The sequence below is a fragment of the Brumicola blandensis genome (assembly GCF_031846165.1).
In the GTDB taxonomy this organism is placed as follows: domain Bacteria; phylum Pseudomonadota; class Gammaproteobacteria; order Enterobacterales; family Alteromonadaceae; genus Glaciecola; species Glaciecola blandensis.
The window spans coordinates 1,038,086-1,153,428 of record NZ_JAVRIE010000001.1; the positions used below are offsets into that span (position 1 = coordinate 1,038,086).

The 115,343-nt window shown below is 42.8% G+C and carries 106 protein-coding genes and 5 tRNA genes (2 of these 111 running past the window's edge); 52 read left to right on the forward strand and 59 right to left on the reverse strand.

Going from position 1 to position 115,343, the window contains the following annotated elements:
• The 14 genes from RM544_RS04505 to malQ form a co-directional block, all read right to left on the reverse strand.
• Window positions 1-3 carry the 5' end (the start) of a GbsR/MarR family transcriptional regulator gene (locus tag RM544_RS04505; protein ID WP_311360565.1) on the reverse strand. The gene continues 549 nt to the left of window position 1, outside the view, so only the first 3 of its 552 coding nucleotides appear in the window; the start codon lies at window positions 1-3; its stop codon lies off the left edge, out of view.
• Between the two features lie 147 nt (window positions 4-150).
• Window positions 151-1,185 carry an asparaginase gene (ansA, locus tag RM544_RS04510; RefSeq protein ID WP_311360566.1) on the reverse strand — a complete coding sequence of 345 codons (1,035 nt, stop codon included), beginning with the start codon at window positions 1,183-1,185 and terminating at the stop codon, window positions 151-153.
• A 51-nt stretch (window positions 1,186-1,236) separates the two neighbouring features.
• On the reverse strand, window positions 1,237-4,044 hold the full coding sequence (locus RM544_RS04515) for a DUF349 domain-containing protein (protein WP_311360567.1): 2,808 nt from the start codon (window positions 4,042-4,044) through the stop codon (window positions 1,237-1,239).
• A complete protein-coding gene (locus RM544_RS04520; protein WP_311360568.1) occupies window positions 4,034-4,327 on the reverse strand; it encodes a YeaC family protein in 294 nt (97 codons plus the stop codon). Before RM544_RS04520 ends, RM544_RS04515 begins: the two co-directional genes overlap by 11 nt.
• A gap of 1 nt (window position 4,328) precedes the next feature.
• Window positions 4,329-4,652 (reverse strand): zinc-ribbon domain-containing protein, encoded by a 324-nt coding sequence (locus tag RM544_RS04525; protein WP_311360569.1) that lies wholly within the window; start codon window positions 4,650-4,652, stop codon window positions 4,329-4,331.
• 95 nt (window positions 4,653-4,747) lie between these two features.
• Entirely contained in the window at window positions 4,748-6,409 is a 1,662-nt protein-coding gene (locus RM544_RS04530; protein WP_311360570.1) for an alanine/glycine:cation symporter family protein, read from the reverse strand.
• 175 nt (window positions 6,410-6,584) lie between these two features.
• Window positions 6,585-7,712: a M14 family metallopeptidase gene (locus RM544_RS04535; RefSeq protein WP_311360571.1), complete on the reverse strand. Its 1,128-nt coding sequence runs from the start codon at window positions 7,710-7,712 to the stop codon at window positions 6,585-6,587.
• Between the two features lie 117 nt (window positions 7,713-7,829).
• Complete coding sequence (locus tag RM544_RS04540) at window positions 7,830-8,399, reverse strand: TlpA family protein disulfide reductase (RefSeq protein WP_311360572.1); 570 nt, start codon at window positions 8,397-8,399, stop codon at window positions 7,830-7,832.
• Window positions 8,400-8,586: 187 nt separating this feature from the next.
• Complete coding sequence (locus RM544_RS04545; protein WP_311360573.1) at window positions 8,587-10,053, reverse strand: glyceraldehyde-3-phosphate dehydrogenase; 1,467 nt, start codon at window positions 10,051-10,053, stop codon at window positions 8,587-8,589.
• 403 nt (window positions 10,054-10,456) lie between these two features.
• A complete protein-coding gene (gene msrB / locus RM544_RS04550; protein WP_311360574.1) occupies window positions 10,457-10,849 on the reverse strand; it encodes a peptide-methionine (R)-S-oxide reductase MsrB in 393 nt (130 codons plus the stop codon).
• Between the two features lie 34 nt (window positions 10,850-10,883).
• Window positions 10,884-12,443 carry an NADP-dependent phosphogluconate dehydrogenase gene (gene gndA / locus RM544_RS04555; RefSeq protein ID WP_311360575.1) on the reverse strand — a complete coding sequence of 520 codons (1,560 nt, stop codon included), beginning with the start codon at window positions 12,441-12,443 and terminating at the stop codon, window positions 10,884-10,886.
• Window positions 12,444-12,529: 86 nt separating this feature from the next.
• Complete coding sequence (gene glgX / locus RM544_RS04560) at window positions 12,530-14,656, reverse strand: glycogen debranching protein GlgX (RefSeq protein WP_432264470.1); 2,127 nt, start codon at window positions 14,654-14,656, stop codon at window positions 12,530-12,532.
• Between the two features lie 5 nt (window positions 14,657-14,661).
• A complete protein-coding gene (glgB, locus tag RM544_RS04565; RefSeq protein WP_311360577.1) occupies window positions 14,662-16,839 on the reverse strand; it encodes a 1,4-alpha-glucan branching protein GlgB in 2,178 nt (725 codons plus the stop codon).
• Window positions 16,840-16,878: 39 nt separating this feature from the next.
• On the reverse strand, window positions 16,879-19,074 hold the full coding sequence (gene malQ / locus RM544_RS04570; RefSeq protein WP_311360578.1) for a 4-alpha-glucanotransferase: 2,196 nt from the start codon (window positions 19,072-19,074) through the stop codon (window positions 16,879-16,881).
• 262 nt (window positions 19,075-19,336) lie between these two features.
• Between malQ and gap the strand changes: the two genes are divergently transcribed.
• Window positions 19,337-20,332, forward strand: a complete 996-nt coding sequence (gene gap / locus RM544_RS04575) for a type I glyceraldehyde-3-phosphate dehydrogenase (protein WP_311360579.1) — start codon at window positions 19,337-19,339, stop codon at window positions 20,330-20,332.
• Window positions 20,333-20,455: 123 nt separating this feature from the next.
• A complete protein-coding gene (locus RM544_RS04580) occupies window positions 20,456-21,391 on the forward strand; it encodes a D-hexose-6-phosphate mutarotase (RefSeq protein ID WP_311360580.1) in 936 nt (311 codons plus the stop codon).
• Between the two features lie 58 nt (window positions 21,392-21,449).
• Here RM544_RS04580 and RM544_RS04585 read toward each other — a convergent pair whose 3' ends face one another.
• From RM544_RS04585 to zwf, 5 genes are read right to left on the reverse strand one after another with little or no spacing between them, the layout of a single operon-like run.
• The gene (locus RM544_RS04585) at window positions 21,450-22,085 is read right to left on the reverse strand and encodes a bifunctional 4-hydroxy-2-oxoglutarate aldolase/2-dehydro-3-deoxy-phosphogluconate aldolase (RefSeq protein WP_311360581.1); all 636 of its coding nucleotides are present in this window, start codon (window positions 22,083-22,085) and stop codon (window positions 21,450-21,452) included.
• On the reverse strand, window positions 22,085-23,044 hold the full coding sequence (glk, locus tag RM544_RS04590) for a glucokinase (protein WP_311360582.1): 960 nt from the start codon (window positions 23,042-23,044) through the stop codon (window positions 22,085-22,087). The genes RM544_RS04585 and glk overlap by 1 nt, the downstream gene beginning before the upstream one ends.
• Window positions 23,045-23,049: 5 nt before the next feature.
• Window positions 23,050-24,870, reverse strand: coding sequence for a phosphogluconate dehydratase (gene edd, locus RM544_RS04595; protein WP_311360725.1), 1,821 nt, complete (start codon window positions 24,868-24,870; stop codon window positions 23,050-23,052).
• 9 nt (window positions 24,871-24,879) lie between these two features.
• Window positions 24,880-25,572 (reverse strand): 6-phosphogluconolactonase, encoded by a 693-nt coding sequence (pgl, locus tag RM544_RS04600; RefSeq protein ID WP_311360583.1) that lies wholly within the window; start codon window positions 25,570-25,572, stop codon window positions 24,880-24,882.
• A 9-nt stretch (window positions 25,573-25,581) separates the two neighbouring features.
• A complete protein-coding gene (zwf, locus tag RM544_RS04605; RefSeq protein ID WP_311360584.1) occupies window positions 25,582-27,087 on the reverse strand; it encodes a glucose-6-phosphate dehydrogenase in 1,506 nt (501 codons plus the stop codon).
• A gap of 464 nt (window positions 27,088-27,551) precedes the next feature.
• On the opposite strand from zwf, the gene RM544_RS04610 reads away from it, so the two are divergent.
• Together RM544_RS04610 and pyk are read left to right on the forward strand one after the other, a co-directional pair.
• Window positions 27,552-28,403, forward strand: a complete 852-nt coding sequence (locus RM544_RS04610) for a MurR/RpiR family transcriptional regulator (RefSeq protein WP_311360585.1) — start codon at window positions 27,552-27,554, stop codon at window positions 28,401-28,403.
• An 86-nt stretch (window positions 28,404-28,489) separates the two neighbouring features.
• Window positions 28,490-29,926 carry a pyruvate kinase gene (pyk, locus tag RM544_RS04615; RefSeq protein WP_311360586.1) on the forward strand — a complete coding sequence of 479 codons (1,437 nt, stop codon included), beginning with the start codon at window positions 28,490-28,492 and terminating at the stop codon, window positions 29,924-29,926.
• A 245-nt stretch (window positions 29,927-30,171) separates the two neighbouring features.
• On the opposite strand, the gene RM544_RS04620 is transcribed toward pyk, so the two are convergent.
• The 16 genes from RM544_RS04620 to RM544_RS04695 all read right to left on the reverse strand — a co-directional run bounded on the left by RM544_RS04620 (window position 30,172) and on the right by RM544_RS04695 (window position 40,333).
• On the reverse strand, window positions 30,172-30,597 hold the full coding sequence (locus RM544_RS04620; RefSeq protein ID WP_311360587.1) for a hypothetical protein: 426 nt from the start codon (window positions 30,595-30,597) through the stop codon (window positions 30,172-30,174).
• A gap of 119 nt (window positions 30,598-30,716) precedes the next feature.
• On the reverse strand, window positions 30,717-31,187 hold the full coding sequence (locus RM544_RS04625) for an Rcat domain-containing protein (protein ID WP_311360588.1): 471 nt from the start codon (window positions 31,185-31,187) through the stop codon (window positions 30,717-30,719).
• 20 nt (window positions 31,188-31,207) lie between these two features.
• On the reverse strand, window positions 31,208-31,552 hold the full coding sequence (locus RM544_RS04630; protein ID WP_311360589.1) for a type II toxin-antitoxin system RelE/ParE family toxin: 345 nt from the start codon (window positions 31,550-31,552) through the stop codon (window positions 31,208-31,210).
• Window positions 31,553-31,557: 5 nt separating this feature from the next.
• Entirely contained in the window at window positions 31,558-31,773 is a 216-nt protein-coding gene (locus RM544_RS04635) for an addiction module protein (RefSeq protein ID WP_311360590.1), read from the reverse strand.
• 171 nt (window positions 31,774-31,944) lie between these two features.
• Window positions 31,945-32,376, reverse strand: coding sequence for a hypothetical protein (locus RM544_RS04640; RefSeq protein ID WP_311360591.1), 432 nt, complete (start codon window positions 32,374-32,376; stop codon window positions 31,945-31,947).
• 122 nt (window positions 32,377-32,498) lie between these two features.
• On the reverse strand, window positions 32,499-32,849 hold the full coding sequence (locus RM544_RS04645) for a hypothetical protein (protein WP_311360592.1): 351 nt from the start codon (window positions 32,847-32,849) through the stop codon (window positions 32,499-32,501).
• A gap of 52 nt (window positions 32,850-32,901) precedes the next feature.
• Window positions 32,902-33,423, reverse strand: a complete 522-nt coding sequence (locus tag RM544_RS04650) for a hypothetical protein (RefSeq protein WP_311360593.1) — start codon at window positions 33,421-33,423, stop codon at window positions 32,902-32,904.
• A gap of 82 nt (window positions 33,424-33,505) precedes the next feature.
• Complete coding sequence (locus tag RM544_RS04655; protein ID WP_311360594.1) at window positions 33,506-35,248, reverse strand: DUF4209 domain-containing protein; 1,743 nt, start codon at window positions 35,246-35,248, stop codon at window positions 33,506-33,508.
• Window positions 35,249-35,372: 124 nt separating this feature from the next.
• On the reverse strand, window positions 35,373-35,783 hold the full coding sequence (locus RM544_RS04660) for a hypothetical protein (protein ID WP_311360595.1): 411 nt from the start codon (window positions 35,781-35,783) through the stop codon (window positions 35,373-35,375).
• A gap of 8 nt (window positions 35,784-35,791) precedes the next feature.
• The gene (locus RM544_RS04665) at window positions 35,792-35,914 is read right to left on the reverse strand and encodes a hypothetical protein (RefSeq protein WP_311360596.1); all 123 of its coding nucleotides are present in this window, start codon (window positions 35,912-35,914) and stop codon (window positions 35,792-35,794) included.
• 115 nt (window positions 35,915-36,029) lie between these two features.
• Window positions 36,030-36,350 carry a hypothetical protein gene (locus RM544_RS04670; RefSeq protein WP_311360597.1) on the reverse strand — a complete coding sequence of 107 codons (321 nt, stop codon included), beginning with the start codon at window positions 36,348-36,350 and terminating at the stop codon, window positions 36,030-36,032.
• A gap of 107 nt (window positions 36,351-36,457) precedes the next feature.
• The gene (locus RM544_RS04675) at window positions 36,458-36,874 is read right to left on the reverse strand and encodes a hypothetical protein (RefSeq protein ID WP_311360598.1); all 417 of its coding nucleotides are present in this window, start codon (window positions 36,872-36,874) and stop codon (window positions 36,458-36,460) included.
• Between the two features lie 265 nt (window positions 36,875-37,139).
• Window positions 37,140-37,457 carry a ribonuclease E inhibitor RraB gene (locus RM544_RS04680; RefSeq protein WP_311360599.1) on the reverse strand — a complete coding sequence of 106 codons (318 nt, stop codon included), beginning with the start codon at window positions 37,455-37,457 and terminating at the stop codon, window positions 37,140-37,142.
• Between the two features lie 88 nt (window positions 37,458-37,545).
• Window positions 37,546-37,920 (reverse strand): hypothetical protein, encoded by a 375-nt coding sequence (locus RM544_RS04685; protein WP_311360600.1) that lies wholly within the window; start codon window positions 37,918-37,920, stop codon window positions 37,546-37,548.
• A gap of 266 nt (window positions 37,921-38,186) precedes the next feature.
• Entirely contained in the window at window positions 38,187-39,341 is a 1,155-nt protein-coding gene (locus RM544_RS04690) for an RNA polymerase sigma factor (RefSeq protein ID WP_311360601.1), read from the reverse strand.
• Window positions 39,342-39,343: 2 nt separating this feature from the next.
• Entirely contained in the window at window positions 39,344-40,333 is a 990-nt protein-coding gene (locus RM544_RS04695) for an alpha/beta fold hydrolase (protein ID WP_311360602.1), read from the reverse strand.
• A gap of 197 nt (window positions 40,334-40,530) precedes the next feature.
• Here RM544_RS04695 and RM544_RS04700 point away from each other — a divergent pair, with 197 nt between their 5' ends.
• Entirely contained in the window at window positions 40,531-41,715 is a 1,185-nt protein-coding gene (locus RM544_RS04700; RefSeq protein ID WP_311360603.1) for a saccharopine dehydrogenase family protein, read from the forward strand.
• 41 nt (window positions 41,716-41,756) lie between these two features.
• Here the strand turns inward: RM544_RS04700 and RM544_RS04705 are convergent, their stop codons facing one another.
• The gene (locus RM544_RS04705; protein WP_311360604.1) at window positions 41,757-42,308 is read right to left on the reverse strand and encodes an NAD(P)H nitroreductase; all 552 of its coding nucleotides are present in this window, start codon (window positions 42,306-42,308) and stop codon (window positions 41,757-41,759) included.
• A 157-nt stretch (window positions 42,309-42,465) separates the two neighbouring features.
• Here RM544_RS04705 and RM544_RS04710 point away from each other — a divergent pair, with 157 nt between their 5' ends.
• The 3 genes from RM544_RS04710 to RM544_RS04720 all read left to right on the forward strand — a co-directional run bounded on the left by RM544_RS04710 (window position 42,466) and on the right by RM544_RS04720 (window position 45,233).
• Window positions 42,466-42,645 carry a hypothetical protein gene (locus RM544_RS04710; RefSeq protein WP_311360605.1) on the forward strand — a complete coding sequence of 60 codons (180 nt, stop codon included), beginning with the start codon at window positions 42,466-42,468 and terminating at the stop codon, window positions 42,643-42,645.
• 97 nt (window positions 42,646-42,742) lie between these two features.
• A complete protein-coding gene (gene sppA / locus RM544_RS04715) occupies window positions 42,743-44,608 on the forward strand; it encodes a signal peptide peptidase SppA (protein ID WP_311360606.1) in 1,866 nt (621 codons plus the stop codon).
• 118 nt (window positions 44,609-44,726) lie between these two features.
• Entirely contained in the window at window positions 44,727-45,233 is a 507-nt protein-coding gene (locus RM544_RS04720; protein ID WP_311360607.1) for a SprT family zinc-dependent metalloprotease, read from the forward strand.
• Here RM544_RS04720 and yfbV read toward each other — a convergent pair.
• Window positions 45,201-45,647 carry a terminus macrodomain insulation protein YfbV gene (yfbV, locus tag RM544_RS04725; RefSeq protein WP_311360608.1) on the reverse strand — a complete coding sequence of 149 codons (447 nt, stop codon included), beginning with the start codon at window positions 45,645-45,647 and terminating at the stop codon, window positions 45,201-45,203. The two genes, RM544_RS04720 and yfbV, sit on opposite strands and share 33 nt — an antisense overlap.
• Window positions 45,648-45,972: 325 nt before the next feature.
• Between yfbV and trxB the strand changes: the two genes are divergently transcribed.
• From trxB to infA, 4 genes are all read left to right on the forward strand, one after another.
• On the forward strand, window positions 45,973-46,923 hold the full coding sequence (trxB, locus tag RM544_RS04730) for a thioredoxin-disulfide reductase (protein WP_311360609.1): 951 nt from the start codon (window positions 45,973-45,975) through the stop codon (window positions 46,921-46,923).
• Between the two features lie 58 nt (window positions 46,924-46,981).
• Window positions 46,982-47,779, forward strand: coding sequence for a leucyl/phenylalanyl-tRNA--protein transferase (aat, locus tag RM544_RS04735; RefSeq protein WP_311360726.1), 798 nt, complete (start codon window positions 46,982-46,984; stop codon window positions 47,777-47,779).
• A 9-nt stretch (window positions 47,780-47,788) separates the two neighbouring features.
• Window positions 47,789-48,484 carry an arginyltransferase gene (locus RM544_RS04740; protein WP_311360610.1) on the forward strand — a complete coding sequence of 232 codons (696 nt, stop codon included), beginning with the start codon at window positions 47,789-47,791 and terminating at the stop codon, window positions 48,482-48,484.
• Between the two features lie 80 nt (window positions 48,485-48,564).
• Complete coding sequence (infA, locus tag RM544_RS04745; RefSeq protein WP_006010397.1) at window positions 48,565-48,783, forward strand: translation initiation factor IF-1; 219 nt, start codon at window positions 48,565-48,567, stop codon at window positions 48,781-48,783.
• A gap of 106 nt (window positions 48,784-48,889) precedes the next feature.
• On the opposite strand, the gene clpA is transcribed toward infA, so the two are convergent.
• Both clpA and clpS read right to left on the reverse strand, forming a co-directional pair.
• On the reverse strand, window positions 48,890-51,157 hold the full coding sequence (gene clpA, locus RM544_RS04750) for an ATP-dependent Clp protease ATP-binding subunit ClpA (protein WP_311360611.1): 2,268 nt from the start codon (window positions 51,155-51,157) through the stop codon (window positions 48,890-48,892).
• Between the two features lie 13 nt (window positions 51,158-51,170).
• The gene (gene clpS / locus RM544_RS04755; protein ID WP_311360612.1) at window positions 51,171-51,494 is read right to left on the reverse strand and encodes an ATP-dependent Clp protease adapter ClpS; all 324 of its coding nucleotides are present in this window, start codon (window positions 51,492-51,494) and stop codon (window positions 51,171-51,173) included.
• Window positions 51,495-51,711: 217 nt separating this feature from the next.
• Here clpS and cspD point away from each other — a divergent pair, with 217 nt between their 5' ends.
• The 7 genes from cspD (at window position 51,712) to RM544_RS04790 (ending at window position 58,516) form a co-directional block, all read left to right on the forward strand.
• The gene (cspD, locus tag RM544_RS04760) at window positions 51,712-51,933 is read left to right on the forward strand and encodes a cold shock domain-containing protein CspD (RefSeq protein WP_311360613.1); all 222 of its coding nucleotides are present in this window, start codon (window positions 51,712-51,714) and stop codon (window positions 51,931-51,933) included.
• Between the two features lie 106 nt (window positions 51,934-52,039).
• Window positions 52,040-52,684: a pseudouridine synthase gene (locus RM544_RS04765; RefSeq protein WP_432264468.1), complete on the forward strand. Its 645-nt coding sequence runs from the start codon at window positions 52,040-52,042 to the stop codon at window positions 52,682-52,684.
• A 199-nt stretch (window positions 52,685-52,883) separates the two neighbouring features.
• Entirely contained in the window at window positions 52,884-54,047 is a 1,164-nt protein-coding gene (gene mnmA, locus RM544_RS04770; protein WP_311360614.1) for a tRNA 2-thiouridine(34) synthase MnmA, read from the forward strand.
• 14 nt (window positions 54,048-54,061) lie between these two features.
• Window positions 54,062-54,688 carry a high frequency lysogenization protein HflD gene (gene hflD, locus RM544_RS04775; protein WP_311360728.1) on the forward strand — a complete coding sequence of 209 codons (627 nt, stop codon included), beginning with the start codon at window positions 54,062-54,064 and terminating at the stop codon, window positions 54,686-54,688.
• A 23-nt stretch (window positions 54,689-54,711) separates the two neighbouring features.
• Window positions 54,712-56,088 carry an adenylosuccinate lyase gene (gene purB / locus RM544_RS04780; protein WP_311360615.1) on the forward strand — a complete coding sequence of 459 codons (1,377 nt, stop codon included), beginning with the start codon at window positions 54,712-54,714 and terminating at the stop codon, window positions 56,086-56,088.
• A gap of 83 nt (window positions 56,089-56,171) precedes the next feature.
• A complete protein-coding gene (locus RM544_RS04785) occupies window positions 56,172-57,356 on the forward strand; it encodes an adenylate/guanylate cyclase domain-containing protein (RefSeq protein ID WP_311360729.1) in 1,185 nt (394 codons plus the stop codon).
• On the forward strand, window positions 57,353-58,516 hold the full coding sequence (locus RM544_RS04790; protein ID WP_311360616.1) for a JmjC domain-containing protein: 1,164 nt from the start codon (window positions 57,353-57,355) through the stop codon (window positions 58,514-58,516). Before RM544_RS04785 ends, RM544_RS04790 begins: the two co-directional genes overlap by 4 nt.
• Before the next feature lie 119 nt (window positions 58,517-58,635).
• On the opposite strand, the gene RM544_RS04795 is transcribed toward RM544_RS04790, so the two are convergent.
• Window positions 58,636-60,864: an NADP-dependent isocitrate dehydrogenase gene (locus tag RM544_RS04795; protein ID WP_311360617.1), complete on the reverse strand. Its 2,229-nt coding sequence runs from the start codon at window positions 60,862-60,864 to the stop codon at window positions 58,636-58,638.
• A gap of 433 nt (window positions 60,865-61,297) precedes the next feature.
• Here RM544_RS04795 and RM544_RS04800 point away from each other — a divergent pair, with 433 nt between their 5' ends.
• On the forward strand, window positions 61,298-61,759 hold the full coding sequence (locus RM544_RS04800; protein ID WP_311360618.1) for a YchJ family protein: 462 nt from the start codon (window positions 61,298-61,300) through the stop codon (window positions 61,757-61,759).
• 25 nt (window positions 61,760-61,784) lie between these two features.
• Here the strand turns inward: RM544_RS04800 and RM544_RS04805 are convergent, their stop codons facing one another.
• From RM544_RS04805 to hemA, 7 genes are all read right to left on the reverse strand, one after another.
• Window positions 61,785-62,429 (reverse strand): esterase/lipase family protein, encoded by a 645-nt coding sequence (locus tag RM544_RS04805; protein WP_311360619.1) that lies wholly within the window; start codon window positions 62,427-62,429, stop codon window positions 61,785-61,787.
• 9 nt (window positions 62,430-62,438) lie between these two features.
• A complete protein-coding gene (locus RM544_RS04810; RefSeq protein WP_311360620.1) occupies window positions 62,439-63,473 on the reverse strand; it encodes a lipoyl domain-containing protein in 1,035 nt (344 codons plus the stop codon).
• A 45-nt stretch (window positions 63,474-63,518) separates the two neighbouring features.
• Window positions 63,519-64,358, reverse strand: a complete 840-nt coding sequence (gene kdsA, locus RM544_RS04815; protein ID WP_311360621.1) for a 3-deoxy-8-phosphooctulonate synthase — start codon at window positions 64,356-64,358, stop codon at window positions 63,519-63,521.
• 20 nt (window positions 64,359-64,378) lie between these two features.
• Window positions 64,379-64,756, reverse strand: a complete 378-nt coding sequence (locus RM544_RS04820) for a SirB2 family protein (RefSeq protein WP_311360622.1) — start codon at window positions 64,754-64,756, stop codon at window positions 64,379-64,381.
• A gap of 140 nt (window positions 64,757-64,896) precedes the next feature.
• Window positions 64,897-65,823, reverse strand: coding sequence for a peptide chain release factor N(5)-glutamine methyltransferase (gene prmC, locus RM544_RS04825; protein ID WP_311360623.1), 927 nt, complete (start codon window positions 65,821-65,823; stop codon window positions 64,897-64,899).
• A gap of 9 nt (window positions 65,824-65,832) precedes the next feature.
• Window positions 65,833-66,921, reverse strand: coding sequence for a peptide chain release factor 1 (gene prfA, locus RM544_RS04830; protein WP_311360624.1), 1,089 nt, complete (start codon window positions 66,919-66,921; stop codon window positions 65,833-65,835).
• Entirely contained in the window at window positions 66,918-68,201 is a 1,284-nt protein-coding gene (hemA, locus tag RM544_RS04835; protein WP_311360625.1) for a glutamyl-tRNA reductase, read from the reverse strand. The genes prfA and hemA overlap by 4 nt, the downstream gene beginning before the upstream one ends.
• Window positions 68,202-68,456: 255 nt before the next feature.
• Between hemA and lolB the strand changes: the two genes are divergently transcribed.
• The 16 genes from lolB to RM544_RS04915 all read left to right on the forward strand — a co-directional run bounded on the left by lolB (window position 68,457) and on the right by RM544_RS04915 (window position 78,200).
• Window positions 68,457-69,035 carry a lipoprotein insertase outer membrane protein LolB gene (gene lolB, locus RM544_RS04840; protein WP_311360626.1) on the forward strand — a complete coding sequence of 193 codons (579 nt, stop codon included), beginning with the start codon at window positions 68,457-68,459 and terminating at the stop codon, window positions 69,033-69,035.
• Window positions 69,020-69,898 (forward strand): 4-(cytidine 5'-diphospho)-2-C-methyl-D-erythritol kinase, encoded by an 879-nt coding sequence (gene ispE / locus RM544_RS04845; RefSeq protein ID WP_311360627.1) that lies wholly within the window; start codon window positions 69,020-69,022, stop codon window positions 69,896-69,898. Before lolB ends, ispE begins: the two co-directional genes overlap by 16 nt.
• A 9-nt stretch (window positions 69,899-69,907) precedes the next feature.
• A tRNA-Gln gene (locus tag RM544_RS04850) sits at window positions 69,908-69,983 on the forward strand.
• Between the two features lie 30 nt (window positions 69,984-70,013).
• Complete coding sequence (locus tag RM544_RS04855) at window positions 70,014-70,961, forward strand: ribose-phosphate pyrophosphokinase (RefSeq protein WP_311360628.1); 948 nt, start codon at window positions 70,014-70,016, stop codon at window positions 70,959-70,961.
• Window positions 70,962-71,164: 203 nt separating this feature from the next.
• Window positions 71,165-71,494, forward strand: a complete 330-nt coding sequence (locus tag RM544_RS04860; RefSeq protein ID WP_311360629.1) for a hypothetical protein — start codon at window positions 71,165-71,167, stop codon at window positions 71,492-71,494.
• Between the two features lie 22 nt (window positions 71,495-71,516).
• Window positions 71,517-71,996 (forward strand): hypothetical protein, encoded by a 480-nt coding sequence (locus RM544_RS04865; RefSeq protein WP_311360630.1) that lies wholly within the window; start codon window positions 71,517-71,519, stop codon window positions 71,994-71,996.
• A gap of 189 nt (window positions 71,997-72,185) precedes the next feature.
• Window positions 72,186-72,830, forward strand: coding sequence for a 50S ribosomal protein L25/general stress protein Ctc (locus RM544_RS04870; RefSeq protein WP_311360631.1), 645 nt, complete (start codon window positions 72,186-72,188; stop codon window positions 72,828-72,830).
• A 5-nt stretch (window positions 72,831-72,835) separates the two neighbouring features.
• Complete coding sequence (pth, locus tag RM544_RS04875; RefSeq protein WP_311360632.1) at window positions 72,836-73,420, forward strand: aminoacyl-tRNA hydrolase; 585 nt, start codon at window positions 72,836-72,838, stop codon at window positions 73,418-73,420.
• Between the two features lie 80 nt (window positions 73,421-73,500).
• Entirely contained in the window at window positions 73,501-74,592 is a 1,092-nt protein-coding gene (gene ychF / locus RM544_RS04880) for a redox-regulated ATPase YchF (protein ID WP_311360633.1), read from the forward strand.
• Window positions 74,593-74,694: 102 nt separating this feature from the next.
• Complete coding sequence (locus RM544_RS04885) at window positions 74,695-74,961, forward strand: hypothetical protein (protein ID WP_311360634.1); 267 nt, start codon at window positions 74,695-74,697, stop codon at window positions 74,959-74,961.
• A 222-nt stretch (window positions 74,962-75,183) separates the two neighbouring features.
• On the forward strand, window positions 75,184-76,200 hold the full coding sequence (locus tag RM544_RS04890) for a hypothetical protein (RefSeq protein ID WP_311360635.1): 1,017 nt from the start codon (window positions 75,184-75,186) through the stop codon (window positions 76,198-76,200).
• 126 nt (window positions 76,201-76,326) lie between these two features.
• A tRNA-Met gene (locus RM544_RS04895) sits at window positions 76,327-76,403 on the forward strand.
• A gap of 38 nt (window positions 76,404-76,441) precedes the next feature.
• Window positions 76,442-76,526 (forward strand) — tRNA-Leu (locus RM544_RS04900).
• A gap of 8 nt (window positions 76,527-76,534) precedes the next feature.
• Window positions 76,535-76,610, forward strand: a tRNA-Gln gene (locus RM544_RS04905).
• 54 nt (window positions 76,611-76,664) lie between these two features.
• Window positions 76,665-76,740, forward strand: a tRNA-Gln gene (locus tag RM544_RS04910).
• Between the two features lie 53 nt (window positions 76,741-76,793).
• On the forward strand, window positions 76,794-78,200 hold the full coding sequence (locus RM544_RS04915) for an alanine/glycine:cation symporter family protein (RefSeq protein ID WP_311360636.1): 1,407 nt from the start codon (window positions 76,794-76,796) through the stop codon (window positions 78,198-78,200).
• A gap of 45 nt (window positions 78,201-78,245) precedes the next feature.
• On the opposite strand, the gene RM544_RS04920 is transcribed toward RM544_RS04915, so the two are convergent.
• Both RM544_RS04920 and RM544_RS04925 read right to left on the reverse strand, forming a co-directional pair.
• The gene (locus RM544_RS04920) at window positions 78,246-78,419 is read right to left on the reverse strand and encodes a hypothetical protein (RefSeq protein WP_311360637.1); all 174 of its coding nucleotides are present in this window, start codon (window positions 78,417-78,419) and stop codon (window positions 78,246-78,248) included.
• Between the two features lie 40 nt (window positions 78,420-78,459).
• Window positions 78,460-79,635 (reverse strand): FAD-dependent monooxygenase, encoded by a 1,176-nt coding sequence (locus RM544_RS04925; RefSeq protein ID WP_311360638.1) that lies wholly within the window; start codon window positions 79,633-79,635, stop codon window positions 78,460-78,462.
• A 328-nt stretch (window positions 79,636-79,963) separates the two neighbouring features.
• Here RM544_RS04925 and miaB point away from each other — a divergent pair, with 328 nt between their 5' ends.
• The 6 genes from miaB (at window position 79,964) to RM544_RS04955 (ending at window position 87,362) form a co-directional block, all read left to right on the forward strand.
• Window positions 79,964-81,391, forward strand: coding sequence for a tRNA (N6-isopentenyl adenosine(37)-C2)-methylthiotransferase MiaB (gene miaB, locus RM544_RS04930; protein WP_311360639.1), 1,428 nt, complete (start codon window positions 79,964-79,966; stop codon window positions 81,389-81,391).
• Between the two features lie 67 nt (window positions 81,392-81,458).
• Window positions 81,459-82,535 (forward strand): PhoH family protein, encoded by a 1,077-nt coding sequence (locus tag RM544_RS04935; RefSeq protein ID WP_311360640.1) that lies wholly within the window; start codon window positions 81,459-81,461, stop codon window positions 82,533-82,535.
• Window positions 82,525-83,070 (forward strand): rRNA maturation RNase YbeY, encoded by a 546-nt coding sequence (gene ybeY, locus RM544_RS04940; protein WP_432264471.1) that lies wholly within the window; start codon window positions 82,525-82,527, stop codon window positions 83,068-83,070. Before RM544_RS04935 ends, ybeY begins: the two co-directional genes overlap by 11 nt.
• Before the next feature lie 46 nt (window positions 83,071-83,116).
• Entirely contained in the window at window positions 83,117-83,977 is an 861-nt protein-coding gene (gene corC, locus RM544_RS04945; protein ID WP_311360642.1) for a CNNM family magnesium/cobalt transport protein CorC, read from the forward strand.
• A gap of 15 nt (window positions 83,978-83,992) precedes the next feature.
• Window positions 83,993-85,516, forward strand: coding sequence for an apolipoprotein N-acyltransferase (gene lnt, locus RM544_RS04950; protein WP_311360643.1), 1,524 nt, complete (start codon window positions 83,993-83,995; stop codon window positions 85,514-85,516).
• A 196-nt stretch (window positions 85,517-85,712) separates the two neighbouring features.
• Window positions 85,713-87,362 carry a SulP family inorganic anion transporter gene (locus RM544_RS04955; RefSeq protein WP_311360644.1) on the forward strand — a complete coding sequence of 550 codons (1,650 nt, stop codon included), beginning with the start codon at window positions 85,713-85,715 and terminating at the stop codon, window positions 87,360-87,362.
• A 63-nt stretch (window positions 87,363-87,425) separates the two neighbouring features.
• Here the strand turns inward: RM544_RS04955 and greA are convergent, their stop codons facing one another.
• The 4 genes from greA to dapB form a co-directional block, all read right to left on the reverse strand.
• Complete coding sequence (gene greA, locus RM544_RS04960) at window positions 87,426-87,902, reverse strand: transcription elongation factor GreA (protein WP_311360645.1); 477 nt, start codon at window positions 87,900-87,902, stop codon at window positions 87,426-87,428.
• 224 nt (window positions 87,903-88,126) lie between these two features.
• Window positions 88,127-91,348 carry a carbamoyl-phosphate synthase large subunit gene (carB, locus tag RM544_RS04965; protein ID WP_311360646.1) on the reverse strand — a complete coding sequence of 1,074 codons (3,222 nt, stop codon included), beginning with the start codon at window positions 91,346-91,348 and terminating at the stop codon, window positions 88,127-88,129.
• A 17-nt stretch (window positions 91,349-91,365) separates the two neighbouring features.
• Entirely contained in the window at window positions 91,366-92,505 is a 1,140-nt protein-coding gene (carA, locus tag RM544_RS04970; protein WP_311360647.1) for a glutamine-hydrolyzing carbamoyl-phosphate synthase small subunit, read from the reverse strand.
• A 351-nt stretch (window positions 92,506-92,856) separates the two neighbouring features.
• The gene (gene dapB / locus RM544_RS04975) at window positions 92,857-93,660 is read right to left on the reverse strand and encodes a 4-hydroxy-tetrahydrodipicolinate reductase (protein WP_311360648.1); all 804 of its coding nucleotides are present in this window, start codon (window positions 93,658-93,660) and stop codon (window positions 92,857-92,859) included.
• Between the two features lie 187 nt (window positions 93,661-93,847).
• Here dapB and RM544_RS04980 point away from each other — a divergent pair, with 187 nt between their 5' ends.
• Entirely contained in the window at window positions 93,848-94,546 is a 699-nt protein-coding gene (locus RM544_RS04980) for a cytochrome b/b6 domain-containing protein (RefSeq protein ID WP_311360649.1), read from the forward strand.
• Window positions 94,547-94,978: 432 nt separating this feature from the next.
• On the opposite strand, the gene RM544_RS04985 is transcribed toward RM544_RS04980, so the two are convergent.
• From RM544_RS04985 to grpE, 4 genes are all read right to left on the reverse strand, one after another.
• Window positions 94,979-95,446, reverse strand: a complete 468-nt coding sequence (locus RM544_RS04985; RefSeq protein ID WP_311360650.1) for a c-type cytochrome — start codon at window positions 95,444-95,446, stop codon at window positions 94,979-94,981.
• A 153-nt stretch (window positions 95,447-95,599) separates the two neighbouring features.
• The gene (gene dnaJ / locus RM544_RS04990; RefSeq protein WP_311360651.1) at window positions 95,600-96,718 is read right to left on the reverse strand and encodes a molecular chaperone DnaJ; all 1,119 of its coding nucleotides are present in this window, start codon (window positions 96,716-96,718) and stop codon (window positions 95,600-95,602) included.
• A 220-nt stretch (window positions 96,719-96,938) separates the two neighbouring features.
• Window positions 96,939-98,864, reverse strand: a complete 1,926-nt coding sequence (gene dnaK, locus RM544_RS04995) for a molecular chaperone DnaK (protein ID WP_311360652.1) — start codon at window positions 98,862-98,864, stop codon at window positions 96,939-96,941.
• A gap of 94 nt (window positions 98,865-98,958) precedes the next feature.
• Window positions 98,959-99,582: a nucleotide exchange factor GrpE gene (gene grpE / locus RM544_RS05000; RefSeq protein ID WP_311360653.1), complete on the reverse strand. Its 624-nt coding sequence runs from the start codon at window positions 99,580-99,582 to the stop codon at window positions 98,959-98,961.
• Between the two features lie 272 nt (window positions 99,583-99,854).
• Here grpE and RM544_RS05005 point away from each other — a divergent pair, with 272 nt between their 5' ends.
• Complete coding sequence (locus RM544_RS05005; protein ID WP_311360654.1) at window positions 99,855-103,232, forward strand: PAS domain-containing hybrid sensor histidine kinase/response regulator; 3,378 nt, start codon at window positions 99,855-99,857, stop codon at window positions 103,230-103,232.
• Window positions 103,233-103,383: 151 nt separating this feature from the next.
• A complete protein-coding gene (locus RM544_RS05010) occupies window positions 103,384-104,484 on the forward strand; it encodes a GGDEF domain-containing protein (protein WP_311360655.1) in 1,101 nt (366 codons plus the stop codon).
• Here the strand turns inward: RM544_RS05010 and RM544_RS05015 are convergent.
• A complete protein-coding gene (locus RM544_RS05015; RefSeq protein WP_311360656.1) occupies window positions 104,481-105,113 on the reverse strand; it encodes a response regulator in 633 nt (210 codons plus the stop codon). The genes RM544_RS05010 and RM544_RS05015 overlap by 4 nt on opposite strands.
• 133 nt (window positions 105,114-105,246) lie before the next feature.
• On the reverse strand, window positions 105,247-107,532 hold the full coding sequence (locus tag RM544_RS05020) for a TonB-dependent receptor (RefSeq protein WP_311360657.1): 2,286 nt from the start codon (window positions 107,530-107,532) through the stop codon (window positions 105,247-105,249).
• A gap of 217 nt (window positions 107,533-107,749) precedes the next feature.
• Here RM544_RS05020 and RM544_RS05025 point away from each other — a divergent pair, with 217 nt between their 5' ends.
• The 7 genes from RM544_RS05025 to recN all read left to right on the forward strand — a co-directional run.
• Entirely contained in the window at window positions 107,750-109,045 is a 1,296-nt protein-coding gene (locus tag RM544_RS05025; RefSeq protein WP_311360658.1) for a GntP family permease, read from the forward strand.
• A gap of 81 nt (window positions 109,046-109,126) precedes the next feature.
• Entirely contained in the window at window positions 109,127-110,302 is a 1,176-nt protein-coding gene (locus RM544_RS05030) for an E22 family MetX-like putative esterase (RefSeq protein WP_409220073.1), read from the forward strand.
• A gap of 18 nt (window positions 110,303-110,320) precedes the next feature.
• Window positions 110,321-111,397 (forward strand): extracellular catalytic domain type 2 short-chain-length polyhydroxyalkanoate depolymerase, encoded by a 1,077-nt coding sequence (locus RM544_RS05035; RefSeq protein WP_311360660.1) that lies wholly within the window; start codon window positions 110,321-110,323, stop codon window positions 111,395-111,397.
• A 33-nt stretch (window positions 111,398-111,430) separates the two neighbouring features.
• The gene (locus RM544_RS05040; RefSeq protein ID WP_311360661.1) at window positions 111,431-112,204 is read left to right on the forward strand and encodes a 3-hydroxybutyrate dehydrogenase; all 774 of its coding nucleotides are present in this window, start codon (window positions 111,431-111,433) and stop codon (window positions 112,202-112,204) included.
• A 90-nt stretch (window positions 112,205-112,294) separates the two neighbouring features.
• Window positions 112,295-113,170, forward strand: a complete 876-nt coding sequence (nadK, locus tag RM544_RS05045; protein WP_311360662.1) for an NAD(+) kinase — start codon at window positions 112,295-112,297, stop codon at window positions 113,168-113,170.
• The gene (locus tag RM544_RS05050; RefSeq protein WP_311360663.1) at window positions 113,170-114,402 is read left to right on the forward strand and encodes an anhydro-N-acetylmuramic acid kinase; all 1,233 of its coding nucleotides are present in this window, start codon (window positions 113,170-113,172) and stop codon (window positions 114,400-114,402) included. The genes nadK and RM544_RS05050 overlap by 1 nt, the downstream gene beginning before the upstream one ends.
• 104 nt (window positions 114,403-114,506) lie before the next feature.
• Window positions 114,507-115,343: the beginning of a DNA repair protein RecN gene (recN, locus tag RM544_RS05055; RefSeq protein ID WP_311360664.1), read on the forward strand. The gene runs 837 nt beyond the window's last position; the window shows 837 of its 1,674 coding nt (coding positions 1-837); its start codon is at window positions 114,507-114,509; its stop codon lies beyond the right edge, outside the window.

The following is a 115,343-nucleotide window of genomic DNA, read 5'->3' on the forward strand; positions in this document are numbered from 1 at the left end:
CACAACCAAACCTTTTGAAGTTTCAATAATTTCTGAAATTATAATACATAATTGATCTAAATCAACTAATTCATTGAGGAAATTAGGTAATTGAAGCTAGTAACTGGAAGGAATTTGGTACACGAACGCAATCAAATCAATGCGTGTTTGTTACTTACGAGAAAGCTCGCCGCGCAGGTCTTGCATCATCAGCTGTTTGCGCTTTTCTATCGGTAAATCAGCTTTACTGAGCAAATAGTGTAATTTAGCAAGTGTCGCCTCTGGTGTCATATCGCCGCCAGATATTAAGCCGGTGTCTTGCAAAATATGTCCATTCGCATACCCACTCATATTCACTTTGCCCCGGAAACACTGGGTACAATTGACGACAATAATCCCCTGCTTCTGTGCATTGACAAGTTGTTCCAATAAGCGTTCATTGTGCGGCGCATTGCCGACTCCGTAGCTTAATAATATAAGGGCATTTACTGGCTGTTGGATAATATTTTTTACCACATCTGCAGAAATACCTGGATACAAACTAACTAGACCAATAGGTTGAGATATCACTGGACTAACGCGCATTCGCGCTTGAGTTTTAAAAGAAGGGTCAGTCGCTAAACGTCTTACGTTGTCATGATTGACTTCAATATTAATACCCGCTTTCAATAGTACTGGAAAATTGGGCGAGTCGAAGGCGTCAAAACCGTCCGCATCGACTTTGCGAGCGCGATTGCCTCTTAACAGCTTGTTGTTGAAAAACAAGGTAACTTCAGGGATTGGATAATTTGCCGCAATGTATAGCGCATTGAGCAAGTTCGTTTGCCCGTCCGAACGTAATTCTGCCAATGGGATTTGGGATCCAGTCACTATGACTGGCTTTGCAAGATCCTCTAGCATGAATGACAAAGCAGATGACGTATATGCCATGGTATCAGTGCCATGCAAAATAATAAAACCATCGTAATCATCATAATGACGATCAATATCATCAGCAATCAACTGCCAGTCTGCCGGTGACATGTCACTGGAATCGAGCAGCTCATCATATTCATGGATTGTAAACGCTGGCATTTCGCTGCGTTGAAACTCTGGCATTTTGGCGAGTGTTTCACTTAAATAGCCTTCAGCCGGAACGAAGCCATTCTTAGAGGGCTTCATACCAATTGTACCGCCAGTATAAGCTACATAAATATGTTTACGCATTCTCTACTCTCATGATGCTATCAGTGCCTATTCTGCTTGCGCTTAGCTTACTCATTGAGCTTCAAACACTTTCTTCAATCGTTTGAGTAACGCCTGATCTTCTTTCTGCAATGGACCATGTGACACCCAATCGGCTAGTAAGGTCTGTAGGGTCTGTGGCTCATTGCCTTCAAGTTTAGAAGCCATCATCTGCAATTGTAGTTCTTTGCGCTGCTTTTCATCAGCTTTGTTGCTTGGCAAATCATGTAAGACTTCGGCTTGGATCGTAATAGCTTTACGGTCTGCAGATGCTGTATTGCTTTGTTTAAAGAGGCTCTGAAACCGCTTGGGAAGTTGCTCGAAGGTATCTGGCAGATCAACGTCTTCATTCTCACCGCTTTTCCACGCTGCTAGCGTCGTGAATAAGCTATCCCACTGCGCTTCACTTCGTTGCTTATCGAGAGCGCGAGACTTATCGTTAATATTTTCTAGCACTCGTTCGATTTTTTGCCCTTCAATTTTTGCAAGCTTTGGTGGAAGTTCGCTCATATGAACTTTTGCCGAGTTCGCTTGCTCTGTCAGTTCAGCCAAACTAGCAGAATCGTTAGCAGCATCAATCGCTTTATGGATTGGTTGTAAGATATCAGCGATTAACTTCTGTGAGGCAGAGATTTCGCCGGCTTGCTCGTCTCTTTTTTCATTGAGTTTAGCAAACACTTTATCATTGGCCGCGCGAAATGCTTTCCACAACTTGTCATCAATGTTTTTTCCCGCAAACCCCAAGGCTTTCCATTGCTGCTGGAATTGTTTCGCTTGATCCACGGCTTGCGTCAAATCTTCACTGTCATTGAGTCGCTCAGCCCGTGTGACCAATTGCTGCTTTTGCTCTGCGTTTTCGGCATAGTACTGATCGAGTTTGACTTGGATCGGTTTTTGAGCGGCATAGTAATCTTTTTGCAGTCGCTTTCTTTGGTCGTGTTCTAAAACACCAATTTCACGCCATTTCTTATTCAGCGCGCTGAGTGAGCGCCCTAAACTCGCCACATTCTCTTGTTCTTGCAAAGCGGATAGCTGCTGAATCAACTGCTCTGCAACTTTAGCGTTCTCGGCTCTTAGCTTTTCCTGTTCAGCGTAGTGCTCACGACAAGGCGCAAATGCCTGCTCTAAAGCCTCATCGAATCGCTTGTTGAGTTCATCATCCTCTTCTGTACCCAACTTGCCTAAACCGTTCCAATCTGACCTTAGCACCTTTACTTGCTTAGCTCGCTCACCTAGGTCATCAATATTTTTCTCATTCGCCAGTTTCATTGCATCTTCAAGCAAGGCCGGCTTTCTTGGCGCAGCTATAAATGCTTGAAGCTCCTGTAACTCAGTGACTTTATCAGAGAGTTCATCAAATAACTTTTGTTGCGCGCGCTGCGCTTTTTCAGGTAAGCCTTCGAACTGTGCTTTTGCATGTCTAAACGTTGAGATAGCTGGCTTGTAGCTACCTTGTCGAATCATGCGCTGCACTGTTAGCAGCTTACCTACCGCCTTTTTTTCTTGTTGTTTGATTTCCTCAAACGCACTATTCAGCGTGCTTCGATACTTTTTTTCAGCGGTTTTCCAAGCGCTTAATACACTTTCAGGCAAAGGTAAATTAAGGTCGCTTCGTAGCGCTTGCCATTGTTTTTTCAAAGCATGCAATGCTTCATTTAACTCTTGTGTTGTCAAACCTTCAGAAAGACCTTCCAACTCTGTCAGCAAGGCCATTGCTTTTACCTTGTTTTCCTTTGCTTCAGGCAAGGCAATGAGAAAGGCTCTATATTGCTCGATGTGTTGGACGATTTGTTTGATATGGCGCTTGTGAGCGGTTGTCTGAGGTCGATTACGCGCATCTTCTACGTCACTTGCTATATCTTCTAATGCGTTACTTAATAGCTTTGATTGTGCTAACAGGCTTGGATCATCAATTGACGCCAATATTGCATCTATTTGTTGTTTAACCTGATTAAATCGATTCTCAATTTCAGCCAAGGCATTGGTAGTTTCTTTCAGCTCGTTAGCACTTTGCCACTCACCTTTCAGCGCCGCTAAACGCTTTTCCAGTGACTCACCCACACGCAAGTACTTTTCTGCAAGTATCAAGGCGGATTCTTCATCCAGAATAGAAAAAGACTTTTTCAAGGTTTCAAATTGTGAGACTAAGCCTTGTCTATGTTCATAGATGTACTCATAGTCATTTTGATCTTTTAACGCGAGCATTTTTGAAATAACCAAGGTAGCATCTTGTTTCAGCTTAATTGGTTTCGCTTCTAGTTCTTTTAATTCGTTAATTCTCTTCTCAGCAGCGGCGACAACCACGTCAAACTGACTGAATTTCAATAATTTACTTAACTCATTGATATCGCTAGTACGATTAACAATAACGAGTTGTTGAGCCTGATTGGCATGCTCTCGAAAATAAAGGCGAGTGGTATTCACCTTGTCGATTTTAAGCAAGCTAGCTAAGGCCAGCGCATCGTTTTCTTGCAAGCGTCGATTCGAAGACAAGAGGTCTTCTAATAAATTTGTATTTTTTGACTCAGCAACAAAAGCCGCAAATTCACTCGCACTGATCAAGTTGGAGTCTGGGTTATTAACCTCAGCTAACACCTTTTCGTAGGCACGTTTTTTAATTCGTGAGTTTTCAGCGGTTTCAGACGCTTTTAACCATAAGGCAAAAGAATTTAATTTGTCCAGCGCTGCTAAACTCACTCTCGCATCGCTATCGTTGAACGCTAGTTCATGCAACGCTTGCTTATCACTCGCTTTGTCTAAAGAAAGACTTTCAATTGCCTGAATACGGGTGTCTGGATCAGAGTGAAGGTGTTTTGCTTTAAATAAACGTTCAAATATCATCTTGTTTAAACCGCGCTATAGGGCTTTGATTAGTGGCTTCTTGTTGTAGCTCTTGACGCAATTGAGATTTGCTTTTTTGTACCACTTCGCCGTCTTTGCCTATGGTCATGTGTTGTTCAGATTGTTCAATGCGTGATTGATATAACAGCACCGCTTGCAAAGAGTTTTCCTTTTGCTCTTCGGTCAACGGCGTGCCATCAGGCCACTTACCGGTTTCTACCGCATTGCGCAAATTGTCATATATTTGCGGCGTCATGGCTTGAACTAACTGTTGTACATCCATCTTATTTCCTTTTTGCTAAAACAATTCGCACGCGATTGACGGCGTACCAAGCAAAACCAAATACTGTGGCAGCTATCGACAGATTATACTGGATTTCTCCAGGCTCTGAGCCACCCCAATAAATAAAACCGAAACCCGCAATAAACATTAAAATCGCAACCATAGATTGATTTTGTAAGCTTTGCATCGCTTTGTAACGCTTCAGGCTTGCTTTTCTCGCAATGTCTTCAGCACTTGCATTGCCGATGTTAAAACCACAATGGCTGCATGTTTTTGCTTTATCTGAAATGGGTTTAGAACAGGATGGGCATGCTGTAATTGCCATACATGTCTCCTTAATAAAATCTTAGGTTCTTATACGTAAAAAGAGATTAATCGACCAGTCGATTAAACTCTTTTTATTTTACTATTTGCTAGGAATTATTTTTTTACTTTTTCCCAGTATTCGTTCACCGATTCTTTCATTTCTTTGCGTAGCATCATGATCCCAAACAGGTTTGGTAAAGTCATAACGACTATCGCCACCGCAGATAAAGCCCAAACTAGCGTGGTATCCGAGATAGCTGCCCAGAAGAAACCAGCACAATAGATCACTCGGTAAGGCATAACTGAACGAGGACCTAACAAATAAGTCATTGCTCTATCACCGTAATAAGACCAAGCGATAGCGGTCGAGAACGCGAATAATAGTAGCCCAATCGAGACAATGTACTTACCGTATTCGCCAAAGAAACCGCGAGTAAAGGCAATCGCCGTGAGATTCGCAGAGTGAACCAGTGACTTACCCTCAACAATGATAGATTGTTTGACTAACGCGCCATCTTCCACCAGTAAACGCCCAGTATATGGGTCTTCGGTTGAACCTACGCTATAAGTCACATCTTCAGCGAAAGAGCGACTGTTCAGTAAAGTAAATCCATCGCTGACAGCAACACCATTCACCACTTGAATTTCACCGGTGAAGTTAGTAATTGCATCTTCGTCGACTTTGTTTAGATGCTTGAATAGAACCTGTACATCTTCGTTTTTAGATTCTTGATACTCACCTGCGATAAACATCATGTCTGAACGGTCGAAAATATTTTGATGTTTCTCTTTCCAAACGCCAGACGACAAGATCACTAAGCCGGTAATAGTACAGATAATAATGGTATCGATGAACGGTTCTAAAATAGACACCATACCTTCTGATACAGGTTCTTTGGTTTTTGCTGCGGCATGCGCAATTGGAGCAGAACCTTGACCGGCTTCGTTACTAAACAAACCACGGTTTACACCACGGTTAAAAGCATAGGCGAGTGTCGCACCTAAGAAACCACCAGCAGCGGCTGAACCCGTGAAAGCATCGCTAATAACAGCCCCAAATGCAGGACCGATATTCTCGACATTCGCAAAAATAACGGCAAACGCACCAATAATATAAACGACTGCCATCAAAGGAACGATTTTAGACGTAACGGCTGCAATGCGTTGAATACCGCCAAGGATAACTAAGCCTAATATTATAGCGAGAACACCACCAACCAACATTGGAGAAAAACCAAATGTTGACTCAATACTCGTTGCGATACCATTACTTTGAGGAAGGTTGCCTGTTCCGAATGAACTGATCACCGTAGCGATTGCAAACGCGACAGCCAACCATTTCATATTTAATCGTCTGTCCATGTAGTACATGGGACCACCAGCCATGGTGCCATCTTCAGTTTTAACACGATATTTGTGTGATAGTGTGACTTCCACAAATTTCGTTGTCATACCCAAGAATGCTGTTGCCCACATCCAGAATAATGCAGCCGGGCCACCTAAGAATATAGCAAACGCAACACCACTGATATTTCCGGTACCGACTGTGCCCGAGAGCGCTGTAGTTAGTGCACGAAAGTGTGTGGTATCACCAGGTTCATCACCCTTATCAAGCTTTCCAGTAACGACCAACCAAGCGTGTTTGAAAAAACGAATTTGCGGGAATTTCAAATAAATCGTAAAAAATGCACCTACGCCAAGTAAGACATAGGGAAACCAAGCTGCACTGCCTAAAAATCCATCTATAAGGTTAAAAAAGTCTAATAAGCTTTCCAAAGTAACGTCCTCTTTTTCTTATTTTTATATGTCAATTTGAATCTATTGTTCATGCTTTGCTGGTATTTGCAAGGTGGCATAAGCTGTCACCCACGCTTTTCAGCGCTTCTGCCGAGCCCAGAATCAAGCTTTCTTAACTTTAGCACCCAAACGGGTGCTTTGTCGCGTGTTAACTTTAGCGAAGTTTCGAACTCACCGCTCTTACTGCAATTAAAAGGTCTTCACCCAATTGTTGGCAACGTGGCGCTGACCAACCATAAGCAGGATCAGGTAAGTTCTGATTATCTTTGAACGGCATTTCCAATGTATATGAAAGACACTGATAGCGGTGGCCTACCGCATTTGCACCGATTGTTAGGTTGGCTTTACCTGGTTCGTCTTTATCGTAACCAAACACATCTTGGAATTCTGGCGTAGCCATTAGCAAGGCTTGCTTAAAGGTATTTTCGAGTTCTTCAAGCTTGGTATTGTAGTTCGGGTTTCCTTCGCATCCTGCCACGAAGTTATAGGGTAAAGCCTCGTCGCCATGAATGTCTAAGAACATATCGACCCCAATTTCATCCATCGCTTTTAAGGTGTGATAAACCTCGGGACTTTTCTCTAATGAGGGCGTTTCCCATTCTCTGTTGAGGTTCGTTCCCACGGCATTCGTTCTCAAATGACCTCTCGCCGAACCGTCAGGATTCATGTTTGGGATCACGTAAAATGTATTTTGTTCTAATAAACTTTTCGCAACACCGTCATCTTCATCCAACAAACGTCTAACCATACCTTCAACTAGCCATTCCGCCATTGACTCACCAGGGTGTTGACGTGCTGTTACCCAAATTTTATTTTTGCCTTCAGCTTCTTCACCGATAACGAGCAATGACATATCACGTTTATCGATGGTATAACCCAAATGACGTAGCTCGCAATCAAAAGACATTTGTGCTGAAGAAAGGAAATCTTGATGACGCTCATAGCTGTAAGGAGTGAAGTATGCGAAGTAAACAGAGTCATACTCTGGTACGAAGTTTATCGTTAAGTTATCACCATCATATTCTGTATCAACACGAAACCATTCGTCTCTATCATAAGAAGCAAGTGCCTGATAACCCGGCCAACCATCAGGATAAGCAGAACCTTTCAGGTCACCAATCACGATTTTGTGCTCAACAAACTTTGTTGACTGTAATTTAAAGTGAAACCACTGATAAAAGTCGGAATTATTATCTTTGTTGATAGCAAGCTGAATATCTTGGGGATCTTGCGCTTGAATGACTCGAATATTACCACTATCAAACTGACTGGTGATGACCATGTATACGTCCTCTATTTAATTTTTCGCGTACTTTACCACATGCTAAAACATCAGTAAGTAGACAAGCACAAAATATTCATAGAGCTCTGTCATTCGGTGTTCGGTGGACTGTATCTTTTAGCCTGCAGTTCTCAGCTTCAAGCCTAAATAAGTGCTGTATCCCATATCACTACGAATGACCTCTAAGTTTTCATTGAGTACATAATATGTTGGATAACCACTAATATTAAAGCGAGATTTATGTTGTTCACCACCTAATAATATAGTGCCATTGACTTTATTATTCTTTGCAAAGGCTTCTATCTCCTCTTGCGATTGATAATCCAAAGCAACCCTAATGACATTATATTGGTCGGTATTCACTGCATCCAAGTTCCCGATGCTCATTTTACAAACCGCGCACCAAGGCGCGAAAAAGTAGACCAGCGTTTTCTTATCATTCGGCTCCAATGCGTAAATTTCACCTTGTAAATCGATGAAGTTTTGCGGACTTATTTGAATAGAGCCATTCGTTTCGAGTAGGTTTCGGTTTTGCCACGTCATAAAGCCAAGAACGATAATAGCCCCTAACAGCAAATCCCTTGGCCATGAGCTTGTAGTAAAAAATGATTTGATACCAGCAAGTACACCTTTACCTTTTATTTCGGCAGTACTTTCTTGCTCTTTTTCTTGTGTATTCTCTTCCATCGCGTTTACCACTCACCGTTAGATTGAACTGCACTAGCACAATACTAGCAAAGACAAAGTCATTTCATTTAATTTACACAGACCTCAAATAACATGAAGTTCTTTCAAAAAAAAAGCGAAAGTATCTCACTTTCGCTTTTCTATTTCGCTGTAGCTGGTGGTAGCAATGTTGGCTACCAAAACTCAGTTAACTGTTAGTAAGCGGTTCAGCACTTGGTACTAAAGGGTACTTCAAACCAGCCATGTCACGAACAACACGCATTACTTGGCAACTGTAACCGAACTCATTATCATACCAAACGTAAAGCGTTGCGCGATTCTCAGCGACAATAGTTGCTTGAGAGTCAACAACACTTGCCGCGCGAGTACCAACTAGGTCAGTAGACACGATTTCGGTAGATGCAGTGAAATCAATTTGATGCTGCAAGTCTGAGAACAAACTCGCCGTTTGCAGGTAGTCATTTAAGCTATCTTTGTCGGTTGTTGACTTCAAGTTCAAACTTAAAATCGCCATAGATACGTTTGGTGTCGGTACACGAATCGCATTACCCGTTAATTTCCCTGCTAATTGCGGATAAGCTTTCGCTACCGCCTTTGCAGCGCCAGTTTCAGTAATAACCATGTTCAGTGATGCACTTCGACCGCGACGATCCGCTTTATGGTAATTATCAATTAAGTTCTGATCGTTAGTAAATGAATGCACTGTTTCTACATGTCCGTTCTCAATACCATATTCTTCATCTAGCGCTTTAAGAACTGGCGTGATCGCATTGGTTGTGCAACTTGCGGCAGATAGAATATTGTCTGTATCGAGGATATCAGCATGATTAACACCGTGAACGATGTTTTTGATATCGCCTTTACCCGGTGCAGTTAACAATACTTTGCTTGCGCCCTTCGCTTTTAAATGCAGACCTAGACCTTCTTCATCACGCCACATACCCGTGTTGTCGATTATAATGGCATTGTTAATACCATATTGGGTGTAATCAACTTCTTCAGGACTGTTGGCATAAATAACTTGGATATAAGAGCCGTTTGCTTTTATCGCTTTGCGTTCCTCATCAACCGTAATGCTACCATTAAAAGGCCCATGCACAGAGTCTCGGCGCAATAAGCTTGCACGCTTCTCTAGGTCGCCTTCACGGCCGCCTCGCACAACAATAGCACGTAGACGCAGCTTATTGTTCTTGCCTTGTCTTTCAATTAACAGACGTGCTAACAAGCGCCCTATTCTGCCGAAGCCGTATAGAACAACATCTGTTGCTTTATGCTCATCTTCAGCATTATGGACTGCTTTTAGTGCTTCATCTAAGTAGCTTTGTAAATCAGTTTGATCTTTGCCTTTGCCATAATGGAAATCAAACGCCAGTTTACCGATGTCTATTTCAACAGGCGCTAAGTCCATGTTGCTAATTGCTTCGAGTACTGGCCAACTTTCACGTAGTCTAAGCTTCACTCCCTCGTGACGTCTCACTGTGCGATGTGCCTTAATAACATCAATGGCGCTAGCGTTTAGTAAGGTACGGCCATAAACGGTGATTTCAACGCAATGATTGCGATAAAGCTTACCAATGATAGGTAGCATTTTTTCCGCGTATTCCTGACGCTCTTGCCAACTAGTGAGTAATTCCTGTTCGAACTGCTGATTCATGCAAAGTACCTTTTAAACATAGGTTGTTGAATGGGTTTCGGGGCGCATTCTATTCAAACGAGGGCCTTATGCCAAATTGTTGATAAGTTTCACTTTTTCAGAATATTCTAGAGATGCATGATGAATGTGTGTAATTTATCAACAAATACAGCAGTTAGCGCTAGACTCTGTATTGGGTTGATGTGATTTGATATCGTAAAGGCGATTGGCTTTGTCGTTCTTGGAAACGATAGAGAAGTTCAAATGCAAAAAATGTGAGCAATAAGCCCTTGTTAATACATTACTATTTAAATTTAGATAGCTATTCGGTGCGCCAGACGCAAAGAATTCGTAGGCCATGTTGGGCAGAAATTCATTTGTAAGAAATTTTCATCAAAAAAATATAGATTTGCTATGATTTCGCTCAATTATCCTTAGCTTCGAACTGCAGCGACAATGAATTCACACAGTATCGTTGTCCGGTAGGTTGAGGGCCATCTTCAAAAACATGACCGAGATGAGCCTCACATTGCTTACACACAATCTCAATTCTGCGCATACCAAGAGAGTCATCTGGACGATATAGCACGTTGGCATCCGCGCTTTGTTCATAAAATGAGGGCCAACCACAGCCTGCGTCGTATTTAGCGCCTGAATCGAAGAGTTGAGCACCACAACATTTGCACAAGTAATTTCCCGTCGACTCATTATTCAAGTACTCACCAGTATAAGGTCGTTCAGTGCCGGCCTGACGTGTTACTCGATATTCCTCAGCAGAAAGTTTTTCTTTCCAATCTTTATCAGTCATGTTCGTCATGTCAACTTTCCTCTTTTAGGCTCAAAACGGCTCACTATTTTTTTACCGCAACCATGGGTCTGTCAGGGTGATTCCATTCTATATGGTATTTTTTGCCTTCTGGTTTATCTGTGCGTGAAAAAGTATGTGCGCCGAAGAAATCACGCTGACCTTGTAATAAGTTAGCAGGCAATACATCACAGCGGTAGGAGTCGTAATAGCTTAAGGCGCTGGACATTGCCGGACAAGGTATGCCAGCAATCGTTGCTGATGCAATGGCACGACGCCAATTTGATTGATAATCGTTGATTTGCTTGATGAAGAATGGGTCCAGCAATAAATTCTCTAAGTGCTCATTGCTTTCATATGCTTGGGTAATCGATTGTAAGAAAACCGCACGGATGATACACCCTGCTCGCCATATCTTGGCAATCTCAGCAAAATCAAGCTGCCAGCCATGCTCTTTCGCAGCAATACTCATCAATTGAAAGCCTTGGGCGTAAGCACATATTTTGGAGCAATATAAAGCATCATGTAACTGCTTGATGACTTCTTCCTTTGAACTTTGCGTTGTCATTGAAGCATCAGGACCACTCAGTTTCTGACTTGCCGCCACCCGCTCTGACTTAAATGACGATAAACTTCTGGCAAAGACCGCTTGAGTGATGGTTTGTGCCGGGCTTCCGACTTGCAAGGCACTGACAGCAGTCCACAATCCCGTACCTTTTTGACCCGCTTTGTCCATAATCACATCAACTAACGCGGCACCTGTTTCAGGGTCCTCTTGATCTAATACTTCAGCACTGATTTCAATCAGGTAGGAGTTCAGTAAACCTTGATTCCACTCTCGGTAGGTTGCCGCAATTTCTTTTGGTGACATATTCAGGCCGTTACGCATGATATGGTAAGCTTCACATATCAATTGCATATCTGCATATTCAATCCCATTATGTACCATTTTTACATAATGACCCGCGCCAACAGGGCCAATATAGGTAGTACAAGGCTCTCCTCTTGTAACTGGTTTTCCTGGCTCAAAAGATTCAATGGGCTTACCTGTTTCAGGGTCAACCTTAGCAGCGACAGCCTGCCAAATAGATTCGATGCGAGTCCAAGCATAAGGGTCACCAGAAGGCATCAGTGATGGCCCGAAGCGCGCGCCGACCTCTCCGCCTGAAACAGCCGTTGAGAAAAATACAAATTTTCCTTTGTATTTGGCTTCACGCTCAACAGAATCAGTCCACAATGAGTTTCCAGTATCTACAACGATGTCGTCAGCCTCGATACCAGCGTCAATTAAATGATGACAAACATGGTCCACAGGTTCACCTGCTGGGACAGACAAAATAATAGTATGCGGTGCTTTGAGGTTACTGAGTAACTCTGTATAAGATCGACAGGCGACAACACGCGCTTCGTCAGTGGTTCTTTCCAATTCGTCCTGCGCCAGAATGGCGTCAATTTTGGCTTGGTCCAAATCAAAACATGCAACTTTATAACCGTTGTCAGCTAGATTTAAAGTGAGGTTTTTACCCATCACACCTAAACCAATAAAGCCGATATCACATAGGCCGCTTTGTTCCGTTTGTTGCAAATGCTTGGAAGACACACTCATTAATCAATACTCATTGGATTTGAATTGCGCGGGATCATACCACCCATTTTAGGTAGGGATAAATAGCTGAATCAAAAAAGCGCGCTTTATACGTTTTTTCTAAACAGGCAAAAACAACGAGCTGGCATCGAAAACAAGGGGCTGACCGGAATAGATTGATAATCGCTAATGTTATTAATATGGGTGTTCAAGACACATTCCCAGTGTTCGGAACTGAGCAATAAGGGTAAGTTAAATTCAACATCTTCTGGTGAGCTATTGATGCAATATAACCATTGTTGCGCTTCCTTGGTCGGTTCATTGTCACTTTCATTCAATGCCTCGATGATATGTAAGGCGAAACAGTGATGATTATCATTGGTCCAATCTTGATCTCGTTTATGAGACCCATCAACACGATACCACTCTGCTGAGGCTACATTCACTTCATTACTAAACTGATCGTCGTCAAACATCATCCTTGCCAACAGTGGATTATCTCTACGTAAGGAAACGACATGTTGTGTAAATGCTAAAAACTCTTTTTGTCGCTCATCCAAGGACCAATCGAACCAGTTTAATTCGTTGTCTTGGCAATAGGCATTATTATTACCTTGCTGAGAACGGCTCAATTCATCACCGCCCAATATATGGGGTGTGCCTTGCGATAAAATCAATGTAGCGAATAAATTACGTTTTTGTTGTTCACGTTGATGCTGTATTTCTGGTGCTTCAGTTGGTCCTTCGACGCCAAAGTTACAGCTCAGATTGTGATTATGTCCATCATGATTGTCTTCTAGGTTTGCTAGGTTATGTTTTTGTTCATACATCACAATGTCTTGTAAAGTATATCCATCGTGATAAGTAATATTGTTTACGCTGGTTTGCATAGGCCTGATGCCTTTTCTAAACACATCACGAGAGCCCATTAATCGAGTGGCAAAATCGGCTTTTAGACCTGTATCTGAGCGCCAAAAACCGCGCACTGAATCCCTAAATTTATCATTTACTTCTAACCAATAGTCCGGGAACTGACCAAGCTGATATCCACCTGGACCGATATCCCAGGGTTCAGCGATCATCGTCACGCCTTTGAGAACAGGGTCCTGACGCAAAATTTTGAATATTGCGGCATTTGCATGGAAGTCGAATGGTTCTCGCCCTAGCGATGCAGCTAAATCAAACCGGAAGCCATCAACCCCTATTTCCGAAACCCAGTAGCGTAAAGCATCAATAATCATGTTCATCATGAAAGTGTTGGCAGCGTTGATCGTATTTCCGCAACCAGAATAATTCATGTAAGTGGGCGTATTCACTTCATCATTAATCACTTGAAGATAGGCATGTTGATGGCACAAGCCTTTGAAGGATAATATGGGACCGGGTTCACCACTTTCCGCAGTATGGTTGAAGACCACGTCTAAAATCACTTCTATACCGGCCTTATGATACTCTTGAATCATTAATTTACATTCTGACAACGCGTCCTTATTGGCATAGCGCGGCTCAGGACTAAAAAAATTAATAGGATTGTAGCCCCAATAATTCGTGAGTCCTTTTTCTGTAATATAAGGTTCTGGCATAAACGCAAACAAAGGTAAAAACTGAACGCTGGTAATCCCCAGGTCTTTTAGATGTTTGATAACGGCGGGATGACACGCGCCTAGGTATGTTCCTCTTTGCTCTTCAGGCACTTCAGGGTGCAGCTTGGTTAATCCTTTAATATGCGCTTCATAAATCACGCGATGACTTACTGAAGGTCTCTCACTATGCAATTTACAATAAACAGTTTCAGGTAAATCAGAACAAGGCGTCACTACCGATTTAGGCATAAAGCCTGCATTGTCAAACACACTTTGCCCCAGTATCTCACGCTGTTCGCCGTTATAGGCATCACGCTGCCAATGCAACGGGCGATTAATTTGTTTTGCATAGGGGTCTATTAACAAACGCCCGACATCCATCTCGTCATTTACTTTTCGGTGGGCTTTTGATTCGATTCGATATCCATATAGTTGACCCGCTTGTACACCACTAACGAAGCCAAACCACTTTGACTGCAGTCTTTGTTGGAGTTGAATTTGCGCTATTTCTACTTCGTTTGAGTCAAACAGACATAGATAGACTTTACTCGCGTCTGGGCAGTAAATCGAAAAATTACATCCCTGCTTATCAAGGCTGGCACCGAAAGGGCTTACATTGCCTTTGCGTAGTTGAAACGCAGTACTTTGCATTGTCATTATGTAGACTCTTTCCACGCTAAGAAAATCACGCTAAGTGGTGGCAAGTTAACAACGACAGAGTGTTCACAATCATTCCACGGCGTGTTTTGCGAATCAACTTTAGGGGCATCAGCCAAATAAGCACTGCCGCCAAACTGCGCATCGTCAGTATTCAAGAGGAGTGTATATTCGCCTACCTGCTCACAACCAATACGAAACTGCTCTCTCGGGATGGGAGTGAAATTGGCAATGCAAAGGACCTGCTCGGTATTATCGGCATTGCGTCTAAGCAAAGACACAACCGATTGTTCTGCATTATTGTGGTCAATCCACCGAAAGCCCCTGGCTTCATGATCTAGTTCATGCAAAGCTGAATGCTCTTGATATACTTGATTCAAACGCTTGTATAAGGCTTGAATACCGGCGTGCTTAGGCTCCTCTTGCAAGTGCCAATCTAAAGAAATATCGTGGTTCCACTCTCGGTTTTGGGCAAATTCGTTACCCATAAATTGTAATTTTTTGCCTGGGTGCGCAAACATAAAGCCATAATACGCACGCAGGTTTGCAGCCTGTTGCCATTCATCGCCTGGCATTTTTTGCAACATTGCACCTTTACCATGCACTACTTCATCGTGTGAAATAGGTAACACAAAATTTTCATCGAATGCATATACCATACTAAATGTCAGTTCACCGTGATGAAAACGGCGATAGGCAGGATCTTTGGCAATGTAATGCAGTGAGTCGTGCATCCAGCCCATATTCCACTTAAAGCCAAATCCAAGACCACCGGCATCAACGGGTTTTGAGACCCCCGCAAACGAGGTTGATTCCTCGGCTATGGTCATCGCATGTGGATGTTTCGCATAAACCTCTGTATTCATCCACTGTAACAGGCTAATAGCCTCATAGTTATGATTACCGCCGTCTACATTCGGGATCCACTCACCGTCATTTCGAGAATAATCGAGGTATAGCATTGACGCTACAGCATCTACTCTGATTCCGTCAACGTGATATTTATCAAACCAAAACAAGGCATTTGCAACCAAGAATTGTCTCACCGTTTGTTTACCAAAGTCGTAAATACATGAGTTCCAATCTGGATGCCAACCCTTGCGTGGGTCTTCGTATTCGTACAAATGCGAACCATCGAACCTAGCTAAACCGTGGCCATCTTCAGGAAAATGCGCGGGAACCCAATCAACAATCACTGCAATGCCTTCTTGATGGCATTTATCAACAAAGTACTTGAAACCATCTGGTTCACCGAAGCGACTGGTAGGTGCGAATAGGCCAACGGGTTGATAACCCCATGAGCCATCAAATGGAAACTCTGACACTGGCAGCACTTCGATATGAGTGTAGGCCATCTCTTTGACGTAAGAGACTAACTCATCAGCTAGCTCATGATAGCTTAAGTAACGACGATTTTGGTCCCCTGGTTTGCGCCAAGAACCCAAATGAACCTCATACACACTCATCGGTTTATGGTAGTGATCAATGTTCTCTCGCTGCATCCAAGCCTGATCTTGCCATTCATAAGCATCTTGGTCATAGATAACAGAACAGTGTGATGGATATTGTTGATGATGAAAGCCCAATGGGTCTGCTTTATCCGGCAATCGATGCCCTTCAGCATCTTTAATAGCGAACTTGTAGGTATCACCAGTATGCAGTTCTGGTACGAATAAGACCCAATAGCCTAGATCCGTTTTCTGCATAGGATGCTTCACATCATCCCAAAGATTAAAATCTCCAATCAACGAGACCGCAGAGGCATTTGGCGCAAACACAGCGAATCGAACACCCGATACACCTCGAGCTTCGGTCAACTGTGCACCAATTTGTTGATATAGGTTTTCTGCTTGATGGTCTACAAAATGCACTGCATGAAACGCTTCATCTTGAAATTGGTAGGGGTCGATAAAGGAGTGTTGTGTATCACCGTAATGGGCTGTTACTGAATATATAAAATTTTTGCTTCTGGATTTTGTAAATTCACAAATAAACAAGCCACTCTCTGTTTGAGTGGCTTCGCTAAGGAGTTTCTTAGACTTAGCATTGAATACCTCTACTTTTGTAGCGCTTGGTAACCACAGACTCACGCGTGTTTTGTTTTTTACTTGTGTTGCACCCAAAATAGTAAATGGGTTTGCGCAACGGCCATGCGTTAGTTCTGTAGCTACAGCCATAGAAGCTCCAATATTGTTATTTTTCGGTAAAAGTCCCGCTTACTCGCTACTTGCTGCTTTACGGCGACCACTTAAGTTTTTCGCTAAGGCAACAATATCACTATCATCAAAAATATCCTCTAAATTTCTAGATAACTTACGTTTCCAATTTGGATATTCCTTAAACGTACCAGGGATATTCACCGGCTTGTCCATTTGCAACCAGTCTTCTAGCTGAAGGCTGAGCAATGCACTTGAGCCGGTTGCCATATGTGTTTGCATGCCATAGTTAAGCTCGGTGGACATGCCAACATCATTCACATTATGGCTTACATTTTTAGTAATTGAATGATGACCATGTAAAGTGTCCAGTATATGCTGTTTATTCTCGTGACGACTATCGTAAAGCGTTGCTAGGACATCAGCATCTGGATATAGGCCGAGCTCTTTTCCTAATGCTAAATCGTCGCAGTGCCAATACCCTATTAAGGTCGGCATGTCATGGGTCGTCAGCGTAGACATAGATTGTTCTGGGTAGTGCGACGGCGAATAGAAACCACCATCCTCGGCTTGTTCGAAGAAGAAGACACGATAGGAATACATACCGTTATCGGCTAACTTTGAACGAATCTCTTCTGGCACGGTACCTAAATCTTCACCAATCACTAAACTTTGATTGCGTTGACTTTCAAGCGCTAAAATACCAAGGAGGTCTTCAACTGGGTAGCAAACATAGCCCCCTTTACTTGCATGATCGCCGCGATAAACCCACCATAAACGCAACAAAGCCATGACATGGTCGATTCGCAATGCGCCAGACGCATGCATGTTTGAAGAAAATAAATCGATGATCGGTTGATAGGCTTGCTCATACAATTTGATAGGATCCATTGGAGGCAAGCCCCAATTTTGGCCTAGCGGTCCAAGAATATCAGGAGGTGCGCCAACGGAGGCATCGATGCAGTAGAGATCTTGATTACCCCAAATTTCTGCACTTCCTTCACTCACCCCCACCGCTAAGTCACGATAGAGGCCGATGAGCATACCAGCGTCATTTGCCGCTTTGCTGGCATCTTCAAATTGCAGGGCTGCTTGCCATTGTAAAAACAGATAGAACGTGACTCTTTCTTTATTCTGCTTAGCAAACTCAGCAACAGCTGGCATGTCATATGATTTATATTCTTCAGGGAATACAGGCCATCCCCAATAATCTTTTCCATCAGCTTTCAAACGCTCTTGCAATGCTTCAAAAACAGCGAGGGTTTGCAGACTTTCCCCCCCTTCTTTTACAAATTGCTTAAAAGCCTTGTTATGCTTCGTATTTTTACTTAAATAGACAGACTGAAACTCAGTAAACACTTGGTTTAAAGCTGCTAACTTAACTTCTGCAACACCCTCATAGTCGACATATTCCGTTGCTCTGAGTTCATTTAAACGCGCTTCAAGGCCAAAACTTTGAACCCACATTTGTACGACTTTACTGTCGAATTCAGGCACTTGCTCGACATCAATATACAGATAATTCAGCCAACGACGAGAGCTTGGGCCATAAGGACTACAAGCATCTGGATTAGCAGGGTAAAGTTCATGTATAGGGTTAAGGCCAATAAAATCAGCACCTTGACAAGCCGCATTTTTGACTAGCACGGTCAAGTCAGAAAAGTCACCAATACCCCAGTTCTTTTGGCTGCGAACGCAGTACAGTTGAACGCTTAAGCCCCAAATCTTTTTACCATTTTCAATCGGTTCAGGAATAAAACACCGTTCGGGAACCTTTATGAGACGTGAGCGACCCAATTCAGCATCGCCGAGCGAGACTGTCAGTTCGTGGTAACCCATTGGTAAGTCTACATCTAAGGCAACAGCATATTCATGAACTTCCTCATCTTCCAATTCGGCCACGTTAAGCAATTGTTGCTCAACTGGTTCGATTTCAAAGCGTTGCTCTTCACCAGACTCCAATGTTAACAAAACGTTATAAACTTCAGCCGCTGTATCTATAGAAACACGCAATGGGAAGACTAAAGCTTCATCATGCTTAAATACTTGCACTGGATTGACCAAGTTTAACCATTGTTGCGTTACGCTATCTTCAACTTGTTGCTCAAGCAATGTAAGGTCATCGACCTCGTAGCCCATTGCTTTCAGCAGTTTTATCTTGGTTTCATCGGTAACCGTTGCAGGGTTACCCCAAGCATCGACAAATGCTGATTCGATGCCTCGAGAAGCGACTAAACCTTCAATAATTTGGTTCATTTAATTCTTCCTAGTTGCCTTGGTCTCAACTTTTTGATGCACCACAGACAGTTGTTAGCGTTTTTGCAACATAATTTTAACGCGCCATTATTCATTAAGTAAGTCTAATAGGAAATTGAATACGTTTGCATTACTATTTTACACTAAAAAATATGTAATTAAACAACAAAGACTAATATAACTTTGCAATAAAAGTGGTTTTGATCAATAATTTTTGTAATTTTATTTCAATTGATGAATTTACATTCAAAAGAGGTCTCACATGGCGATTAATGTCGGAATTAATGGATTTGGTAGAATTGGGCGTTTAGTGTTACGCGCGGCTGCAACAAGAAGCGATATCAACGTAGTAGCAATCAATGACTTACTAGATTTAGACTACATTGCTTACATGTTTAAATATGATTCTACACACGGCCGCTTTGACGGCACTGTAGAGGTTGTAGGAGATAAGTTAGTCGTCAACGGCAACGAAATCCGTGTGACTGCAGAACGCAATCCAGAAGACTTAGCATGGGACGCAGTAGCAGCAGATGTAGTTATTGAGTCTACGGGCCTATTCTTAACTAAAGAAACCGCTGAAAAGCACATAGCAGCGGGTGCAAAGAAAGTTGTCATGTCAGCACCGTCTAAAGACGACACACCCATGTTCGTCATGGGAGTTAACCATGAAGAATATGCAGGTGAAGCTATCGTTTCAAACGCATCTTGTACAACCAACTGTCTCGCACCCATCGCGAAAGTCCTAAACGATACCTTCGGGATCAAAGACGGTTTGATGACAACAGTGCATGCAACAACAGCAACGCAGAAAACGGTTGATGGCCCTTCAGCTAAAGACTGGCGTGGCGGACGTGGTGCTTCTCAAAATATCATTCCTTCTTCTACCGGCGCAGCAAAAGCGGTTGGAAAAGTCATTCCTGCATTGAATGGCAAATTAACGGGCATGGCTTTCCGTGTACCGACTGCCAATGTGTCTGTTGTTGACCTTACCGTTAACCTCGAAAAAGGCGCGAGTTACGAAGAAATCTGTAAAGTAATGAAAGCTGCAGCAGAAGGCCCTCTTAAAGGTATTCTTGGTTACACAGAAGACGCTGTCGTTTCGCAAGACTTTATCGGTGATACACAGTCAAGCGTGTTTGATGCAGATGCGGGTATTTCACTAACAGATACCTTTGTGAAAGTGGTATCTTGGTATGACAACGAAGTTGGCTACTCAAATCGAGTACTCGATTTAGTTGCGCATATTTCAGAGTAGTCGCAACGTTGACATAAAAAAGACGGCCTTCTCGCCGTCTTTTTTCTTTTCAGACCGATGGTTTGTATACTTACGCCCTACCCTTAACCGTTTTACTGATTAATTTAACTACTTGGACACACTATGCTGACTGACACAAAGATTGACTATACAGTGCTCGATACAGTGAACAGGGCGAGTATTGATAAAGTCGATATCCTTGAGATTACAAACAAGCATTGTCGAGCAAAGTTGAGTCTTTTCGGCGCACATTTACTCAGTTTTATACCACAGAAGGATCAACGCGAGCGCCTTTGGTTAAGTTCTGCGGCAATATTTGATAAAAGCAAAGCGATTAGAGGCGGCATTCCTGTCTGCTGGCCGTGGTTTGCAGACATCTACCCTGAACACCACAACGATGAATCTAACAGTCAGTCTCTTCGTGCTCCAGGCGGTTATCCGGCACACGGTTTTGTGCGCACCCAAGATTGGGATGTGAGTGCCATTAGCGAAAGCGAAGACGAAACTAAGATCACACTTCAACCTAGTAAGCTTGGCTTGTTTGGCTTCGAAAAGTCGCTAAATGTAGAAATTGAGTTTACATTTGCTGAGAAATGCACTGTTAAACTAAGCAGCCAAAACCTGTCTAGCATTTCGCAATCAATCACCGCGGCACTCCATTCTTACTTGAATGTACCTAGTATTGATACACTAGAATTACACGGTATTGAAGGTAAGTTCATCGACAAACTGGAAGATAGTCGCTTGTTTGATAGTCCGGCGCGTTATCGTATACAACAAGAGGTTGACCGTATCCATTTAGTCGATGACAGCAACAAGATGGAAAAGGTAAGTGTCAGTTTCGATGAACGAACGACTAGCAATGTGGCTAATCTATCCGTAGCGCATACTGGACACGATTCTGTGATCATCTGGAACCCTTGGATAGATAAGAGCGCTAAGATGGCTGACATGCCCCCAGAAGGTTACAGAAACATGCTCTGTATAGAAGCTGCAATAAGCTCACCGCATTGTATCGCCCCGAACGAGAGGCATGTACTAGAACAGATAATTGACTAGAGACGAAAAACGCTCCTCAGGAGCGTTTTTTTAATGGTTTGCTTACATTCGTATTGTGCTAAATGGCGACAGCCTGTTTTGCCAACTCAGTGATAATAGACCATTGTTTATTTTCAATTGCATCCGTTGGCGCCAACCAAGAGCCACCACAACACTTCACATTAGGCAGAGCCAAATACTCTTTATAGTTACTCGGGCTAATGCCGCCGGTAGGACAGAAAGCGACATCAGGGAATGGTCCGCCAATAGATTTCAATGCTTTTACGCCGCCCGCGGCCTCTGCAGGGAAGAATTTCAAATGGTCGTATCCCGCATCTTTCGCTTTCATCAAATCAGAAATATTTGAAACGCCAGGTATCAGAGGAATAGTCCCTTCTTTACCTGCTTGCAATAAGTCGGCAGTCAAACCTGGGCTAATCGCAAACTTAGCGCCGGCCTCAGTAACTGCTTTCAGTTGCTCTCTGTTGGTGACCGTACCTGCGCCAATATAGGCGTCAGGAAGTTCTTTCGCAATGACGCGAATAACGTCCATTGCGGCTTCGGTACGAAGAGTCACTTCAAGTACGTTAATACCCCCGTCCATTAACGCTTTCGCGATTGGTACAGCATCTTCAACGTTTTCAATTACGAGAACAGGTACAACCGGTCCTTGCTTAAAGATTTCTTCTGAGGAAAAGGTCCAGTTATTCATCATCAATTAGTCTCTTTTGTTTGTTGTAATAAATAAGCTAATGCGCCAAGCAATCCATGATCGGGCTCATTAATTAAGTAAGTAGGAATATTTTCTACATAGCCTGCAAAGTTACCTTTCGCCTCAAACTGCTGACGAAACTCACTGTTTACAAAGAATTCGCCTAAACGTGAGGCAATGCCACCGCCGATGAAAACACCACCCGTAGTACAAAGATTTAGTGCCAAATTGCCAGCAAAACTGCCCATAATCCGACAGAACTGCGTAACAGCAGCGACACACAGTGTATCTGTGCCTGCGAGGGCACGCTCAGTGATATCAGCAGGATCATTATAATCTTCAGGCTCTCCAGCGTTAATCGCTAGCGCACTATAGATATTCACGATACCGCGGCCAGAGAGCACCTCTTCAGCAGATACACGACCTAACTTTTCTTTAAGGTAACGCCAAATCACGATGTCTATTTCATCATTTGGTGCAAAGTCAACATGACCACCCTCACCGTCTAAGGTCTGCCAACCAGCAGCAGTTAAGGTTAGATGTTCAACTCCCAAGCCCGTGCCAGGTCCAAATACGACGATGTTCCCTTTCGGGTCAGCTTCACCTCTACCAATTTTTATGACTTGATCGGCAGATAAGGTTGGCAAAGAATGCGCTACTGCCGAGAAGTCATTGATAACGTGTAACTGCGATAGGGACAATTCATCACGCAACGCTTTTTTGGAGAATTGCCAAGTGTGGTTTGTCATTTTAACTAGATCATGATTAACAGGGCATGCAATAGCAATGCAACCATGCTCGAAGCTGTCTTGTCCTACATCATCACCGAATTGAGTAATTGCCTCAGCAATTGTGTCAAACTCAGTACAAAGATACTTTTTAATAGCTTTTATTTGGCCATTTTCAATTTGGGCCAAGCGTATATTGGTCCCACCGACATCAGCGACGAACATGTTACTCATATTTATTACTCTTGCTCAAAAAACAGTGAACAGGCGCCTTCTTCAGCTCCTGACAAAGATGCTCGCATGCCTGCGAATAACTCTCTACCCATACCTACATGGCTATCGCTTAGATTCGCCACGGCAGGTTCACGCGCAGCTAACTCGGCATCATCAACATGTAAAATAAACTCACCTGTTGCCGTATTCAGCTCAATCAGATCACCGTCGTGAACTTTGGCAATTAAACCACCTTTGTAAGCTTCAGGCGTTAAATGAATAGCAGCAGGTACTTTACCCGATGCTCCTGACATCCGGCCGTCTGTGACTAAAGCCACTTTGTACCCTTTATCTTGTAGCACCCCTAGTGGCGGTGTTAAACGGTGCAGCTCTGGCATACCAATGGCCGATGGACCTTGGAAACGTACGACAACAACACAGTCTTTGTTAAGCTCACCATCTTGGAATGCTTTATCTAGTGCATATTGGTCTTCGAATACCACGGCAGGCGCTTTGATGTGGCAATTAGGATCGCGCAAAGCTGAGGTTTTCATGACTGCGCGTCCAATCTTACCTTCTAAGACAGATAGGCCACCGTCTGGTTTAAACGGTTGCTCTACTGTCGCAAGCACTTCTTTGTCCAAGGATGCTTGTGGGCCATCTTCCCAAACCAATTCGCCGTCACGAAGCTTAGGTTCTTTGGTATATTGCTCTAAGCCTTTACCACAAATAGTGTTCACGTCGTTATGCAGTAAACCAGCATCTAAAAGCTGCTTGAACAACAAGCTCATACCACCAGCAGCGGTAAAGTGATTGATATCAGCAGAACCATTAGGATAAATACGAGTTAATAATGGAGTGGCTTTAGATAAGTCAGAAAAGTCATCCCAATTTACGATTAAACCAGCAGCTCTTGCAACGGCAACTAAATGCATTGTGTGATTAGTTGAACCACCTGTGGCTAACAAGGCAACAATACCGTTAACCATAGCTTTAGCATCAACAATATGACCAATCGGCATATAGTTTTCACCTAAATCCGTTAAGCGTGTTGCTTGCACGGATGCGGCCTTGGTCAATGCATCACGTAAAGGTGTACCTGGGTTAACAAATGAGGCTCCCGGCAAGTGCAGCCCCATGACTTCAACAACCAGTTGGTTACTGTTTGCAGTACCATAGAAAGTGCAGGTTCCTGCAGAATGATAAGACTGAGACTCGGCTTCCAATAATTCATCACGGCCAACTTTACCTTCTGCGTAAGCTTGTCTTACTCTGGCTTTTTCTTTGTTTGGTAGACCTGATGGCATTGGGCCCGCAGGTACAAAAACAGTGGGTAAATGACCGAAGCTAAGGCCACCGAGCAAGAGACCGGGGACGATTTTGTCACAAATTCCCAACATCACAGTGGCATCAAACATATTGTGCGATAGGGCAATAGCTGCGCCCATGGCTATATTATCGCGACTCATCAGGCTTAGTTCCATACCGGCATTACCTTGCGTCACACCGTCACACATTGCCGGAACACCACCAGCAAATTGAGCGACACTGCCCACAGATCTCACTGCATCTTTAATCTGCTGCGGATAGCTTTCATATGGTTGGTGAGCTGACAACATGTCGTTGTAAGAAGATATAATCGCCACATTGGCTTTTGTCATGCTGCGTAGGTCTGATTTGTCATCTTTATTACAAGCAGCAAAACCATGAGCTAAGTTGCCGCAAGATAACTCGCCGCGCAGTGGACCTTGCTTTCTAGCTCTTTCAATTTTTGCTAAATACGCAGCACGCGTGTCTTTGCTACGTTCAATAATTCGTTGTGTTACTTCTTGGATAATTGGATTCATCATATTCTCCTAAGGTGCCCACATTAATTCAACAGTCGCTTTGTCACACACTGCTTTAATCGGCTTTTCGAGTTCACTTGCATTCTCAATGGCATCGTTAAGTACATCTAACTTTTTTTGCCCGGTCAAATGTAAGAATACATGTGCACTACTCACTAAAGCCTTCAAGGTGAAGGACATTCTTTGATGTGGCGCAGTCGTGGGTTGCGTTGCTATAAGCATAGCAGGTGAATTGAGATCTAATCCCGCTTCTACTTGCGCACTGCACGGAAATAATGATGCTGTATGACCATCTTCCCCCATTCCTAATATGACAATATCAAAGGGTAAACCCACGTCTTCAAACGTACGCGTAAGCTCATCGACACCATCCTCGGCATTATCATGTTGCGTCTTCAAGGCAACAAATCGGGCAGCGGCAGCTTTATCCTGTAGTAGGTTTTCACGGACTAGCTTCTCATTACTAGCGGCATCTTGGTTATCAACCCAACGTTCGTCAGCCAAGGTAATCGTGACTTTTGACCAATCTACGGGGCGAGAGCATAGCGCTTTGAATAAAGGTAGCGGCGTACTACCACCACTAACTACGAGGCTAGCTTTACCTTTCTCACTAATTGCTTGCTTTAATGTATCGGCAATGCGCTGGCTAAAAACACTAACCAGCTCATCAGCAGAAGTAAACGTGTGTGTGTGTAAACTCATAGTTATCCCCTACTTCCTTAGCACTTTGCTTTCGTACCACGAGCGCTCTTCACGCGCTAGCAATGCTATTGAAGAAACAGGTCCCCATGTACCTGCCTGATATGTAGCTGGAGGCTCATTGCTCGCATCCCAAGCTGCTCTGATTGAATCAACCCAAGTCCAAGCTTGTTCAATCTCATCACGGCGGACGAACAAAGCTTGGTTGCCGATCATGACTTCTAACAGTAACTTTTCGTAAGCATCCGCGATACGGTCTTCGGAGAAGGCTTCTGAGAAACTCAAATTCAGTTTCGACTTTTGCAGATCCATAGAACCAGAACTTGTTAGGCCTGGCACCTTATTCATCACAGTGATTTCGACACCTTCATCTGGCTGTAAACGGATCACAAGCTTATTTTGAGGCAAGGTAGCAAAGCTGTCGCCGAATAAATTATGCGGCTGTCGTTTAAAATAAATAACCACTTCACTGGTTTTATTTGGTAAACGCTTACCTGTACGCAAATAGAATGGCACGCCGGCCCAACGCCAATTATCAATTTCAGCTTTAATAGCAACAAACGTTTCCGTCGTACTTTTTTCGTTCGCATCAGGTTCGTCAAGGTAACCCGGGACTTCTTCACCACGAACAAAGCCAGAGACGTATTGGCCACGCACGGTTTTTTCTGCAACATTGCTAGCATTGATTGGACGCAAAGCTTTCAATACTTTTAGTTTTTCATCACGAATACTATCTGCGTCTAGGGTTGTCGGTGGTTCCATGGCTACTAAGGACAATATTTGCAGTAAGTGGTTTTGAACCATATCGCGCATCTGGCCAGCGTCGTCAAAGTATCCCCAACGCCCTTCAATGCCTACCGATTCAGCAACGCTGATTTGAACGTGATCAATACAGTTATGATCCCAGTTAGTTGCAAAGATACTGTTTGCAAATCGCAAAGCAATTAGGTTAAGTACCGTTTCTTTGCCAAGGTAATGGTCAATACGGTAGATCTGCTTTTCGTCGAAAAACTCAGCGACTTGCTCATTAATGACTTTAGACGACGCTAAATCATGACCAATTGGCTTCTCAAGGACGACGCGTACACTTGGGTCGATAACCTTTGCAGCATCCATCCCTTGGCAAATATCACCATAAATAGAAGGTGGTGTTGCGAAATAACACACCATCGTGCGAGATACATCGACATGCTCGCACAGCTTCTTATAATCCTCAGGGTTTTTCATATCTATTTGGACATAATCCAAACGTTCACTGAAACGCTTCCATGTATCTTTGCAGATCGCTTCGCTGGTAAATTTTTCTATATTCTCTTTAACTTCTTTTGCATAGTCCTTTTCAGACATATCTTGGCGTGCCACTCCGACAATCGTCGTGCCGCCGTTAAGTAAGTTTGCTTTTTCTAGCTGATAAAGAGAAGGGAGTAATTTACGTCTTGCGAGGTCACCCAGGGTGCCGAACAACACGAAATCAATTGGTTCATATCCAGTACTAGTAGTCCCAGTATCTATACTCATAGTAGCCTCTGTGCATGGCAAGCATGCGAATTTGTAATTATTGACAGGTAATTATCGCCTATAGTAAACAACAAATGTAGTAATATTACAACCAAAACTCATGCAAAACTGACGGTAAATTAACAAAATAACAACAGATTCATTATCTCCTTTTCCTTCGCTTTTAAATTCGCCTATTAATCATACAAATCCAAGGCAAATATGGCGATAAGACCCTCGAACAGTCAAATTAGTGAAATATGGTGGGCACGATTAATCCCAGTATCCATACTCTTTGTAAGGACTAATATAGATTATTTGTAAATTATTTTTGTCAAAAACTTACAACAAAAATGACAAGAGCAAAAAATAAACGTAGTATAATTACAGTTTAATTCATTAAATATCATTGAATTGTTATAACTCAGGTTTCATCCGTATTGATATAAAGGGTGATGCGAAGGGTTATCAGCAGAGTATTATGCATGAACATTCTAGAAAAAATAACACGACAAAAAGCGGATTTTAGTAAATCCGAGAAAAAAGTAGCTGAGGTCATCCTTGCTAATCCTCAAGTTGCCATTCATTCTTCAATCGCTACATTAGCAAAAATGTCCAATGTGAGTGAACCTACAGTCAACCGCTTCTGCCGAAGATTAGACACCAAAGGCTACCCAGACTTCAAACTCCACCTTGCACAAAGCTTGGCGAACGGAACACCTTACGTAAACCGCCACGTGGATGAATACGATGGTCCATCTGAATATACGAATAAAATCTTCGAATCCACTATGGCATCACTCGAAGTCGCTCGTCAGTCGGTGGACGTTGCCACAGTAAATCGCGTGGTTGATTTGCTGACTCAAGCGAAAAAAATATCCTTTTTTGGCATGGGAGCTTCTTCTTCTGTCGCTCACGATGCCTTGAATAAATTTTTCCGGTTTAATGTACCGGTTGTCTACTTTGAAGATACCTTAATGCAACGCATGAGTTGTATGAATTGTACCGAAGAAGATGTGGTTGTATTGATCTCGCATACCGGACGTACCAAAAGCCTTGTTGAGATAGCCCAAATTGCTCGAGCAAATGACGCTGTGGTTGTGGGTATTACCTCTGGCGACAGTCCTTTAGCGAAAGAGTGTAATTATGTTTTATCGTTGGCAGTACCAGAAGATACTGACTTATATATGCCAATGGCGTCACGCATAGCTCAGCTAACTCTTATTGACGTCCTCGCGACAGGGTTTACTTTGCGCAGAGGCACTAAATTCAGAGAAAACTTAAAGCGAGTAAAAGATACCTTACGAGGTAGTCGCTTTACAAAAACCGACAATTAATTGTAAGAAATTTTCAGAGCTGAAATAAAAGAGTCATTTTAAAACTGTTTAATACCTTATCAAAACAACGAGAACCGAGTAAAAATATGTCGCGTAGAACAAAGATACTAGCAACTTTAGGTCCAGCAACGGATACACAAGAAACAATAGAAGCTATTATAGCTGCCGGTGCCAACGTAGTGCGTATGAACTTTTCGCATGGTAATGCTCAAGATCATATTGAACGAGCAAACAAGGTAAGAGCAGCGGCCAAAAAACTGAATAAATACGTGGCCATACTAGGTGATTTACAGGGGCCTAAAATTAGGGTTTCGCGTTTTGTTGACGGCGCGGTGAAACTCGATGTTGGACAAGCGTTTGTTTTGGACGCTGAGCTAGGCGTAAACGATGGCACAGATCAAATTGTTGGAATTGATTACAAAGCCCTACCTGACGACGTGAGTCGTGGCGACTTATTGCTATTAGATGATGGCCGCATTCAACTAGTTGTTACAGCGGTTGAAGGTAGAAAAGTCATTACTAAAGTCACCGTTGGTGGCAAACTTTCCAATAATAAAGGTATCAACCGTCAAGGCGGTGGACTTTCGGCTGAAGCACTGACAGAAAAAGATAAAAGAGATATTCTGACCGCCGCTGAAATCGGTGTTGACTATTTAGCGGTCTCCTTCCCTCGTTCAGGTGCTGACTTGAATTACGCAAGAGAGTTGGCCCAAGCAGCAGGCTCGAATGCGCAAATTTGTGCAAAAGTAGAACGTGCAGAGACGGTGGCTTGCGATGAAGCAATTGACGATATTATCTTAGCATCAGACGCTGTGATGGTTGCTCGTGGTGACTTAGGTGTTGAAATTGGTGATGCTGAATTGGTTGGTGTTCAGAAGAAACTGATCGCTCGCTCGCGTCAACTCAATAGAATAGTGATTACCGCTACGCAAATGATGGAATCGATGATAGAAAGCCCGATGCCAACTCGTGCGGAAGTCATGGATGTAGCCAATGCTGTTTTAGATGGTACTGATGCAGTGATGCTCTCTGCGGAAACCGCTGCTGGTAGTTACCCAATTGAAACAGTAGAGGCGATGTCTCGCGTGTGTGAAGGTGCTGAGAGTCACCCAAGTGTGAAAATTTCAAAACATCGCTTGGATGAATTCTTCAAAGACGTGAGTGAAACAACCGCAATGGCAGCTGTTTATGCAGCAAACCACTTACCAACGATAAAAGCGATTGTTGGCCTAACCGAGAGTGGTACCACACCGAAACTGATGTCGAGAATTACCACATCCTTGCCTATCATTGCGATGTCACGCCACATTGCCACCTTAAATAAGATGGCTCTTTATCGTGGAGTGATCCCTTTGCATTTCGATTCAACAAAATCAAAGCCAGGTTCTATGACCGCTGACGTTATTGCCGCACTTAAAGAGTCAGGCCTGATGGAAATTGGCGACCAAGTGATGTTGACCTACGGAGATCAAATGGAAACTGTTGGCGCTACTAACGCATGTAAGATTGTGACTATCGTTTAAGCGCTTGCTGCAGACAATTGATGAAATAGACAAAGCCCTCTACTGATACAGAGGGCTTTTTTGTTACTGATAGATTATTCCGAAGCAAAAAAAGGAAAGATGGTTAATTCAGCAAGACCCAGTTGTATTAGCTTATGTTGTCCTATGCTCAACTGCACATGCTGCTGAGAGCGCTTTTGTGTGACAATGGAATACAGCGCATCATTGTTTGTGAATGAACGGCAGTGAATGGCTCTAGGTTCTTGTTATGTGCAATCAATATTCTTACAGTGCTCGTCTAGATTTGTAATTAATCGCGCAATATCGCTCTCTGAACAATATGATGAAAAAAAGCCACTCATACTAAAATTAAATATACCCCTCAAATATGATTTTACCTTATATCCTTTATTAACATCGAAACCTATAAAACTTAGAATGACAGTGATGTAGCGACTAGCCTTAATTTTGATCCTAAATTTTGAGTTTTGCGGGCTAAGTTGCTTCAAAGAATCAATCAAATCAACTAATTGCTCATCACTCAATGAGTCGGTTTGCTCGAGGTAATAATTTCCCATGCCGGCGCAGAACACTCTTAAAGATTGTGCACTATCTTCGTCTTTCGAGCCAAATGTGAAAATAGCACTATCAACTGTGACGCGGCTGAATACTTTTTTAAACTGAGGTTTCATAAATACTCTGGCATATTACGCCAATATAAATTGTCCGGGTTACGGAGTAGATTTATGTGGCACAATGACGCACCCACCGCAAAAATAAGCCTAGTAATGTGAGTCATTTGATAACCTTGTCATAACTTGGACTTAAGTTTACTGATAGCATTTAAAATTGGCTCTCTATTTTTTGCTGACTTAATCCATTTGGGCAACCTACTTGCCAGCGATGAATTACTCCATCCCAACTCATCATCTTCCACACGCTCTCTTAAGGTTGCTCCAACATAAGACTCTAAAAACTGCAAATGCGTTTGATTAAAAGCCCATAGCGAATTACCATTACAATCAATCCTCAACCAGAGATTAAAACCAAAGTAACCATCTGTTGGGTTTTCATCATACCAATAGAATGTGCGTCCATTTGAAGACTTAGTTGACGTGTACCCGCAACTGAAACACGTACATCTAACCTTATCCTCTCCATGAGGAACAACAGAAGACTTGCTTTCACATTTCGGGCAAACGACCAAAACAGGTTCGTTATTGGTTGGCTTGCTTATAGTGAAGCGATGCTCTCTGTTTTCTTTGAATCGATGATTAGTCATGATTTAGGTATAACACCAAGTTAAGCGGTTTGGTAGCGTTTTTGTGGCAAATCCGTCTTCATCGTTTTGTTAATTGCGGTCATTCCAATACCCGGGCTTGCGGTGATTATGCATAATCGCAACAATATAAATTCTTTTTCATCTACGTTTTTATTGATAACAGAATACGGGAAGCGACTTAAGATAAAGCGTCTATGGTATTGCCCCATTTTAGGCCAAGTTTGTGGTAAGGATAGGATAGATTTAAAGGCATCGTCTAACTCTTGTACGAACTCGAATCCGAGACCTTTTACTTGTTCTTGATACCAATCAAAGGACGATTTTATTTCCTCTGTGGTGTCTGGGTGAAATAATAATTCAGGCATATAGCTTACAATTTTTGCTTGATTTGGTCCCACGTAGTAGGGCTAACTTTACCGCTTTCCAATTCATTGCTTCGTTTTTCTGCCAGTGATATCCACTCTTGTTCAATGTCATCATCAGCATGTCCATCCATTGCTGATAATAAACAATGAGCAGCTAGAGCTTTCTCTTTTGTACTCATTTGATCAATGCTATCCATAAGGTTTTTCAAAGCTTCCGACATAAAAATATCCCCAAACAATTTAACTATGATTAGTTTAGCAGTTTATAGAATCAGAGTAGTAAATTTACACACAGAGCAATTAACACCTTACATAAGCGGTTTTCACGCGCTTTTCGTGAAAATCCGTCTTCATCATTTTGTTATAACTCATCTATCCCCATCTTCCTTAGCTCAATAGCTATCACTTCTAAAGGAAAAAATTTTTTTGAGAAAAATAGAACTGCCATCACTCAAGTTGATCGATAAGTGACTAAGTTTTTTACGTTTCTTTACAATTTCAAAAGAGACAGCATGCTGATTCCTAACTCTTTCTTCGGACAAGCCGTTTATTAATGACAAGTAATCCGGCGTGATTGAAAAAGTCGGGAAATCTTTTCTCTTTCTATCTTCTAACCAGCTGACTAATGTAACCCAAGTAATAAAGAGCAACACAAGTATCAAGATACCACTAAACCCGTTTTCAGTTTCTCTAAGTAGCTCTAAAATTGTTACCTTTTGCAATGCATTGACAAAAATAATTAGAGTTATAGTCACACTTATGAATGGATATAATGCTTGCTTAAAAACAAATCTAGTCCATTTTTTATGGTCAAAAGAGTACATAAGTTTCCAATGAGTTATAACACTAAACTAAGGGGCAATTACTTGTTGACGAAAATGCGGAACGCGCCAACGAGTAATTGTCCCAGTGACCGAAGGGAACGAGCTTGAGTGCCTTGTTATGTTCACTCTCCCCAAGTTAGCAACTTGTGCTGCTCATGGGTTACCCAATCCTGTATGATTTCGTCAGAACCATCTTTTAGCAAAAACTCTACCTTCTTATCTTGATTCTGCCTTAAACAACTAATTGAACGGTTTTTACCATGAACGATAAGTAGCATTTCTCCATTAGCCGCTATATTTCCAACCGCATTTAGTGGTGCTTTAAACCCTAAGTACTTAGATAATTCCTGAATCTTTGAAAAGTTATCATGATAGTCGTCCGAAAGTTCTACGCAATTACCATCAATAACTTCGAGTCTCGAACAACCGGCTAACAAGAACAGAAAAGGGACAAAAATTAATAATCTTTTCATTGAGAGATGTTTCCTAAGAACTGGTCTTACCCACTAAAAGTGGACATCCTTGTTAAATATCGTTTATCGCTATACTTTCATTTACTTGCGTCACAACTGACTTTAGTTTATCGCCGATACTTGCACATTTTGCATTAGTGACTTCATTTGATATGTTGAAAAAAATGTACGTCTGGTTTCCAACTGAGCTTGCTAAATACAATTCACACTTTTCACCACCCAAATCAACCAAGTATTCAACGCCATCACTTTTTCTGTTTGCAAAGTTGTTCATCACCTTGTTTTTTTCAAATATTTGATAGTCATAGCTTGCATAAGCCCTTTTAAGAAATTGTTCAGCAAAGTCGTTAAGCAAAGGGTATGGGTTTCTCGTATCTTTAAATACAAAAGCTGTCGCTAATATTTTTTTATCTTTTAGAAAGAATCTAATATTTGGCCCCGTTGCTTCAACTCTATTCATATTATCAGTTTCATGAACCTCCACTCCTGAAGATAGATAAGCATGGAGAGGTTCTTTTGCATTGACATTAAATGCGATTAAGCCAGCCAGAGCCAACGTAAATTGAATTCTCAAAATTACTCCTTTAGATATTTAACGCCGTGCTCTGCGGCAAATTTGAAGCGCAGCGTAAAATTTGTCCGACAGCAGCACTTTGTTAGGCATTGCTCTCTCTAACCTGTGATAGGCAAAGCATGACATGCATGATTCTGTCTGCAGTTGAATAATGAAATGCACCCGCAGGGCTAATTCCATGGCATACATCGTTTCTAATATTCCACCCTCTCTGGTCGGTGAGCAGCATCCTGAAATAGAAAGATGTGTCTGCGCCAAAACAATTTTCAACACTTTCATCTCTAAGTAGGTCGTCAAATGTTCTCAACTGTAGGCCGCCTTGCCTATTCTTTCTTAAAGTAGCCCCTCCCATTAGCTCAACCAGTGTTCTGATAGCCGCTTCTGCCTGGGGAACCAAAATATGGATCGCGGACATGTAATCTTCGTCCAGATAAGATTTCACGCCTTTTTGCACAATGTCCTTTTTGGATTCTTCAAATATGGGTGACCTCAGAATAAAGCTAGTTAATTCGTCGGAACTCCTCCCATAAACTTCTGAAGCCTTGTTAAATGAATGCCTGAGAAAGAAAGAGTCGATATTCATATTCTGAGAGAGCTGGTGAATAACGTTTCCTTCTAAATCTTCCTCAACTCCACCAATAGTTGCGACAGGCCTACCTTTATGGTCTTGCAGGGTTTTAGTAAACAAATATGTTAGCGGGTGATTTTTAGCCAGCTCCAGTACTTGTTGCTCAACCTGATCTTTTTTGGGGATAAACTGAATCGCAATTCTATTGAGGGTCGTTTCAAGGCCACCACTCGTCATAGAATCCAGATAAGCATCGAGTTTTTCTCTGGGAATCTCCATGCTGTGAGAAAATTCCTGCATGCTTTCCACAACTTCCGGGCCAACTTCAGAAATTTTTCTCGAAACTATTTCTGCGGCATCCTTCATGTTAAAGCTGATATAGATGTCATGTACGTGTTGGAGCCAAGACGAAGCCTGCATCGCTGCCAAACCTTCGCATGCATCCTCAAAACAACTACCAACAACATCAATTACTCGGGATACATCAGCATCCATTCCTTTGCTGCGATAATAGGTGGCTAGAGGAATACCTGCTGACTCACAAACCCAAGGTGAGTATTCTTTAGAAACTCGTTCCAGTCGAGATTCAAGGTCTTCTATTAGTTTTTTCTTTTGGACATCAGACAAATATCGACATTTACTTAATACGAAAAGATCGAAACAAAATCCCCATAGCCCCGCCTTATCATCCTCTGCAATCCTGTCTTCTAGTTTAATAGCACTTTCAATGCTCTTTCCTATTAATTCAGAATTGTTTAAAGCGGAGGCTACTTTATATGCCCTTGTGATTTTTGTAATCGTTTCAGTTGGATGTTCGCATAGATCTTTATCGGTCACGTCAAGAAGGGCATTTACATAATCAATGGCAATTCTATAGTTAGGCTTTTTACCAATAGCAGCTTCTGAAAGGTCCCAGACAAGCCCTGAATATCGAGCCTTCATTATTGGATTTTTTGTATTCTGTGATCGGTTTTTCCAATACTCAATAATGTCATCGTCAACCAAGGAAAGACTCGGGCTTTCATAGGCCTTACCATCATCGCCAACCCATACCATCATCGGGCCATAATATGTGCCCCAGCTATTCTGCTTATCCAAATAATCCTCGCAAAAACCAAATGCAAGTCTTTCGGCAATAGCTTCTGGGCTTTGATCTTTTTCTGTAGCCTTATTAATCTTGGACGAAATAGAATGTTCGCTAGTTTTCTCTTCTAACCGTTCTAGCTCTTCCAGTAGCCTGGCTAGCTCATCATTCATCGTAGTTCCTTATTGTGAATGCCTAATGCCGTTTTAAGCGGCAAATTGCAGTTGGCTAAAATAAGTGAGGCACGAACAAAAAGCCAACTGTAATTTGTCCGACTTGAAAACCCTTGTTAGGAAGCTACGCTCTCTCTTTGCCGTGATAAAAATACACAAACTTCTCATTATCGTGAACGCCTGTTCCCCACATCGGTGAGTTTAATGAAATAATAGAGCCATCCTTTGCTATTTTAATCTTCTCTCTCACATAAGTTTCAAATTCTGAAAAGTTCTCAATTTGAATCTTCTTAATTTCCTCTACAAAGTGAGCTGCTTTGTATTTCACAGCTTCTCTCTCATAATGTTTCGCGCAGTTTGCAGGAATAAGAAAAAACTCTTCATCTTCATCCCAATCAAAAGCTTCGACATAGTCGATTTCTATACTTCCAGACCCATCTTCTGAGTAACAAGCAAAAGCGACATCATAGTCTTTTGTTTCTGGCTGCTTGCTAAAGACAGACTCTAAATCGTCGATTATATGCTGAACCTTCATTTAGCTTCCTAACACCCCGCATAACGGGCAGCATTGCGTGCAGCCGCACGTAATGGTGTCCCAGCGACCGAAGGGAGTGCGTTTATGCGATTGTTATGTTGTTTTAGTTTGGTGCGGTTTTGATAAAACATTCCATGTTTCCTTACGATAACCATTTAGGTAAAACAATACTCGTTTGACGCTGATACAGCAACTGCAGGTTAGTAGCGTGGACCAAACAACGAATGCTCGCGAACCCGAAATCTGTTATTTAAAAACCTTTGAAAGCCCCTTTTGAAGAAACGAGCTAACACCATTACTTTGCTTGGCCTTCAAACTTTTTGACCATGAAAGCTCAATAGCATCATTAATTATTTTATCTGGATCTTCGCCACGGGCTATCAGTGCTTCTTTCAAAATTTCTATATGCCATGTTGGACAATGTCTGCTTTGACAAGGAACATCCGGATCATCAGAGTAATGTTCAAAAGCATAATGAAAGCAGAGCCAATGCATCCCTTCAAAAGCCTCATAAGCCTCCAAAGGCCCCTTTAATTCACTACCACAACTCTTACAAAAATTAGCCATCAATCACACCCTTGCCACATAACACTTAGCTAAGGGGCGCATACATGCAGCTAAAATGGCGAAGCCGCTGCATGTATGTGTCCCTCTTGAGCGCCTTGTTATACGCTTTAACCGCATTGTTCAAAAGAACCCCATGATTCCACGATATTGCCTGGGTTTTCAATTTTGAAGCATGCATATAAGTCTGATGGCGAGCGAATTATTAGAATGATTCCCTTGTCTTCGATTTGACCGAAAGTCGATCTATAATCTTCGATTATGGGTTTAACAAAATTCTCTTGATAGCCAGAAATTAGTTCTTCCTGATTTACGTAATTAACACTGTTTAAGTTTTGGGGGTGACATTGCACGTTATAAAACGTAAATCCGCCGCTAGCCATTAAGCCTGATAAGAGCTTGCATTCCATTTCCATATTTTCATTTGCTAATGCAAAAAATGGTGACAACTCCTTTTCTCCTGCGGCAGATTGAAACTGTAGATACGCAAACGGAAGTAACGACGTGACTATAAGAGCCGTACCCATTTTTTTCCTATTGCCGCTATAGTTGACGAACGCGTGGTAAAACGTAAAAGGAAATAAAAATAGTCCCAAAAACCCTAACCATACTTTTTTTCGGAACATATCCACTACAACAGTGAGATATAGAACAATGCTTACAAGCATTAAAACTACTGACAGAAATAGCATATTTAGTCCTTTAAACTATGACATAGCGTATAACACTTTTGATAAGCGGTTTGGCACCGCTCTTGTGACAAATCCGTCTTCATCATTTTGTTATATGCCATTACTGCAAGACTCCCCAAGATTCACAAACTCCGCCAAAGCTAACTACCAACGCCGAGGCTTTTTTTTGCGTATCCATTATCAGGTCGTAAGATACAGGCGAGTTAATATTAAATAAGATATATCCATCACCGTCGTCATCTGGAGCATATACTTCGATAGGGCCATATTCTTTCTCTAAGATATCTAAAGCATCCTGAGAAGGCGGCCAGCTATCAAAATCAACCATGAAATCAATCTCCCACGCTGTCGAAAAATCGAACCCGGATTCTTCTAATCGTCTAAGGACATCACCGTCAGCATCATCTGGAAACTTCAACCAAAACTCCTAGGCATATAACACTTCGTTAAGCGGTAAAAATTACTCTTTATTTTTATCCGCTTGAACGTTTTGTTATGTGTCATTGTCAAATTATACTCCACGGGTTGAAACCCATTGATTCAATAGCAGGAGCAATTGTATCTGCTAGAAATTCTCTCTCTTCTGTATCGAAATCTAACCATGGTAAATTGTCGACTAAAGTCTGAATATTCGACTTTTTTAAATCCTTAGTTAAGTCTGATTTTAAATGGATATGTCTTAAAGATTTGAGGAATTCATTTGTTGTTTTTTCCAACGACAAAATTACTCCTGGGGGCGAAGGGTTCAAGCCTCTTGGTTCCCATAACTCAATTCCGAAATTCTTTTTCAAGATTAAATCATCGATTAATTTAACAGTTTTATCCATAGCCGAAACCCCAAAAGAAAGAGAAACAAAAACAACCAACAATGTTAACTTCATAGCGACACATAACAACTTATTATCCTGACCGCATGGTAAAAACAAAACATAACCATATCACACAGCCCTTATACTTATTTATTTTCAATAGCTTACTATTTATTCGATGATAAGTTCTACATTATTTTATGTGGTTAGTATGCATTCATGGTAAATACATGCTCAGTATTCGAATCAAATTCTATAAAACATGGGCTTAAATTGGCTTTTACTAAAAGTTGATTTCATTACTTCGCATGCATAATAATCCCGCAATGCAAATAAAACTAAAAGACTAAGCGTCCACTGGACACCAAGCCAATGATTAAGCCTGCGAAACCAGTTCCAATGCCCAAGAACAGGCAAGAATAATTGAAGACTGCCATCATGCGTGTCGTTTTTTGCCTAGGTTTACCGCTTTTCTCGAACGTCGCATGTTCATGGAGAAAGGACATACTTCTTAACATCAATACGAACAGACCCAGAGAGAATATACTAAAAGTGATGACTGGACCGAGCCAACCACTTGTCAATTCATACGCCGCAGTTATAAATACTCCCCAAATCAAAACCCAAGCAATGAGTTCGTTTCTATAACGCTTCATAGTGCGCTTTTTATCGTCATTCGGTAAGTTAGCTATGGCCATTTTTGAGGACCAAATGACCGCCAATACAGCCAAAAATGCTCCCAGAATCGAACCACCTAACACACTTAGAATTTTTACCCAAAAACTGCCACTTGCATTACCACTTACTGTGGCAGTTGAAAGGCTTGCAGTGGCCAATGAAGCAGCAACCGGCCCACTTGGCGTAATTAAACCGAGTATCACGGCGCTGAAACCAATACTTGGCGCCGTACTATAAATGGCGCTTCCAACATGTTTTAGTATTTTATTTTTTAGCGTTGCACGTGCTCGGGAAAGCTTTTTCCTAACGCTTGACTCACTAAGGCTAAGAAGCTGAGCAACTTGCTTACTAGACTGCTCTTCCCGATAATAAAGCAGTACGATTTCTCTATCTTCCTCTGAAAGCTGGTCAATAAATTGAGCTACCAAACGCTTATTTTGATCACGGCTAAATTTTTCATCATGCGTATTTTCATCGGTTTCTAGTTGCGCTAACAACAAGGTAGCTTCGTCGGAATCCACGCGAGCGTTAAGCTTATTATCACGAATGTAATTCAAGGCCGCATATCTTGTCGTTTGCCTGAGCCAAGGTAAAAAGCTTTCAGGATTTTTCAATTGTTGTAAGTTTTGCCACACACTGACATAGACTTGTTGAGCAATTTCCTCACTATCGTCGACATCTTTAACGATAGCGAGTGCAATAGCACTGACCAAATTTTGTGAGTGTCGAATAATGCGTTCATAGGCTTGATGATCGCCTTGTTGAGCCAATTCAATATCGGTGCTAGTTGTCTGAGAACTTGTTGTACTAAACATCCCTATTCCTCCAAGAATGAGCTAATTTGCGTCACTAACCACGCTGGCTGGTCAAACATAATGAAATGGCGCGCTTGAGTATTCATAATTACCGTAGCGTTTTTCACATTTTCAAACTGTTGCTCATATAAATCTTGTACCGATTGATGTTGAGCATCTTGAGTAAAAGCGCCTGAAGCCCCTAACAGTAGCATGCGTGTTTTACTTGTTTGAAGTGGCTTTCGCACATCCTTAAGCATCACTTCGTACAAAGCAGTCCCCGCAGTGATCGGGTCGGATTTCTTTGCCATTTCTACGATATGAGCTTGATCATCCGCTGACTTAGCTTGAATAAAAATACCGCGTTTTGTTTGCGCTGCCAACTGTTCTGGCTGCATTGCCTGAAACATCGCTTTCATCGCTTGGGCTTGAGGCTCCATATGATCAACTACGGTATCGTTGCTTCGAGTGAAAATAGGCCCAATGAAAGGCAAGCCATCTATCGAAACCACTTTGCCGATAAGTTCTTCGTGCTCTGCCGCCATACTTAAACCAATCAGTCCGCCCATGCTGTGCCCTACAATATGTGGTTTATCTAGCTTTTTAAGAGCAATATAAGCACGCAAGTCCAGCAATAATTGCTCAAAACTAAATTCGCTATCTTGAGGGGTGCCAGCAAAGCCTTTTATTGCCACTAGATGCACATCAAATTGCTCTTCAAATTGTTCCTTTATCCCAGAATAAACAGAAGGGTTCGACATTAAACCGGGTATAAAAATTATCGCTTGCTTGTGTAGCTCGCTAGCTTGATTCACAACGCTGAATGTCCCCATATCAGTCGTCAATTGTTCAGCTTGTGTCACTTTGGTTTTTGCTTGTAAAACTGCTGGCAATACAACTCCAAGAAGCACCATTACAATCGCAAACTGCTGCCAAATGGCGGACGATGGATTTAATTTACTTGTCTTAATGTTATTGAGCATTGCTTTGCTGGTATTTAAAAAACGCGTCATGTTCATATTCCTTTGCATAATGAGAATGTAAAAAGCAAGAATTTTGCTGGTCTTATAGCTAAGAAACGCACTGAGAAGAAAGTGTGACAACAATTTTGGTGATATCTGTAAATAAAGGAAAAAAATATCGCTGTAGGAGTTTCAATCGTATAGTAGTAAGTCATCCAGATAAAACCCAAACAACAAGCGAGATGAATATGATAAACAACGCAGGCAAGACTTACGACGTCGTGATTTATGGCGCAAGCGGATTCACTGGTCAATTGGTGGTTGAGTACTTTCTGAGCCAATATTCAAGCAATAGTAATATTACATGGGCAATGGCAGGCAGGAATTTAGAGAAGCTAGCGGGCATAAGAGATCAGCTTGGTGCGCCCGCCGACACGCCGCTTATTCAAGCCGATGGTAAAGACGAAGAAAGTATTATCGCGATGGCATCGCAAGCTGCCGTTGTGCTCACCACCGTTGGTCCATATCAATTATACGGTGAAAACTTGGTTAAAGCTTGCGCTCAAACAGGCACTGGCTACGTAGATTTGTGTGGTGAACCGACGTGGATGCACGACATGATCGAAAAATATCAAGCCGATGCAGAAAAATCAGGGGCTAAAATTATTTTTTCTTGTGGTTTCGACTCTATCCCTTTCGATTTGGGCGTGTTCCATTTGCAGGAAACAGCCATTGCCGAAAGCGGTGAACCCATAGAATACGTAAAAGGCCGTGTGAGAAAAATGCAGGGGACATTTTCAGGTGGTACCGCCGCTAGCTTAAAAGCAACAATGAAAGCCGCTTTTGCAGATCCTGAAGTAATGAAAGTACTTAAGAACCCCTACTCACTTGCGCTTGAAACAAATGGTGTTGAGCAACCAAATGGTGATAAGCCCTATTTCGATGAAACCTTAAAGAGCTGGGTTGCTCCATTTATCATGGCAGCAATCAATACGCGCAATATCCATCGCTCAAATCAACTTCTAGGGCATCGTTATACCCACGCTTTCCGTTATGATGAAATGATGCTTACCGGGCCCGGAGACAAAGGTGAAGCCATTGCGAAATCTGTCGCCAGTGATAAATCATTGTCGAGTGATGAAGGTCCTAAGCCAGGAGAAGGTCCGAGTAAAGAAGAGCGCGAGAATGGCTTTTACGATGTGATGTTTCTGGGACAAGATACCAATAACAAAACACATATTGTCAGTGTTTCAGCGACCTGTGATCCGGGTTATGCCTCTACCTCAAGAATGATATCAGAGAGTGCAATCTGTCTTGTTGAGGAATATGACAATTTACAGGGTGGCATTTACACGCCCGCCCCCGCGTTAGGTAACGCCCTCATTAAGCGATTGCAAGACAATGCTGGCATATCATTTAAGCGTGAAACCTAAATATTAGACTGTATGCTGGGCTTGCTGGTACTAGCAAGCCGCTACTCCCAAACGCTAAAGTAATCACCACTGTTTCTCTGTGGTTTCGGCATTGTTTTCAACTTACTCGTGCCTAAATACATGAAACCCAATATTTCGTCGTGCTCAACACAACCAAAAGCCGTCTTTACGTCTTCGTTTTGCGCGTAACTTCCTGTTCGCCATACTCCTTGAAAGCCCTGCGCTAGCGCTGCCATTTGCATGTTACTCATAGCACAAGCTGCGGAAGCAACCTGTTCAACCCATGGTACCTTTGGATCTTCTTTGTATTTTGCAATAGTGACAATCACCATAGGCGCTCTTAATGGGAGTTGTGGTGCACGTTCAATACTCGATTGATCAGCATTGCTATTGATCGCGGCCTGCTCAAACACTTCCCCTAAGCGGTGTAAACCTGCACCTTTACATATCACAAACTGCCATGGTGTAAGGCATCGATGATCGGGTGCTCTCAATGCCGCTTGCATGATGTTTTCTAGCACGACACCTTCTGGTGCTGGTGCGCTGAGGCGGGGCTGCGAACTACGATTTAACAACAAGTCTAAGGCGTCCAAATTTGCTCTCCAATAGGTATTGTTTGCAAGAGGTATAGCACAACCTCCAGTCAGTTCAAGAAATAGTATACTGTTTGAATGTAATTTGTACGTATACTAAGAAATCTAGTGCACAAATATCTATTCTAAATATAGTAAGTCTTATTGGGAGTAAACCTTGAGTACAAAACAAAAACTTAGGCCATTCCAGCGTATTATGAGAAAGCATGCCAAGTCAGAAAGTGTACAACAACGACAAAGCGATCTGTTAATGCAGTTTTCAGGTAAAGATCACGAAGCCGTCGCATTACTCTTGAAAGAGTGGCTAAAACAAAGTGAACGAAAAGATAAGATGTAACAGCCTCCGTAACAATCATTTACATTTAATGATTGTCGCAAGGTCATTAGTTTCGGTAGTATGAAACGTGAGAAAAACTATAAGGTAAACAAAAAGCATGTCAGAGAAAAAGAGCTGGACGAAATCGTTCTTTATTGGGTCTTGGCACCTAATTAACTACACCAGAAAATTCGTATTAAATGTAATTTTCTTCATTATATTGATCGCCATCCTTATAGGGATAAGCAATTCCGGCAGCGAACCTTTGACGGTGCCCAATGACAGCGCATTAGTGCTTAACTTGCGTGGTAATTTAGTGATTGAAAAGCAATACGTAGATCCTGCTGAAAAATTCATTGGTGAAGCGATAGGTCAAGGCCAAGATAATCCCGAAGTATTAGTGCGTGACTTAGTGAAAGTCATTAACAATGCCAAGGAAGATAATCGTATCAAAGCCCTCGTTCTTCAACTTGGCGGTCTTGGCGGCGGCGGTTTAGATAAAATGCGTAAAGTTGCCGACGCACTCACTGACTTCAAAACATCAGGCAAGCCTGTGTATGCAATGGGCGATTATTACGGACAGAGCCAATATTACCTCGCCGCGCATGCTGATAACGTGTATCTACACCCTATGGGTGCCTTGATCATTGAAGGATACGGTCGTTATAGAATGTACTATAAAGAAGGTTTGGAAAAACTGAAAGCGACTGTGAACGTGTTTAAAGTGGGTAAATTTAAATCTGCTGTAGAACCCTATTTGCGCAATGATATGTCTCCAGAAGCCCGCGCTGCAAACGAAGCTTGGTTAGGCGAGCTATGGTCGCAATATAAATCTGATGTTGCATCTGCAAGAAGTATGGATGTCAGCAACTTCGATGAAAAAATGGAACAAATTTTAGCGAAATTTGAGGCTGCAAACAGCGACTTCGCTCAGTATGCCCTAGATAACGGCTGGGTTGATGCGCTTCGCACGCGCAATGAGTTCCGCAATGAAATGATTGAATTGTTAGGTGAAGCCGACAACAAAACAGGCTACAACACGATTACTTACAACGACTACCTGAAAGTGATTACGCCACCCATTGCTTTGCCTGAATCAAGTAAGGACAAAGTTGCTATCGTGGTTGCGAAAGGAACCATACTCGATGGTAATCAAAAGCCAGGAACGATTGGTGGTGATAGTACAGCTGCGCTGCTCAGAAAAGCGCGTATGGATGACAAAGTCAAAGCAGTGGTGCTGCAAGTTGATTCGGGTGGCGGCAGCGTATTTGGCTCTGAAGTGATCCGTAAAGAAGTTGAATTGATGAAAGAAGCTGGCAAACCCATCGTTGCTTCAATGTCGACATATGCCGCTTCGGGTGGATACTGGATTTCTGCTAGCACTGATAAAATTATTGCTGAACCAAGTACCGTCACAGGTTCTATCGGTATTTTTGGTATGATTACGACCTTCGAAAACTCTTTAGAGTACGTCGGTGTTCGCACTGACGGTGTTGGTACAACTGACTTTGCAGGCATGAGCCCTACTCGTGGACTAACACCGGGCATGAAGCAGGTCATTCAAATGAACATAGAGCGTGGCTATGAGCGCTTCATTAATCTAGTTGCTACCGAACGCAATATGACGCCAGAAGCCGTGGACGAAATTGCTCAAGGTCGAGTCTGGATTGGAACTCAAGCGTTAGAACTAGGCTTGGTTGATGAACTCGGTACTTTAGACGATGCTGTAGCTTCTGCCGCAACATTAGCTGAGCTTGAAGACTACGATACAAAATATGTGGTCAGAGAGTTAAGCGAGCAAGAGTTAATGTGGCAGAAATTCCTCGCATCGGGCACATCCATCATTTCGAGCTTTAATATCGAGCCTAAGCGAAGTGCAATGCAAGACATACTGTCTCAGGTTGATGCTGATTTAACACAATTTACACAATTAAACGACCCAATGGCCAGTTATGCATTGTGCACGGATTGTAAAATCGATTAATCGCCGTTTATGCTTCTGTAGTTTTAACTACTGATTTCAACTACTGAAGAAAACGGAAAACATCCAAAGTGGACAGTCTAGGCTGTCCACTTTTTTTTGTCTGATGTAAACTACGCCAATGAACGAAGAAACCCTCTTACAAATAGCAAAAGCTGAAATTGCGAACAAGATAGTGCTTGCTGAAGACTATTTTAATCAAACTTTCGAGCTACCTATGTTGAACTTAAAACAAAGAGGGAAAATAGCGGGTAGCGCTCATTTACAAAAGAATTTGATCAAATTAAATCTTAGTCTGTTTGAAGATAATATTGATGAGTTTATTCAGCAAGTCATACCACACGAAGTGGCTCATATCGTGTGCTATCAGTTATATGGAAAGGTAAAACCGCACGGGAGAGAATGGCAAGCAGTCATGCACTCAGTGTTTCAACGGCCAGCGAACATCACTCATCAATTAGACGTTAGTAATGTGGGTATTAGTGAATATAACTACCGTTGCTTATGCCCAGAGCATGTCAAACTAAGCGCTATTCGTCACAACAGAGTGTTGAAAGGCACACAGCAGTATCGATGTAGACAGTGTAAAACAGTCCTAAAACAAGTGCTTAGTGAAAGCCTTGTCTAACTCGGAAAACGCAGTTTTAAGCAGCATAGCAAGCTCTTGAAAACGAGGTTTGCTCTTTAGACCTTCGAGCGCACAACCCTGCTGTTGCATTTTAGTGTAAATCTCTTGGTACCAAGACTTCATTGCTGGCGGCAACGTTTTTTGCGAACGCAACCCCAACCAAATAAGACCTTGTACGGGTAAACTCAGGAAAAATATACCTAAGGTAAGCGCTTGGGGTAGTTTCTCTGCACCCAAAAAATGCAGTTGAATGGCGACAGTCATCACCGCCAGTGCAGGCATCACTTTAAAACCAAACTTAGTTGCCGCGATGATTCTACACTCAGGGAAAAGGCCAAATAATTGCTTTTGCATTGGCCACGAGTCCATATATTGCTGGCCATTTTTTAAAACATCAGGGAGTGGTAACGCCATAAAGCAATTCACCTTCATCAATCTGTGGACTAATTATAAACCCATCGGGGCACAATTGTGTATACAAGTAATGTTGATACGACACAGCACCAATTTGGTTTAGCGATTGTTCAATAATATATCGACTGTTTGTTCGATAATAACACAAAAAATAAAGTTATTTCTGCAAACAAAAAGATATAGCGATTTAGGATGGTGGCTTCTGCCAAGTATGGTTATACTTCACCCACAGGGTTTGAAACCAATAGCTCAATAAGCACTATTGAAAAGCACAGTTTCACCCCAATCCTTACACAACATTTAATCCAGTTTTTCGGAGAGATACATGTCAGAAACCAGACACGTCCCCCTATTGATTTTGGGGTCTGGACCAGCAGGTTATTCAGCTGCTGTTTACGCCGCACGAGCAAATCTAAACCCGGTACTATTAACCGGCATTCAACAAGGTGGCCAATTGACCACCACCACAGAAGTCGAAAACTGGCCAGGTGACCCTGAAGGCTTAACCGGCCCTGACCTGATGGTTAGAATGCAGCAACATGCTGAAAAATTTGATACTGAAATCATTTTTGATCACATCAATAAAACTGACTTAAGCAAGCGTCCATACACATTGACAGGCGACCAAGGTACTTACACTTGCGATGCGCTCATCATTGCTACAGGTGCTTCAGCAAAATACCTAGGTTTACCCTCAGAAACTGCCTTCATGGGTAAAGGTGTTTCAGCTTGTGCTACTTGTGATGGATTCTTCTATCGCAACCAAAAAGTGGCGGTTGTTGGTGGCGGAAACACAGCTGTAGAAGAAGCGCTTTACTTGTCGAATATTGCATCTGAAGTACACGTTATTCACCGCAGAGATACCTTTAGAAGCGAAAAGATTCTCGCTGATCGTCTTATGGAAAAAGCCAAAAACGGTAACGTTGTTTTGCACTTAAACAAAGAGCTAGACGAAGTGTTAGGTGATGACATGGGCGTAACCGGCATTAATATTAAAGACACAAACACAGGTGAAGTCTCAGATTTAGAAGTAATGGGCTTGTTTATTGCAATCGGCCACTCTCCTAATACAGGCATTTTTGAAGGTCAACTTGAAATGAAAGATGGCTACATTAAAGTGAAAAGTGGTCTTGAAGGTAATGCAACTCAAACTAGCGTCGAAGGTGTTTTTGCTGCCGGTGACGTGAGTGATCATGTCTATCGTCAGGCAATCACTTCTGCGGGTACTGGTTGTATGGCGGCTTTAGATGCTGAAAAGTTCCTGGACGCCCTGTAAACCGCCCACGAAGTCCTGCATTGCGCCTGATAGACAGTATGCTTGATGGTAACTGATGATGCTTGAGCTTTTCCGGCTAGATCACACTAATCGCTTTCCAGCGCTTGAATTTGCGCTGGAAGAGCCTAATGGTTTACTGGCTTTCGGTGGAGATCTATCTACTGAGCGCCTGATTAGTGCTTACAGCCAAGGTATTTTCCCTTGGTTTTCAGATGGTGATCCCTATCTTTGGTGGTCACCGGATCCTCGCGGCATTCTTATGCTCGAAGACTTCCATCTATCAAAAAGCCTACAAAAGAGCATTCGTAAAAAGTATTTCCGCGTCACCTTGAATAATAACTTCCGCGCAGTCATTAACGAATGTGCAAACGTACCTCGTAAAATTACAGGTCTTGGGCAAGTTGGCGAAACCAGCGATCTGACCTGGATCACCGACGATATGAAGGAAGCTTATGAACGGCTCCATGAAGCTGGTGTCGCACATTCTATCGAAGTGTGGGAGCAACAAGAGTTAGTCGGTGGTTTGTATGGTGTTGCTATTGGCGGTGTGTTTTGTGGTGAATCCATGTTCCACTTACGCACCGATGCGTCAAAGGTGGCCTTGTATGCCCTAGTGCAACACATGCAGAAACATTGCTTAGGCTTTATTGATTGTCAGATGGGTACTTCTCACCTTTCGTCCCTAGGTTGCAAAGAAATTGACAGAGAAGCCTTTATTTCACTATTACACAGACATACTGAAACAAACACTAATGAAGAAGTGTGGCGTCCGCAATCCATCAGCAATTTGATCTACGCTGAAAACCATAGCTCGCCCCAAGTAGTCACAAACACTTCATCTATTTCCTTAGAGTAAGTACATTTGATGAAATTTGGTATCACGCAAGCTTTCCCATGCAACTACCTGCCCGACCGGGAGGAACGACTGCTTGTTTGTGTTGAACCCAACCCAAGTTTACGCATCGCTTTCTCTGCCTTAACTGAGTCTGGATTTAGGCGCAGTGGTGACCAAATTTATCGACCTCACTGTACGACTTGTAACGAGTGTCAATCGGTTCGCGTCTTAGCTCGCGCATTCAAAGCGAGTAAAAGCCAAAAACGAGTATTATCGCGTAATAAAGATATTGAAGTGAGAGTCAGCCATGAGAACAAAGATGATTATTACACGCTCTATGAGCGTTATATCTCAGAAGTGCATGCTGATGGCAGTATGTTTCCTGCTTCACCAGAGCAATATTTTGGTTTTGTAAACTGTGAATGGCAAGCCCCCATATTCCTCGAGGCGCGTTTGGCAGGCGAATTAATTGGTGTAGCGGTAACAGACAAACTTGAACGTGGATATTCGGCGCTGTATACCTTTTTCAGTCCAAGTTTGGCGAAACGCTCTCTGGGGACGTTCTTCATATTGAAGCAAATCGCCTTAGCGGTCGAAGCTGATCTGCCCTATCTGTATCTTGGCTACCAAGTAGATGGTTGTCAGAAAATGAACTACAAACAAAACTTCTTACCACAAGAACGATTCTTCGAAGATAAATGGCATTTATTATTAAAAAAGCCATGAAATCCTTTACATAGATAGCTATTTGGGTTAACTTCTGCGCGGCAAAATTATTGACTAACAAATTGAGGTTGTTGCTTTAGATGGCAAAAGAAGATTGCATTGAAATGGAAGGTACGGTTTTAGACACACTTCCAAACACTATGTTCAGAGTTGAACTAGAAAACGGTCACGTAGTGACGGCGCATATTTCAGGTAAAATGCGTAAGAATTATATTCGTATATTAACTGGCGACAAAGTGACTGTCGAAATGACACCTTACGATTTAAGTAAAGGTCGTATCATTTATCGTGCCCGTTAATTAAAATCGAACATTCGATTAAGAAGCAAGCGTCTTTGCTTCGCTAACACACAGAAAAAAACCGCCTTTAGGCGGTTTTTCGTTTTCTGTTACATAGGTGAGCTAATTACGCTTCTGTTTTCGCCTTGGTTACTGGCGTGTAACTAAAGGTCAATTTCTCTTTCTTCAGACCCACTTTCACCTCACCACCCTGGCTTAACTGACCAAATAACAATTCAGTAGCCAGTTCTTTTTTCAGTTGCTCTTGAATGACTCTTCCCATCGGACGAGCCCCCATTGATTTGTCATAGCCTTTTTTGGCTAGCCAATCACGCGCCTTTTCAGTTACTTCGAGTGATACGCCTTTTTGATCAAGTTGCGCTTGAAGCTCAATGATGAACTTATCAACAACTTGAAGTATTACGTCTTCGTCCAAGTGATTAAACCAAACAATACCATCGAGTCTATTTCTAAACTCAGGAGAGAACGTTTTGTTTATTTCAGACATTGCATCATGGCTATGGTCTTGTTGCTTGAAGCCAATCGATTTACGAATAGTTTCTTGCACACCAGCATTGGTTGTCATTACCAATACCACATTTCTGAAATCAACTTTTCTGCCGTTATTATCAGTCAATGTTCCGTGGTCCATTACCTGCAACAGAATATTGTAAATATCCGAGTGTGCCTTCTCCATCTCGTCTAGCAAGACCACACAATAAGGATTTTTTATCACGGCATCGGTTAGCAAGCCACCTTGGTCATAACCTACATAACCCGGAGGAGCTCCAATTAATCGAGAAACTGCATGACGTTCCATGTATTCCGACATATCAAAACGTACCAGCTCAACGCCCATTATTTTGGCCAATTGTTGCGTCACTTCTGTCTTACCAACGCCTGTCGGGCCGGCAAACAAGAAGTTACCAATCGGCTTAGATTCATTCCCAAGCCCAGAGCGAGATAGCTGTATGGCGTCAGAGAGCGTTTCAATCGCCTTGTCTTGACCAAACACCACCATTTTAAGGTTACGTCCTAGGTTCTTAAGCACTTCTTTGTCAGAGGCTGATACAGACTTTTCAGGGATACGTGCAATTTTGGCAATAATTTGCTCAATATCACCCACATTAATTGTTTTCTTGCGTTTAGATGAAGGCAATAGTCGTTGACTAGCGCCGGCTTCATCCATCACATCAATGGCTTTATCTGGCAAATGACGCTCGTTAATGTATTTCGCTGACAACTCAGCCGCAGCAGCAAGTGCTTTCTGGGTGTAGCGCACACTGTGATGCTCCTCATAACGTGATTTTAAGCCCATCAAAATCTTAGTGGTATCACTCACACTTGGCTCAACCACATCAATCTTTTGGAATCGTCTGGCCAATGCGCGATCTTTTTCAAAAATGCCTTGATACTCTTGATAGGTTGTTGAACCGATACAGCGTAACTCGCCGCTGCTCAACTTAGGTTTCAGCAAATTCGATGCATCCATCACACCACCAGAAGCCGCACCAGCCCCAATAATGGTGTGTATTTCGTCAATAAATAATATGGCATCAGGGTCTTTACTGAGTTCTTTTAAAATGCCTTTAAGACGTTTTTCAAAATCGCCTCGGTATTTCGTTCCTGCCAATAGACCACCAAGGTCCAAGGAATACACGGTTGAAGATGCGATAACGTCTGGCACTTCGTCTTGTACGATGCGATAGGCCAAACCTTCTGCAATCGCTGTTTTACCCACCCCAGCTTCTCCAACCAGTAGTGGGTTGTTTTTGCGGCGGCGGCATAACACTTGAATACTGCGTTCCACTTCTTTATCGCGGCCAATAAGAGGGTCGATTTTGCCCTCTTTTGCGGCAACGTTTAGGTTACTCGCATACTTAGAGAGCATAGACTGGTTCTCTTCGCCTTCGGCTCCCTCTTCTTGAATTTCTTCTTGTGGCTCAGCTTCATCGTCTGTTTTGCTCACCCCATGAGAGATGTAGTTCACAACATCTAAGCGGGTGACGTCTGCTTTTTTAAGAATATAAACTGCTTGCGACTCTTGTTCACTGAAAATAGCAACAAGCACATTTGCACCAGTCACTTCACCTTTACCCGATGATTGAACGTGGAAAACTGCGCGTTGCAGGACACGCTGGAAACCAAGCGTCGGTTGAGTCTCACGCTCGACACTTTGTTGTTCGGACATAAGTGGCGTGGTTTCATTGACGAAATCAGTTAGCTCTGAACGCAGTGTTTCGATACTTGCGCCACAGGCCTTCAGCGCTTCTTTAGCGGCAGGGTTGTCAAGGAGCATGAGTAGCAAATGCTCTACAGTCATGAATTCGTGACGGTGCTGACGCGCGAAAACAAAGGCTTCATTCAATGTTTGTTCGAGATCTTTATTTAACATTACTTCCCCTTAATTATAGCGCCGGTTCCATTGTACACATCAATGGATGTTGGTTCTTGCGTGAATATTGATTCACTTGCATCACTTTTGTTTCTGCTATCTCTGCAGTATATATGCCACAAACGGCTTTGCCATGATAATGAACTGTCAACATCAGCTGATTCGCTTTTTCGGTATCCATATTGAAAAAGGTCACCAGAATTTCAATAACGAAATCCATAGGCGTGTAGTCGTCGTTGTTCAGCATCACCTTGTACATCGGTGGCGGCTCAACTTTCTTTTTGACTGTGTCGAGTTGCTTCTCGCCGTCAATATTAATGGTGTTTTCTCTAGTCATAGTTACTATAATAGTGTTAAAAGTGAGAACAAGAACAGTTTTTTAATCATTTTGTTTTTAAGTTGCTTTTAAGTGTAATTTAGACTTGACAACAAGTGGTCAAAAAACCTACAGTTTTAAATAGTGATGCTTCAGCAGTGAGTCACACCTTTCGCTTATCTTCTATTGTGAGGGCAAGCTAGTGGTATTTCAAGGTTCAAGAAAAGGAAGTAGTAGTATGGCAGTCGGCAAAGTTAAATGGTTTAACAATGCTAAAGGTTTTGGTTTTATCGTCCCAGAAGATGGTGGTGAAGATATTTTTGCTCATTATTCAACGATTAAGATGGATGGGTATCGCTCTCTGAAAGCAGGCCAAGAAGTGACGTATGAAGTTCAGCAAGGGCCCAAAGGTTTACATGCTGAAAACATTGGACTCAGCGACGACGAACCAGAAAGATAAAAACCTGGCGAGTATAAAGCGAAAAAGAAATGAAAAAGCAGGCTTACGTCTGCTTTTTTGTGTCATAATTTCGTCATCTACATGATGAACGATACAGTTGTCACCTGTGAAAAACACTCGAAATACTTTTTATCGCCAAAAGTCATCCACCTCGACAAAAGCGAAAAGATCTAAACCCTCTCATGGCGCTCAACAGCAAAATGGGCTTAAGCCCAAAGACCGGAAGGTACTGCTGTTCAATAAACCTCACATGGTACTCACTCAGTTTACCGACCAAGATGGCAGAGCCACTCTCAAGGATTACGTCAATATACCCGATGTTTACGCAGCAGGTCGTCTAGATAGAGATAGCGAAGGTCTTCTCGTGCTGACTAATGACGGTAAACTTGCACACAAGATAGCTGACCCAAAACAAAAAACTGAGAAAACCTATTGGGTGCAAGTGGAAGGTGAACCCAGTGAACTAGACTTGGATAAACTGCGTCAAGGCGTTGAACTCAAAGACGGTATGACCGCTCCAGCGAAGGTTTCTATGATGGCAGAGCCAGATGTGTGGGAAAGAGATCCCCCTGTGCGCTTTAGAGCAACAATACCAACGACATGGTTAAGGATCGTGATTAAAGAAGGCCGAAATCGCCAAGTACGCAGAATGACAGCGCATATCGGTTACCCTACTTTACGTTTGATTCGGTATCAGATTGGCGAGTGGACCATTGACAACATTCCCTCTGGCCACTTTGTTGAAATTTAAGCTACTCCACTTACGTTTATATGTATTACCGACTGTTATTGCTTTGCTTATCCTAAGTTAAGCTAATATAGACAAATTATCGCTATGAGAATGCTATAAAAAAGTAATATTTATTGGTACAATCCGTGCCCGAATTTACATGTGTACTAAACCCCTGTTTAGCGCTTTTCCCAATATTGCGAATTAAGGTAATTTGTCATTGACTAACACGCAGCAAAGTAATCAAAAACCCAAATCTGAAACCAAAGTAATCGTTGGCATGTCTGGCGGTGTCGACTCATCTGTATCTGCCTACTTGTTGCAACAAGAGGGATATCAGGTCGAGGGGCTTTTCATGAAAAACTGGGAAGAAGATGACAACGATGAATATTGCGCAGCAGCGGAAGATTTGGCTGATGCTCAAGCTGTTGCTGACAAACTTGGCATTTATTTGCATACCATCAACTTTGCAGCTGAATATTGGGATAATGTTTTTGAGTACTTTTTGCAAGAATACAAAGCAGGTCGGACGCCTAATCCCGACATCATGTGTAACAAAGAAATTAAATTTAAAGCCTTTTTAGAATTTGCAGCAGAAGATCTAGGTGCAGACTACATTGCAACTGGTCATTACGTTCAACGTCGTTATGAAGACGGCATATGGAAAATGATCCGCGGAAAAGACAGCAACAAGGACCAAAGCTATTTCTTGTACACGCTGAGCCACGAGCATATTGCTAAAACGCTGTTTCCTGTGGGTGACATTGAAAAGCCTCGAGTACGCGAAATAGCAGAACAACAAGGGTTAGTTACCGCAAACAAAAAAGATAGCACTGGCATCTGTTTTATCGGCGAAAGAAAGTTTAAAGACTTTTTAGCCCAATATTTGCCGGCTAAACCCGGCATCATTGAAACAGCTGAAGGTGAAGAGATTGGCGAACACGAGGGCTTGATGTATCACACCCTTGGCCAACGCAAAGGTCTATTAATAGGTGGTAAAAAAGAGCACGGTGATGAGCCGTGGTATGTGGTCGACAAAGATGTTGCTAGGAATGTGCTCATTGTCGGTCAGGGTGCCAATCACCCTCGCTTATTCTCAGACGGACTCGTCGCTAGCCAATTGCATTGGAATGACCGCAAAGGTCCGCAGGAACCGATAAAGATGTCGGTAAAAACTCGCTATCGCCAAGAAGATATAGCCTGCCTAGTGGAGCCGCATTTAAATGGTACTGTGACAGTGCATTTCGATGAGCCACAAAAAGCCGTCACGCCAGGTCAATCTGCGGTTTTTTATCAAAATGATGTCTGTTTAGGTGGTGGGATCATTGACGGGTATATCGTTAATAATGAAGTCCAAACCATGCCCTCCGCTGGTAACCTCTAGGAACAATACACATGATGATAAGCGCTGATATTGAACGTCAACTCGCTTTAGCTGGTGTATGTCAAGCGGCTGCGCTGGTGAAAAGCATAGCACAAACCGGTGAAGCTGATGCCGCAGCGGTAGAAGCGAGTATTTCGAGCATTTTAGTCGTTAACCCTGATAGTCCACAGCAAGTATACGGCTCCTTGCCAAACTTAAAGTTGGGCTTCATGACCTTAGTTGAGCAATTGAATAACGATACTCGTCAAAAAGATGCTCAAATAACCCGTTATGTTGCGTCGATTTTAAGCTTAGAGCGTAAACTATCGAAAAACAAAAAAGCACTTGGCGAATTGGGCGATCGAATCTCTCATGTGCAGAGACAACTCGCGCATGTTGATTTTGAGCACCAACAAATCATGTCATCTTTAGCGAGTGTTTATACCGACGTTGTCAGCCCCCTAGCCCATAAAATCCAAGTCGCTGGCGGTCAGCAACACTTAGGGCAAATTACCAATCAGCACAAAGTGCGGGCGCTACTACTAGCAGGTGTTCGCTCGGCCGTACTATGGCGACAAATGGGTGGTAAGCGTCGTCAAATACTATTTAACAAAAACCAAATTTTGAAAGCCGCCAAACAGGCTGTTCGAGTTATCAATTAATAAACCGTTTTTAAGGACCCATAATGAATTTATCTGCACTTACTGCTTTATCCCCCGTTGACGGCCGCTACGGCAGTAAGACCAGTGAACTAAGAGAGTACTTCAGTGAATATGGACTGATTAAACAACGCGTCGTTGTAGAAGTTAGATGGCTCCAAGCCATGTCTAAACTTGAAGATGTGACAGAAGTACCCGCTTTTTCTGCAGAAGCAAATGCATTATTAAACGATATCGTCGACAATTTTTCCGAAACTGACGCTCAGCGCGTTAAGGACATCGAAGCGACTACTAACCATGATGTCAAAGCCGTAGAGTACTTTTTAAAAGAAAAAGTAGCGGGTAACGCTGAGTTAAACGCTATAAACGAGTTCATTCATTTTGCTTGCACTTCAGAAGATATCAACAACCTTTCCCATGCTTTAATGCTAAAAGGTGGCCGTGATGAGGTCTTATTACCCTATTGCGATAAACTCATTTCGGAACTCACTCGTTTAGCAAAAGAATACAAAACCATTCCTATGATGGCGAGAACACACGGGCAACCTGCTTCTCCAACTACCATGGGCAAAGAAATGGCAAATGTAGCCGTTCGCCTACGTCGCCAACGCGATCAAATAGCAGACATCGCTTTACTTGGTAAAATTAATGGCGCAGTCGGTAACTATAATGCTCACCTTAGCGCCTATCCAAACACTGACTGGCATAGTTTCGCAGCGTCATTTGTAGAGAGCTTGGGGATTACATGGAACGCCTTTACAACTCAAATTGAGCCGCATGACTATATTGCTGAATTATATGATGCTATTGCACGTTTCAACACTATCGTCATTGACTTCGACCGTGATATTTGGGGCTATATAGCACTCGGGCATTTTAAACAAAGAACGATTGCGGGTGAAATTGGCTCCTCAACAATGCCGCATAAAGTAAATCCAATTGATTTTGAAAATTCTGAGGGTAACTTAGGCATTGCTAATGCGATACTGGGACACCTTTCGAGCAAACTGCCGGTGAGTCGTTGGCAACGTGATTTAACTGATTCAACTGTGTTACGTAATCTTGGTGTTGGCTTGGCATACGCAGTAATCGCCTATCAAGCCACGTTGAAAGGCATCAGCAAACTGCAAGTAAATGAGCAAAGTTTAGCGGACGAGTTAGATAACAACTGGGAATTGCTAGCGGAACCTATCCAAACAGTGATGCGCCGCTACGGTATTGAAAAACCATACGAAAAACTCAAAGAGCTTACTCGTGGCAAAAAAGTCAACGCGACCGTTATGGCAGAATTCATCGACACCTTAGCATTACCGGACACTGTTAAGGCGGATTTGAAGCAACTCAGTCCTGCAAACTATATTGGTGATGCAATTAGGCTCGTTGACCAGTTGTTAAACGAGTAATTCTTTAACAAACTACTGTTGATGCGATGACTACTTAGGAAGAGCTTTAACAATGACTCACAAGGAAGTGTGTTGTGAACAAAATGATTAATCACCATAGCAATGGTCTTTTGCTAAGATGCATTTCACTGTGTCTTATAGGCATGGTTTGCTTGCAATCGATTAAGCTAGTTTGGCAAGCTGAGCTTATCGATATTCAAGCGCAGGTGATAAGTCTCCTAATTCATCTAATGTGCTTTATGAGTGCTAGCTTTTTAGCTTATAGCACTCATCGAACATTATCGAGGGTTCTACTCATTGGTGGCTTCATAAGCTTCCTTTGCACCGCTATCTTGCTGTGGCAAGCAGATTTACACATTCAATATTTTTTCATCGTCGGTTTGTTTGTTTGTCTCTTTTTATTTGAAGATTCAGAACGAATAGCAATGTGGGTAACTCTGTGCATACTCGGTGGATTATTTCTTTATTTTCAAATTATTCACGACTTCACCACACCCATTAATGCAGAGTTTACAGACGATATAGCAACCGTTAATGCCATTGTATTAGTACTCTCTTTTTTGGTTTGCGGCTTTTGGGTAAAACGACAACTCACTCATCAGAACACCACGACAAAACAAGAACTTATCCATACAAAAAAAGTGGTTGAGGCAATCATTCCCATGAATATGCAAGCTAATATTTCACATATAGCCAATAGGGACAAAAGTGCTCTTAACGTGGTAGAACATAATTATTGTGCTGTGTTGTTCGTCGATTTTGCAGGCTTCACTCCTTTTAGCTTGTCTATGTCTGATGCCGAACTCGTCAGCTTTTTGCATCGTGTTTATTGCGAGTTTGATGATATTGCTAGCCAATTAGATGTGACTAAAATTAAAACTAACGGCGACCAGTATATCGCTGCCATTGGTATTGAAAATACGAAACTAAATGCTTACAACATTAGTCAATTAGCCTGCTATTTTAGCTTGCAGTTGCAAAGTACTTTTGCAAAAGCCTGTGACAACAAGTTACGTTTAAAAATAGGTATTGCCAGTGGCAACGTACTGTGTGGAATTATCGGTAAACTCCGTCCAGCCTTTGATTTGTGGGGCAATAGCGTAAACTTATCGTCTCGACTAGAGTCTTCGGCTAAAGGTGGCGAAATTCGAGTCTGTCCACAAACTATGCTGTATAGTAAACAGCATTATGCATTCTCGGAAGAACAGAAAGTCGAGTTAAAAGGCATAGGTAATGTTACGAGTTATAAATTACTAGGGCACAAATGATACTGAAGCAATTAGACCAAGCGGTATTCCTTCGAGATTACTGGCAAAAGAAACCCTGCATTATTCGCGGTTTCATTCCTGACTTTAACGATCTAATCGATGAAAATGAATTAGCAGGTTTGGCCATGGAAGATGATGTCGACTCAAGAATTGTGTCCAATAACAATGGCCAGTGGTCGGTTGTTCAGGGCCCAATAGAGGACTTTGAGCAGCATTGTACCGGCAGTTGGTCCCTATTAGTTCAAAGTGTTGACCGCTTTATAGACGAGATTGATGAGCTAAGTGACATCGTGAATTTCATTCCGCATTGGCGACTAGACGACGTCATGATGAGTTATTCCGTTGCGGGGGCTGGTGTGGGTCCGCACATCGATGAATATGATGTATTTATTATTCAGGGAAGCGGTAGCCGACGATGGCAAGTAGGTTTGCCGGATGCATATGAAACGGTACTGCCTCACCCCCTATTGAGACAAATTAAGGGCTTTGAGCCAATTATTGACGAAGTCTTGTTGCCTGGTGATGTTGTATATATTCCTCCAAAACATCCCCACAATGGTGTAGCACTTGAAGCGTGTATGAATTACAGCATCGGTTTTAGAGCGCCGACCGATATCGAATTACTCACTGGACTCATTGATGAAAATGCATATGAGATCAAAGAACCACAAAGATATACTGATGCTGATAGCATACTTGCACGCGGCATCAATAGTATGCCTAGCGCTGTTAGCTCCCATGAAATAGCAACACTGAAATCTAGTTTACGAAAACTGCTTGAATCTAAGGAGACAGATCGAGCGATCATGCAATACTTGAGTCATCAAGCTCTACCCGATTGTGAACCTTTAAGTGAGCCCTATTCAGCAGAAGAAATTCAAGACAAACTGCGAAGCCGAGCACAACTAAATAGGTTGGCGGGTGTAAAACCTATCTATCAGTCAGAACAGGGTGATGAGCACTTTGAATTCTTTATTGATGGAAACATGTTTAAAACCTGTGCTTCTATACGACCAGTGATAGAAAACCTTCTAAACCAAAGAAACGTTGATTTGAGCCAAGCTTGTTTTGATAAAGCGGTAGAAGATCCGCATTTTGTCAGTATCGTAACCCAACTGGTCAACAGCACGTATTGGGATATAAGCGATCTCCTTAGTTAACGGTCTTTCCACAGTTAACTATCCCTTCATCTCTTCATGAGACTCAAAAAAAAAGCTAAGTCGCTCGACTTAGCTTTTCACAAAACATTGTGAGAGTCATACTCTCGAGACTACCAATATTATACCGATGCTAGTACTGAATTTAAGGTTGCGCTAGGACGCATCGCCTTCGCTGCTAGAGCGTCATCAGCAAAGTAATAACCATTGACGTCAACACTGACACCTTGTGCTTCGTTCAACTCCGTCACAATTACATCTTCTTGTGAAGTTAAGCTTTCCGCGATAGGCCCAAATTGTGCTTTCAAGTCAGCATCACCATCTTGTGCAGCAAGCTCTTGAGCCCAATATAAAGCTAGATAGAAATGTGAGCCACGGTTATCAAGTTCATTGACCTTACGCGAAGGAGACTTGTTTTCCTGTAGGAATTTTGCGGTTGCACTGTCTAATGTATCAGCAAGCACTTTTGCTTTAGGTTTGTCATAATTCACGCTTAGGTGCTCTAAGGAAGCAGCTAAAGCCAAAAACTCACCTAAAGAATCCCAACGTAAGTGATTTTCTTTTTCGAACTGTTGAACGTGCTTAGGCGCTGAACCGCCGGCACCAGTCTCAAACAAACCACCGCCATTCATTAATGGAACGATTGACAACATTTTAGCACTTGTACCTAACTCTAGGATTGGGAACAAATCAGTTAGGTAATCACGCAGTACGTTACCCGTCACAGAAATTGTATCTTCACCTTTTGCACAGCGCTGTAGAGTAAACTCGGTCGCTTCAACCGGACTCATTATCTGAATGTCTAAGCCAGCTGTGTCGTGATCCTTCAAGTAAAGGTTAACTTTCTTAATCATCTGCGCATCATGTGCACGGTCTTCATCCAACCAAAAGATAGCTGGCGTATCGGTTGCACGAGCGCGAGTCACTGCAAGTTTTACCCAGTCTTGAATAGGCGCGTCTTTTGCCTGACACATTCTCCAAATATCCCCCTCTTCCACTTCGTGTGACAACAAGGTATCTCCTGCGGTGTTAACAACACGCACAGTGCCCGCTCCTGACATGGTGAAGGTTTTGTCATGCGAACCATATTCTTCTGCTTTCTGTGCCATTAAGCCAACATTCGGTACGGTACCCATTGTTCTTGGGTCAAACGCACCATGTTTCTTACAGAATTCAATCACTGATTGAAAAACACCTGCATAGTTACGGTCAGGGATCATAAATTTGGTATCTTTCTGCTTACCATCCGGTCCCCACATTTGACCTGAAGCGCGGATAGCTGCTGGCATTGATGCATCAATGATAATATCACTTGGAACATGAAGGTTAGTAATACCGCGGTCAGAATCAACCATTGCCATCGGCGGACGAACGGCATACACAGCATCGATATCAGCTTCGATTTCGGCTTTTTTATCGGCTGACAAATTAGCAATTTTGGCATACACATCACCAAGACCGTTTTTAACGTCAACACCAAGTTCTTTGAAGGTTTCAGCGTGTTTTGCAAACACATCTTTATAGAAAACTTCTACAGCATGACCGAAAATCACAGGGTCAGACACTTTCATCATCGTTGCTTTCATATGCAGCGAAAGTAAAACGTCTTGCTCTTTCGCAGCGTTAATTTCTTTGTCAAAGAACGCCATTAATTTAGACTTGCTCATTAAAGATGCATCAATGATTTCTTTGTCTAATAGCGATACTTTTTCTTTTAGCACTGACACTTCGCCAGATTGGCTAACAAACTCAATACGTACATCTTGTTCACCTGAAATAGTAGTCGACTGCTCGCTACCATAAAAATCACCCGCTTCCATGTGTGATACATGCGATTTCGAATCAGCAGACCAAGCACCCATTGAGTGAGGGTTGTTTCTTGCGTATTGTTTTACCGAGCTAGGAGCACGACGGTCAGAGTTGCCTTCACGCAAAACAGGGTTAACAGCAGAACCTAATACTTTTGCGTAGCTTGCTTTGATAGCTTTTTGTTCGTCAGTTTTAGCATCTTCTGGGTAGTTTGGAAGCGCGTAACCTTTTGCCTGCAATTCTTTAATTGCCGCCTGAAGCTGCGGTATAGATGCACTGATATTCGGCAACTTAATGATATTGGCTGCAGGTGTCTTAGCAAGCTCACCCAACTCAGCAAGTGCATCGCCAATGCGTTGTTCTTCAGTCAGGTATTCTGGAAAGTTTGCAATGATACGACCAGCTAATGAGATATCACGCGTTTCAACTTCAATGCCTGAAGATGCTGTGTACGCTTTGATGATTGGTAACAAAGACTGGGTTGCCAATGCCGGCGCTTCATCTGTGATTGTATAGATAATCTTTGGTGTATCAGTAGTCATTAAAATTCCTAATGCTGGTTAACGTAAAGTAGATGTGCTTCAAAAGCACAGCCATGCGCAGTAATGTTTGCTTAAGAGCTAATTTGTTGTTTGTTTTCATCCAAAAACAAAAATTAACGCGACTTTTTTCAAACACAACGCAAAATTCTGGAGCGTGATTTTAAAGGAAATCGAAGCATTTTTATATAGCTATCAGACCAATTGCGCACATGAACCGAACTGATCGGACGAGTTATGAACAATTCCTGTTGCCGATAACCCGGGCAACAGGCACCTCAGGGCTCTCATCATGTCATTTTTTGTGTTTATGTAATAAAACAACAGTTTTTACATGATCACTTTCCCTCCCTTGAGTTTTAGCCCGCTATCAAACCGCTAAGCAATCTTTTATACTTCAATTTTTAAAATTTGGATGTTCTACGAAGAGGCCTTCATGCAATGCTACTGCGGAAGTAAAAAAGCGTTTGCGGAATGCTGTGAACCGATTATCGACAAGCGTTGCGCTGGTTCAGCGGAACAATTGATGCGTTCACGCTTCAGCGCGTACGCGTGTGGACGCTATGACTATATTTTGGCAACTTACACCCCTAAAAAGCAGCAAGATTTAACCATTGCTGAACTTGCTCAAAGTGCAGAAAATACAACATGGTTGCAGCTAAGAGTGCTCGATTCACAAACAACTAACACAACTGCTTCTGTTGAATTCATTGCAACATACCGCATGGCTAATGAATTTTGGCAAATGCACGAATGCTCTAGCTTCGAGCATATTGACGGACACTGGTTCTATAGTGAAGGTAAGGAAGGTGAACAAGCAGGCAAGCTCAAGCCAGAGCGAAACTCACTTTGCCCGTGTGGTAGTCTAAAGAAATTTAAAAAGTGTTGTTTAAGCTAAGACACGATCAAAAAATCAAGCTTACTTAGTGGACGAATTTACCGCTTTGCAAAAAGCATAAAACTTGTTCAATGACTTTTTGGTTTCGCATCATAAATGTGTGTGTAACCGGCAAGGTAACATGGTCTGCCATCCCCTCTAGCTTTGAGCTTTCTACAGACACTTTGCCATCATTAGGCATCGGTAGCATAGTTGACAATATTAAGTTGATACTGCGTGAGCCTGCGATAATACCTAATTCAAAATTTGCAGGGCCTAGTTGTGCAGGCAGGCCGTTTTCACTGGCTGATAATTGCAGTCCCGCCGGGCCGTTAATGGTTTTAAAGCCAGGTAAGGTATTTAAAGCATCAACAACTTCGCTACCTTGATTAGGTGGCCCTAACATCACAACCCTTCCAAGGTTTTCAAGTTCGTTGTCTTGTAAAAACTTTCTAACTAAGATGCCACCCATAGAATGTGTAACAAAATGGACTTTTGAATCAGGCGCTTGCTTCTCAATCGTTTTCTGGATAGCGATATCAACTAATGATTCTATGTCGTGTTTAGTGGACGGATAATCGACGTTTACAACATGGTAGCCTTCGTTTTCGAGCGCGGAAGCAAGCTTGTTCATCGAGCCGGCGTTGCGGGCCAAACCATGCAATAAAACGACTGTTTCTGCCTGTTTCATCAAGCGAGGTCACATAAATGTTGCGATGAATTGTTTAATAAGAGGTCCTAATCCAAAGTAGTGATAAGCCCCCGCAAGTATTCCTGCTGCAACGACCATTGCCATAAAGATAACAAAACCATCCTGTCGCTCTGTTTTTTCAGCTTCAGTTTGTGCGTCTGAATCGCTAGGTCCTTCAACGTCAGCATCTGTTTCCTCAGCTATAATGACTTCTGGAACACTACTTCCATTTTCAGCCAGTGCATCAGATGTACTTTCTTGTTGCTGGGCCTCTTGTTGGCCTGCTTGTTCAGTCTCTGCATCTAGCGTGAACACTGGGTCAATGCGCTCGTTCGATTCAGTAAGAGGTGCTTCAGTGGGCTGTTCTTCTGGTTCAGAAGTTTGCGCGGTGTTAGGCACTTCCTGTGTTGCTGATGCCCGTTTTTCATTGAGGTATGAATTAAGAGACAATTCGTCTTCTGGACTTAACGCGACTTCTACTTTGGAATCTGGATTGCTTTCTAGCGCTGCTTCATATTCAAGCTCTGCTTCAGGTTCAAGCTCTGCTTCAGGTTCAAGCTCTGACTCAGATTCAAGTTCTGCTTCAGATTCAAGCTCTGATTCAAGTTCAAGCTCTGACTCAGGTTCAAGCTCTGCTTCAGGTTCAAGCTCTGACTCAGATTCAAGTTCTGCTTCAGGTTCAAGCTCTGCTTCAGGTTCAAGCTCTGCTTCACTTGCCAGTTCTGGTTTAGGTTCGCCCGCCAATTCAGCGCTAATATCCGCTTCGATCATGGCTTGTATATGGTCAACATCTTCTTGATAGGTATCTTCGTCAGCATCTACCACACAAATGAGTGACTCTTGTTCTAAGCTCTCGCCAACTGCCACCTTGATCGACGTTATCACGCCATCTTCTGGCGCCACGATATCTAAGATGACTTTGTCCGTTTCAATTTCAAATAATACGTCTTCTCGTTCAACTCGTTGACCGACTTCACAGTGGATAGTTACCACTTTCACCTGCTCTGCATCCTCAGGTAAAATGGGTACTCTCATCTCAATCATGATTGTCTGTCCTTGTTCAGTATTCGAAACGTTAGGGTTTACTAATTATTTAATATTTAGGGGCTCAAAGCTTTTGATGAGTTCATCTACAGCTTTCATTTGCGACAAATATCCCTCTAACTTATCGAGAGGCAAGGCACATGGGCCATCACATTTCGCTTCATCAGGGTTTGGATGCGACTCAATAAATAATCCTGCAATGCCCAAAGCCATTCCGCTTCTAGCCAGTTCTGCCGCCTGTTGACGTCTGCCGTCAGCCGAATCTGTTCTACCGCCGGGCTTTTGAAGCGCATGCGTGGCATCAAAAATCACTGGAGCCATTGCCTTCATCTCGTCCATACCCAGCATATCAACCACCAGGTTGTTATAACCATAGCAGGAGCCTCGTTCACATAAAAGTACTTGCTGATTGCCAGCCTCAGCAAACTTATTAATGATATGGCGCATTTCATGAGGCGCTAAAAATTGCGGCTTCTTAACGTTAATGACTGCACCTGTTTCAGCCATTGCAACTACTAGGTCAGTTTGACGCGCTAAGAAAGCAGGTAGTTGAATGACATCCACAACTTCAGACACCGGCTTTGCTTGGTGCGGTTCATGGACATCAGTAATGATTGGCACATTAAATGTTTGTTTGATTTCTTCAAAAATCTTCAATCCCTCGTCCAAACCAGGGCCGCGGTAAGAGTTCACAGAGCTTCGATTCGCTTTATCAAAAGAAGCTTTAAAAACGTAGGGAATACCAAGTTTGTTAGTTACCTCGACATAGGTCTCTGCAATACTCATTGCCAGATCACGAGACTCTAAAACATTCATGCCTCCGAATAGAACAAACGGTGTCTTATTGTCGACATTGATATTCTGTACTTTTACATTGGAAATCAAATTACTTACCTTTTAATGACTTATGCTAAAAACGAAAACGGTTGTTTTGATACTGCAATAGAAGCAGTTAAGCCTACCCAAATGATGGCAGAGGCAAAACCAATGACGCGAGAACGGTTGTTTTTCGCCCATTTCAGTGCGAAAAGACCAGACACGATGTATAAAACGACACCAATGACTTTACTGGCAACCCAACCATCTACCTGCATCATACTAGACATGGTAAGCAACCAAACAGCAGAAGCTAATAACACTGTATCCACGACATGTGGCACAATTTTCAGCCATTTCTGTTGGAGCATCCCGTGCCCTTTTATCGTTAACACGAAGCGAAACGAAAACAGAGCTAGACTTATCACTACTGCCGTTACGTGAAGGTGCATTGCCATTTGATACATTTTATCTTCCTTTCATTTTTATTTTTATTGTTAGTGGTAGTGTTAGTGTTAGTGTTAGCTGTAATGTTAGTGCGCTCTAAACCCATGTTCAACTCGTCACAGCCACTTTATACAAATAAGAACAAAGAGTTTAAAACCGACTAGCCAGGAAATTTACCCATTGTTGCTCTATCTAATTTGTTTAAATCTTGTTTTGTTTCTACCTCGACAAACCCAGCTTGGTTCATCAATTCTTGTATAGCTTTCGACTGCTCAAAACCGTGTTCGATGAGCAAATAAGCGTTTGTTTTTAGAAACTTGCTTGCTTGGCTGATAATATGCCTGATATCAGACAAGCCGTCTAGCCCCGATGTCAACGCAGAATCAGGTTCAAAACGCAGATCACCGCGCTCTAAATAGCTAGAATCGGATTCAACATACGGCGGATTAGTGACGATCAAATCAAAACGCGCCTGCTCTTCAGGTCTGTTCAGCCTTGGCTCAAATGCGCTAAACCAATCACTGAGAATGCACTGTATGTCAATGCCGTTTCGTTTAGCATTGTCTTGCGCGAGAGCCACTATTGAGGGTTTAAAATCACAAGCTGTTACTTGCCAGTTAGCTCTTTCTGACTTTATCGCCAGCGCAATCGCGCCAGTTCCGGTTCCCATATCCAAGACCTGAGCATTTTCGCACAAGGGTAACCCAATTGCAGTTTCGACTAAGGTTTCGGTATCTGACCGGGGAATTAAGGTGTCTTTAGAAACGGCAAGTTCGAGCGTCCAGAAAGCCTGTTTACCCGTGATATAGGCGATCGGCTGCCCCTCTACTCTGCTCTGTAAACACGTGCTCAATCTGCTTAACTGAGCGTTTGTTAAACGCGTGTTGGCATGCGTGATCAATTGAACGCTAGATAGCTCGCAGGCATGCTCAAGGAGCACCTTGGCCTCAAAGTCAGGTTCATTGAACTCAAGTTCAGTTTGGTTTTCTCTCAGAATTTGTTTACTGAGCTTGAGCGCATCATCAACGCTGACACCAGGTTGAAGGCGCTCATTGATACGTGTACTTATGTCGACACTAGTTTGCATCTACGCTACTTAGTATTCTTCTGACAAAGACGCGAGCATATCCGCTTGGTGCTCTTGTCGAATTGGCTCCATTAACGCGCCCAAATCCCCAGCTATGACATCGTCTAACTTATATAGGGTAAGGTTGATGCGATGATCGGTTACTCGACCTTGCGGAAAATTATAAGTACGAATACGTTCCGAGCGATCTCCGCTACCCACTAAAGAGCGACGTGTACTTGCTTCTTCTGCATTGCGTTTATCTTCTTCAATCTGATTCAAGCGTGCTTGCAATACTGACATAGCGCGAGCACGGTTTTTATGTTGCGAACGCTCGTCCTGACACTCTACAACGACACCGGTAGGAATGTGCGTTAATCGTATCGCAGAATCCGTTTTGTTAACGTGCTGACCACCCGCACCAGACGCTCTGAAGGTATCGACGCGGAGATCAGCTGGATTAATTTCAATGGCTTCAGACTCTGGGATCTCGGGTAATACCGCGACGGTGCATGCCGAAGTATGTATGCGACCTTGTGACTCAGTTTCTGGCACACGCTGCACACGGTGGCCACCAGATTCAAACTTCATCACACCATAAGCACCATCACCACTGATGTTAACAATGATTTCTTTGTAGCCGCCATGATCGCCTTCATTGGCACTCATCAGTTCTAAACGCCAACCTTTGGTTTCTGCATAGCGACTGTACATACGGAATAAATCACCCGCAAAAATAGCCGCTTCGTCACCGCCAGCACCGGCACGGATTTCTAAGAAACAACTATTGTCATCGTTAGGGTCGGTGGGTAACAACAAAATTTGCAGACTGACTTCTAACTCTTCCACTTTTGCCTTAGCGTCTTTTAATTCTTCTTGCGCCATTTCACGCATTTCTGCATCGTTTTCCTGTAGCATTTCAAGCGCTGACTCAATATCTTCTTGCGCACTCTGGTAAGCACCAAATTGCTTAACCACTTCTTCTAATTGTGAATATTCTTTTGATAAATTTCGGAATTTATCCTGATTACCAATCACTTCAGGGTCACCCAAAAGGGCCTGTACTTCCTCGAAACGTTCAACTAAGGATTCTAATTTACTGACAACTGACTGTTTCATTCTTTTCCTGTTTCTCTATTTTCCGACACGTCTAAACCTAAGGATTTCGCCAGTAAATTCAGTTGTGTTTCTTTAGGCATCTTACTCGCCTGCTGCAACGCTTTTGTGGGCCCATGCAACATAGCTTGAGTGAGTTTAAATGCTAATTCCTGCATGGCCTCTTCCGCCGCCACACCATCATTGATTTTATTTAAGGCTTTTTGAAGCAATTCATCTCTTTGTCCATGCGCTTTTTCACGATAAGACTTAATTAAATCGACATTTTGAAAATGCTGTTGCCAATTTGCAAACTCTTGCACTTTGCTGGCAATCATTTGTTCTGCTTGCTGAGCGGCGACTTCTCTATTCGCAACGTTTTGCTCAACGATATTTTGCAAATCGTCAACCGTGTAAAGATAAGCGTCGTCCAATTCGCTCACCTCTTGTTCTATATCTCTTGGAACCGCTAAATCTATCAATAGCATGGGTTTGTGTTTACGCTGCTTCAAAGCGGTAGCGACCATTCCCTTGCCAATCAAAGGCAAGGAACTCGCAGTTGAACTGATCACAATATCGGCATGCGCTAGGTGCTCTGGTACCTGGCTGATTGTTATCCCTTCCCCGCCTAGCTTTTCAGCTAAATCAGACGCTCGAGATAAAGTTCGATTCGCCACTGTGATTGATTTCGTCTCTGCATCAACCAAATGCTTTGCCACTAACTCAATGGTTTCGCCCGCACCGACAAGAAGCACTTGGCTTTTATCTAAGCGTGAGAATATTTGTTTGGCTAATTGTACTGCAGCAAATGCGACTGATACTGCATTCGCACCGATGTCTGTGTCGGTGCGTACTCGTTTGGCGATAGAAAAAGTCGATTGAAATAGTTTTTCAAACTCGGTGGCGATTTTTCCCGCATTCTTAGACTCTGTATATGCTTGCTTTACTTGACCTAAAATTTGTGGCTCGCCGATAATCAATGAATCAAGGCCACATGCAACTCGCATCAGGTGCTCGATCGCCTCGTTATCATGCTTCACATACGAATGCTGAAGCACTAACTCACTGCCTGTTTGATGGAAATCGGCTAGCCAATGACTCAGCGCGATTGCATCATCTTTATTAGTCGCTTTTGCATACACTTCAGTCCGATTACATGTAGACAAAATGACCATTTGCTCTGCATTTGTTGTTCCTGGGAAGGACTTTAAAGCTTGAGCAAGTTTATCTGGAGAAAAGGCAACTTTTTCCCGCAGCTCTACCGGTGCAGATTTGTGGTTAATGCCTAGTGCAATGATGGTCATTTAGTCGGTTTAGCTTGCCAAGATTAGTTTAGTCGCGGCATTGTACGAAAAAGCGAATATGATTGAAAGAAATAGCCAATAAAGATTTTTTGTCGATTTATCGCGTAAAACTGATAATCTTATAACAGTCTAGGGCGGCAGGAGTTTACACACGCTCACAAGCACTGACTGCCAATATCGAAACTAACAACAGAGGTTCTCCTTATTCAATCATTTCATCTACATCGCCTGCTAGTCTTGCTGGGTTTTATCCTGATGTTAGCTGCGTGTAAAACAGCGCCTCAACAAGCCCAAAAAAGCGTATTCCCGGACAACTACGATAGCCTTTCGAATCAAGAAAAGTTGCGCTGGCTAAGTCACTGGGAACTAAGCGGAAAGATAGCCGTCATTACGCCTGACGAGAGAAAAAGCGCTTATCTCAACTGGGAACAACGCGAGCGAGAATTTGATTTCAAACTCAGCAACCTCATTGGGGTCACACTTTTGGATCTCAATTACGACGGCGTAATCGCTAGTATTGAAGCAGACGGTGAGACTTATACTGATAGCTCAACCGAAGCCCTAATTTATCGCACCACTGGTTGGATATTACCGCTGGAAAATCTACCACAGTGGATAAAAGGCCAAACCAACGAAGAAGATCTGGTCGAACTCAACGCCGACAATTTACCGAAACGCCTCACTCCCGTTTGTGCCGCGTGTTTTGGCTGGGAAATCACTTATTCGGATTACAAAGAAACTGAGGGTGTATGGCTACCCTACGCCATTACTGTACGGAACCCACAGAAAAAGACACAATTGAAATTTAAGGTAAATCAGTGGACTCGACAATAAACTGGTATCCCAGCCCCGCTAAACTGAATTTATTTCTGCACATTAATGGTCGCTATGACAATGGCTATCACCAATTGCAGAGTTTGTTTCAGCTCTTAGATGTGGGCGACGAGATAGGAATATGTGCTAACCAATCAGGTAAAATAGAGTTAAAGACCCCCATTCAGGGCGTTGCTTACGAGGATAATCTAATAGTAAAAGCGGCTAAAGCATTGAAAGCTCATGCTCATGGTCAGGCTGGCTGTGAATTATACGTGCGCAAAAAACTCCCAATGGGCGGCGGTATTGGCGGCGGTTCATCAAACGCAGCCAGTGTATTAATGGTGCTCAATCAAGCGTGGCAATGCAATTTGTCATTAGACGCACTAGCAGAGATAGGTTTAGCACTCGGTGCTGACGTACCCATATTCATTCACGGAAACACAGCATTCGCTGAAGGTGTCGGAGAGGTACTCGTGCCAGTAACTATCCCAACGGTGTGGTATCTGGTAGCAACTCCCCCCATTCATGTTTCAACGAGAGATATTTTTACTGCAATCGATTTACCCAGAAATACGCCCAAAATTAACTTTGCAGATTATAAATTTGAAGAAACGCACAACGATTGTGAAACTTTAGTCGCGAAAATGCACAAGGAAGTTGCAAATTTATTACAGTGGTTGGTAAACTACGCACCGTCTCGGATGACTGGAACAGGTGCGAGTGTTTTTGCTGTTTTTGATGCGAAAGAAAACGCTGAAAAAGTACTCAACATGCTGCCTGACTCTTATACTGCTTTCATTGCTAAAGGTGTGAATCGTTCTGGTTTACATGAAGCCATGGGTATTGAAAGTCATAGTGAACGTTTAATCCTGACAAGCTAAAACCTATATTGGGGTATAGCCAAGTTGGTAAGGCAGCGGGTTTTGATCCCGCCATTCGTAGGTTCGAGTCCTGCTACCCCAGCCACCGCCAAAATAACGCACTGAGGAATATCTTGTGCCTGATATGAAGCTTTTTGCAGGAAATGCTGTACCTGAACTCGCCCAGAAAGTCGCCGAACGTTTATATACCAAACTAGGAAACGCCAGTGTTGGCCGTTTTAGTGATGGTGAAATTTGCGTTGAAATTCATGAAAACGTACGTGGCTCCGATGTATTTATCATCCAGTCTACTTGCGCACCTACAAATGACAATCTAATGGAATTGATTGTTATGATTGATGCGTTTCGCCGCGCATCTGCAGGCCGAATCACGGCAGTGATCCCCTACTTTGGCTACGCTCGACAAGACCGTCGTGTCCGTTCTGCTCGTGTTCCTATTACCGCAAAAGTCGTCGCTGACTTTTTGTCTAACGTGGGTGTTGATCGTGTTTTGACGATTGATCTACACGCAGAACAAATTCAAGGCTTCTTTGACGTACCAGTAGATAATGCATTCGGTACGCCTATTTTGTTAGATGACATGTTCCAACGCGACTTCGTTCGTCCAATTGTTGTCTCGCCTGATATTGGTGGTGTAGTCAGAGCTCGCGCAACAGCAAAGCTATTGAATGACACAGACTTAGCCATTATTGATAAACGTCGTCCGAAAGCGAATGTCGCTCAGGTAATGAATATCATCGGTGATGTTAAAGGTCGTGACTGTATTATTGTTGACGATATGATCGATACCGGTGGTACTTTGGCAAAAGCAGCAGAAGCCCTAAAACATAACGGTGCCGCTCGTGTATTTGCATATGCGACACACGCAATCTTCTCTGGGAACGCTGCACAGAACTTACGTGACTCAGTCATTGATGAAATCATCATTACTGACAGCATCCCATTGAGCAAAGAAATAAAAGCCTTGAAGAAAGTGAAGCAACTCACGCTTTCTGAAATGCTAGCTGAAACCATTCGTCGCATTAGCAACGAAGAATCAATCTCAGCAATGTTTGAGTATTAAGTAAGCGAAATATGCCTCAAACATCAATGTTTGAGGTATATTGCCGCCGTTTATAAAGAGCCGTTCATGTATTGAATTCTGATCTAACAGTTTTAATACATGAACGGCTTTTTTGTTTTCCCAACTTGTCTCTTTTTGCACAAAGCGCTAAGTGCATGTATAACTAAGGTAACTCAGGATAATAATAAAAAGAAACAGTCCTTATGAGCCTTATTCGCGAAATGAAAAGAAAATACCTTGAATACCAATTCAAGCGTGACAAACTGAACATTATTCAGGAAATTCCTACCGATAGATTTGAATACATCATTCAAACCCTGATTGAACAAGGTTGGGAAATTGCGGCTGAATATCGTCATAAAGACGCATGGGTTTTGCGTTGGCACGGTGAACTACGCAAAGGCACTAGTATATTGAAGTGCAAATGGAAAAAAGACGAACTTGGCTCAATCTATGGCCCAGAACGCATTATTAAAAGTATTGGTGATGATTTTGGTTTTGGCATCAGAACGCTACCAGAGTGGTCACACTAAAATGATATAAAAAGGAGATTTTATGAGAAATTCACATATTTCATCATTGATAAAACAAAAGCGCCCTACTGCTGTCTTGATTGCATTAAGTTTATGCTTTTTCACTAGTGCCTGCACAGAGCAATCAAATATGAAAGAATCTAGTGCAACAAATCAAGAAAGCGCGGCAGAGAAAAAAGAAATTAGCGAATTAAGCTTGAAAAACGACCTCAATGAAAATCAGAAAACAGCAAACATGACTATTCAGGGCACCTTAGTCTTCCAAGAAATGGAAGGTGGTTTTATGGGGTTTATTGCAAATGACGGCAAAAAATATACACCAATGGGAATACCCAAAGAGCACATGCGTGACGGCCTTGTTTTAGAAATAAATGGCGAACTTAAACCGAATATGATTACCATTACACAATTCGGCGAAGTGATTAAAGTAAACTCTGTTCGTGTGATTGATGATTCTAAGGCAAAATCAGCCGACAAAGAAATAAACCCTCAGGACTTGTAAATTGGGTAAATGAGCCATTTTTAGTTTGTGTGTTCCTAGCCTCAGTGATAGAATGCGCCGCCCGTTTTGATAAGGGCTTCCTTTTATTACAGTTTTTGCAGTGCAAAAGCACGCAGTGTAAGAAAGGAATAGCACTCAATTTGGTCGCAAAATTGAGTATCACATTTATTTTTATTTTGGAGACATCACATGTCTGAAGCAATTTTCAATTTGGATGCTACTGTCCGAACTGACCTAGGGAAAGGTGCGAGCCGCCGCCTTCGTCATCAAGACAAAGTACCAGCAATCCTTTACGGTGGCGATGAAGCGCCAGTATCTTTAACACTAGATCACAACAAAGTGATTCAAGCGCAAGAGTTTGAAGCATTCTATTCTCACGTTTTGACAATAAATGTCGACGGTAAAAAAGTAGAAGCACTAGTAAAAGATATGCAACGCCACCCTTACAAGCCGAAAGTAACGCACATTGACTTTCAGCGCGTAATTGCAGGTCAAGCGTTAACAACTAACGTACCATTGCACTTCATGAATGAAGAAGCTGCACCTTCAATCAAAACTGAAGGCGGTCACGCTGAACACCACATGGCTGATATAGAAATCACCTGTATGCCTAAAGATCTTCCAGAGTACATCGAAGTTGATTTGATGGACGTTGCGCTAGGTCAAACACTTCACATTTCTGACCTTACCCTACCTAAAGGCGTTGAGTCTGTAGAGTTAACAAAAGGTGAGTCACACGACTTAGCTGTTGTTACTATTAAGACTGCGAAAGGTCCAAGTGTAGAAGAGGAAGCTGCTGAAGAAGGCGGTGAAGAAGAGGCTACTGAGGAATAATCAGCTTGTCTGACATTCGTCTAATCGTGGGCCTGGGTAATCCAGGCCCCGAATATCAAAATACTCGACACAATGCGGGAGCAATGTTTGTTGAGAGCTTAGCTTCAAAATTCAACTGCCCGTTGAAGTTTGAAAGTAAGTTTTTTGGCTACACCGGCCGTTTTACGCTTCATGGACAAGACATTCGTCTACTTATCCCTACCACATTTATGAATAAAAGTGGCCAAGCCGTAGGTGCATTAGCTAATTTTTATAAGATTGATTACACCCAACTTTTGGTTGCATTTGACGAGCTTGATTTTGAACCAGGCATTGCCAAATTCAAAGTGGGTGGTAGCTCAACGCAAAACGGTATTCGAGATATCGTGGCGAAGCTTGCCAATCAGCGTGAATTCTTAAGATTACGCATAGGTATCGGCCACCCAGGCCATAAAGGTAAAGTTACCGGTCATGTGTTGGGAAAAGCCTCGCAAGCTGAGCAGGAAAAAATTGACGCTGCAATTGATGAAGCTATACGCTGTACTGAAATACTCATCGAGAAGGATCTCGTCACAGCGACACAACGCTTGCATTCATTCAAAGCAGAATAAACACATTTTATAAGAGATTAACCATGCAGTTCAGCTAAGCCTCGAATTGTATTGAACATAGAAGATTAAGGAATTCCATTATGGGTTTTAAATGCGGCATCGTTGGTTTGCCAAACGTAGGTAAGTCGACATTATTCAATGCATTAACCAAAGCTGGTATTGAAGCAGCAAACTTTCCATTCTGCACTATCGAACCAAATACCGGTGTTGTTCCTGTACCAGATGAGCGTTTAGACGCGTTGGCAGAAATTGTGAACCCACAACGTGTCATCCCAACCACTATGGAGTTTGTGGACATTGCAGGCTTAGTTGCGGGTGCTTCTAAGGGTGAAGGCTTGGGTAACAAGTTTCTTGCTAATATCCGAGAGACCGATGCTATTGGCCACGTCGTGCGTTGCTTTGATGATGAGAACATCGTACATGTTGCAGGCAGAGTTAACCCTGAAGAAGACATTGACGTTATTAATACAGAGCTCGCCCTCTCAGACTTAGAAACTACTGAGAAAGCAATTTTGCGCGTAAGTAAACGTGCAAAAGGCGGTGACTCAGAAGCCAAATTTGAATTGAAAGTACTTGAGAAGCTGCTTCCCCACCTAAACGAAGGTGAGTTGTTACGCTCTGTTGACCTAAGTAAAGAAGAACATGCCGCAATTGCCTACATGAACTTCCTAACGTTAAAGCCGACCATGTACATTGCCAACGTGAACGAAGATGGCTTTGAAAACAACCCATACTTGGATCAAGTTAAGGCTATCGCGGAAAAAGAAAATGCCGTTGTAGTGAGTGTATGCGCTGCCATTGAATCGGATATCGCCGAACTAGATGACGAAGAAAAAGCGGAGTTTATGGAAGAACTAGGTTTAAGCGAGCCAGGTTTGAACCGTGTTATTCGCGCGGGCTATAGCCTACTAACCCTAGAGACTTATTTCACTGCTGGCGTAAAAGAAGTGCGCGCTTGGACTTACCCTATCGGTTCTACTGCGCCTCAAGGTGCAGGTAAGATCCATACCGATTTTGAAAAAGGCTTTATTCGCGCAGAAGTCATTGGATACAATGACTACGTTGAAAACAAGGGCGAATCAGGTGCAAAGGATGCTGGTAAGTGGCGCTTGGAAGGCAAAGAGTATATTTTGAAAGACGGTGACGTTATCCACTTTAGATTTAACGTTTAAGAATTACTTTAGTTCACTGAAGTCTAATATTCGGTGTATGTGTCAATTTGAAAGAGATAAGCGGTTACCATGTTAGGTAGCCGTTTTTTTTAGGAGAATGCAATGGAACTATCAGAATTAGGCGATGGCGGCGGAGCCACATATGATAAAGAGCATCTATGCGATAAAAATGATTTCCCTAAGAATGATCGTATCGCTCATTGCTGCGAACTCGAAGGTGAAGAACAAGATGTCTGGCACTTGCATAATATTCATTACGCAGTTGAAGAAGAAGTGAATATGGGTGAAGCCGAATTTGTTGGTGAAATCACCTACCACACGGTCATTTCGATTAACTACTGTCCTTTTTGTGGTGAAACATTAGACTAAGCTTCTTTAGAGCTTAGTCTCCCTCCTTTTACTCACTCTTTTTATGAGACCTTTCATAAATAATTCATACTCAATAAAGAACCTAAACAAATAAATGCGCGTATTGTTTCTTCAAGAATGAAATATCCCCTGCGTTTTGTAGGTCTATTATGGCTTATGGATATTGGTGCATCGTAATTATAAACGATACAAGAATGCAGACATTAAAATGAAGAGATTAGCATGAAGACACAGCTTCCTTTATTACCAGGCGAAAGCCCAATGCCCAAAGCGCCACAAGTCATATTAGATGATGGCACGAATTGCATTCCACAACACTACTTGTCATATCATCATACTCGAGAGTCCGTCGAGGCAATTGTGGCAGAGATTAACTATGATCCTAGCTACTTATTATTTGTAGACGAAGACCATGGTGGCTTGTTTATTCAAGTGGGTATTATTGGCTTAGACAATTACATCGATAAACAAAGTCAGGGCTGTAAAAAGATTGTCTATGGCAGACGATGGCGTGTAGAACCTCAATTACCCTCTTCTGAAATCATACAAACAGCGTATCTGGCACTATGTAAAGCAAGAGAGCATGAAGTGCGTGAATTGGTGAAATTTGACGAAGCAGGCAAAGTCACCACACCATTTAGCTGTCACCATGACTTGCCTTTGATGGCCATGTCGAGTGCGACTAATGCGGATGATAACAAAGGGAGTATCGACGGCGCTCAACTGAAGGCCACTATCGCTAAATTAACGTACGACAAAGCCAAGTTTGAATTGGCTAATTTATTGCCTCTGCCTGGCGGTCAATATTTACTGAGCTTAAAGCCGATAGAAATTGAGAAATCCTCATTGCCAGAGCTTCATTCCATCACTTGCTTGAATATTGTGATGGATGATTTAACCGAAAACGCTTTCTTATTCAGCTTTATGGACGCGTTGTTGCACTTAAGTCAACGGGATGTTGAAGAACGGTTTTCATTTAAAGGCTTTGCTCGCTTTTCGCGGGAAAATAGTGTGACTAAAATCAGCAAATTATCAGCCCAAACCAGACATAAAGGCCTTACAGAGGGCAATATCGATTTCGCCAACATGTTTAAACAAAATAACTATGAAACCGACGAAACAAGAGTGCCAAAACTGAGAGACTCTGCTTTAGGCCGAAAACTTGTACAACAAATGAATCAGTTTGAGATTGGCGGCGGTATTCTGCCTCGTTCTAGTGATTCTAATCTCGACAAATAGGCCTTAACTGATTATTTAGTGCGCAACTGATTATTTCATGCAAAAAAGGGGTTGACGACCACACTTCAACTAAGCATAATACGCGCCACTCTGAAGCGGACAAGCATCGCTGATGAGTAATTTGATGGCTACGTAGCTCAGCTGGTTAGAGCACATCACTCATAATGATGGGGTCGCAGGTTCGAGTCCCGCCGTAGCCACCAATTCACTTATTACCTAGTAATTTGTGACTGAGAGATATGCGGGAGTGGTGGAATTGGTAGACACGCTGGATTTAGGTTCCAGTGCTTCACGGCGTGAGAGTTCAAGTCTCTCCTTCCGCACCATACATTGTTGGGGTATAGCCAAGTTGGTAAGGCAGCGGGTTTTGATCCCGCCATTCGTAGGTTCGAGTCCTGCTACCCCAGCCATCTCAGTTTCATGTTTAATTAGGTATTGTAATCTAAGTCATCGTTGATTACTCTTGGGGTATAGCCAAGTTGGTAAGGCAGCGGGTTTTGATCCCGCCATTCGTAGGTTCGAGTCCTGCTACCCCAGCCATATTCTACAAACGTCGGTTTTCCGGCGTTTTTTGCGTTTTAAGGGATGATATTTTGATACATGACATAGTAAATGCCGTAAATAATTTATTATGGGGCGACGGACAAGTCCTTATTTATATGCTGCTTATCGCCGGTATCTGGTTTACTTTCAAGCTCAAATTCATTCAAATCCTTAACTTTAAGCACATGTTCAGTTTGCTTAAAGGCAGCACCAAAAGTGACAAAGCTGGCATCAGCTCATTCCAAGCCCTTTGCACGAGTTTATCAGCGCGTGTTGGTACGGGTAATCTCGCAGGTGTCGCTGTAGCAATCTCCTTAGGTGGCGCTGGAGCCATATTCTGGATGTGGGTCATCGCGTTACTGGGCATGGCGACCGGTTATGCTGAGAGCCTCTTAGGTCAAGTATATAAAATCAAAGACGATCATGGTGAATATCGCGGCGGACCGGCTTACTATATCAAGCAAGGCCTGAAGAACTCTTGGTTTGCAGTGTTGTTTGCACTTTGCCTATTCTTCGGTTACGGCTTTGTTTTTTCTGCTGTCCAAGCCAATACTATTACCGATGCGCTGAACAATAGTTATGGCATATCGACCACCTATTCTGGACTGGTTATTATCGTGTTAGCTGGTGTGATTGTTATTGGTGGTCTGCGAGCCATAGCGCGATTCGCCGAGTACATCGTGCCGTTTATGGGGATCGCATATGTGCTCGTTGCTCTTGGTATCACCATTATCAACATTCAGTTCTTACCAGGCGTGCTTTACGACATCATCACCTCTGCGTTTGGCCTACAAGAAGCGGGTGCGGGTGCGTTTGCAGCTGCCGTCAAAAACGGTATTCAGCGCGGTTTATATTCAAATGAAGCAGGCTCTGGTAGTGTTCCTCAGGCGGCTGCCTCAGCCACTCCACATCCTAACCACCCCGTTTCGCAAGGTTATGTGCAAATGCTTGGGGTGTTCATTGACACCATGATCCTTTGTACTGCTACCGCTTTTATTATCCTGCTAGCGGGCAATGGAATGACCGGTGAAAGAGAAGGTATTCGACTTACTCAAGCAGCAATGGAGACACACCTAGGCGTGTTTGGCGGTGATTTTGTATCGGCTGCTATTTGCTTGTTTGCCTTCACATCTGTGGTAGCGAACTATGCCTATGGTGAAAGTAATCTTCATATGTTTAAGCTAGACAATAAATTTGGAAGATTATTCTATACCTCAGGCTACTTGCTTATGATCTTTTGGGGCTCGAGAGAAAGCCTACAAACTGTCTGGAATATGGCTGATATGGCTTTAGGCTTGATGACAGTCGTCAATATTATTGCCATCGTTTTACTCACGCCCACCATCGTTTCAGTGACGCGAGACTACAATGAAAAACGAAAAGCAAACGCTAAAATGGATTTCATTGAAGATGATTGCGATATTCAGGGCGAGACCGAAGATAAGATTTGGAAGTAATGCCCAGTAAAACTCAGTAAAAAAAGCGTTGTTAAGAACAAACGCCTAGAGAAATAAAAATAACTGCACAACAACCATGACAAGCAGCAATGGTATTATCCACTTGGCTATTTTGCTCTGAGTTTCTGGAGAGATCCGTACTTCGGATTTCTCCAACATCGGTACAATAATAATTAATGAGATAAATAAAACGGCTAAAATACCTAAAATTGCTGTCACGTTAATACTTCCTTAAAAATTTATAGTGTTTATTCGGGCTTTATTCCATACCCATCGCATACTTCAATACTTTATGTTTCACTGGGCCAGCGTTATCCGCTATTTGAACGCCCATATTCCTTAATAATTTTAACGGTAAGATATCATTACTAAATGTCTGATAGAACACATCCATCGCGGTCATCATTGCAAGGTTAGGACCACGTCGACTGCGCTCGTAATCAATAAATGCTTGTTTATTTGTCAGGCTCACCGGATTACTCTTTATAGATTCAATCAGTGCGCCTACATCCTTAAACCCTAGATTAACACCCTGCCCGGCTAAGGGATTAATCTGATGAGCAGCGTCCCCGACCAAAACAACATTCTTTCTCCAATATTGATTCGCATGCATTCTTCGCAACGGGAACGCTGTTTTATCAATCACTTCAAAGTCACCCAAAACCTTTGGAAAAATAGCCTGCACTTTCGCCTTACACTCGCTGTTAGAGGCTTTCTTCAAAGTCTCGCTTAGCTCATTGTCGCCGTACCAAACTAAACTGGCATAATTGTCGAATAAAGGTAGAAACGCGATAGGTCCTTTCGGTGTAAATTGCTGCCACGTTGCCGCTTCAAATTCTGTTAACATTTTGACCAACAACACATTCGCATTTTGTTGGTACTGCCATGCGGTGGTGCCTATGTTCACAGCCGACCTTAGTTGCGAAAAGCCGCCATCGGCAGCCACGAAAACGTCAGCTACAACATCGCTACCATCATCTAATGAGATTAGCCCGCCCTCTTCGCTGTCGTTTAGCTTGATGCGCTCAGGCGATTGATAAAGTACCGTGACGTTGTCAGCATACTCGTCTTTCAATTTGTTCAGTAAAGCGAGTTGTAAAATTCTATTTTCAACAAAGTAACCTAAGTATTGTTCACCAATCTCATCAGCCTTGAAGTGCAGCGCTTTACTGATGTCTTCCCAAACCGACAGACGACTATATTGTTTGGCTCTCATGGCGAGGACATCGTCCCAGACACCAAATGAACTTAGCAGAGATTGAGTGTAGCGATTTAAGGCAGATACTCGTAAATCTGGCGTCGACTTCGGATCAAAATCATCAGGACGATTAGGCTCAATGACTAGCACCTTATGGCCTAATTTCGCTAAGCCGATCGCGCATGCAGCACCGACCATGCCTCCGCCGAAAACGCAATAATCAACTTGATACCTCATAGTTTGCTTTTCCTTAAATCTTTTTGATGTTTCTATTACACTATATACCACAGACTAGCACAAAACAGTTCACGTTCTATTGCGCTAAAGCAATGATTTTTATCCTGTTTTGTTTACACCTCTTCTTTGTGTAAGCCATTAAGTCCAAACGACGAGAATTATTATCAAAAATTCAAGGAGTTCACCTTGCAAAACTAGCTTAAAAGGCGCTTTCAGTTTAAAATACTGGGTTACGTTAATTCAATACCGCCGGCGTTGATTGAATAGCCATCCAAGAAGGACTGGTGCTAATCCGCCCGCGACCTAATATAGAAGATACAAGCTAACTATGAGCAAGAAGTTATTCATTAAAACTTGGGGCTGCCAAATGAACGAGTATGACTCGGAAAAAATGGCTGACCTACTAGATTCTACACATGGCTATACGCTTGCAGATGAAGCAGAAGAGGCAGACGTCATCTTGCTTAACACTTGTTCAATTCGCGAAAAAGCGCAAGAGAAAGTGTTTCATCAATTGGGCCGTTGGAAAAACCTAAAGAATGACAAGCCTGAACTTATCATTGGTGTTGGTGGCTGCGTGGCTTCGCAAGAAGGAAGCGAAATCAGAAAACGTGCCCCTTATGTCGATATCGTGTTCGGTCCTCAAACCCTACATCGCCTACCAGAGATGATCAAACAGATCAAAGGTGGTGACAAATCAGTGATTGACGTGAGTTTTCCTGAAATAGAAAAATTTGACCGGCTACCTGAGCCTAGAGCTGAAGGTCCTAGCGCGTTTGTCTCTATCATGGAAGGCTGCTCTAAATACTGTAGCTTCTGCGTTGTTCCTTACACACGCGGTGAAGAAGTTAGCCGCCCGGTGGATGATGTATTATTAGAAGTAGCGCAACTCGCTGCTCAAGGTGTGCGTGAAGTCAATTTGCTTGGACAAAACGTGAATGCTTTTAGAGGCCCGCACTACGACGGCAGCATTTGCCGATTTGCTGAATTATTAGAACTTGTTGCATCGATTGACGGTATTGACCGAATCCGTTATACCACCTCACATCCGGTAGAGTTCACAGATGACATCATTGAAGCTTACAAACACATTCCAGAACTGGTTGATCATTTACATCTGCCAGTTCAAAGTGGCGCTGACCGCATTCTAAATCAAATGAAGCGAGGCCACACTGCGATTGAATACAAATCAACCATTCGCAAACTAAAAAAGGTAAGACCTAATTTATGTATGTCGTCTGACTTTATCATTGGTTTTCCTGGCGAAACCGATGCGGATTTTGAAGCAACGATGGACCTTATCAATACGATTGGCTACGACATGAGCTTCAGTTTTATCTACAGCTCACGTCCCGGTACACCTGCTGCTGATATTGTCGATGATGTAAGTGAAGAAACTAAAAAGCAGCGATTACAAATTTTACAGCAACGCATAAACCAAAATGCACAGCGCATTGCTCGCAATATGCTAGATACAACACAACGCGTGTTGGTTGAAGGGCCGTCTAAGAAGAACCTGATGGAATTAACGGGTAGAACAGAGAATAACCGAGTCGTTAATTTTGAGGGTAGTCCAGACATGGTTGGTGAATTTGTTGACCTTGAAATTACAGAGGTTTACAGTAATTCATTACGCGGCAAAGTCGTATTGCGCGAAAAGGATATGGGATTGCGCGTTGCGGTGTCACCGCAAAGCATTTTAGCCAAGCAACCTGTAGCCGATGAGACTGGTGTTACCCAAGTTATACCAGCGTAAATAGTGATAGGCGGCTAATATGCTCGCTATCAAAAGTAACGATTAAACACTGATAAAAGAGAACAGATTGAGTAAGTTAGTAAGTAACGAGATAATTTTACAACCTGAAGATAATAAGCGCCTTTCTAGCCTTTGCGGCCCGTTTGACGACAATATTAAACAAATAGAGCGTCGTTTAGGTGTGGAAATCACTTACCGGGCTAATGAGTTTAAAGTCCTTGGGGATCCGCAACAAGCGAACGGTGCGAGCGAATTATTAAAGCTTCTATATATCGAAACGCAGCCTGTAAAAGGCAGTGTACCGTCGCTCGAACCGAACCAAGTTCACCTTGCGATCCAAGAAGCAAAATGCTTAGAACGCGCTGAAGCTGGGGACTATGGCAAAGAAGTCCATATCAAAACCAAACGAGGTGTGATTAAGCCGCGTAACCCAAATCAATCACGCTACGTGGCAAATGTCATCAATCACGATATTACCTTTGGTATTGGCCCTGCTGGTACAGGTAAAACGTACTTGGCAGTTGCTTGTGCTGTGGATGCGCTTGAGCGTCAAGAAGTGCGCAGGATACTATTAACACGACCAGCCGTTGAAGCGGGTGAAAAGCTTGGCTTTTTGCCTGGCGATTTGTCACAGAAAGTCGACCCTTATTTACGCCCTTTATACGACGCACTCTTCGAGATGTTAGGTTTTGAAAAAGTTGAAAAACTTATCGAACGAAATGTGATAGAGGTTGCTCCACTCGCATACATGCGCGGTCGTACCTTGAACGACGCGTTTATTATTCTTGATGAAAGTCAAAACACGACCGTTGAACAAATGAAAATGTTTTTGACGCGAATTGGCTTTAATTCACAAGCAGTGATTAGTGGTGATATTACTCAGATCGACTTGCCTCGCGGTGCGAAATCGGGTCTACGTCACGCCATAGAAGTATTAAGTGAAGTCAATGACATCTCATTTAACTTCTTCAATGCGCAAGATGTTGTGCGACACCCTGTTGTCGCTCGTATCGTGCAAGCCTATGAAGAGCATGATGCAAAAAAAGAAGCGGAAGCAATTGAGAAAAAGCGATTGAGAGACGAACAAATCCGCAATCAAAGTGATCATAGTGATTTAACGCCCCCTAATGACAATCAATCTTGATCTTCAAAACGTGCTTGAGCGAGATTCGCTTGAGCACGATGTACCCACTTCCGAACAAATAAGTGGATGGCTGTCACTGGCATTGGTCGTGTTAAAAGAGCAACAAGATGCTCTGGCAAATCATCTCGAAGAGAGTAATCAGCCACATCAAGAGACTCAACAGCAGAGCGATGCTCTTGAATCCACGTTTGAAGTCACTGTGCGGATATGCGATAGCGCAGAATCTCAACAGTTAAATAAAGATTATAGAGGTAAGGATAAGCCAACAAACGTCCTCTCCTTTGTTTTTGAAGCACCAACGCACATTGACTCTCCTTTCTTAGGAGATTTGGTCATTTGTGCAGCGCTGGTTGAACGTGAAGCTAAAGAACAAAACAAAGCTATTTTGGATCATTGGGCACATTTGTGTATCCATGGCCTATTGCATTTACTCGGCTATGACCATATTGAAGAAGAAGAAGCGTTAGAGATGGAAAATCTCGAAACCCATGTTCTTGCGCAATTAGGTATTGACGACCCTTACCAAGATCACTGACTATAGGTGTCAGCTTGGGCAACATTAACTTAATAACGAAGAGATTATGAGCGACGACAATCCCCACTCTACCAACGGTTCCACCAATAAAAGCTGGTTAGAAAAACTAAGCCAGACTTTCAGGGGGGAGCCGAGAAACAAAGAAGAACTTTCTGAAGTCATTTCTGATGCTGAACAACGTGAGTTAATCGACCCGCAAACGAAAGAAATGATCGAAGGGGTAATGTCGGTCAGTGAAATTAAAGTGCGCGACATCATGATCCCGAGGGCTCAGATGGTCACGGTTGATGTCGAGCAAGAAGTCGATGAGTTTTTACCCATATTGCTAGACAATGCTCACTCGCGCTACCCCGTCATATCGGAAGACAAAGACCACATTGAAGGTATTTTGTTAGCCAAAGATCTACTACCTTACGCGTTTATACCAGGCAAAGAATTCAAGCTCAAAGAAGTACTTCGCGAGGCAATCATTGTGCCTGAGAGTAAGCGCGTTGACGTGCTTCTGAAAGAGTTTCGGCAACAACGTTATCACATGGCGATTGTCGTCGATGAATACGGCGGTGTATCTGGGCTGGTTACAATAGAAGATATTCTTGAACTGATCGTCGGTGAAATTGAAGACGAATTCGACACTGAGATAGACGAAAGTGATGAAATTCGCCCTTTAAATAAACACACCTATTCTGTGAAAGCACTTTGTTCCGTAGAAGATTTCAATCGCTTCTTTGAAACAAAATTAAATGAAGATGATTCGGATACGATCGGTGGCGTAGTACTTCGTGCTTTTGGTCACATGCCTGAAACAGATGACTCAGTTGAAATTGAAGGCCTTACGTTCAAAGTCACTAACTCTGATAAGCGTCGCATTATGCAACTGAAAGTTACCTTGCCTGAAAACGAGGACTAAATCCTGAATATTTATGTGAAAGCATTAATATTGGTAGTTTTAGGGGCAAGCAATACGCTTGCCTTTTCGCCTTTCAATTGGTGGTGGCTACCCTTTATTAGCTTCTCCCTATGGTTTTACCTACAAAGTCGTTCTGAAGATAAACACTTTGCACTCGCGTGGTGCTTTGGTTTCGGTTACTTTGGTGCGGGGATAAGTTGGGTCCATGTTAGTATCGCTGAACACGGTGGCTTACCACTTATAGCCTCGGTAGGAATGATGATGCTGCTTTGCGGCTATCTCGCTATTTTTCCTGCTATTACGCTTTGGCTAAGCAATAAATTCATGAAAAGAGCGGCTTGGCCACTTGCCCTGCCTTTCTTATGGTTAGTTCTGGAGTGGTGTCGTGCGCACTTCTTGACCGGATTCCCTTGGCTATCCATTGGCTATAGTCAACTCTATTCACCTTTGCAGGGCTGGCTGCCGGTCATTGGAGAAATAGGTGTCAGCGCTTTATTCATAATGATAGCGGTGAGTATTGGTCAGAACCTACGCGTTCAAAAAATAGGTAAATCTTGGCAATTCTCTGGTCTTAGAAGTCTGTTCATCTTAGCCATCGCGATGATTTCTGGTGCTGTTTTAAATCAAAATGAATGGGCTACACCAAGAGGTCAATCGACCGAAGTTACGATGGTGCAAGGTAATATTGCGCAAACAATGCGTTGGATACCCGAGCAAGATCGTCCAACAATGAATAAGTATCGGGAACTGACTCAAGCCCATTGGTCATCCGATATCGTGATTTGGCCAGAAGCCGCTATCCCCAAACTAGAGGTAGCAACAAAAGGCTTTCTACGCGAACTTGATGAGCAGGCAAATGGCACTAATACGGCGCTCATCACAGGCATTGTCGACTATAACTACGAAACAGGAAAGATCTACAACAGTCTGTTAGCCCTTGGTAATGATCTGCGCAACGAAAACACGATCCCTTATCGTTATGGACACAATAATCGCTTTTCCAAGCACCACTTACTCCCTATTGGCGAGTTTGTTCCCTTTGAATCAATATTACGTGAAATCGCGCCTATTTTTGATTTACCGATGTCTTCATTTACTCGTGGCGACTTTGTTCAACGAAACTTAGCAGCCAATGGTACAAACCTAGCGCCAGCAATCTGTTTTGAAATTGCTTTCCCAAAACAAATATCAGCGAACCTAACAGAGCAAACTGATGCCATTATTACCGTGAGCAATGATGCTTGGTTTGGTAACTCTCATGGCCCACATCAACATCTGGAAATAGCCCAAATGCGGGCAAAAGAGTTTGGTTTACCCGTGTTACGAACAACTAATAATGGCCTAACCGCATTTATCGATCACAAGGGTAAAATAACGCAACAAGCTGAGCAGTTCGCTGCAACAACGATCACTGAAACCATTTCATTAGTCAGTGGGAAAACCCCATATAGAATGTTTGGAAATATTCCAACATACTTTGTTTTTGGGCTTTTGTTTGTCTCAGGCTTATTTTTACAAAGAAAAAAACCGAACGAATAAAGTGAAGCAGTCGATATTGTCAGCGGTATCGTCGCTCTTGCCTGTGTAAAAAATACAAAAAATGCAAGCGCGGAAATATAGCAGATCAAACCACTGTATACGTGTTTTACAGTATACTAAGCCACGGATATTCAGGGCGCTCAATGAGCGCCTTATTTTTGCCAAAATATAAGAACAATAATGATAGGTGATTTACGTGCAGATTTTTAACACCATAAACCGCTCCAACCTGAGAGGCGATATCCTTGGGGGTGTCACTGCAGCGATTGTCTCGCTGCCTCTCGCTTTAACCTTTGGTGTTGCCTCAGGTGTAGGTCCTGAAGCCGGTTTATACGGTGCCATTATCATCGGTCTCTTTGCATCTCTATTTGGTGGCACACCCACACTGATATCTGAGCCAACAGGCCCTATGACAGTCATCATGGCAGCGGTAGTGACTACGTTGATAGCGGACAATCCTGATAACGGCCTTGCGATGGCATTTACGGTAGTCATGATCGCAGGCTTAACGCAAATAGCGTTTGGTGTAATGAAGTTAGGTAAATACATCACTATGATGCCCTACAGCGTCATATCTGGGTTTATGTCAGGCATTGGCTGTATCCTTATCGTAATGCAGCTAGCCCCCGCGATGGGTTCCGCTGCGCCAAGTGGAGGTGTTAGTGGCACACTGACCTCTCTGCCTGAGATTATTTCAAATATAAGCTTTGTTGAGTTAGGCATGGCGCTGGCCACCATTGCGATTTTATTCCTCACTCCGAAGAAGTTAAAAAATATTCTGCCTCCACAACTGATCGCGCTTGTCATGATTTCGATTGTGTCAGTGATATTTTTTCAATCTGTAGATATTCGCCGGATTGGTGAAATTAATGTTAGTTTGCCATCTCTCGTTCTCCCTGAGTTCACACCTGAACAAATTAAAACCATGGTCTTGGATGGTATCGTGCTTGGAATGCTTGGTTGCATCGACTCTATGCTGACGTCGGTGATTGCCGACAACCTGACACGCAGCGAACACAAATCCGATAAAGAACTTATTGGACAAGGCGTCGGTAACATGATGTCTGGGCTTTTTGGCGGCTTACCAGGTGCTGGCGCGACAATGGGTACAGTAGTTAATATTCAAGCTGGGGCGAAAACCGCGCTATCCGGCTTAGTCAGAGTGTCTGTGCTAGTGGTAGCTATCTTTGGTGCCTCTGGTTTGATATCAGTCATCCCTATTGCGGTGCTTGCTGGTATTGCAGTGAAAGTTGGCATAGACATCCTTGACTGGAGCTTCATTAAACGCGCTCACAAGGTTTCTAAGCAGTCTTCTCTTATCATGTATGCTGTTTTGTTACTTACTGTCTTTGTCGACCTTGTGGTTGCTGTAGGTATCGGAGTGTTCATTGCTAATATTATTACGATAGAAAAGCTCAGTGCATCACAAGCCAAAAACATTAAAGCGATTAGTGATGTTGATGGTCGCCTGCCCTTAACCATAGAACAGCGACAACTATTGAATAAAGCCAACGGTGAGATACTGTTCTTCTACCTGAGCGGCACGATGATATTTGGCGTATCCAAAGCACTCTCTCGCGAACTCAGCAGTATGACGGAGCATAAAGTGATTATTATCGACTTGAGCGATGTCTCGTTTCTAGATGACACAATAGCGTTAGCAATCGAGAACTTGATCAAAGATGCTAATCAACTAGAAAAACACATTATTATGTTGGTGAAGCAAGACAGTTCTAAAAAGAAACTGCAAAAGATGGGCTTTACTGAAATACTTCCGCCAGATGCTTTTGTACAAAATCGTACTGAAGCACTGACGAAAGCGACTGAATGGTTAGGGCACCATTAACGAGTAAAAACTTGTGGGGGCCCCAATGTAGATAAGGGGCCAAATAAAGGTTTACATAAGGGCTTAGATATATTCGACTTCGATAATTTCGAACTCTACTGCACCCTTTGGTGTTTGGATCGTGACTACGTCATCGAGTTCTTTACCAATCAAACCACGTGCGATTGGCGAATTTACTGAAATCAATTGGTTCTTAATATCAGACTCATCGTCACCGACAATTTTATAAGTAATCTCTTCTTCATTCTCAGTATTTAATACTGTCACTGTTGTGCCAAAAATGACTTTACCTGTGTTTGGCATTTTAGTGACGTCAATAATTTGAGCATTCGACAGTTTGCCTTCAATATCTTGGATACGACCTTCACAGAAACTTTGTTGCTCTCTGGCAGCATGATATTCAGCATTCTCTTTCAAATCACCATGTTCGCGCGCGTCTGCAATAGACTTCACGATTTCAGGACGTTTTACCGACTTTAGTTCTTTTAATTCTTGGCGCAACATCTCTGCACCATGCGCAGTCATTGGATATGTAGTCATGTATCTACTCTTTAATTATTCTATTTGTTTGATTGGACGAGTGAGTTTCTCACTGTTGTCTATAACTCTTAATACTAGGTTAGTTTCATATTAGTATCAAAATAGACAAAAATGCGCCAGTGAAGGCGCATTTTTCATTTTTAGCTCTAGTTGCCATGATAACCTATTTTGAAAAAGTCAAAAACAGCTATCTGCTATAGCGCATCAAGATAAACGATATCTTGTTAAGCATTCACACGTTGATGCAATTCTTGAACAGAGCTTACATTCACTTTGGCATCTGCTGTTCGTGCACGTATTGTGGCAAAAGCAGCGTTAAGTGTTGTGGTATAGCTCATTTTGTTTAACAGTGCTTCGCGGCGAATATAGACTGAGTCAGTTATCGCTTGGCGTCCCTCTGTTGTGTTGACTACGTAACAGTACTCACCATTTTTTATCGCATCTACGATATTTGGACGGCCTTCAGATAGCTTATTAACGATACCGCACTCAACACCATGATCACGCAAGAAAGACGCTGTTCCTTTGGTCGCTTCGACAGTAAAACCTTGCTCTATCATTTCCCGAGCCAAACCTATTAGGCGTTGTTTGTCGTTATTTCTAACTGACAATAGCACTTTACCCTCTACCGGTAATGGTGCTGATGCGCCTAAGTTCGCTTTAGCATAGGCTTCATCAAAGCCATTACCTACACCCATGACTTCGCCTGTTGAGCGCATTTCAGGGCCTAAGAGAGGATCGACACCTTGGAACTTAGCAAAAGGTAGCACAACCTCTTTTACCGAGAAAAACGGAGGTATGATTTCTTTGGTCACGCCTTGAGAAGCTAAACTAGTGCCAGCCATTGCTCTTGCAGCAACTTTAGCTAGCGGCACACCGGTCGCTTTAGACACAAATGGAACTGTTCTTGCCGCTCTGGGGTTTACCTCAATCAGATACACTTCGTTGTCTTTGATAGCAAACTGGGTATTCATCAAACCAACGACCTCAAGCTCTAAGGCCATTTCGGTCACTTGCTTACGCATCACATCTTGAATCTCTTCAGACAAGGTATACGGAGGTAAACTACATGCTGAATCACCCGAGTGAACACCTGCTTGTTCAATGTGTTCCATGATGCCGCCAATCACAACTTCTTTGCCATCACAAATCGCATCAATGTCTACTTCAATAGCGTCATCTAGGAAGCGATCTAAGAGCACTGGGCTGTCATTGGAAACCTTAACCGCTTCGTTCAAATAACGACGTAAGTCTTTTAGGTCATAAACAATTTCCATGGCACGGCCACCAAGAACATATGAAGGACGAACCACTAATGGAAAGCCAATTTCAGTCGCTCTCTCAAGCGCCTCTTCCATATTGCTAACCGTTGCATTCGCTGGCTGCTTCAAACCTAGTTTGTTAACCATATGCTGAAAGCGTTCACGATCTTCTGCTCGGTCAATCGCGTCAGGAGACGTACCAATAATCGGTACACCGTTTTCTTTCAGTGCGCGAGCCAATTTAAGCGGCGTTTGTCCGCCATATTGCACAATGACCCCTTTTGGTTTTTCAACCCTAACGATTTCCAGCACATCTTCTAAGGTGACGGGCTCAAAGTAGAGCCTATCAGATGTGTCGTAGTCGGTAGAAACAGTCTCAGGGTTACAGTTAACCATAATCGTTTCGTAACCATCTTCACGCATGGCAAGTGCCGCATGTACACAACAATAATCGAACTCAATACCTTGTCCAATTCTGTTTGGACCGCCACCTAAGACCATTATCTTATCGCGATCTGACGGTTGTGATTCACACTCTTCATCGTATGTGCTGTACATGTAAGCTGTTGAAGTACTAAATTCTGCAGCACAAGTATCAACGCGTTTATATACCGGCAATATATCAAACTTATTGCGCATATCTCTCACGTCACTTTCAGCAACATTCGTAAGCTCAGCAATCCTAGCGTCTGCAAAACCCTTACGCTTCAGCGTGCGCATTAATTGTTGATCAATTTCTGACAGGCCGATACGCTCAATTAATTGCTCGAGTTGCACGATTTCTTCTAGCTGTACAAGGTACCAACGGTCGATGTTAGTTAACGCGAATATTTCTTCAACGGACATGCCCATTCTAAAAGCATCACCGATATACCAAATGCGTTCAGCACCTGGCTCACGCAATTCATAAATCAGTTTATTTTTCGCTTCAGGGTCATTCAAATCAAGGATGGGATTCAAACCAGACACACCGACTTCCAATCCTCGTAAAGCCTTTTGTAAAGACTCTTGTTGGTTGCGACCAATCGCCATGACTTCACCAACAGACTTCATCTGAGTGGTCAGTCTATCGTTTGAGCCAGCAAACTTTTCGAAATTGAAACGCGGTATTTTGGTCACAACATAGTCAATTGCAGGTTCGAAGGATGCAGGTGTTAGGCCGCCAGTAATATCATTTGCTAACTCATCCAAAGTAAAGCCAACTGCCAGTTTCGCTGCAATTTTTGCAATTGGGAAGCCAGTCGCTTTTGATGCTAGTGCTGATGAGCGCGACACACGTGGGTTCATCTCGATGATGACCATGCGGCCTGTATCTGGACACACGCCGAACTGTACGTTTGAACCGCCAGTTTCAACGCCGATTTCACGCAATACTGCCATAGCGGCATTCCGCATAATCTGAAACTCTTTATCAGTTAAGGTTTGTGCAGGAGCGACTGTGATTGAATCCCCGGTATGCACGCCCATTGGGTCAAAGTTTTCAATTGTACAAACGATGATACAGTTGTCCGCTTTATCGCGTACAACTTCCATCTCGTATTCTTTCCAACCGATTAATGATTCGTCAATAAGCAGTTCGGAAGTGGGTGATAAATCAAGGCCGCGAGTACAAATTTCAGTGAATTCGTCTTTGTTATACGCAATTCCGCCGCCCGTGCCGCCCATTGTAAAAGACGGTCTAATGATACACGGGAAACCGATGCGGGTGGATACGTCGTAAGCTTGCTCTAATGTATGCGCAATCTCAGCACGAGGACATTCTAGCCCAATGGATTTCATTGCTTTATCGAATCGCTCTCGGTCTTCGGCTTTATCGATAGCATCCGCCGATGCTCCAATTAGCTCTACATTGAACTCTTTGAGAACACCATGCTTATTTAAGTCGAGTGCACAATTAAGGGCTGTTTGACCGCCCATCGTTGGCAATACTGCATCCGGGCGTTCTTTGGCAATAATATTACGAACAACTTCCCACTGAATTGGCTCTATGTATGTGGCGTCAGCCATCTCAGGATCGGTCATTATTGTTGCTGGGTTAGAGTTTACCAAGATAACTCGGTAACCCTCTTCTCTTAGGGCTTTACACGCTTGAGCACCAGAATAGTCAAACTCGCAAGCTTGACCAATAACAATAGGTCCAGCGCCAAGAATTAAGATACTCTTGAGGTCGGTACGTTTTGGCATAGTCTTTATTCCTACTGTTAAGCTTGAGTTTTAGATTGAACGATTAAGTCTATGAACTTGTCGAATAAGGGCGCAGCATCATGAGGACCTGGGCTCGCTTCTGGGTGACCTTGGAAGCTAAATGCCGGTTTATCTGTGCGTTCAATACCTTGTAATGACTTATCAAATAAAGACACGTGAGTGACTTTAACGTTTTCGGGTAGTGAGGATTCTTGTACGGCAAAACCATGATTTTGACTGGTGATCATTACCACATCTCGAGCCAGGTCTTTCACTGGATGATTTGCGCCATGATGGCCAAACTTCATCTTTTCAGTGTTCGCGCCACTTGCCAATGCAAGTAATTGATGACCGAGACATATCCCAAAGATTGGAATACCTTTATCTAAGAATACTTTTATCGCTTCAATTGCATAAGTACATGGCTCGGGATCGCCAGGGCCGTTTGATAAAAAGATACCATCGGGATTTAGCGCAAGGACATCGTCGGCGCTAGTTTCAGCAGGTACTAAGCTTAGCTTGCAACCTCGGTCAACTAACATTCTTAAAATGTTGCTTTTGGCGCCAAAGTCGTAAGCGACAACGTGATAAGGCAAGTCGGTTTTGTTAGTCGCATAACCTTTACCTAGTTCCCATGAACCATCAACCCATTGTGTTTTTTCGGTGCGTGAAACGACTTTTGCGAGATCCATTCCTTTTAAACCAGGAAATGCTTTCGCTTGTTCTAAAGCATCGCTTTGTGACAGCGCATCGGCCGAGACAATACAGCCGCGTTGAGCACCCTTGTCTCGTAAAATCCGAGTTAATCTTCGCGTATCAATATCTGCAATCGCGACAATATTATTGTCACTTAAATAGTCAGAAAGAGATTTTTCACTGCGGAAGTTGCTAGCAATTAAGGGCAAGTCTCTAATGACAAGGCCTTTGGCCCAGATTTTATCAGATTCAATATCTTCGGAGTTTGTTCCGGTGTTACCTATATGAGGGTAAGTGAGTGTGATGATTTGTTCGGCGTATGAAGGGTCAGTAAGAATTTCCTGGTATCCAGTCATGGATGTATTAAAGACAACTTCTCCAACACTGTAACCAGAAGCGCCAATGGAAGTACCGTTGAAAACAGAACCATCTTCAAGCACTAAAAGGGCAGAAATAGCCAAGTCAACCTCCTAAAAGTAAAGGTAACAAGGGAAATAGCGGCGAAACACCATTATTTCCGAAAAATACGATAAATCAGTGATTAAACTGTACTTTATCGAAGCTTCTTCGCGTTGTTTTGCATTCTCAATGCAGTCACGTTGACTCGCGTCCACGGCTAAAATTGCCATGTGTGCGTGCTTTCGTCCTGCGCGAAATTGCAAATTAGTGGCAAATTCCGATGAGTATATATGAACGAGAGCGATTGATCTATTTTTTTCTGAAATTTACTTAGTAAACATCAAAAAATGCGGACTTAGGCATGATTTCATGCTTAAACACTTAAAACAAGCAGATTAATCACTCTTAATGGCTTACTTTAAATTGAGCACTTCTTGCATCGTATACAAGCCTGCCGGTTTGTCCTTTAACCAGCCCGCGGCTTTCAAAGCACCGTTGGCAAAGGTCAATCGGCTAGATGCCTTATGAGTTAACTCAATCCTTTCGCCAATCGCGGCAAATATTGCGGTATGTTCACCGACGATATCTCCAGCTCTTACCGTGCTAAAACCAATTGTTTCAAGCTTCCGCTCGCCGGTATCTCCTTCTCGCCCATAAACAGCACATTGTTTAAGGTCGCGACCTAATTCATCGGCAATCGCTTCGCCAATCGCCATTGCAGTTCCTGAAGGCGCATCCTTCTTGAAACGATGGTGAGCTTCAACGATTTCAATATCAGCGTTATGCCCCATAACTGCGCTAGTTTGCTTGGCTAAACTAAGCAACAAGTTTACGCCTACACTGTAGTTTGCAGCGAACACAATCGGGATGGATTTGGCAGCTTCGTCGATTAGGGCTAAGCCACTTTCGTCTAAGCCTGTTGTGCCGATCACGATAGGTTTACTGTGTTTTACACACCAAGCTAAATTATCTGCCAGCGCCTCTGGTAGTGTAAAATCGATGACTACATCTGCTATATCAGAGGGCTTGTGCTGGTTCTCGCAAATTGCAATATATTGTTTTGCGATACCGGCTAACTCACCCGCATCAATTCCAACGAAACTAGAACCATTGCGCACACTCGCAAAACCGAGAGAAACATCGGTATGTTGATAACATGCATCAATTAATACACGCCCCATTCTTCCATTAGCACCTAATACACCAATTTTAGTCAAATCTTTATCCTCACAGTATTATTAACGCAATTATCCACGAAAGGACCGCATGTGAACACCCAATAAACACAAAATGAACAATTTTTTGAGCGCCAATTTGAATTAATTGACCTAAATAGAAGAATTGATTGAGCAAGTTCGATTGAATCCTTACACTATTGTTTTTTGTTCATACAACAGAGGGAATATGACAGTTTACGTTTGGGATTTTCCAACTCGCATTTTTCATTGGCTGTTAGTAGCAACCTTAGTATCGCAATATCTAACGGTTGAAGTGTTAGACAATGCCATCCAATGGCACTTCTATGGTGGTTATTTCATGATGGGACTCATCATATTCAGACTACTTTGGGGGATTATGGGTGCTTATTACGCGCGTTTCTCTGCATTTATAGTATCGCCTGCTGTTGCCCTCACTTATGCAAAGTCTTTAAATACCTCGCACTATAAAGCTAGCTTAGGCCACAATCCTCTGGGCGCGTATTCTATTATTTTTGTCCTGACTGCACTTATCACTCAAACTATCAGTGGTTTGTTTGTTAGTGATGATATTTTTGACTCTGGCCCCTATTATTCTGCAGTTTCAGCCTCTACTCAAGATATTATGAATTGGTTGCATCACAACTTGTTTAATGCCATTTGGGTGTTTTTGGTCTTGCATATCGGCGCGATGATTTTTTACAAGTTTAAGATGAAGCAAGATTTAGTGAAAAGCATGCTCAGCGGTTATAAAAAAATAAATGACTCAAATAATGAATCTAGTGAGCCTATTGATACTCAAAATTTTTGGCTACGCGCTTTTATATTTGCCGGATTATCTGCAGGCTTGGTGTATATGATAGTGGTCGTGCTTGCGCCAGAAGCCAGTGACGAGTTTTATTACTAATATAAGTACTGTTCTAGTGACTTATCATCGAACAAAAAAAACAGCCGAGCAAGGCCTGCTCGGCTGTTCATTTTCTAAAAGTGACTTTTAGTTACTTGTTGTTTGTAATGTCTAAAAGAACATGTTCGCTTGTGAGATTGTTAAACCATATAGAATAGTCAATCCCACCGCCAACGCTGTTTGTTTTAAAGCATGTTTTGACATAATAGCCAATCCTTTTATTTTTTTTATTAGGATTAAGCACTATTAACTTCCATTTACTACTTCGCTTCTCTCAGGGTACAGAGGAGCGCTTGTTACATACTTGTAAAGACTCTCAGTAGCAATAGCACTGAAACGATTCTGAACTTCTCCCAAAAAGCCATCATCGTTAACAAGATTGTTACATATTATAAAGTAAAAGCAAACGCTACTTTGGTCTAAGAACTCAATTTAGTCCGTTTTGTATTTGTCATGACAAGCTTTACAAGTACTTCCAACTGAACCGATAGCAGCGCGAAATTTAGCTTCATCACCGGCTGCGGCAACACTTTGCAAGGACTTGGCTGCATCAACCATATCTTGTGCTTTGGCATTAAAGTCGGCCATGTTCTCCCAGATATCATCTGCAGCTTCTGTTTTTATACTAAATTTGCGAGTATCAGTTTCGAAATAGTCCGGCATCATCATGCCAAGTTGTTCTATACGTAATCCATATTTTTGCATTGCATCAGCGTCATAAGGTATTTGTCCTTTAGCCATACCGCCAAGAGGACCCATGTTGCTTCTTACTAATTGTAAAAGAGCTTGGCGAAATTCTGCGGATGTTTTCGCTTGTTTCTCTGAACTAGCCTCTTTGCTTATTGCAGTACCTGTAAAAAGTGTGGCTAAGATGGCAATCGCCGACAGCGTTTTTCTCATGATAATTCCCTATTGATAATGATTAGAAACATTGCACTCTTGGGTGCAATTAAGATTATAACGTGCTCGAACTAAATAATAGACCATTTCCATAGTGTCGGTAAAAAAAACGCCTATCTTTTCAGATAAGCGTTTGATTAGGTGTTTTGATTGTTACTTAGTTAAATCGTCAAAGAACTTTTTAACCCCGTCAAAGAACCCCTGTTCCTTTGGTCGATGTTTACCACCACCTAAGCTGGCATCAAACTCTTCCAACATTTCTCTTTGTTTAGTCGACAAGTTTACTGGCGTCTCTATCACAACCTTACACATAAGGTCGCCGACACTTCCGCTTCGAACAGACTTAACGCCTTTGCCTCGTAAACGGAACATCTTGCCGGTTTGAGTTTCAGGTGTAATTTTTAATTTAACCTTACCATCTAAGGTCGGCACTTCAATTTCACCGCCAAGTGCCGCTGTTGCAAAACCTAGCGGGACTTCACAGTATAGGTTGTTGCCATCTCTGGCAAAAATATCATGCTCACGAATATGAACCTGAACATATAAGTCACCCGCTGGTGCACCTGTTTCCCCGGCTTCACCTTCGCCAGTTAAACGAATACGATCACCTGTGTCGACGCCTGCAGGCACTTTAACCGACAGTGTTTTCGTTTTTTCTGTGCGGCCCTGACCACGACAAGGTGTACAAGGATCGCTAATAATTTGTCCTTTACCAGAGCATGTTGGACACGTTTGCTGAACGGCGAAGAAACCTTGGCGCATTTGCACCTGACCATTGCCCTTACATGTCGGACAGGTTGTTGGAGAAGAGCCTTTTTTCGCACCTGAGCCGTGACAAACTTCACACTCAACTAAAGTTGGCACTCGAATTTCAACTTCTTTGCCACGCACGGCTTCTTCTAATGACATTTCCAAATTATAACGCAAGTCAGAGCCCTGACGTGCTCGTGATTGACGACCGCGACCACCACCAAAAATATCACCAAATACGTCACCAAATATATCGCCGAAATCGGCGCCATGTCCATGACCACCGCCACGGTTTGGATCAACACCGGCATGTCCGTACTGATCGTAGGCTGCACGCTTTTGGTCATCGGTTAGAATTTCATGAGCTTCTTGAATCTCTTTGAATTTTTCTTCCATACCTTTGTCGCCCTGAGTTCTATCAGGGTGGTATTTCATGGCGAGCTTTTTATAGGCCTTTTTAATAGTGCGCTCATCTGCACTCTTTGGTACGCCTAATACTTCGTAGTAATCTCGTTTGGACATAAATTCAAGGTTTCCTGCTATCTAATCTATTTACATGGATGAAACTATTTTTATAAAGGCTCTTTATTACTATTTGCTGATTCTGAATGGATCTAAGCATTGGGTAAAAAGCATTTATAAAACATCGGTTTAACTAAAATTTTCAGTTAAACCTGATACGAACAAGGCGCAACTCGTCTTCACTCGCTGCGCCTATGTTTATTGAAAAGCGTTAGATGACTTATTTTTTGTCGTCTTTCACTTCTTCAAATTCAGCATCAACGACGTCATCATCAGCTGGAGCTGCTGCACCGTCGTTACCTTCAGGAGCGCCTTGGCCTTCTGCCGCAGCTTTCGCCTGTGCGATTTCCATTAACTTGGTAGATGCTTCCATTAGCGCTTGTACTTTCGCATCGATTTCAGCTTTGTCGTCGCCCTTACGCGCGGTTTCAAGAGCTTCAAGCGCTGCTTCGATAGTCGCTTTATCTTCTTCTGGAAGTGCATCACCAGCTTCTTCAATCTGCGTCTTCGTGCCATGGATCATGCCATCAGCTTGGTTTCTCGCTTGAACGAGTTCTTCAAACTTAGCGTCAGCGTCTTTGTTCGCTTCTGCATCTTGTACCATTTGCTCGATTTCATCATCACTCAAGCCTGAGTTCGCTTTGATCGTAATCTTCTGCTCTTTACCTGTATCTTTATCTTTTGCTGATACATGTAAAATGCCGTCAGCATCGATATCGAAGGTGACTTCAATTTGAGGGGTACCTCTAGATGCTGGACGAATGCCTTCAAGATTAAACTGACCTAAAGACTTGTTGCCTTGGGCTTGCTTACGCTCACCTTGCAGCACATGAACAGTTACCGCAGCTTGATTATCTTCAGCCGTTGAGAACACCTGAGATTTCTTCGTAGGGACGGTGGTATTTTTCTCAATCAATGCCGTCATTACGCCACCCATTGTCTCAATGCCCAGTGACAATGGCGTTACGTCTAACAATAAAACGTCTTTCACGTCACCTGCAAGTACACCACCTTGAATGGCTGCACCAGTCGCTACCGCTTCATCAGGGTTAACGTCTTTACGCGGTTCTTTGCCGAAGAATTCAGTAACATACTTCTGAACAAGCGGCATACGTGTTTGACCACCAACCAAAATAATGTCGTTGATGTCGCTTACTGACAAATCAGCATCAGCTAACGCTTGCTTCAATGGCTGTAGTGACTTTTTCACTAAGTCTTCAACTAAAGATTCTAACTTCGCGCGCGTCACTTTGATAGCTAAATGCTTAGGACCACTCGCATCTGCAGTGATGTATGGCAAGTTCACTTCTGTTTGTTGCGCAGAAGATAATTCAATTTTTGCCTTTTCACCCGCTTCTTTCAGACGCTGCATAGCTAAAGGATCTTTGCGTAAATCGAAACCTTGGTCTTTCTTAAACTCTTCAACAAGATAATTGATCATGCGATTATCGAAGTCTTCACCACCTAGGTGAGTATCACCATTCGTCGCTAGTACTTCAAAAGTGTGCTCGCCATCAGCTTCGTCAATTTCAATGATTGAAATATCGAAAGTACCACCACCAAGGTCATAAACAGCAACGACGCTGTCGCCTTTTTTCTTGTCCATACCGTATGCTAGAGCTGCGGCAGTAGGTTCGTTGATGATGCGCTTCACTTCTAAACCTGCGATGCGGCCTGCATCTTTAGTTGCTTGACGCTGAGCATCATTAAAGTAAGCAGGTACCGTGATAACGGCAGCTGTCACTTCTTCGCCTAAGTAATCTTCGGCTGTCTTCTTCATTTTTTTAAGCACTTCAGCAGAAATCTGTGGAGGTGCCATTTTCTCGCCGTTTGCTTCGACCCAAGCATCACCGTTATCTGCGTTGATGATTTTGAAAGGCATGATATCGATATCACGCTGTACTTCTTCATCTTCAAAACGACGACCAATCAAACGTTTGATTGCGAATAGTGTGTTTTCAGGGTTTGTTACTGCTTGACGTTTCGCAGGCTGACCTACTAAGGTTTCGCCTTCTGAACTGTAGGCAATAATCGACGGAGTTGTACGATCGCCTTCTGCGTTCTCAATAACTTTTGCTTTGTCGCCGTCTAATACTGCGACACATGAATTTGTTGTACCTAAATCGATACCAATGATTCTACCCATTTGTGTGTCTCCAAAAATGTGTTAATGCTCTTTGCATTAATAAGTGGGGTTAATACCCATGTTTTCAATACGTGTTTTAAAAAAATTTACAAGTTTACACTTGTGTATCTACGCCATCACTCGCTGCACGTGACACCATAACCATGGCGGGACGAAGCAAACGACCGTTTAGCGTGTAACCTTTTTGCATGACTGCCATTACGGTATTTGGCGCTAAATCGGCAGACTCTTGCATTGACATCGCTTGGTGAAGTTCTGGGTTAAAAGACTCACCTTGCGGGTCAACCACCTGCATTCCAAACTTTTCAACAGTACTTGTGAATGACTTCAGAGTGAGTTCAACACCCTCAATCACTGGCTTAATGGCATCATTTTCAGCGTCCGCCACTTGCATTGCACGCTCAAGGTTGTCCAATACCGGCAATAATTCGCTAGCAAATTTTTCTAAAGCAAACTTACGTGCTTTATCTACCTCTTGTTCGGCTCTGCGCTTGGCGTTTTCCATGTCTGCGCGGGCACGCAACACTGCATCTTTCTGACCATCAATAGTGCCGTTAGCAATCTCCAACTCAGCCTCAAGCTCAGCGATACGAGCGATGTTGTCATCGTCGTTGATACTCTGCTCAAGCTCATCAGCAGTCATCGTTTGCTCATTTTCGGTCAGCTCTTCGGCGCTAAGCTCTTCAATGTTTTCAGGATTGTTTTTGTCTTCACTCATTACTTTCTCCGCGGATACTTCTTAGTCTTACGTTCAGACGCTTTCTAGGCCGAACTTTATGCATGGCGGATAGATGGGGATAGAATTATGAGCTTCAAGTAAAAAAAACAAAATAACTGCATTTTTTCTCTTTTTTTGCTGCCGTATTCAGTTCAGACTCGGGGAATAACGAAAGTCTGATATCGTTTTCCTAAAAAGTTAGGTAAGTTAACGGCATTCGCTGAAGTCAAGTAACTCAGTGTTAAGTGACATTTTTGTATCAGGAGCACTGTTTGTTTTCGATTTATACCATCGCCTTTATTACACTCTCATACCTAGGGGTGTTGTTTGCCATTGCGTTTTACGGTAATCGCAAAAAGTCGCCCTCTCCTATCGTTTATTCACTTGCTCTAGGTGTACATTGCACATCCTGGGCATTTTTCGGTACAACGACGCAAGCCTCTCAATTCGGTTGGGCATTCGTGCCAACTTACCTAGGCGTTATTCTTGTGATGCTGTTTGCCTTCCCTGTCGTGTGCAAAGTCGCGCGCTTGTGTCGACAATTTAATATTAGTTCTCTGGCCGACTTTATCGGCATTCGATACCAGCACAGTCATTTAATCGCTGGAATTATTACCCTTATTTGCTTTGTTGGTGTCGTCCCCTATATCGCACTACAGCTTGATGCTATTACACTTATGCTCAGCTTAATTACCAAAGATAAGCTAGCTTTTGCGCCTAGTATTGGTTTTTATGTCGTTGCGTTCATGGCTTTGTTTGCCATTATATTTGGTACCCGAACGCTAGACCTTACCGAAAAGCACACAGGCTTAATGTATACGATCGCCTTCGAGTCCATTGTGAAACTCTTAGGTTTACTGATTGTCGGCATTTACGTTTGTTATTATTTGTTCAATGGCTTTTTTGATGTTTTCGTTCAAGCTGCAAAGGAGCCAGCAACCACTGAAATATTGCAGGCAGACTTTTCTGTTTGGATTTTTGTAAGTCACGTCATACTGGGTATTTGCTCGATGTTTTGTTTACCTCGACAGTTTCATATTAATTTTATTGAAAATAATAATGAAACAGAGCTTGTGCTAGCCCGCTGGCTTTTCCCGCTCTTCCTATTAGCGATGTCTATTTTTGTTCTGCCTATCGCACTTGCAGGTAATTTACTACTCGATACCGCTCAATATTCAACAGATAGTTTTGCCCTATCAATTCCCGTTCATTTTGACAATGAACTTGTCGCACTCACCTCTTTCATTGGGGGCTTATCCGGAGCGACAAGCATGGTAATCGTAGCGACTTTAGCTTTAGGCATTATGGTTGCGAACAGTTTAGTCACACCTCTTTGGCTTTCTACTCAAGTCACACCGCATCTGAAAAAAAGCTTAGCGCCTAGCAATATTCTGAGGATCCGCCAGTTTACGGTAATGTTAGTGTTCAGTATTGCCTATTGGTATCACTTAAACATTAGCCAAACAGCACCATTAGTTAAAAGTGGCTTTATTGCATTATCGCTCCTAGCGCAGATGTTTCCTGCTTTAATTATTGGTTTGTATTGGGGTAAAGCAAATAGAAGTGCAGCTTTGTTAAGCACTCTCAGTGGGGCCGGTTTATGGGTCTACTTCATTCTGTATCCAAGTATTTTATCGAGCTACTATTTTAATGAAATTCCGACTGATAGTGAGTTATCTCAGGGATTTTACTTAGCATTTGGCTTCAACATATTAGTATTTGTAGTGGTATCGATGTTCAATCGCCAAGCCCCCTCGGTAATTAACAACCCCTTTCTAATAAGTGACTCTCAACAATCAAAAACGCCTTATCAAATTGTCACTAATGAACTTGAAAGATTGATCGACAAAGTGATCCCCGCGAATTTGTCCGCTGCATTTTCTTCAAGGATCGAGCGCTCCAATGCGAATTTATTGGGTTATGCTGAACCTTCTACCTTGGCGCATGCAGAAAGACTACTTTCATCTCATATCGGTAACGCGGGCGCGAGGATATTGCTTGCGGCTATTTCGACTAATAAGAAGGATGATGTGCATGAGCTTAGTCATTGGGTAGAAGAAGCCTCTCAAAGCTTTCAGTTTAATCATGAATTACTGCAATCCTCGGTTGCGCATATTCCCCAAGGGATAAGTGTAATAAACCAAGAAATGAAATTGATAGCTTGGAACCAGAAATATGTCGATATGTTTGATTACCCTCAACACTTTTTAAAAATTGGTATGCCTATTATCGAGGTGCTCAAATACAATGCGTCGCGTGGTTTAATGAATGGCAAAGAAGATGAAAGGCTGAGTGTCAAAGAGCAGATACAACGTAGAATAGACCACATTAAATCAGGCAGCGCCTATAAGTTTCTGCGTGATAATACCAACGGTAATGTCATCGAAATTGTCGGAAGTCCTCTGCCTGGTGGTGGCTTCGTGACTACCTACAATGATATTAGTGAATACATTCATATCCAACGTGAATTACAGGAGTCTAAGCAAGAGCTAGAAAACCGCGTGGAACAACGAACAGCAGAATTGAATATTGCTAAACTCGATGCAGAGATGGCAAGCACAAGTAAAACCAAGTTTCTCGCAGCCGCGGGGCATGATTTAATGCAACCTTTTAATGCAGCCTCTTTATTTGCATCTATGTTGCATCAAAAAATCCAAGATACTGAAAATAGCGAATTAACAAAAGGCTTGGTGGGTGCGCTAGAAAATGCAGACCAATTACTCTCCATGTTACTTGATATGACAAAATTGGAATCAGGACTAATCAAGCCACATAAACAAGCCATAGACCTAAATGATTTACTGAAAAACTTAGTGAATGAATACCAAGTGCTGGCTCGCCAAAAAGGATTAAACATTCATTATGTGCCAACTAATATATGGGTGATTAGTGATCGACGTTTGCTAAATCGAATCATTCAAAACCTGATCACTAATGCGATTCGTTATACCGACCGCGGAAAGATTCTGGTCGGTGTAAGACGCCGCTCTCTTAACAATGTTGATATATGTGTTTTAGATTCAGGACGAGGTATTGCTGACGAACAAAAGAGTCTTATTTTTGACGAGTTCAAGCAATTAGATAAGCATGAAAACAATCAAGGTTTAGGCCTTGGTTTAACTATCGTTGAAAAAATGAGTGCCTTATTAGAGCACGATATCAAAGTGCGCTCAGAGCTAGGCAAAGGAACGCAATTCCAAGTTCAACTCCAACGAAGCAAGAACAAAAACCCAGTGTCCGCGCCGCTTAATCAAGCAAGTCAAGTTGAAACCTTCCTTGAAGGAAAATATGTCCTTCTCATAGAAAATGAACCACTTATTCAAGCCGCCATGACAACCCTATTTACTGATTGGGGAGCTAGAGTACTTGTTGCACGTGATCACGCTAGCGCTATGGACGCGTATCAGGACAACATAGATATTATCATTGCCGATTATCACTTGGATAACGCAGACAATGGTATTGACGTCTGCAAAGCCGTGCTATCGAGGCAGGATGCCGACGGAGTGGCTCGCTCTATCGTTGTGCTGAGTACAGCAGATAGAAGCCCCGAGCTTAGAGATGAAGCGTCTAATTTAGGTATCATGTTTTTACCTAAACCAGTGAAATCGCTCGCTTTGAAGCGACTACTTGGCAAAGCAATGAAATAATAAGCAGTCTAGGGCCTGTTGTCCTCTGGTGTATGAAACAGAATAAATCTTAGTGACTATAATTTATTCAGGTATACTTGGCGAAAATCCAACATTGGCCTATGATTTTCGCCATTTGAGTACAAGCAGTTAACGGTAACGAGATACCTCAGTGACAACACCACGTTCTAATATCAGCAGTAAGCAGCAAGTCACCCCTTTGGATGCTAGATATCAATACTTGAGTCAAGACCACTCAAATGTTCGTTTGTATTTAACCCTTAGGAATGTGTGTTTCTTAGGTGCTAGTGTACACATTTTATTTATTTTCTTTTTCTTAAGTATTGGTGCTATTTATTTATCGCTCATTAATATACTGAGCGTAAGCACTTGGCTTTTTGCTTTATATAAAAACCATCAAGGTCGATACTTCATCGCCACTATCGTATCGGCAATGGAAATTGTCGTGCATGCGGTGCTCGTCTCTCTTATTTTGGGCTTAAGCATGGGGTTTCATTACTTCCTTTGGCCTGTCGCAGCTCTACTCATGATGTCACCGCTGTTTTCAGCAAAAGTATCCTCAATCATTGGCTTCAGTATCATTAGTTTATTTGGCTTCTTGGAAGTTTATGCTGAACACATTGAATACAGCTTCGCGTATGAAGCCCTTGCGAGCTATGTTCAGATTGGCAACATTATGTTTGCGGCAGTAGGGTTTGTGTTGGTCACCCTGAGTGCTCGCTCAAAGAACGTAAAGACTGAAAAACAGCTATATGAGCTTGCCAATCAAGACGGGTTGACCGAAACCTATAATCGTCGTTTCGTTTATGATCTTGTAGAACAGATGCAGAAAGAACGCCGTCGCTCCAGTTCACTCAATTACACAGCAATGATTTGTGATATCGACGACTTTAAACAAATTACCGACCAACTTGGACACTTAGATGCTGACAAGGTCATTAAAGATGTCGCTGCGTATATTAAGTCTACCGTTAGAGAAACTGATCTGGTTGCGCGTTGGGGTGGAGAGCAATTTTTAATATTATTGATGGATATTGATGCCAAAGGCACCGTGTCTTTAAGTGAAAAAATACGTAAAAATGTGCGCTACCATGTTGACCTAAAGAGCAATACTGACCACATTACGACCTTGAGTATCGGCATTGCTAAAGCCAAAGAGAGTGAAGACTTCGAAGATACCCTCAGGCGGGCAGACATCAGCATGTACAAAGCGAAAAAACTAGGTAAAAACCGTATTATTAACGCCGACTAATCTAGCGCCATGAGTTGTTTGAAAATAACACCAGCTTGAGTTCGGTTGTTTACGTTCAGCTTTTTCAAACAAGCCGATGCATGTTGCTTTACAGTACTTTCTGAAATATTCAATTCATAGGCAATTTGTTTATTTAACAGACCGTCAGCCATCAAACCAAGTACTTTTAATTGATGCGGCGTGAGTTGCTCTATTCGCGTTAACAATGCCTCTTCTTCGTCAAAAGCACCATCCACACTCAGCATTAACTCATTCGGTAGCCATTCCCGACCATCAAGTACTTCAGCAACCGCTTCATTAATCATATCAAGAGATGTCGATTTAGGAATAAAAGCACTCGCACCTAAGGTCAGCGCTTTAGAAATAAGCCGAGGACTTTCTTCGGCTGACACCACAACAATTAATAAGTTGGGGAATTCCGCTCGTATTTGACTTAGGCCGGTTAAACCAGACTTGCCTGGCATCTTTAAATCTAAAAAGATGAGGTCGATATCGTCGTTCGCGGAGAGTGTTGCCAAGGTACTTTCGAAGTCTGCTGATTCAAACAGTTGCTCACCAAATACACCGCCAAGCGCTTGCTTCAGGGCATTTCTAAAGAGTGGATGATCGTCTGCAATAAGTGCTTTCATAATAGGTGGCTAATAGGTAATGCTATTGGAAATTGATAAAGACGTGACAACAGTAATCAAAAGCACACTTTTGTGCAAGAAACAAAAAAGGGGCCGAAGCCCCATAGGACACACAAATAAATCGATGTGTTTTTTAGAAGCGGTAACCAACAGTTAAGTGAACTGTACGTGGATCGCCATAATAACCGATTAATGTAGTATCACCACCCAAGCCAGGCAGTAATTCGCCATTAGGGCCAACACCTACAAAGTCATATCCACCGACTAAGTACTCTTCATCTGTTAGGTTTTTACCGTGCAGACTTGCGTACCAATCGCCTTCATTGCTTTCCCAGCTAACACTCACATTGAACATGCCGTAAGCGTCCTGTTCCAGCAGGTCACTGGTTTCGAACAATAGGTAATCGCCTCTGTAGTAATAGCCCGCATTGATCACAAAGCCACCAACGTTAGTTTCCAAGAAGTAGTTTGCTGACAAGTTAACAGTCGTCTCAGGGGTGTTAGACAAACCAATTAATGGCGGAATTGCATTGTTTACTTCAATTTTTTCGTCGATATAACCCAAGGCTAAATCAAAGGTCAAATTATCAGTTGCCACGTAGGTAACTTCAGCTTCAAGACCGGTTGCAGATGTTTCTGCAACATTTCGTAGCACTTGCTGTAAATCCGTTGCACTATTTCCTTCTCCAAACCCTACGTACTGTCTGTCTTTATGATCGAACGAGAACAGGGTGACATTCGTCCGCAGTCTATCATTCCAGTCTGCTTTCATGCCCACTTCAAGTGAATCAACGATTTCTGGATTAACACCGTCTTCGTTAATCGTCGCTCTTGGGTTAAATGTACCTGACTTGAATCCTTGTGAGTAACTCGCGAATAGTAAAATATTATCTGCCGCTTGATACTCAAGACCTAATCTTGGTGTGAAACGAGACCAACTTTGGCTCTTCGGCCCATCTAATACACCATCACCATTGGCATCATCACCCAGCACAGTCGGGACTAATTGTCCATCAGGGCGAACATAACCAGGGATCCAACCGCTTTGTGGATAAACGTTCGCAAAAACTAAACCATTATTTACAATGGCGGTTTTTTCTTCGTCAGTGTAACGGGCGCCCACTGTCATGCTAAGTGTTTCAGATATATCGAAACTTGCTTGTGTGTATGCAGCCCAGCTCTCTGAATTATTGCAGCCGGTCACTTCACGAGTTAAACCCGGAGTGCCGAACGCGGCTCGACCGAGGAAGCCAAGAATGGCGTCAAAATTACCGCATGACTCACCGTCATACAAATAGATACCGCTGACTAGAGAGTAACCATCAGTGCTGTAATTAGCCTGAATTTCATGTGTGCTGTTCTCATCTTTATACTCTGCTGGTACATCAAAAATATCGAGTGCCGTATTATCAAAGTCTATATTAGTTGGCGAGTAACCTTCTCTGCGTGACGCAATATATTTCAGTTCTAGCTCATCACTGTAATCATAAGAGATCATCAGGCTATACCCTTCAAGCTCAACCAAGTTGCTGGTCGGCAAGCTAGTGTATGAGTCGTATACCGAATCTGGCACAGGCGCATTGGTTAACAAGCTTGGTAAAAGTCGATACCCTCCCTTAGCGTTAGACGTATCGCGTGTTTTGTCCCAGTTTAATTTTATAAATAAATCATCTGCAGGGCGAAATTCAAGGTCAACTCTAGCGGCCCACAAGTCTTTGTTGTAGTTTTCGCGATCTTGATTTGCTAAAGCAGACTGCAAGTATTCACCAAAGCCGTCTCTACTCAAATCGGCGAAACCAAATCCAACATAGACTTTATCGTCAACAATAGGCAGTTGACCGGTAAGTTTAACATCGCGCTGAGAATAGCTACCCACAGTCGCTTCTGCGTTAAACTCGGTGCCGCCTGACATTGGTTTAGTCACATATTTTATCGCACCACCTATGGTGTTTTTTCCATAAAGTGTGCCTTGAGGGCCACGCAAAACTTCGATGCGATCAACGTCAAGTAAATCAAGCACAGCACCCTGTGGGCGAGCAATGTATACGTCATCAATATAAATACCGACACCTGGTTCATATCCCCAAAGCGGGTCTTGCTGACCTACGCCACGAATGAACGCCGTTAAGGTAGAGTTTGTACCACGGCTGGTTTGTAATGTTGTATTTGGGGAAAATTGTTGTATCTCAGTAATTTGAGCAATCCCCTTTTCACTGAGCTCTTTTGCACCAATGGAGGTGACTGCTAGTGGTACTTCTTGGAGGTTCTCGCTGGTCTTTCGAGCGGTAACCTGAATTCTTTCTAGTCGGATTTCTTCTTTGACTTCCGTCTCTTGAGCAGCAAGTTGCGGTGCGCTTAATGCCGTACTGACGGCGATAGCAAGTAATGCTAGTTGTGGTGTTCTTTTTGCAAGTTTCATTTGTTGGTGTCCCCTATCAAACTTCTTACTTCGTTATTGTCGATTATGTTCTATTTTTTATAGCTACGACTGCGGTCCTTATTTAATCTAGGTTAAAACTGATAAAAGGTAACTAGTACCATCGTACTATGGGCATTATGCTAAGGATAACGCACACTTAGGCATGCCTTGCGCTCTGCGGTCACAGAGAATTCACTCGGCAATTAGGAAAATAATAATGATAAGTTTACTCGGCTTAATCGGTGGCTTGGGCCTTCTGATTTGGTTAACGATTAAAGGAATGAACCTGTTTATTGCAGCCCCGTTGTGCGCGCTGTTAGTCGCCTTGACCAACGGGCTACCTATATTCATTGGCGATACGAATTTTGTCGCCACTTACATGTCTGGCTTTACTGGCTTTATCGCCTCTTGGTTTTTTATGTTTTTGCTTGGCGCACTGTTCGGCAAATTCATGGAGGATACAGGAGCAGCTGACTCTTTAGCAAAATGGATAATCGACCGACTCGGCTACAAGCAAGCAGTTTTCGCGGTTGTCGCTGCATGTGCCATTTTGACCTATGGCGGCGTTAGCGTATTCATTGTTGCGTTTTCAGTCTACCCGATGGCCTTGAGTTTATTTAAAGATGCCAACCTGCCCCGTCGCTTCATACCCGCTACGATGGCCTTTGGCTCCGTTACTTTTACGATGACATCAGCAGGTTCACCTGAAATACAGAACTGGATCCCCATTAAACATCTCGGTACGTCTCCTTTTGCAGCGTGGGAAGTTAGCTTCGTTGTTGCCGTTTTCATGGCACTATTTGGCTACTGGTGGCTGAAAAAGATGATTGGTAAAGCGGTGGATGCTGGTGAAGCCTTTGAAGCGAAACCAGAAGACCCAGAAATAAAACAACGTGCGCTACCTAAACCATACACTGGCCTAGTCCCGTTGCTTGTAGTACTACTCCTTTCATTCTTCCTACATGAATCTTTAGCTCAACTCGCCTTAATTGTTGCTCTAGGTGGCGGCGTACTGACCTTAATGGCAATTAACTTCTCGTATTTCCAAAACCTTGCAAAAGCTGTGAATTTAGGTACGACGGGTGCATTACTTGCAATAGGAAACACTGCTGCGGTAGTTGGTTTTGGCGCAATTGCAAAAACGACAACGGCATTTCAAGACACTGTTGAGGTGATGACTCATTTACCAGGCAATGAACTCATTGGTGCAGCAATAGCCGTGAGTGTTATTGCTGGCTTAACGGGCTCTGCTTCTGGCGGCCAAGCTATCGCACTGCCTCTTGTTGGTCCGCATTACCTCGACCAAGGCGTCGACCCAGAAGAACTACACCGTATTGTGTCAATCTCTTCTGGCGCACTCGACTCATTGCCACATAACGGCTATGTTGTTACTACCATCAGAGCTATCTGTCATGAAACGCATCAGCGTGCATATGGTCCAATGGCTGCGTTGACGGTGGTTGTGCCACTTATTGGCTTAGCGCTGGCAATTGCTTTGTTTATTTTATTCTAAAGGGATAGAAACGTGAGTTTATCGTCAATAAAAAATGTATTGAAAGCCTATCATCGTTCTCAGCAACAGAAAGCGCTCACAATGAGTCTTTGTTTTTGCCTTTTGTTTAGTTGCAATGCTATTTCTAAGCAAGAGAACACTTTGCCCTATGTTGATAAGAAGACACATCATATACCGGTATTTGACACGTTCAACGGAAAACAGATTAAAAATGTCAATTTGGGTTGGGAGAGTTACGGCGAGTTAAATGCTGACAAAAGCAATGCAATATTAATTACTCATTACTTCACAGGCAATTCCCACGCAGCGGGCAAGTACAGTAGTGATGATGCCGCGGCTGGGTATTGGGACAGTATCATTGGCCCGGGAAAAGCCATTGATACAAATCGCTTTTTCGTACTCAGTATGGACAGCTTTGCTAACTTGAGTGTCCATGACCCGATGGTGGTAACCACTGGGCCTGCAAGCATCAATCCAGAAACAGGAAAGCCCTATGGCCTTAGCTTCCCAGTGATTACCATGCGCGATATGGTAAATGCACAAAAATCCTTACTCGATAGTCTAGGTATCGATTCCTTGTACGCCGTTGCTGGCCCCTCTATGGGCTCGATGCAAGCGATTGAATGGGCAAGTGCCTATCCGGACAAGGTACCTCGTCTTATTTCGGTGATTGGTTCATCCTTTAGTGACGCTTGGACAACAGCGGCACTAGAGCAATGGTCTATCCCTATTCGCTTAGATCCTAAGTGGAATAACGGTGATTATTACGGTAAGGAAGGCCCAAAAGCTGGACTGACAGCAGCGCTAATGTTTATAACGCAAGTAGCGCTGACACCCGAGTACTTTAATAATACTGGCAAGAGCCTTAATCACTCGCCATTAGAATTGGCACCTCTGCAAGATATTCATGCCAGCCACAAAATCAACCAATGGTTACTTGAAAGAGCGAGTAGTCGAAGTGAGAAAATGGATGCGAATAGCTTGCTTTACTTAGTGCGAGCTTGCCAGCTTTTTATGGCAGGACAACAAAGCTCATGGCAGGATGGCTTACGCAATATTAAAGCGAAAACGCTATTTTTGCCGGCGACTCAAGATTTATTATTGATGCCATATCATGCCCATGATACCCATCAACAACTCAAGACCTTAAAAAAACAAAGTGAACTATCGGAAATACCTGGCGCATTAGGTCACTTAGAAGGTGTCATTGGTATACAAAAGCATGCCGAGACAATTGCAGAATTTCTGTCTAACTAAGGGAAAACAAGGAAAACCATGACTTCATTCAACAAAACCCGTTGTGCCGGTGCCATATGTCTGTGTTTAGGACTTCTCTCTTGTGTTGACAGTCAATCCACCAGTACGGCGGAAAACGCTGATATTAATGATAGTGTAGCAATCACCTTCCCTGCCATACAAACACAGAACATTAGCTTATCAGGTCTTTCTTCAGGTGCTTACATGGCACTGCAATTTCATTTATCACACTCTGAGATTGTCAATGGTTCAGCCTTAATTGCTGGAGGTCCTTACTATTGCGCTCAGAATGATATTGGCACAGCGCTAAAAAATTGTGTTTCTGACGATTCGGGTGCACTCACGCTTTCACCCCTAAATGACTATTACGATAGTGTCCTTGCATCTAAGAAAGTTGCATCTGCTAGTGACAATGTGAATGACAAGCTATGGCTATTTCACGGTACGAAGGACACTCGAATTATCGCAAGTGTGGCAGATCAACTATATGCACAAGTGATGACACTATTTACGCCAAGCAATATAAAATATGTTAACGATAAGCCGTTTGCTCATTTAATGCCTACGCTTGAATCGGGAATTGATTGTAACGTGTCTGAGGCACCGTTTATCGGTGCGTGTAATTATGATGCAGCTGGCGAACTCCTTACGTATTTAGGGCTGATTGAGACTGCCCGCAGTGAAGCCTCATCCGAAACGCTCAAAAGTCACTTAAATGCTTTCTCACAAGCGAGCTATGCGGGAGAATATGCAAACACGCTTGCTGAGAGTGGTTATGTGTTTGTACCTCCACAGTGCCTTGATGCAAAAGCCTGTCAGTTACATGTTAGCTTTCACGGTTGCAACCAAAACGCTGAAACAGTCCAAGACCAGTATGCGATGCAATCAGGCTTAAATGAATGGGCCCTAAGTAACGATATCGTAGTGCTTTATCCTCAAACTAAGAAATCTATGTTTATGCCTCTGAACCCACAATCATGCTGGGATTGGTGGGGTTATACAGGTTCAGAGTATGCAAATAAGGAAGGGCAACAAATTCAAGCTATCAAGAGTCTCGTTGAGCGCATTGACGATATCATTTTGAAGCCTCAATAAGACTTATCATTTATAAATTTAATAGGAAAGCCCATGGAAAGTAAACAACTCAATATATTTGTAACCGGTGGTGCAAGTGGAATCGGCTTTGGTATTGCCGAACATTTGGCTGGCGAAGGTCACCATATCGTCATTGCTGATATTAATGATACTGCGGCTAGCAATGCTGCTGAGAAGCTAAGCGCAAAGGGATTGTCAGCACAAGCTATTGCAGTAGATGTGTGCAATGCCGCACAAGTGGCCTCCCTGCCTGCAAGCCTGGCACCACTTAAGATAGATGTGTTAGTTAATAACGCAGGTATTCAACATGTCAGCAAATTAGAGGATTTCCCAGCAGATAAGTGGCAGTTGCTCATTAATGTTATGTTGGTTGGCCCAGCGCTTTTGACTCAAGCCTTTCTACCTCATATGCGCGAACAAAACTTTGGTCGAATCATCAATGTTGGGTCAATTCATTCAGTCATCGCCTCTCCATTCAAGTCAGCCTATGTTGCTGCCAAACACGGTTTACTAGGGTTTGCAAAAACAGTGGCACTTGAAACGGGTGACGTTGATGTGACGATTAATACGCTCTGCCCTGCTTATGTTAAAACGCCTTTAGTTGAACAGCAGATTTCGGCACAAGCAAAGGAGAACAACATGTCCGAACAGGATGTCGTTGAGAAAATCATGCTCGAGCCTATGCCTAAAAAAGCGTTTATTGAAATTGAAGAGTTAGCACAAACCGCGTCATTCTTGATTTCTCCAGCCGCAAAAAATATGACGGCGCAAACAATCATATTAGACGGCGGTTGGACGGCTCGATAAATACCAATTATCAGCACAATACGCTTGCAACTGCCTCACATTTAAGTGAAAGTTAGCACATATTCGCCGCGTTAAGTGAGAAACTGAAATATGAGCTATACAACCGTTGGCCTAATAGGGAAAACAGACCACGAAGGTAGCCGCGTCAGTCTTAATGCTTTGGTGACTGAGTTAAAAGAACGTAATTGCACGATTTTAGTAGAAGCACGCATTAAAGAAGAACTCGATGATCGCTCGTTAGAGGTTTGCGCTTTAGAAACCTTAGGAGAGCGAGCTGAGTTAGCGATTGTTGTAGGCGGTGATGGTTATATGCTCGGTGCTGCTCGTATACTCGCTCAATTCGATACAGATGTTGTTGGCGTTAACCGTGGTAATTTAGGCTTTCTGACTGATATCAACCCAGAAGATATTACCCGTCAAATCGCCAATATTTTTGAAGGTAAAGTGCACCGCGAAGAGCGCTTTTTGTTAGAAGCAAACGTCTTCAGAGAAGATAAACATCAAGAAACTAACGCTGCCGTCAATGAGATAGTTCTGCATCACGAAAAAGTGGCTCATATGATGGAATTTGAGTTATACGTCGACAATCAGTTCGTATTTAGTCAGCGCTCCGATGGTATTATTTGCGCTACTCCAACAGGTTCAACGGCTTACTCCTTATCCGGTGGTGGTCCTATATTGATGCCACAACTTGATGCACTCACTCTCGTTCCGATGTTTCCTCATACACTCAGCAGTCGACCGATCGTTGTTGATGCGAAAAGCGAAATCACACTGAAAGTGTCAAATGTGAATACCGACAATTTACAAGTGAGTTGTGACAGTCATATCGTGATTTCCTTGAAGCCCGGTGACGAAGTGCGAATTAGAAAGAATCCAAACAAGCTAAACTTAGTGCACCCTTTAGATTACAACTACTTTAATGTGCTGAGAACAAAGCTTAATTGGGGCAGTAAGCTTTACTAATGCAAGATCGTATTCAAGCACTGTATGAGCTATCAAGAAAGAACGAACGACTGATTATTGGCCTGATGAGCGGAACATCCCTCGACGGCTTAGACATAGCGCTTTGTTCTTGTTCTGGAAGCGGCAGAGACACCCAAATATCTTTATTGGCATTCGAGACCCAAGCTTATTCTTCAGAGTTTAGATCAGCAGTATCTCAAGTATTCGCAAAGCAAGCAGTAAAACATGACCTTATTTGTTGGTTAAATGCCTACATTGCACGTGAACATGCTGCAATGGTAAACCAATTCTTGCGTAAACATGAATTCCAACGCGATGATATCGATTTAATTGCCAGTCATGGGCAAACCGTTTATCACCGTCCTTTGTCACTAACCAGTATTGAGGGCCACATATCCAATGTCCCCTCTCATTCGCCTTGCAACAGCACACTACAGCTAGGAGATGGTGACCATATTGCCTCCCTAACAGGGATAATAACCCTCAGTGACTTTCGGCAAAAACACATTGCTCACGGAGGTGAAGGTGCGCCGTTGGCAATGTATGGAGATTACTTGTTACTTGCAGACAAACGTGAGAACCGATGCTTAGTCAATATCGGTGGCATTGCTAACTTCACGTTTTTACCCGCCAATAGTGCGTTTTCAGATACTGTTTGTTCTGATATAGGGCCGGGTAACACATTAATGGATGCTCTTGTGCAGCAAGCTCTTGGCGAAGCTTTTGACCGAGATGCGAGACTCGCGCGCACTGGCAAAGTCAATAAAGCCCTGTTCGCACTACTATGCAAAGAACCCTATGTTTGCGCCCCTTTGCCTAAAACCACGGGTCCTGAACTATTTAATTTGGCATGGTTATCAACCATTCAAGCCAATCATGACTTAACAGAACTCCCATTGGAAGATTTGCTCGCAACACTAAATTACTTCAGTGCTTGGTGTATTGCTAGCCACATCGAAAAATTAGACCGCCCCGTCGAGGTTTATCTGAGTGGCGGTGGCGCGCACAACCCATTGCTATGCGACAACCTAAAAACCCTGCTCGGTCAAACACTGCATACTACCGACGAGCTGGGGCTAGATGGAGACGCTAAAGAGGCCATACTCTTTGCCCTGCTGGCGAATGAATGTGTTTCCGGTAAGCCTACTAGCTTTGGTACAGGTGATACAGCGAACAATATCGCGAATAATCGACCTGTTGTAAGTATGGGCAAAATTTCTCTACCAGACTAGGGCTTACCTAATCATTTCTTTTTTTACTTTCACACAAAACCATTCTTTACATACAGCAAAACACTGTATATATTAACAGTGCACTCATAATCGGAAAAAATACAATGTTAGCGCATATTTCTGTCAAAAATTTCGCCGTAGTAAAACAAATTCAAGTTGATGTTGCACATGGGTTGACCGCAATTACAGGTGAAACCGGCGCAGGTAAGTCTATCGCTATTGACGCGCTTAGTTTATGTCTGGGCGATAGAGCCGATGCATCTAGTGTTCGCAAAGGTGCAGAGAAAGCAGAAATAATCGCGCATTTTGATATTGCCAAGGTTCCACTAGCCAAAGCATGGTTATCGGAACACGAGCTAGAACAAGAAGATAACCCTAATGAATGCTTTATACGCCGTGTAATCAACCAAGAAGGCCGATCAAAGGCATTTGTAAACGGTATCGCTGTATCATTAAACCAGCTGAAAGCCTTAGGCCAGTATCTAGTCGCTATTCATGGTCAGAATGCACATCAGCAACTTCTCAAAGTTGACAATCAACGTCGTCTTTTAGATACCTTTTCCGAACACACAAACTTATTATCGTCAGTGTCGACAGCCTTTCATAGCTTAAAGTCGAAACAGGCCGAGTTGAATCAGTTACAAGCTGAGCAACAACAACGTAATGATCGTAAAAACCTACTAGAGTACCAAGTTGCAGAGCTTGATGAATTTAGCATTGAAGAAAATGAATTTAGCGAACTAGAAATAGAGCATAAGCGCTTGAGCAATAGCCAAACTCTACTTGAACAAGCTCAATTGAGCTTTCACCAGTTATATGAAGGCGATGAGTTTAATGCTTTATCAGCCATTCGTTCGTGTATAAATAACCTGTCTGAGATGCAAGAACATGACTCGCAGCTATCACCCATTGTTGATGTTCTCTCCGAGGCAGCAATACAA

Bases quoted from the DNA above. Each gene is read 5' to 3' on its own strand.
- ansA (WP_311360566.1), bottom strand. From the start codon at position 1,185: ATGCGTAAACATATTTATGTAGCTTATACTGGCGGTACAATTGGTATG.
- RM544_RS04515 (WP_311360567.1), bottom strand. From the start codon at position 4,044: ATGATATTTGAACGTTTATTTAAAGCAAAACACCTTCACTCTGATCCA.
- RM544_RS04520 (WP_311360568.1), bottom strand. From the start codon at position 4,327: ATGGATGTACAACAGTTAGTTCAAGCCATGACGCCGCAAATATATGAC.
- RM544_RS04525 (WP_311360569.1), bottom strand. From the start codon at position 4,652: ATGGCAATTACAGCATGCCCATCCTGTTCTAAACCCATTTCAGATAAA.
- RM544_RS04535 (WP_311360571.1), bottom strand. From the start codon at position 7,712: ATGGTCATCACCAGTCAGTTTGATAGTGGTAATATTCGAGTCATTCAA.
- RM544_RS04540 (WP_311360572.1), bottom strand. From the start codon at position 8,399: ATGGAAGAGAATACACAAGAAAAAGAGCAAGAAAGTACTGCCGAAATA.
- RM544_RS04545 (WP_311360573.1), bottom strand. From the start codon at position 10,053: ATGAATCAGCAGTTCGAACAGGAATTACTCACTAGTTGGCAAGAGCGT.
- msrB (WP_311360574.1), bottom strand. From the start codon at position 10,849: ATGACGAACATGACTGATAAAGATTGGAAAGAAAAACTTTCTGCTGAG.
- gndA (WP_311360575.1), bottom strand. From the start codon at position 12,443: ATGAGTGTGTCTTCCAAGCATTTGCAACAAACGGAACAAAGCGGCCTA.
- glgX (WP_432264470.1), bottom strand. From the start codon at position 14,656: ATGCAAAGTACTGCGTTTCAACTACGCAAAGGCAATGTAAGCCCTTTC.
- glgB (WP_311360577.1), bottom strand. From the start codon at position 16,839: ATGGCTGTAGCTACAGAACTAACGCATGGCCGTTGCGCAAACCCATTT.
- malQ (WP_311360578.1), bottom strand. From the start codon at position 19,074: ATGAACCAAATTATTGAAGGTTTAGTCGCTTCTCGAGGCATCGAATCA.
- gap (WP_311360579.1), top strand. From the start codon at position 19,337: ATGGCGATTAATGTCGGAATTAATGGATTTGGTAGAATTGGGCGTTTA.
- RM544_RS04580 (WP_311360580.1), top strand. From the start codon at position 20,456: ATGCTGACTGACACAAAGATTGACTATACAGTGCTCGATACAGTGAAC.
- RM544_RS04585 (WP_311360581.1), bottom strand. From the start codon at position 22,085: ATGATGAATAACTGGACCTTTTCCTCAGAAGAAATCTTTAAGCAAGGA.
- glk (WP_311360582.1), bottom strand. From the start codon at position 23,044: ATGAGTAACATGTTCGTCGCTGATGTCGGTGGGACCAATATACGCTTG.
- edd (WP_311360725.1), bottom strand. From the start codon at position 24,870: ATGAATCCAATTATCCAAGAAGTAACACAACGAATTATTGAACGTAGC.
- pgl (WP_311360583.1), bottom strand. From the start codon at position 25,572: ATGAGTTTACACACACACACGTTTACTTCTGCTGATGAGCTGGTTAGT.
- zwf (WP_311360584.1), bottom strand. From the start codon at position 27,087: ATGAGTATAGATACTGGGACTACTAGTACTGGATATGAACCAATTGAT.
- RM544_RS04610 (WP_311360585.1), top strand. From the start codon at position 27,552: ATGAACATTCTAGAAAAAATAACACGACAAAAAGCGGATTTTAGTAAA.
- pyk (WP_311360586.1), top strand. From the start codon at position 28,490: ATGTCGCGTAGAACAAAGATACTAGCAACTTTAGGTCCAGCAACGGAT.
- RM544_RS04620 (WP_311360587.1), bottom strand. From the start codon at position 30,597: ATGAAACCTCAGTTTAAAAAAGTATTCAGCCGCGTCACAGTTGATAGT.
- RM544_RS04625 (WP_311360588.1), bottom strand. From the start codon at position 31,187: ATGACTAATCATCGATTCAAAGAAAACAGAGAGCATCGCTTCACTATA.
- RM544_RS04630 (WP_311360589.1), bottom strand. From the start codon at position 31,552: ATGCCTGAATTATTATTTCACCCAGACACCACAGAGGAAATAAAATCG.
- RM544_RS04635 (WP_311360590.1), bottom strand. From the start codon at position 31,773: ATGTCGGAAGCTTTGAAAAACCTTATGGATAGCATTGATCAAATGAGT.
- RM544_RS04640 (WP_311360591.1), bottom strand. From the start codon at position 32,376: ATGTACTCTTTTGACCATAAAAAATGGACTAGATTTGTTTTTAAGCAA.
- RM544_RS04645 (WP_311360592.1), bottom strand. From the start codon at position 32,849: ATGAAAAGATTATTAATTTTTGTCCCTTTTCTGTTCTTGTTAGCCGGT.
- RM544_RS04655 (WP_311360594.1), bottom strand. From the start codon at position 35,248: ATGAATGATGAGCTAGCCAGGCTACTGGAAGAGCTAGAACGGTTAGAA.
- RM544_RS04660 (WP_311360595.1), bottom strand. From the start codon at position 35,783: ATGAAGGTTCAGCATATAATCGACGATTTAGAGTCTGTCTTTAGCAAG.
- RM544_RS04665 (WP_311360596.1), bottom strand. From the start codon at position 35,914: ATGTTTTATCAAAACCGCACCAAACTAAAACAACATAACAATCGCATA.
- RM544_RS04670 (WP_311360597.1), bottom strand. From the start codon at position 36,350: ATGGCTAATTTTTGTAAGAGTTGTGGTAGTGAATTAAAGGGGCCTTTG.
- RM544_RS04675 (WP_311360598.1), bottom strand. From the start codon at position 36,874: ATGGGTACGGCTCTTATAGTCACGTCGTTACTTCCGTTTGCGTATCTA.
- RM544_RS04685 (WP_311360600.1), bottom strand. From the start codon at position 37,920: ATGAAGTTAACATTGTTGGTTGTTTTTGTTTCTCTTTCTTTTGGGGTT.
- RM544_RS04690 (WP_311360601.1), bottom strand. From the start codon at position 39,341: ATGTTTAGTACAACAAGTTCTCAGACAACTAGCACCGATATTGAATTG.
- RM544_RS04695 (WP_311360602.1), bottom strand. From the start codon at position 40,333: ATGACGCGTTTTTTAAATACCAGCAAAGCAATGCTCAATAACATTAAG.
- RM544_RS04700 (WP_311360603.1), top strand. From the start codon at position 40,531: ATGATAAACAACGCAGGCAAGACTTACGACGTCGTGATTTATGGCGCA.
- sppA (WP_311360606.1), top strand. From the start codon at position 42,743: ATGTCAGAGAAAAAGAGCTGGACGAAATCGTTCTTTATTGGGTCTTGG.
- RM544_RS04720 (WP_311360607.1), top strand. From the start codon at position 44,727: ATGAACGAAGAAACCCTCTTACAAATAGCAAAAGCTGAAATTGCGAAC.
- yfbV (WP_311360608.1), bottom strand. From the start codon at position 45,647: ATGGCGTTACCACTCCCTGATGTTTTAAAAAATGGCCAGCAATATATG.
- trxB (WP_311360609.1), top strand. From the start codon at position 45,973: ATGTCAGAAACCAGACACGTCCCCCTATTGATTTTGGGGTCTGGACCA.
- aat (WP_311360726.1), top strand. From the start codon at position 46,982: ATGCTTGAGCTTTTCCGGCTAGATCACACTAATCGCTTTCCAGCGCTT.
- RM544_RS04740 (WP_311360610.1), top strand. From the start codon at position 47,789: ATGAAATTTGGTATCACGCAAGCTTTCCCATGCAACTACCTGCCCGAC.
- infA (WP_006010397.1), top strand. From the start codon at position 48,565: ATGGCAAAAGAAGATTGCATTGAAATGGAAGGTACGGTTTTAGACACA.
- clpA (WP_311360611.1), bottom strand. From the start codon at position 51,157: ATGTTAAATAAAGATCTCGAACAAACATTGAATGAAGCCTTTGTTTTC.
- clpS (WP_311360612.1), bottom strand. From the start codon at position 51,494: ATGACTAGAGAAAACACCATTAATATTGACGGCGAGAAGCAACTCGAC.
- cspD (WP_311360613.1), top strand. From the start codon at position 51,712: ATGGCAGTCGGCAAAGTTAAATGGTTTAACAATGCTAAAGGTTTTGGT.
- hflD (WP_311360728.1), top strand. From the start codon at position 54,062: ATGATAAGCGCTGATATTGAACGTCAACTCGCTTTAGCTGGTGTATGT.
- purB (WP_311360615.1), top strand. From the start codon at position 54,712: ATGAATTTATCTGCACTTACTGCTTTATCCCCCGTTGACGGCCGCTAC.
- RM544_RS04785 (WP_311360729.1), top strand. From the start codon at position 56,172: ATGATTAATCACCATAGCAATGGTCTTTTGCTAAGATGCATTTCACTG.
- RM544_RS04790 (WP_311360616.1), top strand. From the start codon at position 57,353: ATGATACTGAAGCAATTAGACCAAGCGGTATTCCTTCGAGATTACTGG.
- RM544_RS04795 (WP_311360617.1), bottom strand. From the start codon at position 60,864: ATGACTACTGATACACCAAAGATTATCTATACAATCACAGATGAAGCG.
- RM544_RS04800 (WP_311360618.1), top strand. From the start codon at position 61,298: ATGCAATGCTACTGCGGAAGTAAAAAAGCGTTTGCGGAATGCTGTGAA.
- RM544_RS04805 (WP_311360619.1), bottom strand. From the start codon at position 62,429: ATGAAACAGGCAGAAACAGTCGTTTTATTGCATGGTTTGGCCCGCAAC.
- RM544_RS04810 (WP_311360620.1), bottom strand. From the start codon at position 63,473: ATGATTGAGATGAGAGTACCCATTTTACCTGAGGATGCAGAGCAGGTG.
- RM544_RS04820 (WP_311360622.1), bottom strand. From the start codon at position 64,756: ATGTATCAAATGGCAATGCACCTTCACGTAACGGCAGTAGTGATAAGT.
- prmC (WP_311360623.1), bottom strand. From the start codon at position 65,823: ATGCAAACTAGTGTCGACATAAGTACACGTATCAATGAGCGCCTTCAA.
- prfA (WP_311360624.1), bottom strand. From the start codon at position 66,921: ATGAAACAGTCAGTTGTCAGTAAATTAGAATCCTTAGTTGAACGTTTC.
- hemA (WP_311360625.1), bottom strand. From the start codon at position 68,201: ATGACCATCATTGCACTAGGCATTAACCACAAATCTGCACCGGTAGAG.
- lolB (WP_311360626.1), top strand. From the start codon at position 68,457: ATGTTAGCTGCGTGTAAAACAGCGCCTCAACAAGCCCAAAAAAGCGTA.
- RM544_RS04860 (WP_311360629.1), top strand. From the start codon at position 71,165: ATGAGCCTTATTCGCGAAATGAAAAGAAAATACCTTGAATACCAATTC.
- RM544_RS04865 (WP_311360630.1), top strand. From the start codon at position 71,517: ATGAGAAATTCACATATTTCATCATTGATAAAACAAAAGCGCCCTACT.
- RM544_RS04870 (WP_311360631.1), top strand. From the start codon at position 72,186: ATGTCTGAAGCAATTTTCAATTTGGATGCTACTGTCCGAACTGACCTA.
- ychF (WP_311360633.1), top strand. From the start codon at position 73,501: ATGGGTTTTAAATGCGGCATCGTTGGTTTGCCAAACGTAGGTAAGTCG.
- RM544_RS04885 (WP_311360634.1), top strand. From the start codon at position 74,695: ATGGAACTATCAGAATTAGGCGATGGCGGCGGAGCCACATATGATAAA.
- RM544_RS04890 (WP_311360635.1), top strand. From the start codon at position 75,184: ATGAAGACACAGCTTCCTTTATTACCAGGCGAAAGCCCAATGCCCAAA.
- RM544_RS04925 (WP_311360638.1), bottom strand. From the start codon at position 79,635: ATGAGGTATCAAGTTGATTATTGCGTTTTCGGCGGAGGCATGGTCGGT.
- miaB (WP_311360639.1), top strand. From the start codon at position 79,964: ATGAGCAAGAAGTTATTCATTAAAACTTGGGGCTGCCAAATGAACGAG.
- corC (WP_311360642.1), top strand. From the start codon at position 83,117: ATGAGCGACGACAATCCCCACTCTACCAACGGTTCCACCAATAAAAGC.
- greA (WP_311360645.1), bottom strand. From the start codon at position 87,902: ATGACTACATATCCAATGACTGCGCATGGTGCAGAGATGTTGCGCCAA.
- carB (WP_311360646.1), bottom strand. From the start codon at position 91,348: ATGCCAAAACGTACCGACCTCAAGAGTATCTTAATTCTTGGCGCTGGA.
- RM544_RS04980 (WP_311360649.1), top strand. From the start codon at position 93,848: ATGACAGTTTACGTTTGGGATTTTCCAACTCGCATTTTTCATTGGCTG.
- RM544_RS04985 (WP_311360650.1), bottom strand. From the start codon at position 95,446: ATGAGAAAAACGCTGTCGGCGATTGCCATCTTAGCCACACTTTTTACA.
- dnaJ (WP_311360651.1), bottom strand. From the start codon at position 96,718: ATGTCCAAACGAGATTACTACGAAGTATTAGGCGTACCAAAGAGTGCA.
- dnaK (WP_311360652.1), bottom strand. From the start codon at position 98,864: ATGGGTAGAATCATTGGTATCGATTTAGGTACAACAAATTCATGTGTC.
- grpE (WP_311360653.1), bottom strand. From the start codon at position 99,582: ATGAGTGAAGACAAAAACAATCCTGAAAACATTGAAGAGCTTAGCGCC.
- RM544_RS05015 (WP_311360656.1), bottom strand. From the start codon at position 105,113: ATGAAAGCACTTATTGCAGACGATCATCCACTCTTTAGAAATGCCCTG.
- RM544_RS05020 (WP_311360657.1), bottom strand. From the start codon at position 107,532: ATGAAACTTGCAAAAAGAACACCACAACTAGCATTACTTGCTATCGCC.
- RM544_RS05025 (WP_311360658.1), top strand. From the start codon at position 107,750: ATGATAAGTTTACTCGGCTTAATCGGTGGCTTGGGCCTTCTGATTTGG.
- RM544_RS05030 (WP_409220073.1), top strand. From the start codon at position 109,127: ATGAGTCTTTGTTTTTGCCTTTTGTTTAGTTGCAATGCTATTTCTAAG.
- RM544_RS05035 (WP_311360660.1), top strand. From the start codon at position 110,321: ATGACTTCATTCAACAAAACCCGTTGTGCCGGTGCCATATGTCTGTGT.
- RM544_RS05040 (WP_311360661.1), top strand. From the start codon at position 111,431: ATGGAAAGTAAACAACTCAATATATTTGTAACCGGTGGTGCAAGTGGA.
- nadK (WP_311360662.1), top strand. From the start codon at position 112,295: ATGAGCTATACAACCGTTGGCCTAATAGGGAAAACAGACCACGAAGGT.
- RM544_RS05050 (WP_311360663.1), top strand. From the start codon at position 113,170: ATGCAAGATCGTATTCAAGCACTGTATGAGCTATCAAGAAAGAACGAA.